We start from the raw sequence: 114,541 nt of genomic DNA, 5'->3' as shown, positions 1-114,541 counted from the left end.
GAGAGCACGAAGTAAGCCGTAAACCATTGCGCAGGGAAGGCCGGGCATTCGGCTCACCTGTGGTCCACCCCGTGTGCATTCTTTGGCGCACGGACCTGCGGGTGCCAGCCGGTGCCCGGCCTTCCCTGCGCCCTTGTCACGACGAGGGCGATACGATCAGGCAAAGCTCGGGCGAAATGCGCCGCGAGGAGGCGAAGGTGTGTCTTTGCGGTTGACGAGGTGCGAATTTGCGTGCGGCCGTGAGCGTAAATCTATCACCGTCACCCTGAGGTGTGGGCAGCGCGGTGCGAATGCACCGCGAGGCGAGCCTCGAAGGGCGACGGCCCGGCTCTCGCAGCGTGGCCGCTCATCCTTCGAGGCTCCCTACCCGGTGCTACGCACCGCGCAGGTCGCACCTCAGGATGACGGAGCAATAATCGTGCGCTCAAATTATCCGCCCCACGGAATCACCCTCGGCTCTCGCATACTCACCCCACGCCGGCGCAATAGACTTTTCCCGACCCGGGCGGCATCCTGCCGCCATCAAACGATAACAGAGCGCCACGCAGGCGGGGGAAACAGATCATGCTGCAGACACGGTTCACGAAACTCGTCGGTGTCGAGCACCCGATCGTCCAGGGCGGCATGCAATGGGTCGGTCGCGCTGAGCTGGTCGCCGCCGTCGCCAATGCCGGTGCGCTCGGCTTCATCACGGCGCTGACCCAGCCGACACCTGAGGACCTCAGGAAAGAGATCGCGCGCTGCCGCGACCTCACCGACAAGCCGTTTGGCGTCAACCTCACCATCCTGCCCGCGATCAAGCCGCCGCCTTATGCCGAATATCGCGCCGCCATCATCGAGAGCGGCATCACGGTGGTCGAAACCGCCGGCAACAAGCCGCAGGAGCATGTCGACGAGTTCAAGAAGCACGGTGTCAAGGTCGTGCACAAATGCACCAGCGTCCGCCACGGGCTCTCGGCCGAGCGCATGGGCGTCGACGCCATCTCGATCGACGGGTTCGAATGCGCCGGCCACCCGGGCGAGGACGACACCCCTGGCCTGATCCTGATCCCGGCCGCCGCCAACAAGATCAAGATCCCGATGATCGCCTCCGGCGGCTTTGCCGACGCCCGCGGCCTCGTCGCCGCGCTGGCGCTGGGCGCCGAAGGCATCAACATGGGCACGCGCTTCATGGCGACCAAAGAGAGCCCCATTCATCAGCTCATCAAGGAGAAGATCGTCGCCAATGACGAGCGCGAGACCGAGCTCATCTTCCGCACCATGCGCAACACCTCCCGCGTCGCCAGGAACGAGATCTCGACCAAGGTCGTCGCGATGGAGAAGGAAGGCGCCAAGTTCGAGGACATCCGCGAGCTCGTCGCAGGCGCCCGCGGCAAGATGGTCTACGCGACCGGCAACTCGGACGAAGGCATCTGGTCGGCGGGCCAGGTGCAGGGCCTGATCCAGGACATCCCGACCTGCGCCGAACTGATCTCCCGCATCGTGCGCGAAGCGGAGGCCATCATCCGCAACCGACTCGAAGGCATGATCGTTCATCCGACAGCGCAAGCTGCGGAATAGTCACTGCAAGAAGCGAGAGCAATTCATGAAGGCTTATGTCTACGGCCCTGGTGGCGCTGCAATTTCCGACGTCGCTCAACCAAAGCCTGAAGGCACGCAGGTGCTGGTCCGCGTCCGCGCCTGTGGCCTCAATCGCGCCGACACCGGCATGCGCAAGGGCCACGCCCATGGCGCGGCCGGCGGCGCCGGGACCGTGCTCGGCATGGAATGGGCCGGCGAGGTCGCCGAACTCGGACCGGATGCCAAGGGCGTCAAGGTCGGCGACCGCATCATGGGCTCGGGCGGCGCGGCGTTTGCCGAATACACGCTGGCCGATCACGGCCGGCTGTTCCGCGCGCCCTCGAACATGAATTTCGAGGAAGCCGCCACCCTGCCCGTCGCGCTCGCGACCATGCACAACGCCGTCGTCACCATCGGCGGCGTACAGCCCGGGCAGGCCGTGCTGATCCAGGGCGCAAGCTCCGGCGTCGGCCTGATGGCGATGCAGATTGCAAAACTCAAAGGCGCCAGGCTCGTGATCGGCTCCTCGACCGATGCCGCCCGCCGCGGTCGGCTGAAGGAGTATGGCGCCGACCTCGCGGTCGATTCCTCCGACCCCACATGGGTCGACGAGGTGCTGAAGGCGACGAACGGCAACGGCGTCGACCTCATCGTCGACCAGGTCTCCGGCAAGGTCGCCAGCCAGAACCTGGCCGCGACCAAGGTAAAGGGCCGTATCGTCAATGTCGGCCGGCTCGGCGGCACCCATGCCGATTTCAACTTCGACCTGCACGCGGCGCGCCGCATCGACTATGTCGGCGTCACCTTCCGCACCCGCACCATCGCGGAGGTCCGCGAGATCTTCGACGAGGTCCGCAAGGACATCTGGGGCGCGGTCGAGTCGCGAAAACTGCAGCTGCCGATCGACAAGGTGTTTGCCTTCGACGACATCGACAAGGCGTTCGAGCACATGGAGGCCAACAAGCACCTCGGCAAGATCGTCGTGGCGGTGTGAGGCGCCTTGAGGCGTGGGGCGCTGCGGAGCAAGAGCGACAGGGCGCTCCTCTCTCCGTCGTCATGGCCGGGTTTGACGCGGCCATCCACGTCTTTGCCGGGCGCCCAGAAGATCGAGGATGCCCGGGACAAGCCCGGGCATGACGGGGATCCGCTTCTGCAACTCACTAGCGACTACAGCTGTGGATCGTCGCTTGATGTTCAGTCACAGGCTGCTAAATCCCCGCCATGACCTCCCAGCATAACAAGACATCGGTCGCGGCGATCTCGATCTTCGCCAGCGGCGGCATGGCGGCGGCCAAGTTCGCGGTCGGGATCGCGATCGGCTCGCTGGCGCTGATATCCGAGGCGCTGCATTCCTCGGTCGACCTGGTCGCCACCATCATCACCTGGGCGGTGGTGCGGGTGTCCGACAAACCGGCTGACCACGAGCACCATTACGGCCACGGCAAGCTCGAGAGCATCTCGGCACTGGGCGTCACCGCCCTGCTCTACGTGCTCGCCGGCGGCATCCTGGTCGAGTCCTACAGCCGGCTGCGCGAAGGAACCGCGCCGCCGACCATTTCGGCCGTGCCGTTCGTGGTGCTGGTGATCGACATCGTCGTCAATCTCTGGCGCGCCCGTGCCCTGCACCGTGCCGCGCGGGAGACCAGGAGCCAGGCGCTCGCCGCCGATGCGCTGCATTTCGCCTCGGACGTGATGGGCTCGTTCGCCGTGATCGTGGGCCTGATCCTCGCCGCCCTCGGCTTCTGGTGGGGTGACGCGGCTGCCGCCGCCGCGGTGGCCGTGATGATCGCCCTGCTCGGCCTGCGCATGGCCGGCTCGACCGTGCAGACGCTGATCGACCGCGCCCCTGAAGGCGCGCATGAGACGGCCACGGCCGCGATCCGCAGCGTGCCGGGCGTGATCGGCGTCGAGCGGCTCCGCGTGCGCATGGTCGGGGCAACCACGTTTATCGACACGATCGCAAAGGTGCCGCGGACTTACCCCATCGACCGGGTCGAGGACATCAAGCGCAACGCGCAAGCGGCCGTCGAGAAAGCCTTCGGCGACACCGACCTCACCTTCACCGCAGTCCCCGTCGCGCGCGACAACGAGACCGTGCGCGACCGCATCATGGTCATCGCCCACAATTCGGGCCTCGCCATCCACCACGTCACGGTGCACGACCTCGGCGCCAAGCTGATCGTCAGCATCGACCTCGAGGTCGACGCCGGGATGCAGCTCGACGCCGCCCATGACGTCGCCAACACGCTGGAGCGCAACATCCAGGAAGAGTTCGGCGCGGATGTCGAGGTCGACGTCCACATCGAGCCGCTGGAACCGGAACTGCCGTTCGGGGTCGATGCCGCGCCGGAACGGGTGCAAACCATCGCCGCCGCTCTCACGGAATACGCCGCCGGCGGCGAGATCCATGACATCCATAACGTGCGCGTGCGCGACACCGAAGGCGGCGAGATCGTCAACTTCCACTGCCGCGCCGAGCCGACGACGAGCGTGATCAAAGTGCACGAGCATGTCGACGCGATCGAGCGTGCGCTGCGGCGCGCGTTCCCGAGTGTGAAGCGCGTGATCAGTCACGCCGAACCGCCGCGCGCGTGATCGAGAATGTGCGAGGAGTCACACGTTCTCGTTTCGGACTCGCCGCGCACGTAAGTTTGCGGACGCGCGACGCGCAAACTGCGCGTTGGATAAGAATAAATTCGCGTTAACGATTCGTTGACTCTCGACAGCCCGCGAAAACTGGATTCAAATCGACCATGATTCGGAAGCGATGTGGGGCTGCTTCCGAACTCAAGTTGCAAGCAGGTTTCCAGGGGGCTTTAGGCATGTCGCGTGCAGACGCCGCGAACGCGTGCGTCCAATCCGATTCGATCAAGGGATTGGCGCAATCGATCGCGAAACCTGCCTATCATCGGCTCCTGATCGCGGAGCCGGCGCTACGCCGCGCCGTGCCGACGCTCATCATCGCGTTCCTGATCACGATCTGCCTCGGCGCGTTCGTGCAGGTCGTCGACCAGACGCGCCAGAAGCGACTGGTGATCCGCCACGACATCTCGGCGCTCGCCGACCTGCTGGCCGAGCGCATCGACCGCCTCACCTCCGCGCGACAGGAGCGGCTCAAGAACATCGAGAGCCTGCAGGCGCTGCTGCCCGATCTCATTCCGTCCTGGGGCACCGCCTCGGGCCGCCACGTCATCGTCACCTCGGCCGGCATCGACCGACGCATCCTCGCCCGCATCCCGGTCGACAGCGATCCCGCGGGCAACGACCGCCTGCTCGACGCGATCACGACGGCGCAACTGATGGCGGCGCCGCCGCACGACGGCAACATCTCCGACCTGACGCTGCCGAACGGCAACGCCGCGATGGCGACCTCGCGGCAGATCAAGTCGCTGCCCGGCTTCGTCACCGTGATCCAGGAGCGCAACGAGCCGATCTGGGGCTCTGACGCCGCGCTGTCGGTGACGCTGTCGGCCACCACCGGCTTCGTCGTCCTGATCCTCGGCTTCGCCTTCCACTGGCAGTCCACCCGTGCCCGCGAGGGCGACCTGATCAACGACGCCGTGCGCGGCCGGATCGACACCGCGCTCAACCGCGGCCGCTGCGGGCTGTGGGACTGGGACCTGTCGCGCGGCCGCATCTTCTGGTCGCAGTCGATGTTTTCGATGCTCGGCCTCGACGGCCGCAACGAGCTCCTCACCTTCGGCGAGGTCAACGCGCTGGTGAAGTCCGACGACATCGACCTGTTCGAGATCGCCGACCAGCTCATCTCCGAGAAGATCGACCACATCGACCAGACCTTCCGCATGCAGCATGTCGACGGCCACTGGATCTGGCTCCGCGTCCGCTGCGAAAAGACCAGCGGCGCGACCGACTCCAGCGTTCACCTGATCGGGATCGCCGTCGACATCACCGAGCAGAAGAGCCTCGCCGAGCGGACCGTGGAAGCCGATTTGCGCCTGCGCGACGCGATCGAGACCATTCCCGAAGCCTTCGTTCTGTGGGACGCGAGCGACCGCCTGGTGCTCTGCAATTCGCACTTCCAGCGCCTGCACAAGCTGCCCGACTCCGCCGTCATCCCCGGCACCTCCTACGAGACCGTGCTCGAAGTCGGCCGCATGCCCGAGGTCCGCACCCGGCACAACGAGACCGCGAGCCAGGGCCCCGGCGCGCGCACCTTCGAGGCGCAGCTCGACGACGGCAGCTGGTTGCACATCAGCGAGCGCCGCACCAAGGACGGCGGCTACGTCTCGGTCGGCACCGACATCACCCGCATCAAGGAGCACGAGCAGAAGCTGGTCGACAACGATCTGCGCCTGCGCGCCACCGTCATCGACCTCAAGCGCTCGCAGGCAGCCCTGGAGCGCCAGGCGGGCGAACTGGCCGATCTCGCCGAGAAATACCAGCGCGAGAAGACCCGCGCCGAGGAAGCAAACCAGACCAAGTCGAAATTCCTCGCCAATATGAGCCACGAGCTGCGCACGCCGCTGAACGCGATCATCGGCTTCTCCGAGATCATGGGCTCGGGCATGTTCGGCGAACTCGGCTCGGAGAAGTACCAGGAATACTGCCACGACATCCTGACCAGCGGGCATTACCTGCTCGAAGTCATCAACGACATCCTCGACATGTCCAAGATCGAGGCCGGCCGCATGAAGCTCGACATGGAAGAGCTCGACCTGGCGCAGACGCTGGCGGAATCCCTGCGGGTCGTCACCGGACGGGCGCAGGACAAGCACCTGACGCTCGACGCCGACATCGCAAAATCTATCTCCGTCGTCGCCGACCGCCGCGCCACCAAGCAGATCATCGTCAACCTGCTCTCCAACGCGGTGAAGTTCACGCCCGACGGCGGACGCATCGTGGTGCGCAGCCGGCAGCTCGACGACAGGATCGTGCTGATGATCGCCGACACCGGCATCGGCATCGCGCCGCATTCGCTGGCGCGGCTGGGCCGCCCCTTCGAGCAGGTCGAGAGCCAGCTCACCAAGACCTATCACGGCTCGGGACTGGGGCTTGCGATCGCCCGATCGCTGGCGCAGCTCCACGGCGGCTCGATGCGGCTGCGCTCCAAGCTCGAAGTCGGTACCGTCGTGCGCGTGACCCTGCCGCGCGACGCGATCAAGGCGGCGTCCGGGATATCGGCCGCGGCCTGAACGCTACGATTGCAGCGACGGCGCGACTTCCCGCGCCACATTGACCAGCGCCGCGATCAGCGGCGTCATCGGATCACGCTGTGGGATCACCATGCCGATGCTGTAATTGACGTCGGGATCGGTGATCGGGATCGAGCGCACCGTATCTGAAAGGCCGAGCGTCTCGGCGAGCTTGGCCGGCATCACGCTGGCCCAGCGCCCCGTCTTCACATGCGTGAACAGCACGAGCAGCGAATTCGAGGTCAAGGTCGGCGTCGCCTCCGCCCCGACCGAACGCAACGCGCGGTCGATGATGCGGCGGTTCTGCATGTCGGGCGTGAGCAGGCACAGCGGCACCTGCCCGACCTCCTTCCACGTCACCGTCTCGCGATCGCCGAACATTCCATCCGGCGCGGTGAGCAGGCGATAGCTCTCGTTGTAGAGCGGAATGGTGCGCACCTTGCCGATCGGCTCGTTCTCGATATAGGTCAGCCCCGCATCCACCTCGAGATTCTCGAGCAGCCCCAGTACCTCGGACGAGGTGGTGGACCGGATACTGAAGCGCACCTCGGGATGCCTGGCGCGGAACGGCGTCGTCAGCGCGGCGACCATGCCCAGCACGGTCGGGATCGCGGCAATACGGATCTCGCCGGAGAGCTGATGCTTCAGCCCGTTGATCTCGTCACGCATCGCGCGGGCATCACCCACGATCCGCCGCGCCCAATCCAGCGCCCGCTCGCCTTCCGGTGTAAAACCCTGGAAGCGGGAGCCGCGCTGGACCAGCATCACGCCGAGGATCTCCTCGAGCTGCTTGAGCCCGGTCGACATCGTCGGTTGCGTCACGCCGCACATCTCGGCGGCCCGGCCGAAATGCCGCTCCTTCGCCAGCGCCAGCAGCAGTTCAAGCTTGTCGAGCAACCGATCATCCCCTCGGATTGTGTGGTGGCATACAAGCTAGCATGCCCGCCCCCTCCCAACACGCAAAAACCGCCCGGCAGACGGTTTCAATTGCAGTTTCAAATCAATCAATTGCCATCGCAAATCGATCGGAAAACGCAATCGCAGCATGAGACAGCTTTATTGATCTTCGAACGATTCCAAATAGTTTGCGGTCAGCGGACGCTCTGGTTGAGAACGAAGAATGACAGCGGTTTACGAACCTTGGGACGAAACGCGCGGCGCCGAGATCATCGCCGAACACAGCGAGCAGGAAGGCGCGACGCTGGTGATCCTGCACGCGCTCCAGGAGGCGTTCGGCTACGTGCCGGAGGCAGCCATTCCCATGGTGGCGCAGGCGCTCAATCTGTCGCGCGCCGAAGTGCATGGCGTGTTCACGTTCTACCATGATTTCCGCCACAAGCCGGCCGGCCGCCATGTGCTGAAACTCTGCCGCGCGGAGGCCTGTCAGGCGGCGGGCGGCGACGCGCTTGCTGCGCGTGCCGAGGCGAAGCTCGGCGTGTCGCTCGGCAGCACCACGGCCGATGACCGCGTCACGCTGGAGCCGATCTACTGCCTCGGACTGTGCGCGACCGCGCCGTCCGCGATGCTCGACGGCCGGCTCATCGGCCGGCTCGACGAGAAGCGGATCGATGCGCTTGTTGCGGAGGCGCAGCGATGAAGATGCGGATATTCGTCCCCCGCGATGCCGCTGCAATCGCTGTCGGCGCCCATGACGTGGCCACGGCGCTCGAACAGGCCGCGGCGCAGCGCGGCCTGCCGATCGAGATCATCAGGACAGGCTCGCGCGGGCTTTGCTGGCTGGAGCCGATGATCGAGGTGGCGACCCCCGGCGGCCGCGTCGCCTACGGCCCGGTCGGCCCGGAGGATGCTGCCTCCGTGTTCGATTCGATGGCGAGCAATGGATCCCACCCCCTGCGGCTTGGCGCCGCGGACGAGATCCCCTGGCTCAAGCGCCAGACCCGCCTCACCTTCACGCGCTGCGGCGTGATCGACCCGCGCTCGCTCGATGACTACCGCGCCCATGGCGGCTACAAGGGCCTCGAACGCGCGCTGTCGCTCGGCTCGGAAGCGATCCTCAATGAAGTGACGGCGTCCGGCCTGCGCGGCCGCGGCGGCGCGGGCTTCCCGACCGGCATCAAGTGGAAGACGGTCGCGCAGGCGAAGGCCGACCGCAAGTTCATCGTCTGCAACGCCGACGAAGGCGACAGCGGCACCTTCGCCGACCGCATGATCATGGAAGGCGATCCGTTCCTCGTCATCGAGGGCATGACGACCGCCGGCATCACCGTCGGCGCGACCAAGGGCTACATCTACATCCGCAGCGAATATCCGCACGCGGTCGAGGCGATGAACGCGGCCATCGTGGCAGCGAAGCGCGACGGCTATCTCGGCGCGAACATCGGCGGCTCCACGCACGGATTCGACCTCGAAGTGCGGGTCGGCGCCGGCGCTTACGTTTGCGGCGAAGAGACCTCGCTGCTGGAAAGCCTCGAAGGCCGCCGTGGCCTCGTGCGCGCAAAGCCGCCGCTGCCCGCCCATCACGGCCTGTTCGGCAAGCCGACCGTCATCAACAACGTGCTGTCGTTCGCCGCCATCCCCTTCATCCTGGCCGAAGGCGCCAAGGCCTATGCCGATTTCGGCATGGGTCGCTCGCGCGGTACGATGCCGATCCAGCTCGCCGGCAACATTCGCCAAGGCGGCCTGTTCGAGACGGCGTTCGGCGTGACGCTCGGCGAACTCGTCGACGACATCGGCGGCGGCACGTTCACGGGCCGCCCGGTCCGCGCGGTGCAGGTCGGCGGTCCCTTGGGCGCCTACTTCCCGCGCGCGCTGTTCGACACGCCGTTCGACTACGAGGCTTTCGCCGCGCGCGACGGCCTGATCGGCCATGGCGGTATCGTCGTGTTCGACGACAGCGTCGACATGCGCAAGCAGGCGCGTTTCGCCATGGAATTCTGCGCCATCGAATCCTGCGGCAAGTGCACGCCGTGCCGGATCGGCTCGACCCGCGGCGTCGAGACCATCGAGAAGATCATCAACGGCGAGCGCGTGAGCGAAAACCTCGCACTCGTCGAAGACCTCTGCAACACCATGAAATTCGGCTCGCTCTGCGCGCTCGGCGGCTTCACGCCCTACCCTGTGCTCAGCGCATTGAAGCACTTCCGGGAGGATTTCGTCCTGGCCCCGACCACGCTTCAGGCCGCGGAATAGGAGAACGACAATGTCTCTGATCGAAGAAATCGACTTCGGCACGCCGCGCTCGAAATCGGAAACGATGGTGACGCTGACCATCGACGGCAACCAGGTCACGGTGCCCGAGGGCACCTCGATCATGCGGGCGGCGATGGACGCCGGCCACCAGATCCCAAAGCTCTGCGCGACCGACATGGTCGATGCGTTCGGCTCGTGCCGCCTTTGCGTCGTCGAGATCGAAGGCCGCGCCGGCACGCCGGCCTCCTGTACCACGCCCGTCATGTCCGGCCTCGTCGTGCACACCCAGAGCGAGCGGCTGAAGAAGCTGCGCAAGGGCGTGATGGAGCTCTACATCTCCGACCATCCGCTCGACTGCCTCACCTGCGGCGCCAACGGCGACTGCGAGTTGCAGGACATGGCGGGCGCCGTGGGCCTGCGCGACGTGCGCTACGGCTATGAAGGCGAGAATCACGTCTTCGCCAAGACACCTGGCAAATCCAATGGCGAGATCAACGCCGCCTGGATGCCGAAGGACGAGTCCAATCCCTATTTCACCTACGATCCCTCAAAGTGCATCGTCTGCTCGCGCTGCGTCCGCGCCTGCGAGGAGGTGCAAGGCACCTTCGCGCTGACGATCTCCGGCCGCGGCTTCGACAGCCGCGTCTCGCCCGGCATGAGCGAGAGCTTCCTCGGCTCCGAATGCGTCTCCTGCGGCGCCTGCGTGCAGGCCTGCCCGACCGCGACGCTGACCGAGAAATCCGTGATCGAGATCGGCCAGCCCGAACACTCGGTCGTCACCACCTGCGCCTATTGCGGTGTCGGCTGCGCCTTCAAGGCCGAGATGCGCGGCGAGGAAGTCGTCCGCATGGTGCCGTACAAGGACGGCAAGGCCAATCGCGGCCATTCCTGCGTCAAGGGCCGCTTCGCCTGGGGTTACACCAACCACAAGGAGCGCATCCTCAATCCGATGATCCGCGAGCGGATCGAGGATCCCTGGCGCGAAGTGTCGTGGGACGAGGCATTCTCGTTTGCCGCCGACAGGATGCGCGGCATCCAGAAGAAATACGGCCGCGACGCCATCGGTGGCATCACCTCGTCCCGCTGCACCAATGAAGAAACCTATCTGGTGCAGAAGCTGATCCGCGCCGGCTTCGGCAACAACAATGTCGACACCTGCGCCCGCGTCTGCCACTCCCCGACCGGCTATGGCCTCTCGACCACGTTCGGTACCTCTGCCGGCACGCAGGATTTCGACTCGGTCGAGGACACCGACGTCGTCGCTGTCATCGGGGCCAACCCCGCTTCGGCCCACCCGGTGTTCGCCTCCCGCCTGAAGAAGCGGCTGCGCCAGGGCGCCAAGCTGATCGTGATCGATCCGCGCCGCACCGAGATGGTGGAATCGCCGCACGTGAAGGCGCTGCACCTGCCGCTGATGCCCGGCACCAACGTTGCGGTGATGACGGCGCTGGCGCATGTGATCGTCACCGAAGGCCTCGTCGACGAGGCCTTCGTGCGCGAGCGTTGCGACTGGAGCGAGTTCGAGGAATGGGCGGCCTTCGTTGCCCAGCCGAGCAACAGCCCGGAAGCCACCGCCATCGTCACCGGCGTTGATCCGAAGGATCTGCGCGAAGCAGCCCGCGTCTACGCCACCGGCGGCAACGGCGCGATCTATTACGGACTCGGCGTCACCGAGCACAGCCAGGGCTCGACCACCGTGATCGCGATCGCCAACCTCGCGATGGCCACGGGCAATATCGGTCGTCCCGGCGTCGGCGTAAATCCGCTGCGCGGCCAGAACAACGTGCAGGGCTCCTGCGACATGGGCTCGTTCCCGCACGAGCTCCCCGGCTACCGCCACATCTCGGGCGATGCCGTGCGTGACCAGTTCGAGGCGCTGTGGAACGTCAAGCTAAACCCCGAGCCGGGCCTGCGCATTCCCAACATGTTCGACGCCGCGGTCGAAGGCACGTTCATGGGGATCTACGTGCAGGGCGAGGACATCCTGCAATCCGATCCCAACACCAAGCATGTGGTGGCGGCACTCTCCGCGATGGAATGCGTCATCGTCCATGACCTCTTCCTGAACGAGACCGCGAACTATGCCCATGTGTTCCTGCCGGGCTCCAGCTTCCTCGAGAAGGACGGCACCTTCACCAACGCCGAGCGCCGCATCCAGCGCGTCCGCAAGGTGATGACGCCGAAGAACGGCCTCGCCGACTGGGAGATCACCATCGGCCTCGCCAGGGCCATGGGCTTCGAGATGAACTACAGCCATCCTTCCGAGATCATGGACGAGATCGCGGCGCTGACCCCGACCTTCGCCGGCGTCTCCTATTCCAAGCTCGACGAGTTCGGCTCGGTGCAGTGGCCCTGCAACGAGAAGGCGCCCGAGGGCACGCCGGTGATGCATATCGACGGTTTCGTCCGCGGCAAGGGCAAGTTCGTCATCACCGAATATGTCGCGACCGACGAGCGCACCGGCCCGCGCTATCCGCTGCTGCTCACCACGGGCCGCATCCTCAGCCAGTACAATGTCGGCGCGCAGACCCGGCGCACCGAGAACGTGGTCTGGCATGCCGAGGATCGGCTGGAGATCCATCCGCACGATGCCGAACAGCGCGGCGTGCGCGACGGTGACTGGGTGCGGCTGAAGAGCCGCGCCGGCGAGACCACGCTGCGTGCGGAGATCACCGATCGCGTCGCGCCGGGCGTCGTCTACACCACGTTCCACCATCCGGACACGCAGGCCAACGTCATCACGACCGACTATTCGGATTGGGCGACCAACTGCCCCGAATACAAGGTCACGGCGGTGCAGATATCACCGTCGAACGGCCCGTCCGACTGGCAGAAGGCCTACGACGCGCAGGCGCGGCATTCCCGCCGCATCGCGCCGGCCGAGGCCGCGGAGTAGCGGCATGCACCTGCCGGTCCAGGCCATCGACCGCGAGATCTGGCGCGACGGCGTCGCGTCCGAAGGAACGCGGCTGATCCCGGAGGAGACGCCGCTGGCGCTGACCTACAATGGCGGCACCTACGCCGTCATGATGGGAACGCCGCAGAACCTCGAGGACTTCGCGGTCGGCTTCAGCCTGGATGAAGGCATCATCAAATCCGTCGATGACATCAAGTCGCTCGAAATGGTCCGCCTCGACGATGGCATCGAGCTGCGCATGTGGCTGGCCTCGGAAGATGCCGCGCGCATCGGCGAGCGCCGCCGCCACATCGCCGGCCCGACCGGCTGCGGCATTTGCGGCATCGACTCGATTGCCGAAGCGGTGCGGCCTGCGGCCGTCGTGCCGCAGGGACAGACGTTCACGCCCGAGCAGGTCATGGCGGCGATGCAGACCATCGCACCACTGCAATCGATAAATTTGCAAACCCGCGCCGTTCACGCCGCCGCGTTCTGGTCGCCTGCCGGCGGTATCGTCGCGCTGCGCGAGGATGTCGGCCGCCACAACGCGCTCGACAAGCTCGCCGGTTCGCTGGCGCGCAGCCGCACGGCCGCAAGCGGCGGCATCGTGCTGCTGACGAGCCGCGTCTCGGTCGAGATGGTGCAGAAGACCGCCGCCATCGGCGCGCCGGTGATGGTCGCCGTCTCTGCGCCGACCGCGCTCGCGGTGCGCACCGCGGAGGCCGCCGGCATCACGCTGATTGCCATTGCCCGCCAGGACGGATTCGAAGTGTTTTCGCATGGCGGCCGGGTTGTCGCCCGTCATGCCACGGAGGTTGCCGATGTCGCCTGACCGCCTGATCTACATGGCCAACCAGATCGGCACGTTCTTCCGGAGCCAGGGCCACGACAAGGCCGTACCGGGGATCGCCGACCACATCAAGAAGTTCTGGGATCCGCGGATGAAGCGCGCGATCTTCGCCCATCTCGATGCTGGCGGCGCGGGCCTGGAGCCGAACGTGCGGGAGGCGCTCACCTCGCTGAAGCCGGCCAGGCAGACTGAGATCTCGTGAACAACGGCCGGTCCGCCTTGCGATCGGAAGCAACGGGCCGCTCGGCGCCATAGCATTCATGTAGCGGACGCCCGGTCGATCCCGGCATCGACCCAGGCACGTGTCTGTTCCAGCACCTCATCCGAAAGCGCGGGATCGTCGATCGCGCGGGCGAGGATCACCGCGCCCACCATCGCCGCCCAGCTTCCGATCGCCACGCGGCGTTTGTCTGCCGCATCTACCTTCCAGAGCGCCTCGCCGATACGATCGATCTGCGATCGAAGGGCTTCCGTCATGGCCGCGCGTGCAGCCGGACTCTGATGGCGAATGGCGGCGACAAGGCCCGCGGTCGGGCAACCGCCGGCGGCGTCGTCGCGGTGACGGGGCGCAAGATAGGCGTCCACATAAGCGCGAAAATCGCCGCCTCCGTCCGCGTCGAGGACGAGGGCGTGGGCAAGGGTCTGCGCGATGAGGTCGTCCTTCGAAACGAAATGGCCATAGAAGCCGCCGTGCGTGAGCCCGGCGGCTTTCATCACCTCCGCCACACTAACCGCCTCGAAGCCCTTGTCGCGAAACAGTCGGCTGGCAACCTCCAGAATCCGGCGACGATTCTCCGACATCTGTTCTCGACTGACCTTCATTTCAAAATTCTCCGCCGGCCCCATTGACACTTACATGATGGTCATCATATATAACATTATTCATGACGATCGTCATGAATATATTTTCATTGAGAAAAGAGCAATGCCATGACTGTCGTTCCCTCCGTTCTCGTCACCGGCGCCTCCACCGGCATCGGAGCCGCCTATGCCGAGCGCTTCGCGCGCCGCGGACACGACCTCGTGCTGGTTGCCCGTGACAGGGCACGAATGGAGGCTCTGGCGGCCCGTCTGCGTCAGGAAAATGGCGTGGCGATCGACATCATCCAGGCCGACCTTACACAGCCCGCCGAGCTCGCCACGGTCGAGGCGAGGCTGCGCGACGACGCCCGCATTGGGATCCTCATCAACAATGCCGGAACGGCGATCGGCGGAAGCTTTATCGAGCAGAGCACGGATGACGTGACGCGGCTCGTTGCGCTCAACACGACCGCACTTCTGCGGCTTGCCAGCGCCATGGCCCCGCGTCTTGCGAAGGCAGGCGAAGGAGCGATCGTCAACATCGGCTCCGTGGTCGGCTTGGCGCCGGAATTCGGCATGACGGTCTACGGCGCAACCAAAGCCTTCGTGCTTTTTCTGTCGCAGGGGCTGAGTCTTGAGCTCGCTCCGAAGGGTGTGTACGTCCAAGCCGTGCTTCCCGCCACGACGCGAACGGAGATCTGGGGCCACGTCGGCGCCGACATCAACACGCTTTCCAACGTGATGGAGGTGAACGATCTGGTCGATGCGGCGCTGGTCGGCTTCGACCGCCGCGAAGCGGTGACGATCCCGCCGCTTCCCGATGCCGGGCAGTGGGACGCGCTTCAGGCCGCGCGCCAGGCAATGCTTCCGAACTATCGGAACGAACATCCCGCCGAGCGATACCGCACGGTCGCCTGAGCACCAGCGAAGCCATTTCGATAATGACCCCGCCGCGGCGGCGACAAACCAAGGTGACCGATGACGAGCAAAACGCTGTTTGAGCCTTATCTTCTCGGCTCGCTGCCCCTTTCCAACCGGATCGTCATGGCGCCGCTGACGCGCAATCGCGCTGGGCCGAGCTTCGTTCCCGGCGCTCTCGCCGCCGAGTATTACGGCCAGCGTGCGTCGGCGGGCCTGCTGATTTCCGAGGCCACGCAGATCTCGCAACAGGGACAGGGTTACCAGGACACGCCCGGCATATACTCCCAGGCTCAGATCGACGGCTGGCGCAAGGTCACGACCGCCGTTCACGCCAAGGGAGGGCGGATTTTCCTCCAGCTCTGGCATGTCGGCCGCGTATCGCATGTCGACCTGCAAGACAACGGCGCCGCGCCCGTGGCCCCCTCGCCGATCCGCGCTCGGACCAAGACGTTCGTCCACAACGCCTTTGTTGAGGTCTCAGAGCCCCGTGCGCTGACGCTCGATGAGCTTCCGGGGATCGTGAGCGATTTCCGACAGGCGGCAGCGAACGCCATTGCGGCCGGCTTCGATGGCGTCGAAATTCACGGCGCCAATGGCTATTTGCTCGACCAATTCGTCAAGGACGGCGCCAATGTCCGCACCGATGCCTATGGCGGATCGGTCGAGAACCGCGCCCGGCTGATGCTGGAGGTTACGGCTGCGGTCGTCGAAGAGATCGGCGCCGGCCGCACCGGAATCCGGATCTCGCCCGTATCGCCCGCCAATGGCGTTTCGAGCAGTGATCCTCAGACCCAGTTCGAGTACATCGTCGATCAACTCGACGCCTTGGGCATCGTCTACATCCATGTCGTCGAAGGCGCCACGGGCGGATCGCGCGATGTCGCACCGTTCGACTTCGGATCGCTGCGTCGACGGTTCAACAACACGTATATTGCAAACAACGGCTACAACCTCGAACTCGCAGCTTCGCGTCTCTCCGAGGGTAAGGCAGATCTGTTCGCCTTCGGCCGACCCTTCATAGCCAATCCCGACCTCGTGGACAGACTGAAGACCAGCGCGACGCTGGCGGAGTTCAACCCGGCGACGCTCTATGGCGGTGGCTCCGCCGGCTATACCGACTATCCCACCATCGCAGCCGCAAGCCACCCTGAGCCATCATGAAGGCCTTCATGCCTTGGCTTACGTCGAGACGGGTCGCTCCAGAGGCAAGGTCGTCGTCAAGATCCGGTAGGCGAGGAGCGTGACCATGCTGCAAACTGGCAAGACAACCAACTGGATCGACGCGCCGACCAGGTGTGTTGACGTTGCAGGGACAAGGTTCGTCTACCGGCAGCTCGGACCTGCGGCCGGTGTCCCGGTGATCCTGCTGAATCACTGGGGTGCCGTCTTGGATAATTTCGATCCACGCATCGTCGACGGTCTCGCCGCCGCGGGGCCGGTGATTGCCGTCGACTATCGGGGTGTCGGCGCATCGGACGGCAAGGCGCCGCTCACGGTGGCAGAAATGGCAGAGGACGCGATCGCCTTCATCCGCGCGCTTGGCATCAGGCAAGTCGATCTTCTCGGCTTCTCGCTTGGCGGCTTTGTGGCTCAGGAGATCGTGCTGAGAGCGCCCGACCTCGTTCGCAAGGTTATCCTCACCGGCACCGGCCCGGCAGGGGGCGAAGGCATCTCGAATGTCGGGGCTGTGTCCTGGCCGCTCATCATCAAGGGTATGCTGACGTTCCGCGATCCCAAATTCTACCTCTTCTTCACCTCGACCGCGAATGGTCGCCGCGCCGCAAAAGCCTTCCTGGAACGGCTGAAGGAACGCAAGGCGGACCGCGACAGGCCGATCACTATCGCTGCGTTCCTGAGGCAACTCAAAGCGATCAAGGCTTGGGGGACGCAGGCGCAGCAGGATCTTGGTGCAATCCGGAAGCCTGTCCTGGTGGCAAACGGCGACTGCGACAAGATGGTGCCCAGCAGCAATTCGACCGACTTGGCGCGCCGCCTGCCCAATGCCGAACTTGTCCTCTACAAGGACGCCGGGCACGGTGGCATCTTCCAGTATCACGAAGCCTTCGTGAGCAGAGCGCTGGAGTTCCTCGCGCGCTGATGCAGGTTCATGCGTCCGGCGCGCAAGCAGACATGACGCGCTCGACCGATCTAGCGGTTCGTCCCGGTTGCCGAGCGTCGCCTCCACGAGGCTACGGCCTGGTTGGCTCCAGCAGCGCCCTGAAGACGCGGCGCACCTCGCTCTGCGTCTCCTTCACCCGCGCCTCCAGCGAGGAGAAATCCGGCGCGTCGCCGGCGCGTGCCATCACGCGCAGGAGGTCGGTGCCCGCGGTTTCCGGCTTGAAGCGGTCGTTGACGCAGAGCCGCAGGATCTGCGTCAGGTCGTGATACAGCCGCGCCGCGGCACGCAATGTCTCGGTCTCCGATTGTGCGAGCACGCCGAGCCTGGATGCATTTTCCAGCACCTGCGTGGTGCCGACATCGAGAATCTCCGGCTTCTCGTGAGCATGCACGAGCTGGAGATATTGCGCGATGAAGTCGATGTCGACCATGCCGCCGGCGGCATATTTGAGATCCCAGCAATCGGCCTCGCCCTTCTCCTGGGCGATCGCGCGCCGCATGTCGGCAACATCGTTGGCGGTGGTTGCTGAATCGCGGCGGCGGGTCAGGACATCGCGGACGACGCGCTCAATCCGTTCCCGGAATTCCGGCGAAGCCGACACGACCCGCGCGCGTGTCAGCGCCATGTGCTCCCAGGTCCAGGCCTCGTTGGCCTGGTAGTCCGCGAACGAGACGAGGCTCGATGCCACAGGGCCGGCACGCCCCGAGGGACGCAGCCGCATGTCGATCTCGTAAAGCACGCCGTAATTGGTGCGCGTCGTGAACGCGCTGATCAGGCGCTGGGTGAAGCGGGCGAAGTAATGCGCGCCCTGCAGTGACTTCGCACCGTCAGAGTCCGGATTGTCGCTGTCGAAATCGTAAAGCAGGATCAGGTCGAGATCGGACGACGCGGTCATCTCGCGGCTGCCGAGCCGGCCCATCGCGATGATCGCGGTCTCCTGCCCCTTGATCCGGCCGTGCTGGGCGGCGAAGCGGTCGGCGACGAGGCCATGCACGGTATGGACGATGCCCTCGGCGACGTCGGCAAAGGCGGTGCTCGCCTGCTGCGCCGAGACCGTTCCCGAGAGAATGCGCGTGCCGATCAGGAACAGGCTCTCCTGACCGAACAGGCGCAGGCGGTCGAGGAACTCTTCGTAAGAGCCCGCGTCCTGCACGGTGGCTGCAAGCCGCCCCGACAATTCCTGCCGGTCGGGCATCGCACCGAAGAAGCGCGGATCGATCAGCCCGTCCATGAGCTGCGGCTGCCGCGCCAGCATCTCGCCGAGCCGGGGCGCCGCGCCCAGCACCAGGGCCACGAGCGCGACGAGATCACGGTTCTGGCCGAGCAACGTGATCAGCCGGCCGCCGCGCTGAAGCGCCCCCAGGAAATGGTCGAACGCCACGACGGCCCGATCCGGCTCCTCGGCATGAGCGAGACCGTCGATCAGGGCCGGCACGAATTCGACGAATGCGCTTCGCGTCGCCTCATTGCGGAACACGCGGTAGTCGCCGGTGATCCAGTCACGCACGGTCTGCGCGACGGCGGCAGGCTTCTTGAAGCCGAGCGTCGCCAGGTACTGAAGCAGCCGCGGATCGTCGGGACCCGCACTGTAGTCGAGCGCCGGCAGCTTGGCCGTGCCGGTCGGATCGTCGCCCTCGAACAGTTTTTCGTAGTGGCCCTGGACGATCTCGAGCTGGCGCAAGAGGTCGCGGGCAAAGGCCTCGCGATCCGGATAGCCGAAGAACCAGGCGAAACGCTCGACCGCCTCCTTATCCTCGGGCAGCGTGTGGGTCTGCTCGTCGGCGATCATCTGGAGGCGATGCTCGACCCGGCGCAGGAATTGGTACGCCGTGGTCAGTTCGTCGCGCGCCGCGACCGTGATCCAGTTGCTGGAAGCAAGCACGCCGAGCGCGGCGAGCGTCGGCCGCACGCGCAGCTCGGGATGCCGGCCGCCGGCGATCAATTGCTGGGTCTGGGCGAAGAACTCGATCTCGCGGATTCCCCCGCGCCCGACCTTCACGTTATGCCCTTCGACCGCAACCTCGCTCTGGCCGCGATAGGTCTGCATCTGCCGCTTCATGTCGTGAACGTCGGCAAGCGCGGCGAAGTCGAGATGCTTGCGCCAGACGAAGGGCGCGATCTCCGCGAGCAGCGCCTCGCCCGCCCTGGGATCGCCGGCGCAGGCTCGCGCCTTGATCATCGCGGCGCGCTCCCAGGTACGCCCTTCCCGCTCGTAATAGTTCAGCGCGGCGTCGCGCGAAATCGCCACCTGCGTCGAGGATGGATCGGGACGCAGGCGCAGATCGACGCGGAAGACGTAGCCGTCGTAAGTGCGCTGCTGGAGAATGCGTGCCATCCCCTGCGTCACCCTCACGAAGAATGGCTGGGGTTCGATATCCGCGGCAAGGGTCGTGTTGTCGGGATCGAAGAACACGATGAGATCGATGTCGCTGGAATAGTTGAGCTCGCCTGCGCCCATCTTGCCCATCGCAAGCACGATCAGCCCGCAGCCCTCCTCCGGCGCCTCGGGATTGGGCGGCGAGAGCTTGCCGCGTGCGGCTTCCTGCCGCAGGAGGTACTGAAGCGCCGCCTGCACCGAGGACACCGCGACATCGGTGAGCGCTGCGGTCACCCGCATCACCGGCCAGACCCCGCCGATGTCGCACAGCGCGGTCAGGAGCGCGGCCTCCGCCTTCATGCGTCGGAGCAGCCGCATCACCTCGGCTTCGTCGGATGCCGCGAGCACCGCGCCGCTCGCCTCCGCGACAAGCGTGGCGAGATGCGCATCCGGATCGCATTCCAGCAGCCGGATCAGGCGCTGGGGATCAGCGCGCACCAGCTCGAACAGGTAAGGCGAGAATTCCGAGATGCCGGCCAGGATGTCCCGCGCGAAGGGATGAGCCAGCAGCGCTTCAAGACGGGCGGATTGCGCGGGCTCGAGCTCGGCCAGCCAGCTTTCAAAACGTCCTTGGTCGGTGACGGAAGCGGCAATATGGGGAGCCTCCGCGAAGCGTGCGGCCAGGCTCTCGCCATGCTTGTCCGCGTTTCCCGGCGCGGAGTGGTTCATGCCACCTTCTGTGGCACATCCTGCATTGGCGGAGCAACCCTGTCGCCGGCCCCCGCGCGCGCCGGCAGCACCAGCGTGGCGACGAGACCGGGCTGGGCGTCACCCAACCTCAACTCACCGCCATGCAATGTCGCGACCGCCGAGGCGAGACTGAGGCCGAGACCGGATCCAGGCAGCGTGCGGCTCGCTTCCAGCCGCACAAATCGTTCCACGACGTGCTTGCGGTCGGCTTCGGGGATGCCGGGACCGCGATCGGTGACGCTGAGCAGCACCTGATCGCCCTCGCGCCTCGATTCGATCGTGATCTGCCTGCTGTCCATGCTGACCACGGTTCCCGCCGACGGCGCGACCGGCTTGCCGTATTTGATCGCATTCTCGACAAGATTGGCCAGGGCCTGGCTGATCAATTCGCGGTTGGCGTGAACCGGCGTCGGCTCGCACCTGACCTTCAAGGTCATGCCGTCGTCTTCGGCCAGCGGCTCGTAGAGCTCGTGAATGCCGCCCGCGACATCGGCGGCGTCGAAATCATCCATGTTGCCGCGCGCCTGCCCGGACTCGGCGCGCGCGATCATCAGCAGCGCGTTGAAGGTGCGGATCAGGCCGTCGGATTCCTCGATGGTCCGCTCCAGCGCGGCACGGTAATCGGCTTCGCTGCCCGATTTCGCCAGCGCCTCCTCGGCGCGGTTGCGCAGGCGCGTCAGCGGCGTCTTGAGGTCGTGGGCGATGTTGTCGGAGACCTCCTTCAGCCCCGCCATCAGCGCCTCGATCCGCTCAAGCATGGCGTTGAGGTTTTCCGCAAGACGATCGAGCTCGTCGCCGCTGCGCCCCACCGGCAGGCGCCCGCTGAGATCGCCGGTCATGATGCGCTGCGCGGTGCCGGTCATGGCGTCGATGCGCGTGAGCACGCGGCGCGCCACGAAGATGCCGCCGCCGAGGCCAAGCACCACGACGATCAGGACCGACCATTGCGCTGCCTTGGCGACGATGCCGAAGAGGCGCCGCCGCTCGGCGAGGTCGCGGCCGATCAGGAGCCGGAAGCCGTTTTCCAATTCGGTGACGCGCACGAGCGCGCGATGGTCGCGGTCATCCGCGTCCTCGATCCGGCGATAGGCGGTCTCCGTCCAGCCAAACGTCGCCATCACGCCCGGCGCCAGCGAGCCGACATTGCCGGCGATCGCCTGCCCGGTCGGCGTGGTCACGAGGTAGAGGTTGGCGCCCGGCCGCAGCGCGCGGTATTCGATCGCGCGCACCAGGCGGACCAGGCCACCGCGCCCGTAGATCTCATTGATCTCCGAGGTCTCGGCATTCACCGTCTGCGTGATCTCTTCGGTGATCAGCCGCCGCGTGTTCCAGGCGAAATAGCCAAGCAGCGACGCTGCGAAAATCGCAAACAGGAACAGGTAGACCAGCGTCAGCCGGAATGCCGTGGTGCGGACGAGTTTACCGAATGCCGTCACGGATCATGTACCCGGCGCCGCGAATGGTGTGCAGCAGCGGCCGCTCGAAACCCTTGTCGATCTTGGAGCGCAGCCGCGAAATGTGCACGTCGATCACGTTGGTCTGCGGATCGAAATGATAATCCCAGACGTTCTCCAGCAGCATGGTGCGGGTCACCACCTGGCCCGCATGCTTCATCAAATATTCGAGCAGGCGGAATTCGCGCGGCTGGAGCGTCAGCTCGTCCTTGCCGCGGGCGACGCGATGGGAGAGCCGGTCGAGTTCGAGATCGCCGACACGATAGAGCGTGTCCTCGGCCGGACCGCCGCGGCGGCGCGACAGCACCTCGACGCGGGCCAGCAGCTCGGCGAAGGAATAGGGCTTTGGCAGGTAGTCGTCGCCGCCGGCGCGCAGGCCCTTGATGCGGTCGTCGACCTGGCCGAGCGCGGAGAGAATCAGCACCGGCGTCGAATCGTCCTTGTCCCGGAGCGCGCCGATCACCGACAGGCCGTCGCGCTTGGGCAGCATGCGGTCGACCACCAGCACGTCGTAATCGCCGTTCTCGGCCATGGCGAGGCCTTCCTCGCCGTCGGCGGCGTGGTCGGCAATGTGCCCGACCTCGCGAAACGCCTTCACGAGGTAGTCGGCGGATTCGCGGTCGTCTTCAATGATGAGGAGGCGCATCGTGCGTTCGGCGGCGGTCAAGGGGTCAACCTTCTCTCAACATGGCGCGAGCGGCAATCGCATGCAAGCCAAGCAAATGGGACTTCGTCGAGTACCTGGGTCGGCAAAAAAGGCGGGCGGTGAAGCTGGGGGGACCTCACCGCCCTAGGCCTTCCGACGGAGGGGGGCGTATTTCCACCGGAAGGTAGGCTGGGGAAGCGAACATTACGCTGCTCCCCCGAAGGGCGTCGGCGGCGGGGGCGACTGATGCCACCGACCCCCCTCATCTCTTGTCGTCTCCTGGCCCCTCAGCCCTTGGCGAGGGGGATTGCGACGAAGCGCGACTGGCCGCCGCTCTTCACGCGCATCAGGACGCTGTTCTTGTTGTCGGTCCGCGCCGTGTTGATGGCGTCGCGGACGTCGCCGGCGGTGCTCACGCTCTTGCCGCCGACTTCGAGAATCACGTCGCCTTCCTTGAAGCCGCGTTCGGCAGCGGCGCTCTTCGGATCGACTTCGGTGACCACGACACCTTCCTTGCCGGCGCCGGCCACGGAGTCGGCGGGCGCGACGGTCATGCCGAGCTTGGGCACGTCGGTGCCGCGGCTCGCACTCTTGCCGCTGTCCTTGTCGGTGTCGGCCTTGGCCTCGACCGTGTTCGGCAGCTGGCCGAGCGTCAGGTTCACGACCTTGTCCTGGCCCTTGTGCAGCACGTTGAGCTTCACGGTCGCGCCGGGCGCCAGGCCGCCAATGGTGCGGGCGAGCTCGCGGGCGTCCTTGACGGCTTCGCCGTTGACCGACGTGATCACATCACCGGACTCGATGCCGGCCTTGGCCGCCGGACCATTCGCCTGCGGCTCCGCCACCAGCGCGCCTTCGGCCTTCTTCATGCCGAGGCTGTCGGCGATGTCGGATGTCACCGGCTGGATCTGCACGCCGATCCAGCCGCGGCTGACCGAGCCCTTGTCCTTGAGCTGCGCCACCACGGTCTTCACCGTGCTGGCGGGAATCGAGAACGCGATGCCGACGCTGCCGCCGGAGGGCGAGTAGATCGCGGTGTTGACGCCCATCACTTCGCCGTTGGTGTCGAAGGCGGGACCGCCGGAATTGCCCTTGTTCACGGGCGCGTCGATCTGGATGAAATCATCATAGGGGCCATTGCCGATGTCGCGGCCGCTGGCTGAGACGATGCCCGCGGTCACGGTGCCGCCCAGACCGAAGGGGTTGCCGACCGCGAGCACCCAGTCGCCGATCCGCGGCTTGCCGTCGGCAAGCTTCGCGAACGGGAAGTTCGAGCTGCCCTCGACCTTGATCAAGGCGAGGTCGGTGCGCTGGTCGGTACCGATCACCTTGGCGGTGTAGGTCTTGCCGTCGTCGGTCGTGACCTCGACCTTGTCGGCGCCGTCGACCACGTGGTTGTTGGTCACGGCAAAGCCATCAGCCGAGATGAAGAAGCCGGAGCCCTGGCCCTGCACGACGCGGCCGCGACCACCACCACCGCCCTTCTGGCCCGGAAAACCATCCGGACCGCCAAAGCGGCGGAAGAAGCGCTCCATCGGCGAGCCAGGCTGGAACGGCGACTGCGCGTCATCGCCGTCATCGTTGCTCGCGGTCTTTTCCTTGATGTTGACCTTCACCGAGATCACCGACGGCTTCACGCGCTCGACGATGTCGGCGAAACCGATCGGGCGTTCGACCTTGCGGACCTCGTTGTTGACCTGTGCATGCGCCGGGCTCGAGAACAGGTCGGCCGGCGAGGTCGACGGGCCGAAGCCGTAGACGGCGGCACTGAGGCCGGCGACGACCGAGGCCATCAGCGCGATCTTGCGGGCCGAGAAAATCGACCGGCGGGGCTGCCGGTAGGACGGAAGGTTCGAGAGGTCGGGACGGTCGGTCATGCAGAGATCTCCAGGGCCTTGAAATCGATTTGGCGCCTGATGGCGGCACCTTACGAACCTGAAGATGGGGGCTGCCGCCTTACCGTGCGCTGGCGGCGGGGTTAAACTTTTGTAATGAACGGGGAATGTGGATGCGGCAGTTTATCGCAGATCGAAAGTCGTGGTCTTACAGGAACTTAAACGAGTTCCTGTGACGGCGCGGAAGTGCCTTTTTCAAAGCTCTCAGCTCGCCCTCACACTGACGATGAACTCGTCGACCTCGCGTTTCAAAGTCTCGGCCTGCTGCGACAGGTCGACCGCGGAATCGCGCGCCTCGGCGGCCATTCGGCCGGTCTCGGCGGACGTCGAGGTGATCTGCACGATGTGATTGGAGACGTCGAGCGTGCCGCGCGCGGCGTCCTTGGCGCTGCGCGTGATCTCCTGCGTGGCGGTGCGCTGCTGGGCGGTGTCGATCTCGATGCCGGACATGATGGACGAGATCTCCGACAACGTCTGCGAGATGCCGTCGATCGCGCCGCGCGTCTGTGCGGTGATGCCCTGGATGCTGGCGACGTGGGACGTGATCTCCTCCGTCGCCTTGCTGGTCTGGTGCGCCAGATTCTTCACCTCGGAGGCGACCACGGCAAACCCCTTGCCGGCTTCGCCAGCCCGCGCCGCCTCGATGGTGGCGTTGAGCGCAAGCAAATTGGTCTGCGATGCGATCGCCTGCACGAGCTGCACGACCTCGCCGATCTTGTCGGCAGCGTCCGACAGCGTGTGGATGGTGTCGCGGCTCTTCTCGGCCTGCGTCGCCGCGCCCTCGGCGCGCTGGGTCGCGTCCGTGACGCGGCGGCTGATGGTGCCGATCGAATTCGTCATCTCCTCCGCCGAGCCCGCGACCGTCTGCACGCTGCCGCTGGCCTGGCTCGCCGCGCTCGCCACGGCATTGGCCTTGGTGCTGGTGTCGTTGGCCGTCCGCGACAGCGTCTCGGCGTTGCTCTGGAGATGCACGGCCGACGATGCCACGCTGTCGACGACGCTGGCGACGAGATCGTTGAAGCGCTTGATCCGCGCATCCAGGAAATTCGACCGCTCGGCCTGGTGCTGCGCCTCGTGGAGCTGCTGCTCGGTGAGGCGCAGCCGCTCCAGGCCATTGGTCTTGAACACCTCCAATGCGCCGGCGAGCAGGCCGATCTCGTTGGTGCCGCCGAGGCCCGGAACCGATGTCTCGAACTTCTGGTCGGCGACCTCGCGCATGGCATGAACGATCGCCGTGAGGGGACTGAGGATGCCGTTGCGCACGGCAAACCAGGTGACGAGGCAGATCGCGATGGCGACAACTGCGATCACGCCGCAAGCGACGAGAAAATAGGAGAACGCAGTCTGCGCCTGCTGGTAGATCTGCATCGCGTGGTCGCGCGCGGGACCACTCAGCGCGGCGAAGTCCGACGACAGGCTGGTGATCTCGTTGTTGAGATAGAGCACCGCGACGAAGCCGGTGCCGCCTCCGATGCCCAGCAGGAACAATAATGCAGCGACGACGGCGCCGACCAGGAAGCGGATCGTCAGATTGCTGTTCGCGAACATAGCTGAGGACTCAAAGTCTGGAATCGAATCTTGCGACAAGCTTTCAGACAAAGGTCAACAGAGCATGAAACAGGCTGTGGCAGGCAGCTTACGTATCAATACGTAACCAGGCGATTTGAATTGGCCAAGGTTGAGGTAGCCAAGACTTGAGGTAGCCAAGCTTGAAGTAGCCTAAGACTTGGCTTCATCCGCCATCAATGCGGCGAGCCGCGCTTCCTCGTCGGGCGTGAGCGGCGGGGCCGGTAGGTTTGCACCGCTTCGCGAGCGCCGGCGGATTTGCAGCCACAGCGCCAGACCGCCGCCAATCAGCAGCAGCGGCGCGAGCAGCCACAACAGCATGTTCTGGCGCTCGAAGCGCGGCTTGAGCAGCACGAACTCGCCGTAGCGCGCGACCAGGAAATCGAGCACTTGCGAATTGCTGTCGCCGGCCGCGATGCGCTCGCGCACCAGGAGCCGCAAATCACGCGCGAGCGGCGCATCGGAATCGTCGATCGACTGGTTCTGGCAGACCATGCAGCGCAGCTCGCGCGACAAGTCGCGTGCACGCGACTCCCTGGCGGGGTCCGACATGATCTCGTCGGGCTGCACGGCATGCGCCGCGGGCAAGGCCAGCAGCATCAGCACGACGAACGCGGTCATCATCCGGCGCATCGGATCACTCCGCCGGCTGCAGGCGCTGCTTGGCCCGCGCCGGTTTCGGCGCGCCCACCCGCAGGCGCCGGTCCGACAGCGACAGCACGCCGCCGAACGCCATCAGCACCGGTCCCCACCAGATCAGCAGCACCAGCGGCTTGTGATAGATGCGCACCGCGATGGCGCCCTCGGCAGTGGCGTCCCCGAGAGAGACGTAGAGCTGGCTTGCGCCGCGCGTCAGCAGCGCGGCCTCGGTGGTCGACGAGCCGCGAGTGGTGAAGCTGCGCTTGGACGGCGTCATCATGCTGAGAGTCTCGCCGTCACGGCTGACGTTGAATTCGGCGATCATCTCGTGGAAGTTCGGCCCTTGACGCTGAAACAAACCGTCGAGCTTCACGTCGTAACCGGCGATATGGGCAACGTCGTTCTGTTTCATGGTCGCGATATATTCGCTGTTCCAGGTGGTCTCGCAGACGATCCCGATCAGCGCGACGCCGAGGCCGGCATGCGCAAACGCGGAGCCCCAGGCCGAGCGCGGCAAGCCGCGGGCCCGGTGCAGCGCCGTTGCAAACGGTAGCCGCACGAGGCCGGTCCGCTCCACGATATCAGTGACGGCACCGGCGATGACGAAGATGCCAAGCCCGATCGCGAGCGGCGCCAGTGTGCTGCCTCCGCTTGCCCAGCCCCAGACGATGGCGACGGCGACGAGGCCGGCAACGCCGGCCGCGAGCAGGCGTTGCGTCACGCCGAGCAGATCACCGCGTTTCCACGCCAGCAACGGCCCGAACGGCACGGCGAGCAGCAGCAGCGTGAACAGCGGAGCGAAGGTGAGGTTGTAGAACGGCGCGCCGACCGACATCTTGAAATCGGCGAGCATCTCCATCGCCAGCGGATAGAGCGTGCCGAACAGCACCACCGCGCAGGCAACCGTGAGCAGCAGATTGTTCAGCACCAGCGCGCCCTCACGCGAGATCGGCGCAAACAGGCCGCCCTGCTTCAACGAAGTCGCGCGCCCTGCGAACAGCGACAGGCTGCCGCCGATGAACAGGCAGAGAATCAGGAGAATGAACACGCCGCGGGTTGGATCGGTCGCGAAGGCATGCACCGAGGTGATGACCCCCGAGCGCACCAGGAAGGTGCCGAGCAGCGATAGCGAGAAGGTCAGGATCGACAACAGGATGGTCCAGACCTTCAGCGCGTTGCGCTTCTCCATCACCAGAGCCGAATGCAGCAGCGCGGTGCCGGCAAGCCACGGCATCAGCGAGGCGTTCTCGACCGGGTCCCAAAACCACCAGCCGCCCCAGCCCAGTTCGTAATAGGCCCAGTACGAGCCCATGGCGATGCCGAGCGTCAGGAAGATCCAGGCGACCAGCGTCCACGGCCGCACCCAGCGCGCCCAGGCCGCGTCGATCCGCCCCTCCAGCAGCGCCGCGATCGCGAAGGAGAACGAGATCGAGAAGCCGACATAGCCGAGATAGAGCATTGGCGGATGCACGGCGAGACCGATGTCCTGAAGCACCGGATTGAGATCGCGGCCCTCGATCGGCGGGTTGGCGATGCGCAGGAACGGGTTGGAGGTCACCAGGATGAAGAGATAGAAGGCGCTGGCGATCCACGCCTGTACGGCCAGCACATGCGCGCGCAGCGACAGCGGCAGATTGTTGCCGAAGGCCGCGACCAATCCGCCGAACAGCGCGAGGATCGACACCCACAACAGCATCGAGCCTTCATGGTTTCCCCACACGCCGGTGATCTTGTAGAGCAGCGGCTTCATGGAGTGGGAATTTTCGTAGACGTTGGCGACGGAGAAGTCCGAATTCACGTGCAGCATCACAAGCGCGATGAACGACGCACCGACGAACAGGAGCTGCGCCAGCGCAGTGGAGCGCGCCACATTCATCAGCGCGTCATCGCGCAGGCGCGCGCCGATCAGGGGCACGATGGACTGGATCAGCGCCAGTCCGAGCGCCAGCACCAGCGCGTAATGTCCTGATTCCGCGATCACCGCACTGCTCCCTGCGGATTGCCCTGCGCGGTCGTGGCCGCGGGCTTGACGCTATCGGAAGCTTTGGCACCGTAGTCATCCTTCCAGTGCCCCTGCTTCTTCAGGGCATCGGCGACGTCCTTGGGCATGTAGGTTTCGTCGTGCTTGGCGAGCACGGTATCGGCCTTGAACACGCCGTCGGCGTCGAGCGCGCCTTCGGCGACGACGCCCTGCCCTTCGCGGAACAGATCAGGCAAAATGCCCTTGAAGGCGACCGGAAGCTTTGCGCCGCCGTCGGCGACCTCGAAGGTCACTGCGAGATTGTCGCCTCGCTGGAGCGAGCCGGGCTGGACCAGGCCGCCGAGGCGAAACCGCTTGCCGGGCGCAACGTGCTTCTCGGCGACCATGGTCGGCGTCGAGAAGAACACGATGGAGTCGCGCAGTGCGTTGAGCACCAGCGCGGCCGCGAGCGCGAGCACGGCAAGCGAGCCTCCGATGATGGTCATACGTCGCTGCTTGCGCGTCATGGCGTATCCGTTCTCTGCTCGTCTCGTCCTGACATCATCATCCGTCGAGCCCGAGTGTCTTGAGGCCTTCATCGAGCTGGCGCCGCCGCGCTGCATCGTTGGCAACCGCCTGGCGTGCATCGGTCGATGCCGCCACCGCCTTGTCGCGATCACCCATGACGAGATAGGCGCGCACCAGGCGCAGCCAACCCTCGACGTCGTCGCCGTTCTGCTTGAGGCGCGTGGCGAGCCGTTCGACCATGCCGCGAACCATCGCGTTGCGATCGCCCTCGTTCATGTCCTTGGAAGCCGCGAGTGTCTCATCCGACAGCGCCGGCATCGTAGCGCCACCGCCACCGACCCGCGCGAGCGAGGTCTGCACGAGAAGGCGCCACGGCGCGTCCGCCGGCGCTTTCGCCAGCAGCGCGCGCCAGATATTGGCGGCGTCGTCCTTGCGGCCGTCCTGCTCGGCGGCGAGACCGAGAAAATAGTTTGCCTTGGGGTCGTCGGCGCTGAGCGCGTGCGCGCGCTCGAACTCGGTCTTGGCTTCGGCGGTCACGACGCCGCCGGCGGCGGCCGAGATCGCTTCGCCGAGATCGGACCGGCGCTCCGCACTCTCGCCATTGTAGGTGAGCGAGTTGCGATAGGCGCGCACCGCGTCGTCGAAACGACCAAGCCGCTCCAGCACGGGCGCGATCACGTTCCAGCCGCGCCCGTCGGTCGGATTCTTTTCCAGATGTTGCTGGACCTGCACGACCAGATTCTCGAGCGACTGCGCCATGCCGGACCCGGATCCGCGCTCGCGCTGCGCCAGCGGAAAGTCCTGAAGCCTGGGCGAGCCGAGCGGCGCATAGACACCGATCGCAACCAGCGGCAGGCCGGCAAGCGCCAGCACGGCCGCCGCGCGGCGCCATTTGACGCTGGGTTTCGGTGCAATTGCGGTCTCGCTGCCGGCCGCGGCGAGCAGCCTGCGGCTGACCTCGACGCGCGCGGCCTCGGCTTCGGGCGCTGCGATCAGCCCTGCGGCAAGATCACGCTCGATCTCGGCGAGTTGGTCCTTGTAGACCGCGACCTCGCTGCCCTGATTTTGCGCGCGTCCGCTACGGCCGAGCGGCAGAAGCACGGCGAAGATCGCCGCAACCGTCATCAGCGCGAACACGAACCATAGCGTCATCTGGCAAGCTTCCGGCAACGCGCGAACCGCGCCCACAGGTGGCTTTACACCACGGCCGGACGATGCGGCAATTGACAATTGTCAATTCGGCGCGACCGCGCACCATCCCGAAACGATGAAAATCCAACGGCTTAGCCGATCTCGAAGTCCGCGCTTTGAGCGGCGTCCTCGCCGTGCCCGTCGAAGGCCCTCAGGAAGTATGTTCCCGGCTCGATTGCGTCGGGCAATCTGATGCGCAACGCCCCGACGGGAACGGGCGATGCCACCCTGGTGGCGGTCTCAGGAAGCTGCCGACCGCTTGCCTTCTCGACCAGCACCACCTTCGCGCCGACCATCAGCCTTTGATATTTGGCAACAACGACGCGATTCTCGATTTCGATGGAACTGATAACGGGTTTCATGCGCCCACAGATAGAAGTATAAAAGTTTGCACGGTGAGCGTAGGGCTCGTCACCGACACCGTCAACCTCAAATTGTGATCACAAAAATATGCGCCTGGATCAGCTCGCGCGCGACGATTTGCGCTCGCCCGTGGCCGCGTTCTCCGCGGCGCGGCTCATCAGCGAGGCATAATCATCGCCGAACAGCACCTGGCAGAAGCGGATCGCGGCCTGCACCTGCTGCTGCCGATAGGTGCGGACCTTGTGATCGGCGCCGCGCAGCGACTGCACCAGCTGCTCGGTCGAACGCTCGACATATTGCTGGAGGTCGGAATAGGTGCGCAGTGTCACCTCGTTGATCGCAAGCTCGCTCGCATAATTGCGGCAGGTCGCGACAAAGTCGATCAGCGCCACGGTTTCCTCGACCTCGGTGCTGTCGATCCGCGCGCCCGGCGGAATGTCCTTCTCGGCGCGCTGGCGCAGGATGCGGCGGACGCGGCCGGGAACACTGTCGATCTCGGATTGCAGCGCGTTGGAGATGTCGGCCCGGATCGAGGTCAACTGCTTGCCCCAGGCGGAATCGTTGCGCAGGTCGAGTTCGGTACGCAGGCCGCGGACGCCGTCATGCAGCGTCTTGAGATTGCCGGCGACGTTGTCGAAATGGCCGCGCTTGATGTCCATGCGCAGGATGGCGGCGACGCAGGACAGGTCATGCAGCGCGATCGTGACGGCGACGCCATAGGGCGTTGCCGCGACGCGGATCTCGTCGTCGGACGCGGCAATCTTGATGGCGAGGCGGATGATCTGCCACGGCGCGGTCATCCGCTGCACGACGATCGACAGCGCGAAGGGCAGCATCTGCGGCGTCTGGAGGACGGGAATGTTGAGCGCCGCGGTCACCGAGGCGATCTGGGCATCGCCGAAGGCGCGCAGGGAGCGCGGCAGCTTCTCGTTCAGGGTGGCGATTGCCTCGCGGACCGCGAGCACCGCCCCGGTCGAATAGAGATCCTCGATCACGTTTGGCGGGCCAACGCGGGCGAGCGCACGCGACTTGTCACCGCCGCCCGGCCCGGTCAGCTCGAAGATGGCGTCCGCGGCGACCGCCTGGAGCTTCTGCGCCAGCGCTTCGACCTGCCCTGCACCGTCGGCCGGCGTGCGCGCCAGCGCCGCCTCGAATTCATTCACCTTGTCCGGGGCACCGTCGCGGCCGAGCCATTGCCAGATCGGAGCCAGCGAGGAGCGGCGGATTTGCCCGACCCGGATCGGGGCGCCCGGTTCGACCAGGAATGGTTCCAACACCTGGAACAGCAGCCGCGACAGATCGTCCGTGCGCGGCGGTGCGGCCTCGTCGGCTTCCGTCTTGCGGACGATCTTGCGCAGCTGGTCGAGCACGAGGGTCGCCACGGCCGTATCCTGGCCGCGCTCGAGCGCACGCTCGAACTCCCGCATCAGCAGGGCCTGCGCCTGCGGCGGGAGCTGCGCGAGATATTCCCTCAGCCGCTCGATCGATGTCTGGCTCATGCGCCCGGGTATGAACGGTAAAATGGCGGACGTGGGATCCGTCCTGCTCGATCATAGGTGGGGCCCACTTAAGAAGCCGTTTAGGAAGTCGCTCCGAATACCCCTGGTTTCGTCCGGATCGGTGTGCCGCAGGCCAAATAGTCGCGTCGGAACAAGGGATTATATTCCTGGGAGGACCAGCTCCGCCCGCAGGCCCCCGGTCGGCGCGCCGCCGAGTGAGAGGCTGCCGCCGTAGAGCGCAGCGAGGTCGGTCACGATCGACAGCCCTAGCCCCGATCCGGGCTTGGACTCGTCGAGCCGCTGGCCGCGCCGTGAGACCTGGGCGCGCTCGGCCTCCGACAGGCCGCGGCCGTCATCGTCGACGATGATGCGCAGCCGCGGACCGGTGCTCGCCTGATGCGGCGCTTCCACCAGAACTTCGATGAAGACCCGCGAGGCCGCCCATTTGCAGGCGTTGTCGACGAGATTGCCGACCATCTCCTCGAGATCCTGCCGCTCGCCGCGGAATTTCGCCGACGGATCGGCCTCGGCCTCGACCACGATGCCACGGCCGCGGTGGATCTTCTCCATGGTCCGCCGTAGTGCCTCGATGGCGGGAGCAACCTCCGTCACGGTTCCGACGATCGAGACCCGCGCCGCGATGCGCGCGCGCTCGAGATGATGGGCGACCTGGTCGCGCATCACGTTCGCCTGCTCCATCACCTTGGCCGCGAACGGATCGGTGGCATGCGCGCCGGCCTCGTTCACGATGACCGAGAGCGGCGTCTTGATGGCGTGGGCGAGATTGCCGACATGGGTGCGTGCGCGCTCGACGATCTCGCGATTGGCGTCGATCAGCGCGTTGGTCTCGCGCGCCAGTGGTGCGATCTCGACCGGGAATTCGCCCTCGAGCCGCTCCGCCCGCCCGGACCGGATGTCGGCGATGGATTCGGAGATGCGCTTGAGCGGCGCGAGGCCGAAGCGGACCTGGAACACGGTGGTCAGCAGCAGCACGATACCAAGCGCGGTGAAGGTGCCACCGAGGTAGTAATCGAAACTGCGCGTCTCGTCGAAAATCTCTGTGTCGTCGCCGGCGACACTGACGAGAAATTTGCCATCCGCGCCGAGATCGACCGGCCGCTCCACCATGCGCAGGTTCTGTCCTTCGGGACCGTCGACATAAGCGATCCGGATGCCGGCGGCGGTGAGCTCGGTGCCCTGCTCTTCCAGCTTCGGCAGCTTCTTGTCCCAGAGCGAGCGCGAGGAGCGCACCTCCGGCTTGTCGATGTCGGTCCGCGTGATCTGCCAGTACCAGCCGGACAACGGCAGCTCGAACAGAGGCTCGCCGAGCGACTGGAACTGGCGGTCCGGTGGCTCGTCGGGGGTGGCGACCTCGGCGATCAGCGTGCGGAGATAGAGATTGAGCCGGCGGTCGAAGGCGCGCTCGGTGGCGTTCTTGTAGACCGACGACAGCACCACGCCGGTGATGGCCAGGATCACCACGAGCCACGCGGTCGCCGACAGGAACAGGCGGTTCGCAAGCGAGCTGGCGGGCATCGGAATGATCCCGGAGGCGCGGGGTGGCATGGCATCTGAACTCATGACCCGAACAAGGCCTCTGCCGCGCCGCCCGTCAAGGCAAGATAGTTCGAGACACTACGCTTCAGGCGCCGGGGGTCGGCGGGGTCAGGAGATAGCCGAGGCCACGGACGGTCTGGATGATGTCGACATCGAGCTTCTTGCGGATGCGGCCAACGAAGACCTCGATGGTGTTGGAGTCGCGGTCGAAGTCCTGGTCATAGAGATGCTCGACCAGCTCGGTGCGGGACACGACGCGCCCCGAATGGTGCATCAGGTAGGCCAGAAGCCGATATTCGTGCGAGGTCATCTTGACGGGATTGCCTGATACGCTGACCCGTCCGGTCCTGGTGTCGAGCGTGACGGGGCCGCAGCTCAGCTCGCTCTGGGCATGGCCGGTGGAGCGGCGCAGCAGCGCGCGGATGCGCGCCAGCACCTCCTCCAGGTGGAACGGCTTTGCGACATAGTCGTCGGCGCCGGCATCGAAGCCCTGGACCTTGTCGCTCCAGCGGTCGCGTGCGGTGAGGATCAGGACCGGCATGGTGCGGCCGTTGCGCCGCCAGGCTTCCAGCACCGAGATGCCGTCCTTCTTCGGCAGGCCGATATCGAGCACCACGGCGTCGTAGGGCTCGTTGTCACCGAGATAATGCCCCTCCTCTCCGTCAAAGGCGCGATCGACGACATAGCCGGCGTCGGTCAGCGCCTTGGTGAGCTGGCGATTGAGATCGGGGTCGTCCTCAACGACGAGCAGGCGCACGCTTCTCTCCAGAATTAGGCCGCATGAACACCCGCACAGATGAGCAATTCCGGCGTGAACTGAATATGAACGCGGGGAACCGGCCGCGTTACTTTTTGGTCATATACGACCGGTTCGCGGCCAACGCGCTACGCCCGCCAGGCCAGCGGGCGAACCGGCGGCATGGCGGGCGCAATGTGCCGCGTTACGCGGCGAGTCGGAAGGTGCGAACCGTCCTGTCGATGCGCCGATCAGGTCCGGAAGAACACGAACCAGATCACGGCGAGGATCAGGATCGCGAGCCCGGTCGAGATGGCGAGCAGCGCGGCCACCGACGGCCCGGGTTCGCCCTGACGGGCCTCGGTCGCAGTTTCGACGATCTGGCGTTGGTCTCGCGTGGCTGCCATGGTGACCTCAATCTCTGGCTGTCGCGTCGGATGGCTTCGAGCTCCTCGCGGCATGATGTCCCGTGGCAACGCGTGATTGGATATGATGTTCCGGCATTTGCGGCCGGATCAGGCTGCAACCGCGCGCCGGGCGGCCGGTTAACGCAGTTGCAAGATTCAGCAATGCGCCTTGCTATGATTCGTTGTTCCCCGATGGTATCTTCGTCCTCTGTCCCCGTTGCGTTTGGAGTAGCCCATGGCCCCCCGCGCCAATTGGAAGGGTTTTCTGCGTTTGTCGCTCGTGACCTGCCCGGTCGCGCTCTATCCGGCCACTTCGGATACAGAGAAGGTCTCGTTCAACCAGATCAACCGCAAGACCGGCCACAGGATCAAGTACCTCAAGGTCGACGCCGAGACCGGTGACGAGGTGACCTCCGAGGACATCGTCAAGGGCTACAAGGTCGACACCGACACCTATATCGAGGTCACCAAGGACGAGCTCGACGAGATCGCGCTGGACTCCACGCACACGATCGAGATCGACGAGTTCGTGCCGAAGACCGACATCGACAGCCGCTATCTGATCCGCCCCTATTATCTCGTGCCCGATGGCAAGGTTGGCCACGACGCCTTTGCGGTGATCCGCGAGACCATCCGCAGCATGGACAAGGTCGCGATCGGCCGCGTGGTGCTGACCAATCGCGAGCACATCATCGCGCTGGAGCCGCTCGATAGCGGCCTGATGGGGACGCTGCTGCGCTACCCCTACGAGGTCCGCGGCGAGAAAGACTATTTCGACGACATCCAGGACGTGAAGCTGACCAAGGACATGCTCGACCTTGCAAAGCACATCGTCGAGAAGAAGTCCGGCGCGTTCGAGCCCGAGCTGTTCGAGGACCATTACGAGACCGCGCTGATCGACCTCATCAACAAGAAGCGCAGCGGCGCGCCCATCACCGCGAAGGCCGCGCCCAAGACCGGCGGCAACGTCATCAACCTCATGGACGCCCTGAAGAAGAGCATCGCGAACGAGAAGGACGCGAGCCCCGCAGCGAAGGTGGCCAAGGACACTGCCAAGGACGCGACCAAGGGCAAGAAGCCGAAGAAGCGCGTCGAGGGCCAGCGCGAGATGCTGCTGCCGATCGCCGGCAAGGGCGGCATGGACGCTGCTGCGAAAGCCGCTCCCAAAAAGGCCGACAAGCCGGTGCGCGCGCCGACGCGCGCGAAGAAGGCCGGCTAGCAGCATCGCACCGGCGACTACGCCGTGATGTCTTCCCTCGCCGATCGGCCGACCTGACATGCCCTGGTCGGCCGCGTTCGACGACCCCATTTCCTTGCGTGGCGGGCGCAAGCTGCGGACGCTGCAAGAAGCTGCCGATCACATCATGCGACTGCCCGAGGATACGCAGCACGCGAGCCATTGGCAGACCGCGATCGAAACCCTGATCAACGCGGCCGAGACCGGCGGCGGCTGGATGATGTTCGCGCGCATCGCGGTGTTGCGAGCGCTGAATGCGGACGGTCGGCGCGAGTGAGCCCGGCACCTCGCTCAAGAACAGGCTCAACAATCCGTTAAGCCGCACCATCGCTTTCGTCCCCGCCTGCTGTCGCGGGGGCGACACGTAATCGTACGGACGACAAAATTAACCGTCGGTTCCCGCTACGCACAGCATGGTCGCCCCTCGATTAAACCCGGGATTTGCAGCCTCGTGCAGCCGCAGGACGCCAGAAAGAACTACATCGGCATCGTCAACGACACGGCCGAGGAAGAAAGCCTCGCCGGCGGCTCCGCGCGGGCCCAGCCGCGCGTGGTGAGCTATCTGGTCGGACGCCTCGCGGCGGCGCTGAAACGCCCGGGCAAGGCCGCGCCGGAACGCCCGATCTCGTCCTGAGACGGGATGACGACATCGCCAAATGCATCCGAATTGGGTGACGAAACCTTAAGTCAATCGATGACACGATATGAAACGACAGGCGAGGACCATCCGACCTGCGTTTTGATGCGCCCACGAAAAATTAGTGAATCAATTTACCATTCCGAAAACGGCACCAGCCTACGTTGGACGGATGAACAGGAGTTGACGATGACTTTGCTCAAGTCATTTCTTGCCGATGAGAATGGTGCCACCGCCATCGAGTATTGTCTGATCGCCACCGGCATCGCGCTCGCGATCATCACGGCCGTGAACAACACGGGCAGCGCACTCCTGAGCGGCAAATTCAACTCGATCAGCGCGGCGGTGAAGTAGCCGCCATAGCCGGCGCGCCACAATCCGATCAGCGCGAGTCCGCGTGCAGTGCGCCGGAGGACGGGCTCCTCTTTCCAATCGACGTTCCAATACGGACACGCGTTTGGTGTTCTCGCGACGGCTTCGCCCGGGTTTTGCTGTCCTCTTCCGCCCTCATCGAAGAGAGGGCGCAGGGCGAATTTCCTTGAGCATGCGGCGGCGACCCCAGCTTGATTGTCGCGAAGTCCGCATTATGGCGTTGTGTCGTGCGGCTGCGTCATCGTAGAGCGTAAGCTCAAACTCCGGCGGCCCGAAGACATGATTCCCTCCGACAAGCCGACCTTGACAATCCGGGCTCGTCTTGGCTCGGACCGATCGGTGGCGATCACCGTTCTGGCAATGCTGACGGCCGTCTCGTTTCTTCCGGTGCTGCTCACCCCTATCCCCGCGATGGTCGACTATCCCAATCACCTCGCCCGGATGTATATCCTGAGCCAGAACGGCACCCCCAACGCCAATCCGTATTACGAAGTGGCCTGGGCATTCTATCCCAACCTTGGAATGGACCTGCTGGTCCCGCAGATGGCGCGGCTGGTCAGCGTCGAGAACGCCACACGGCTGTTTCTGCTCCTGAGCCAATTGCTGATCGTCGGGGGCGCGCTTTTGCTCGAATGGGCCCGGAAGGGACGGGTCCATCTCGCCGGCTTTGCGGCGCTCGCTTTCCTTTACTGTCTGCCGTTCAGCTGGGGCTTCGTGAATTTCGAGTTCGGACTGGGCCTCGCTCTCTGGGGCATCGCCGTCTATCTGATGCTGGCGGAGCGCCCATGGCCGCTGCGTTTCGTCGTCAACATGGTCTTCGTCGCAGCGCTGTTTGCGGCGCATTTCTTCTCCCTCGGCATCTACGGCGCGACGCTCGGCCTTTACGAGCTCTCGCGCATCCGCCATGGGCGAATATCGTACGGGGTCGCCGCCGCGCGGCTCGGCGCGTTGGCCATACCGGCGCTTGCCCTGTTTGGGATCATGCGCATGAGCGCGGGCTCGATCGGAAGCGAAGGGACGAGCTGGTTCCTCGGGTTCAAGCCGATCTGGCCGTTGCGCATCATGAACGGTTACAATTTGACGGTAGCGGCAGCGACCGGGCTGGCGCTGATGATCTCGCTGTTTTTCACCGCAAGACGCGGCGTCCTCAAGCTCGAGTCAGCCGGGATCTGGCTCGCGATCGGGTTCGCGCTGCTGTACGTCGTCATTCCCTCGAAGCTGTTCGGAACCTCGTTCGTGGACCTTCGCGTGATACCCGCTGCGGCTCTGATCCTGCCCACCTTCTGCTCGCTGACGCTGCCCAGCCGGGCATGGAGAATGGCAGCGCTCGCCGCGATCAGTGGCGTCATACTGATCAATCTCGCCGTCGTGCTCGCGGTGTGGTTGCCTTACCGCACCGACTATGCGGCGATCGTGGAGTCGTTCCACAAGATCGATCGCGGCTCGCGCGTCCTGGTCGCCAGCACGGACGACAATGGAGACCCGCCCTTCGCCGACCTCACCTCCTATCCGATGTATTATGCGCCCACGCTCGCCGTGCACTATGCTAACGCGTTCGTGCCCAATTTATTCACGGAAGCGGGCAAGCAGCCCGTGCGGCCACGCGAGGACGTGCGCCGTCTTGCCATTCCCTACGGCGGGCCAATGCCGCTAGACGTGCTTACCGCGATTGCGGAAAGCCGGCCGCCGGCGGGCGTTCCGCCGTTCGTCCGCACCTGGCACCAAGATTACGACTATCTCTATGTCCTCGGGCCGCGGGCCGCAAACCCGCTGCCGGATCTGCTGGACGCGCTGGATACCTCAGAGCGATTTGTTCTCTACAAGATCCGCCGCAGATCCTAGGCGAAGCCGCGGCTGCCTAGTGTGGTTAATCAGGCGTCACCATCCGCACCGCCTTCTGGAAGCCACCCCGGCGCCCCATATCCTTAACGGTTGTGGCAAGGCCACCTTAACCACCGCCGGCATAGACTTCCGCTCCTGCAACGAGTTGGAATCTCTCGCATGGCGGCCAATCCCCAGTCGATCCGCTACAGCCTCGTCATCCCCGTGTTCAACGAGGAAGCCGTGCTGCCGGTCCTGCTGCGCAGGCTCGACCTGGTGCTGTCCCGGCTCGACGGGCCGGCAGAAGCGATCTTCGTCGACGACGGCAGCAGTGATTCCAGCTCGATCGTGCTGCAGGCGCTCGCCACGCGCGACCCGCGCTTTCGCTATATCGGCCTGTCGCGAAATTTCGGCCATCAGATCGCCATCACCGCCGGCATGGACGCCGCGCAAGGTGAAGCGATCATCGTCATGGATGCCGATTTGCAGGATCCGCCCGAAGTGATCGAGCAATTGATCGCAAAATGGCAGGAAGGCAACGACATCGTCCACGCCCGCCGCCTGTCGCGCGACGGCGAAAGCCGATTCAAGCGCGCGACCGCGCACCTCTTCTACCGGCTTCTCGGCAGGATGTCCTCGGTCGGCATCCCCGCCGATGTCGGCGACTTCCGCCTGATCGATCGCAAGGTGCTCGACGCACTTCGGCAGATGCCGGAGCAGGACCGCTTCGTACGCGGCATGATCGCCTGGCTCGGCTTCCGGCAGGCCGAGGTCGCCTTCCACCGCCTCGAGCGTGCGGCGGGCGAGACCAAATATCCGCTGTTCAAGATGGTGCGGCTCGCGATGAACGCCGCGCTCGGCTTTTCCGATCTGCCCTTGCGGCTCGCAATCTGGTGCGGATTGACGGTCTCGGGACTTGCACTGCTCTACGGCGGCTGGGTGATCCTCTTGTGGCTCAGCAACGATAGTCATCTCGTGACCGGCTGGTCCTCGACGATGGTCGTCGTGTCCCTGCTGTGTGGAATGAACATGCTGATGACGGGCATCGTCGGGCTTTACGTCGGCCGCATCCATGCCGAGGTGAAACGCCGTCCGCTCTACGTGGTGCAGACGCGCGCCGGCTTCGATCGCAACGAGGCGGCGGCCACACCCGCGATCCACGCCGTCAACGAGTAACCCAGCGCATGACCGAGCTCTTCGACGGTTATCACGACAACTACCGTGACGTGGTCCAATCCTCGATCGACTTTTCCGGCTTGCCGCATCACTTCTTCATGCGCGCCAAGGCCGATCTGCTGGGCAATCTGATCGCGCAGCGGCTCGACACGAAGAGGCCCGAAATGCTGGACGTCGGCTGCGGCGTGGGCAGCCTTCATCCCCTGCTGCACGGCATGGTCGGCCGCTTGAGCGGCATCGACGTTTCTTCGGCCAGCCTGGCGCAGGCCCGCGCCGACAACGGCGGGGTCGACTACCGTGAGTTTGACGGCCGCACCTTTCCTTTCGACGATGCCAGCTTCGATGTGGTCACGGCCGTCTGCGTGATGCACCACGTCGTGCCGACCGAATGGGCGCAATTCATCGCCGAGATGCGGCGCGTGACGCGCCCCGGGGGGCTCGTCTGCGTCATCGAGCACAATCCGTACAACCCGTTGACACGCCTTGCCGTCGCGCGCTGTGAGTTCGACCGGGACGCCGTCTTGCTCGGTGCCGGCACAACCCGGAAGTTGATGGCTGCCGGCGGCTTGCGCGAGATCGGTGCGCGCCATTTCCTGCTGCTGCCCTGGGACACCAAGCCGGCGCGGCGCCTCGAAGATACCCTGAGCGGCGTGCCGCTCGGCGGCCAATACGCCGCCTTCGGGACCGCTTGATCTATCTTTGCGGCATATCTCGCCGCTTGTGCACGACCGCCACGTCGTCGCTGTAGACGCGCTGCCACTGGGGCAGCCGGTCCAGCATCGCTATCGCCGGCGTCTCCGGCGCGAGCAGCGTCGCGCCGATGTTGTATTCGTCGAGCAGCTTGAGGAAATCGCCGAGATCGACCAGCGCCAGGGCACGATTGTAGCGGTTGATGAACGCTCCCCCGTACAGTTCACCGCGGCCATCGATAAAGCTGGGAATGCCGGCAAAGATCAAATAGCCGCCGAAGGAATAATCGTTGAGCACATGCCCCGCCGTGGCGAGCTTGGCTTCAGCGATGGCAGCCTGAGGGGTAATGACCGCAGCCGGCCGTATGTCACGCGCCAGCGCCGCCCCGCTCACCGCGATCAACACACCGAGTGCGGCCAGGTTCAGGCCGCGCGACGAACCGGCAGCATCCTCCCCAATCGGTCCGCCGAATTTCCGCCCCAGCGGAGCCGCCAGATAGAGCGGCGCCAGCATGGCCAGCAGATCCGCATTGCGGATCTGGGCCAGCGCGAAATGCAGCAGGCCGATCACGACCAGGGCCCGCACGACCGGCAGCGTCACGCCGCGCGAGAGCGCGAAGATGCCGGCCAGCAGCAGCAACTCGAAGAAACCTATGTGGCTGAAATCTTGCGGCCGCCATTCCGCGATCCAACCGAGCGCGGGGCCGAGACCGAGTGTCGTCAGTGGCATCAGCAGCGGTTCCGGCCCGTAGGGCGTCAGGCAGGACGCGGCGACTGCGAGCGCCGTGAATGGCAACCACCGCAGGAACACGCGCGGCCATTCACTGCGCTTCTCGCGCAGCAGCGCCTCGAGCCCCGCGGGGCCAATCAGTCCAAGCGCCAGCACCACACTGCCGTGCAGATTGGCCCACACGACCAGCAGCGGAAGGGCCCAGTACGGCGGAGGCCCTCCACGATCCATGCAGCGTACCAGGGCGGCCGCCCAGGTCACCATCACCGGCAGCACCAACACGTGCGGCCGCGCCAGCATATGCGGCGCCAACAGGATGACGGCCGCGATCACCATGAGCAGTGTGTGGATTGGCGAAAGCTCGCGCAGCAGGAAGAACGTGAACAGGCCAAAGGCGAGCGCTATCGCCGCGGCGGCGACGACGAGGACGCCCTGCCAGCCGGCAAGCGCGTAGGCTCCGGCATAGATGATCTCCGAGAGCCATTCGAAGGTGATCCAGGGGGCGCCGTGCCTCGAAAACGAAAATGGGTCGCTCGCCGGCAGCGTGCCGTGCGCGATGATCCAGCGCCCGACCTCGATGTGCGAATAGCTGTCGGGATCATTGAGCAGCCGCGGTCCAAGGACCAGCAGCAGGACATAGACGCCAAGGCTCACCAGCCAGGGGAGCGCCGCGCGCGCCGAAAACGGTTGAACCTCGCTGTGCACGACCTGGTCACTCATGGCGAGCGCAAGTTAGGGCGCAAGCGTTAAATTCCTCTTTGACCTCACCGCGCCTGGCTCCGCGCGCGGCGGCGATTACTGTTTGTGAACCATATTCCCGGCGGCGCGCTCAAGATCGCTGCCTGCAGCCCACCGGCTGCGCGCCACCGCAAAGCGGCCGTGCCCATGCCGGGCCAGGGCGTCGGACATGATCTGGGTCAAATGCATGGAGACATTGGCAGGTAAGCATGGAGGCCCAACCTTCCTGCCGGCCCGTTCATGCACCCAGACCCCTCACGTCCCCAGCTGAAGATCCGCCGTGTCCATCTCGATACCGGCCGTGAGAACGTCGTCGTCATTTCCAGGCGGTCGAAGGCGTTGCGTGCGGACATCTTTCGCGGCTTCAGCCGGGTCGAGCTTCGCCTCGACGGCAAGGTGCTGCTCGCGACGCTGCTGATCACTGACGATGACGCGCTGGCCGCCCCCGACGAGATCGGCCTCTCCGAGCCTGCGTTCCGGCGTTTCGCGCAAGCCGTCGGCACGCTGGTCACCGTCACGCCCGCCTCCCCTCCGGAGAGCCTGGAGGCGGTGCGCGCCAAAATTCACGGACGAACGCTCAGCCGGGCGGAAATCGGCGCGATCATCGATGATCTCGCACATTACCGCTACTCCGACATGGAAATCGCCGCATTCCTGATCGGCTCGGCGAGCTTCATCACCAGCGACGAACTCCTGTCGCTTACCGCTGCGATGGCCGAGGCCGGCACGCAACTGGCGTGGCCGGCCCCGATCGTCGTCGACAAGCATTGCATCGGCGGCATCCCCGGCAATCGCACCTCGATGGTCGTGGTACCCATCGTCGCAGCGCACGGCCTGCCGATCCCCAAGACTTCCTCGCGCGCCATCACCTCGCCGGCGGGAACCGCCGACACGATGGAGGTGCTGGCGCGGGTGAATGTCGGGGTCGAAGAGATGAAGACGATCGTCTCGACCTGCAATGGATGCCTGATCTGGGGCGGGCACGTGAATTTGTCGCCCGCCGACGACGTCCTGATCTCGGTCGAACGCCCGCTCAGTCTCGATACCCGCGAGCAGATGGTCGCCTCCATCATGTCCAAGAAGATCGCGGCCGGCTCGACACACCTGTTGATCGACATTCCGGTCGGGCCGACGGCGAAGGTCACCAGTGCCGCCGAGGCGATGCGCCTGCGAAAACTGTTTGAATTCGTCGGCGATCGCTTCGCACGCACGATCGAAGTGATCACGACCGATGGCCGCCAGCCGATCGGCAACGGCATCGGGCCGGTGCTCGAGGCCAACGACGTGATGGCAGTGCTCGGCAACGATCCGGATGCGCCGCGCGATCTGCGCGAGAAATCGTTGCGGCTCGCCGCCCATCTCCTGGAACACGATCCGAAGCTGCGCGGCGGCGCAGGCTATGCGCGGGCTCGTGAGCTGCTCGATAGCGGGGCGGCGCTGAAGCAGATGCAGAAGATCATCGACGCCCAGGGCCCCTCGAATTGCAGCACCGAGCTCGGCAATCTCACGTTCGACGTCAAGGCCGCGCGTGACGGCGTCGTCTCCGAAATCGACTGCCTGCGGCTCAATCGCCTGGCACGCACCGCCGGCGCGCCGCTCGACAAGGGCGCCGGCATCCGGCTGTTCAAGAAGATCGGCGACCTTGTCGAGCAGGGCGAGCCGCTCTACCGCGTCTACACTTTCGACCAGCCGGAGTACGATCTCGCGGCGACGGCCACCGCTGCCGACGCCGGGTACGCCATCAATGATCGGGACACCCTCCAGGGCGGGACCGCGCCGTGAGCGCGATCGCCTTCCAGAGCCTGCCTCCAGCCACGGGTGCGGCAACACGACTGGCGACGAAGCTCGGACTAGCCTGCGAGGACATTGATCTTCACCGTTTCCCCGACGGCGAATTGCGCATCACGATCGGCCCGGTCGCGGACACGGTTATCCTCTACGCCGCGCTGGACCAGCCCAACGAGAAGCTGATCGCTCTGCTGTTGGCCGGTGAAGCACTGCGACGCGCCGGCGCAAAGCGTTTGGTCTTGGTGGCGCCGTATCTGTGTTACATGCGGCAGGACGCAGCGTTTCATCCCGGCGAAGCTATCAGCCAGCACGCCGTGGGCCGGCTCCTTGCAGGAATTGTCGATCGTGTCGTCACTGTCGACGCGCACTTGCACCGCACGACCAAAATCGAGCTCGTGTTTCCAGGCATCGAGGCGGATAATCTGTCCGCCATGCCGGCGATTGCGGACACCCTCGCAAAGACCGGAGTAGATCCGACCACCGTCGTGATCGGCCCCGATTCCGAATCCGAGCCATGGGTGAGCGATCTCGCCCGGCGGCTCCAATTGCAGCATACCGTTGCCCGAAAGATGCGCCACGGCGATCGTTCCGTGCAAATCGAATTTGCCGATCCCGGCCTGCTCTCCGGTCGCCCGGCGCTGCTGGTCGACGACATCGTCTCTTCCGGAGCCACACTGATGGTTGCGGCGAAAGCGCTCAAGGCCGCAGGTGCGACCGGCACAGATGCAATCGTGACGCATGCCCTGTTTCCGCCCGAAATGGTCGCGGCGTTCAGCGACGCCGGCATCCGCTCCATCCGCTCGACCGACAGCGTGCCGCATCCGACCAACGCGATCGCGCTCAACGAGATTCTCGCGGTCGCCCTGCGGTCCGAAAACAAGACACCTTCGCCGGAGACGACAACATGAGCATCACCGTTCGATTTTGCGGCGCCGCCCGCACCGTGACTGGCTCGAGCTATCTTTTCCAGACCGCCTCCGGCCGCTTCCTGGTCGATTGCGGCCTATTCCAGGGGCAGAAGACGCTCAAGGAGCTCAACTACGGCGGTTTTCCCTTTCGGCCTGCCGATATCGATGCTGTGCTTCTCACGCACGCCCATATCGACCACAGCGGATTGCTGCCAAAGCTCGTGCGCGAGGGATTTGGCGGGCCGATCCTGGCGACGCGGGGCACGATCGACCTCTGCTCCTGGATGCTGCCCGACGCTGGCAACATCCAGGAGTCCGAGGTCGCGCAACTCAACCGGCGCAACGCGGCACGCGGCCGGAAGGAGGTCGAGCCGATCTACACGCAAGCAGACGCGATCGCCACGCTGCAATCGTTCCGTCCCGTCGACTATGAACGCTGGATCGACGTGATGCCCTGCGTTCGCGCGCGCTACTGGAACGCGGGCCATCTGCTCGGGTCCGCCTCGATCGAGCTCGAGTTCGCCGATGCGGGTGCAACGCGCCCGTTGCGCGTGCTGCTCTCCGGCGACGTCGGCCCCGAGGCAAAGCTGCTCCAGCCCGATCCGCAGGCGCCGTCGGACCTCGACTACGTCATTTCCGAGTCGACCTATGGCGACCGCGTGCGTGCCGTCACGACGCCAGAGCAGCGACGGCAGCATCTTGCGACCGAGGTCCGCGATGCCGCGGCCGCCAAGGGCGCCCTGCTCATCCCTGCCTTCGCGGTCGAGCGCACCCAGGAACTGATCGTCGACCTCGTCGACCTGATGGAGCGCGGCGAGATTCCTGCGGCGCCGATCTTCCTGGATTCTCCGCTCGCGATCCATGCAACCGAAGTGTTCCGGCAGAACGCGACGAGCCTCGATCAGACCGTCGATGTCAGCCGTCTGCTCAACTCGCCGCATCTCAAGTTCACCGAGACGGTGGCCGAGAGCAAGGCGATCATGCGGCTCTCCGGCTTTCACATCATCATCGCGGCCAGCGGCATGTGCGATGCCGGCCGGATCCGCCATCATCTCAAGCACTGGCTGTGGAACGCGCATGCGACCGTGCTGCTCACCGGCTTCCAGGCCAACGGCACGCTCGGCCGCTTCCTCCAGAACGGCGCCAAGGCGGTGCGGATCCAGGGCGAGGAGATCCGGGTCGCGGCGCGGATCCGGATGATCGACGAATATTCCGGACATGCCGACGGCGCCGGTATCGCCCGCTGGATCGCGGCGCGCCGCCCGATCGCGCGCGGGCTGTTCCTGGTCCATGGCGAAGAGAATGCGATCGCGGGCCTTGCCGAACGCGTCGCCGAGCGCATCCTTCCGGCGGCGAAGATCTATCAGCCGGTGCTGGACGACATCTATGAACTCTCGACCCCCGAGCCGCGCGTGCTCGACGTCGACCATCGGCGCAGGCTGGCGCCGGAAGCCGTGACCCGTCTCGACTGGCACAACGAGATGTCGGAACTCATGCTCGACATCAACGACCGCGTCGCAGCCGCCGCCGACGACCGCGCCCGCGGCATCATCATCCGAAGGCTGCGGCGGGCGCTGCAGGAGAATGGGTAGCTGGGACGCCGGGACGAATAGCCGGGCATCGAATGACGTTTGGCGACAAAGCCCCTCCCCAATCTCGTCATTGCGATGAGCCCTTGCGACGAAGCAACGAGGATGGGCTACGGCGCTTTGACGGCCATGCGAGTCCTGATAGTCTTCAGTATCGCGTGGCTCGATGAGCCAATCTGCCAATCGATGAACCGGAGCTGTTTGAAGGATGCGGATGAGAAGCGCGGCGCTCTTGGCTCTCGGCCTCATGTTTGCCGGCACCTGGCCGCACGACGGCGCGAGAGGACAGACTTCGATCAGGCCGCCAGTTTCAATTGCTCCGCCCAATGCATCGCCGGCGCCCAATCCGGCCGCCGATTACGATGGCTTCAGCGTAGGCGTCAGCGACGACAATGACACGTCAAGTCAGGGGATGCCGCCCGTGAGGTCACGCGCAGCAAAGGGCTCCAGGTCCAATCCGGATAGCGCCAGCCAATCATCGGTCGATCAGGAAGACGATGTGTTGAAGAGAAAGCTGACGATCTGCAAGAACTGCAAATAGAGGTTTATCAGCCGCTGTCGAGGCAGACCTCCCCGAGCTACGGAGCTCGGGCGGGCCAGCGACGGCGCAACGGGTATTTCGACAGTTCCAGCACCCCCAGGGAGACCAGCGCGGCCGCAACCGTGACCGCGAGATCGTCGGCATGCAGCGGACCGAAGCGAAACAGCTCCGCGGCGGGCGGCCACGCAAGGCTCAGGGCGAGCACGGCGGTCACGAACACGACAATGACGGCCAGTGCCCGGTTCGGCCTGGTGAAGGCCTCGACAAGCGATGTCGAGAACGAGCGGTTGACGAAGATCAGGCTCACGATCACCAGCACCAGCGAGAAGAACGTCAACGCCCGCACCTCGTTCTCCGGCATACCGTAGGCATTCGCCGTCGCCATCACGCCGCCGGTCAGGGCCAGCGCCAGCCCGCCCTGCAGCGCCGACCAGACCAGCAGGGACCTTGGCAGCAGCAACTCGTCCGGCGCGCGTGGCGGCCGCTGCATCACGTCGCGCTCTTCGGTCTCGGCCTCGAAAACCAGTGAGCAGACGGGATCGATGATCATTTCGAGAAACGCAATGTGGACCGGCCCGAACAGCAGCGGCATCCCGGTCAGCAGTGGCAACAGCGCAAGCCCCGCAATCGGAACATGGACCGCGAGGATAAAGCTCATCGCCTTGCGAAGGTTGTCATAAATCCGGCGGCCGAGCCGAATCGCCTTCACGATCGAGCCGAAATCGTCGTCGAGCAGAACGATCGAGGACGCTTCGCGCGCGACGTCCGTGCCGCGCCCGCCCATGGCAATGCCGATATGGGCAGCCTTCAGCGAGGGCGCGTCGTTGACGCCGTCGCCCGTCATGGCGACGATCTCGCCGGCGGCCTTGAGCGCATTGACGATGCGCAGTTTCTGGGCCGGCGCAATTCGAGCAAAGACGGTTTGTCCCCGCGCCGCCCGGGCGAGTTCGGCATCGGCCATGCCTTCGACGTCCGCCCCGGTCAGGACGCGCTCGGGATCGAGGCCCGCCCGCGTTGCGATCGCAGATGCGGTTGCCGGATAGTCGCCGGTGATCATGACGACACGGATGCCCGCAGAACGGCATTCGGCGACGGCGCCCTCGACTTCAGGCCGCAGTGGATCCGCAAAACCGGCCAGACCGCAGAAGCGGAAAGGAAAGCCGCGTTGTGTCTCGGGAAGATCAGTCTCCGCGCAAGTCGCCCGAGCCACGCCGAGCACGCGAAGCCCTTCCCGAGCGAGCGCGTCGACACGTGCCCGCAATTCAGAGAGCTCTTCCGCGCTCATTCCGCAGAGCGAGCCGATCGCCTCCGGTGCCCCCTTTGCTGCGACGACGCATTCGTCACCGCTTCCCCGCCATACGTTCGACATGGCGAGGAGGTCGTGACGCAACCCGTAGCTCCGCACGAGCCGTCGGCCGGTCGCAGCACCCGGTCCGAGCGAATGCAACGCTTTCTCCATGGGATCGAACGGCTCCGGGACGCAGGCCAGAACCCCGGTTTCGATCAGCGGATCGAACGTGGGCTCAGGCCGCGCCGCGGCGTCAGGCGTGTATTGCGTGCCACCGGGCAGCACCAGGCGCGCGACCGTCATGCGGTTTTCCGTCAACGTGCCCGTTTTGTCCGTGCAGAGCACGGTCGCCGCGCCCAGCGATTCGATCGCCGAGGCGCGCCGCGTCAACACGCGAGCCTGCGAGATGCGCCAGGCGCCCATGGCGAGGAACACCGTCAGGACGACGGGAAACTCCTCGGGAAGCATCGACATGCCAAGCGCAATGCCTGCCAGCACGCCCTCCAGCCAGCCGCCGCGGTAGATTCCGTAGAGGACTACGGTCAACGCGATGACAATGACGCTGGCAATGGCAAACATTGTCACCAGGCGCGTGGTCTGCTGCTGCAGGCGTGGCGTTTCCGTCACCAGGGCACTGAGCGATTGTCCGATCTTGCCGATCTCGCTCCGGACTCCGGTCGACAGGACTTCGGCCACGCCGCTGCCCCGCACCACCAGCGTGCCGGAGAATAGAAACGGCTGGTCGTCGCCGCCGGCATGCGGCGTGCGCGGCTCTTCGAGAGCGGGACTTACCTGCTTTCGGACCGGAACGGACTCCCCCGTCAGCAGTGATTCATCCAGCAGCAGGTCGTCGCATTGAACGACGCTGGCGTCTGCCGCCACGCGGTCTCCTTCGGAGAGCACGATAAGGTCGCCGCGAACGACCTCGCGGCCGGGAATACGGATGCGTTCGCCCGCGCGGATCACAAGCGCGCGGGGGCTGGTCAGATCACGCAACGATTCGAGCACCCGTTCGGTGCGCGCCTCCTGCACGATGGTGATGACAATCGAGATCGATGCCAGCACGAGGAGCAGCAAGGCCTCGCCGAGATCGCCCAGGACAAAATAGATCACCCCGCCGGCCAGCAGCAACAGCAGCATGGGCTCGCGCAGAACGTCGAGGACGAGGCCCACGATCGTGCGCCGGCCCGTCCGGGGCAACTCATTGAAGCCTTCGGCCTTGAGCCGGGCCAACGCTTCAGACGCGGTCAGGCCCTGCATCGCCAGCGATCAAACAACAGATCCTTGAAGCTCATCCGGCTCCCCGGGAATTCATGGAAAGATGCGGTGTGTCATCGTCATCACCACCACGGCCATCATGCCATGCGACGACCGGCGGCCGGCTTGACCTGCGTCAAGCGTCGACCTGACAGAGGGTCGCAGCCGTCCTGCATGGCTGACCTACCTGCGCGGGCATGGAGCCGTGCTTTACCCTCCCCCGATTTCCTGATCCTCTCTCCCCTAATCGGCCGGACCAACCGGCCTGCCCAGGGAGAGAGACGCCATGAAGCTCGGCACCGCGATTGCGGAAATCATGAAGCGCGAGGGGATCGATATCCTCTGCGGTTATCCGGTCAACCATCTGATCGAGCATGCGGCTAAGGCCGATATCAGGCCGGTGATGGTGCGGCAGGAGCGCGTCGGTATTCACATGGCGGATGCGATCTCGCGGGTGACATCGGGACGCTCGATCGGCGCGTTCTGCATGCAGCACGGGCCCGGTGCGGAGAATGCGATGGGTGGTGTCGCGCAATGCTACGGCGAATCCGTTCCCGTGCTGGTGCTGCCGATGGGCTATCAGCGCAGGCTTGCGCATATCGAGCCGAACTTCAATTCCAGCGAGGCGATGAAGGCGTTTTCGAAATCGTCCGAGCCGATCATTCTGGCGGCCGAGGTCACCAACATCTTCCGCCGCGCCTTTACCAAACTGAAGAACGGCCGCGGCGGGCCCGTGATCGTCGAGATCCCCGCCGACATGTGGAACGAGGAGGTGCCGGAGCCGCTGAACTACACGCCGGTGCTGCGCACGCGCTACGGCGCCGACCCTGTTCATGTGAAGGAGGCCGCCAACCTCCTCATGAATGCCAAGCACGCGGTGATCTATGCCGGCCAGGGCGTGCATTACGCCCAGGCGTGGCCGCAACTGAAGCGGCTGGCCGAACGGCTCGCCATTCCCGTCACCACCAGCCTTGGGGGCAAATCGTCCTTCCCGGAAACGCATCCACTCTCGCTCGGCTCCGGCGGGCTCGCGGTGCCGCGCGCGGTGCCGAAGTTCCTGGCCGAGGCCGACGTCATTTTCGGCATCGGCTGCTCCTTCACTGAAACAAACTTCGGCATCGCGATGCCGAAAGACAAGACCATCATCCACTCCACACTCGATCCGAACCATCTCAACAAGGACGTGGAAGCCAGGATCGGCCTCGTCGGCGATGCCGGGCTCGTGCTCGACGCGCTGCTGGAGGAGATCGGCAAGACCGTCACCGCGGATCGCGACGCATCGGCGGTCGCGGCCGAGATCGCGGCCGCGCACGAGGCCTGGCTGGCGAAATGGATGCCGAAGCTCACCAGCAATGATGCGCCTTTGAGCCCCTATCGCGTGCTGTGGGACTTGCAACACACCGTCGACATCAACAACACCATCATCACCCACGATGCCGGCAGCCCGCGCGACCAGCTCTCGCCGTTCTGGAAGTCGGTCGAACCCCTCACCTATCTCGGCTGGGGCAAGACGACGCAGCTCGGCTACGGCCTTGGGCTGGCAATGGGTGCAAAACTCGCAAAGCCCGACAAGCTCTGCATCAATGTCTGGGGCGACGCCGCGATCGGCTTCACCGGCATGGATTTCGAGACGGCGGTGCGCGAGCGCATCCCGATCATGTCGATCCTGCTGAACAATTTCTCGATGGCGATCGAATTGAAGGTGATGCCGGTCTCGACCGAGAAATATCGCTCGACCGACATTTCCGGCGACTACGCCGCGATGGCGCGCGCCTTCGGCGGCTATGGCGAGCGGGTGACCAAGCCGGAAGACATCATCCCCGCCATCCAGCGCGGCATCCAGAAGACCAAGGAAGGCGTTCCCGTGCTGCTGGAGTTCATCACCAGCAAGGAGACCGAGGTGTCGCGGCCGGGCACGTGAAGCGGGCCGGGTTAAACTCGCTGTCGCGGACGCTGGCTCCGGCCGCGGGAGATGTGATAATCCGCCCTGGTGCCGCGCATGTCGCTGCATCAAGCCGGATTGCGAATGACCACCCCTTCCAACGACATTGCGGAACTCGAGCGCCTGTTACAGTCCGCCACAGCCGAGAACGCGCAGTTTCGAAGCGAGCTTGCGATCGCGCGCGATCGTCAGAGCGCCAGCGCCGAGATTCTGCGCACCATCGCGGCCTCTCCGTCCGATGCCCGGCCGGTCTTCGAGGCGATTGCGTCCAGCTCCAGGCGTTTGCTCGACGGCTTCTCCGCCACCGTGCTTCAGTTCATCGAGGACGAGCTCCACCTCGTGGCGTTTACACCAACGAGCCCCGAGGCGGACGAAGGGCTCAAGGCGTCATTCCCGCGCAAGATTGCCGACTTTCCGACCTTCGCGCTGGTGCGTGGCGGCGAGACGATCCAGTTTCCGGATAGCGAAGCCGCTGATGTCCCGGAGCTGAACCGGAACCTTGCGCGGCTGCGCGGCTTCCGCAGCGTGCTGTTCATGCCGCTGATGAATCGGGGCACGCCAGTCGGCATGATCAGCGTCACGCGTGCCGAGCCCGGCGCGTTCGCAGCCGACCTCGTGCAGTTGCTCCAGACCTTTGCCGACCAGGCGGTGATCGCGATCGAGAATGCGCGGCTGTTCAACGAGACGCGCGAGACGCTGGAGCGCCAGACCGCCACCGCCGACATTCTGAAAGTGATGGCCGCTTCACCGTCCGACGTGCAGCCGGTGTTCGACGCCATCGCCGCCAACGCCAACCGGCTGATCGGCGGCTTCTCCACCGCGGTGCTGCGCTACATCGGCGGCGCCGCGCACCTTGCGGCGTTCACGCCGACAGATCCGACTGGCGATCGCGTACTGCAGTCCTCGTTCCCGGTGCCATTCGCGCGGTTCCCACCCTACCAGCTCGTGGCCGATGGTGCGGCGGCGCAATTGCCCGACACCGAGATCGAACCGGCGGCCCGCGACATCGCGCGCGCCCGCGGCTACCGCAGCATGCTGTTCGCGCCCTTGATGAGCGACGGCGAGGCCATCGGCGTCATCATCGCCACGCGGCGAGCGACCGGCGCGTTCGGCGAGCATCATGTGGGGCTGCTGCAGACATTCGCCGACCAGGCGGTGATCGCGATCAAGAATGTCAGCCTGTTCAACACCACGAGGGAAGCGCTGGAACGGCAGACCGCGACTGCCGACATCCTCAAGGTGATCGCGGCCTCGCCCGCCGATGTGACGCCGGTGTTCCAGGCGATCTCCGACAGCGCCAAGTCCCTGGTCGGCGGACATTCCTCCACCGTCACGCGCGTCATCGACGGCCTGCTGCACCTGGCCGCCTTCACCACCGACAACGAAGCCGGCAACGACGAACTGCTCAGCTCGTTCCCGGCGCCGCTGTCGGCATCCGGCATTCACAGCCGGGTGGCGACGAGCGGAGAGTTCGCATTCCGCAGCGACATGCAGAACGAGCCCGACCTCACGGACGCTATGAGAGAGCTGGCGCGGACCAGAGGTTATCGCAGCATCCTCGTGATCCCGATGCTGCGCGACGGCGTCGCGATCGGCACCATCGGCGTGACGCGGCCGGAGGCCGGTCCTTTCCCGGACAAGGCGATCGCCCTGCTCAAGACCTTTGCCGACCAGGCCGTGATCGCCATCGAGAACACGCGCCTGTTCAACGAGGTGCAGGACCGCACCAGAGATCTCGCCAAATCGCTCGACGATTTGCGCGCTGCCCAGGACCGGCTGGTCCAGACCGAGAAGCTGGCCTCGCTCGGCCAGCTCACCGCCGGCATCGCGCACGAGATCAAGAATCCGCTCAACTTCGTCAACAATTTTGCATCACTCTCCGCCGAGCTGACGGACGAGCTGAACGAGGCGCTCGCGCCTGTCCCGCTCGTGGATGACGTCCGCAGCGAGGTCGACGAGCTGACCGGACTTCTCAAGGACAATCTCACGAAAATCGTGCAGCATGGCAGGCGCGCTGACTCCATCGTCAAGAACATGCTGCTGCATTCCCGCGAGGGCGGCGGCGAGCATCGGCTGAGCGACATCAACGCGCTGGTCGAGGAGAGCCTCAACCTCGCCTATCACGGCGCCCGCGCCGAGAAGCCGCAATTCGACGTGACGCTGAAGCGCAAGCTCGATCCGGCGGCCGGGCACGCGGAAGTGTTTCCGCAGGAGATCACCCGGGTGCTGCTGAACCTGATCTCGAACGGCTTTCACGCGGTCGCCAAGCGCAAGTCGGATGACGGCGCCGCCGATTACGAGCCGGTGGTGATCGCCGCAACGCGCGACCGGGGCGACAGCATCGAGATCCGCATCCGCGACAACGGCACTGGCATTCCGCACGAGGTGAAGGAGAAGATGTTCGATCCGTTCTTCACCACCAAGCCGGCCGGCGAAGGCACCGGCCTCGGATTGTCGATGAGCCACGACATCGTCGTGAAGCAGCACGGCGGCACGATCGACGTCGCGACGGAGCCCGGCGCGTTCACCGAGTTCACGATTCTATTGCCGCGAAACAGCAGCTTTCCGGACGGAGGCCGCGGCTAGCGGCTCCTACTCCGCCATCTCGACGGGTTGTGTCGTGGAAGGACCGGCCAGCGGCCGCTCCTCCATCATGATCAGGCAGAGCGCGGCGCCGGTCATCAGCGCCGTGGCGGCGCCGAAGACGTAGCGAAACGCATGCCGCATGTCGTCGGCGGGGATCGCATTGACGGCGGCGTGATGCTCGCCGGCGAGCGGAACGTCGGCACCGAGCGCGATGAGCAGGATGGCCGCGAACGCCGCGACCGTGAACGAGGACATCAGCGAGCGGAAGAAGTTCAAGGCGCCGGTGATGGTGCCGACCTGCGGACGGGCGACCGAATTCTGCACCGAGACCACGCAGACCGGAAAGGTGGTGCCGAGGCCAAGCGCAAACGCAGCCATCAGCGTCAGCAGGGCCCATAGCGGTAGCGTCGTCAACGTGAGGCCGAGGCCGCACAGCGCAGCCCAGGACGTTCCGACGATGGCGACCCGCTTGTAGTGCTTGGCGCGGGCCATGGTGCGGCCGGCGACGGCCGCGCCGACGGTCGAGACCGCCGCGAGCGGAATCAGCGCAAGGCCCGCTTCGCTGGCGCTGAGGTGATAGACCGCCTCGTAATAGAGCGGCAGCTGCACCGTGAGGCCCGTGATCGCTCCGAGCGCGCAGCCGCCGGCCGTCAGCCCGAACGGCACAACCGATCCTCCGAGCAGCGGCAGCGGCAGGAACGGCTCGTCCGCCCGGCGCGCGTGCCACACGAAGGTGACCGCGAGCGCGACGGCGCCGCCCACCATCGCAAGCACGGTCGGCGAGAGCCACGGGAAACGCGTGCCGCCCCAGGTCAGCACCAGCATGAAGACGACGGCAGAGGCCATCAGCAACACGCCGCCGAGCCAGTCGACCTTGCGCTTGCGGTGGAACACCGGGATCTTCTTCATCCTGGGCAACAGCAGCGCGATCGCCGCGGCCGCGAGCGGCACATTGATCCAGAAGATCATCGACCAGTGCAGATGCTCGGCGAACACGCCGCCGATGACCGGGCCGAGAATGCCGCCGACCATCCAGACGCTGGAGAAATAGGCTTGATATTGGCCGCGCTCGCGTGGGCTCACGACGTCGGAGATCACGGTCTGCACCACCGGCATGATGCCGCCGCCACCCAGTCCCTGGAGACCGCGTGCAAGAATCAGCATCGGCATGTTCGGCGCGACCGCGCACAGCACCGAGCCGGCGACGAACAGGCTCAGCGAGATGATGATCATCACGCGGCGGCCGTAGATGTCGCTGAGCGTGCCGAACACCGGCGCGACCGCGGTCGAGGCGAGCAGATAGGCGGTGATGACCCAGGAGAGATTGGAGACGTCGTGGAACTGGCGTCCGATGGTCGGCAGCGCGGTCGCGACGATGGTCTGGTCCAGTGCGGCCAGGAACATCGTCAGCATCAGGCTGATGACGATGGTGCGGACCTCGTCCTGCGACAGCGGTGCTGGCGGCACGAGCGAAGGAGCGTCATCGACGCTCAAGACCTCGCTCGGAAGGCGGGACAATTCCTCGGCGATGTCGTCGGGCAATGTCTGGGTGTCGGCAGAACTGCTCTGCCGCTCGAACTTGTTCATCTCGATCGGAAGCCATGAGGCGGCGCAACGCCGCGAAGGATTCGTTCTATGCAGCCAATGTAGACAGCAAAGTTCTTCTCAGGCAGGCACCGCGGCGCATGGGAGCATCCCACCCCACGGCCATCCCGAACACGTGATCCGAATCCCTTGCCCGAATCCCTTGTCCGAATTCCCTGGCGGATCAGTCCTTCGGACGTCGCTTCAGGCGGGCCCGTTTCGGCAGCTGCGCCGGCCACTGCACGATGTGGTTCTCGAGCTCGTCGTCCGGAATCTCCACCTCGCTGCCTTCGACCCGTCCGCGTACGGAGACGCCGGCGTCATGCACGGTGTCGGGATCGCCTGACACCAGCGGATGCCACCAATAGAGGTCGCGCCCTTCCGCGACCAGCTTGTAGCCGCAGCTCGGCGGCAGCCAGTTCAGGGTGCGGACATTGGCCGGGGTCAGGCGGACGCAATCCGGAACCTTGTCGGAACGATTCGCATAGTCCTTGCAGCCGCAGGTCGCCCCATCGAGCAGCTTGCAGCCGACATGGGTGAAATAGATGTCGCCGGTGCCCTCTTCCTCGAGCTTGTTCAGGCAGCAGCGGCCGCAGCCGTCGCACAGGCTCTCCCATTCGGGCCCCGACATCTCTTCCAACGTCTTGGTTTTCCAGAAGAATCCTTCCTGGCCTGAAGGTCGTTTGGGAGCTGCGGTCATGCGCCTCAACAAAAGTTCGAAAGAGCTACGGCCGGTGCCATCTAGGGCGTGTGGCCGCGGGGCTGCAAGCAACGCCCGCGTGAGGCCCGTAATGAACCGGGGTCAATTAGGCCTGTTGTTCAAAATCGCAAGCGTGACCATTGGTTTATAGGCCCTGCTCGGCTAGAAGGAACAGCAAGTCCCCACGGTCGCTAGCCGGGCGCCTTGGGTTTGCCGCAACACTCCCGCAAGACGTCTCGATGCCGCCCCGGCCGGGTGCTTGAACGCTTTCGAACCAAGCCGCAAGGGTTCTAGGTGCGCCAGATCATACCACCGCATTGGAAGGCCCGGATCCGGAATTTCTTCCTGGACCTCGATGCGCGCATCGACTCCTCGCTGTTCTCCTCGGCCAAGGGCATCCGCGAGCTCTACGAGCGCTACTCGACCTTCATGGACCGCTTCTATGTCGGGCGGTGGAAGCGCTGGGTGTTCATCGAGCCGCTGTCGGAGGCTGCGACGCTGGGCCTCGGCGGCCTGGTTGTGATGCTGACCCTCGCCATCCCGGCCTTCCGCGAGACCGCGGACGAGGACTGGCTGAAGAAGTCCGACCTCGCGGTGACCTTCCTCGACCGTTACGGCAACCCGATCGGCAGCCGCGGCATCAAGCACAACGACTCGATCCCGCTGGAAGATTTTCCGGACGTGCTGATCAAGGCGACGCTCGCGACCGAGGACCGCCGCTTCTACGAGCATTTCGGCATCGACATCGCCGGCACCGCGCGCGCGCTCGTCACCAACGCCCAGGCCGGCGGCGTCCGTCAGGGCGGCTCCTCGATCACCCAGCAGCTCGCCAAGAACCTGTTCCTGAGCAACGAGCGCACCATCGAGCGCAAGGTCAACGAAGCCTTCCTCGCGGTCTGGCTGGAATGGCGCCTGACCAAGAACGAGATCCTCAAGCTGTATCTCGACCGCGCCTATATGGGCGGCGGCACCTTCGGCGTCGACGGCGCCGCGCATTTCTACTTCAACAAGTCGGCACGCGACGTGACGCTCGCCGAGGCCGCGATGCTCGCCGGCCTGTTCAAGGCGCCGACCAAATACGCGCCCCACATCAACCTGCCCGCCGCCCGCGCCCGCGCCAACGTCGTGCTCGACAACCTCGTCGACGCCGGCTTCATGACCGAGGGCCAGGTGTTCGGCGCCCGCCGCAATCCCGCCTTCGCGGTCGACCGCCGCTACGAGGCGTCGCCGAATTATTATCTCGACTACGCCTTCGACGAGATGCGCAAGCTGGTCGACACCTTCCCGAAATCCTATACCGAGCGCGTCTTCGTGGTCCGGCTCGCGATCGACGCCAATGTGCAGAAGGCCGCGGAAGACGCGGTCGAGAACCAGCTGCGCCAGTTCGGCCGCGACTATCACGCGACGCAGGCCGCGACCGTGGTCTCCGATCTCGACGGCGGCATCCGCGCCATGGTCGGCGGCCGCGACTATGGCGCGAGCCAGTTCAACCGCGCCACCGACGCCTATCGCCAGCCGGGCTCGTCGTTCAAGCCTTACGTCTACACCACCGCGCTCCTCAACGGCTTCACGCCGAATTCGATCGTGGTGGACGGCCCGGTCTGCATCGGCAATTGGTGCCCGCAGAACTATGGCCATTCCTATTCCGGCGCAGTGACGCTGACGCAGGCGATCACGCGTTCGATCAACGTGGTGCCCGTCAAGCTGTCGATCGCGATCGGCCAGAAGAACGAGCCCAAAGCGCAGAACCCGGCCAAGGTCGGCCGCGCCAAGATCGTCGAGGTTGCCCGCCGCTTCGGCCTCAAGGCGCCGCTGCCTGACACGCCGTCGCTGCCGATCGGCTCGGACGAAGTCACCGTGCTCGAACACGCGGTGGCGTATGCGACCTTCCCCAACCGCGGCAAGGCGGTGACGCCGCATTCCGTGCTTGAAGTGCGCACCGGCGCAGGCGATCCGGTCTGGCGCTGGGACCGCGACGGGCCGAAGCCGCGCCAGGCGATCCCCGCCTCCGTCGCCTCCGACATGGCCGGCATGATGAGCCACGTCGTCAGCGAAGGCACCGCGCGCCGCGCCGCCCTCGACGGCATTCCGACCGCGGGCAAGACCGGCACCACCAATGCCTATCGCGACGCCTGGTTCGTCGGCTACACCGGCAATTTCACCTGCGCGGTCTGGTACGGCAATGACGACTATTCACCGACCAACCGCATGACCGGCGGCTCGTTGCCGGCGCAGACTTGGCACGACATCATGGTGGCGGCGCATCAGGGCGTCGAGGTCCGGGAAATCGCCGGCATCGGCATGGGCCAGAAGCTGCCGCCGGAGCGGATCGCCAACGCGCAGGCCAATGCGGCGCCGAAGGTGCTGGAGACCAAGCCCGGTCCGCCGCCGGTATTGACCAAGCGCGGCGCCGACGTTTTGGTGCGCGTCGAGAAGCTGCTGGATGACGCGGCCAGGACCGCGACCAAATCGGCCGCCACCGACCCCAAGCAAGCCAAGCCGGCATCGTCCACGAGCGCGCTCGCCTTCCCGCAGAACTACGCGGAAGAGAATGCGAACGCATCCGCCCCGCGCAAGAACTGATCGAAACAAGTGCGGCTGATCCTGATCACATTGACGGCCCTTCTGCTCGCAACCGTGGTCGGCGTCGGCGCGACCTGGATGACGACGACGCGCGGCACCGAGATCGGCGCGCTGACCATCGGCCCCTGGACCGCGCGTCCGCGCACCGGCACCGCCGACGTCGATCCCTATTCGCGCGCCACCATCGTGCGCAACGGCGAACTGCCGATCGGCACCGGCGACGGCGTCGCCTTCACCGCAACCGCCGACGACAAGAAGAAGGTGCTGGACGGCCGCTGCGACGTCGTGGTCTCCGGGGTGACGCCGCCGGCGCGGTTCTGGACGCTGACGCTCTACGACCGCAAGGGTCATCTCGTTCCCAATTCGCTGCAGCGCTACGGCTTCACCAGCCAGGAGATCGTGCGGCAGTCCGACGGCTCGTTCGAGATCCGCATCGCCTCGCGCTCGCGCGCCGGCAACTGGCTGCCGACCGGCGGCATCGAGCGCTACGCGCTGATGCTGCGGCTCTACGACACCCCGGTCGGCGTTGCCACGCGTACCCAGCGCGATGCGCCGATGCCCACGATCACGACGGCTGGCTGCTCATGATCCGGCTGTTGTTCACCATCGTTGCCGGCGTGGTGCTGGGCCTCGTGGTCCATCTCGTCAGCGTGCTGGCGCTGCCGCGGATCGCGACCCAGGACGCCTATTCGCGGCTGACGCCGATGACCAAGCTCAACGGCGTCACGCAGCTTCCGCTCGCCGATCCCAACACCTCGCCGATGCCGTTCATGGACCCGGCCTTTGCGCTCGCGATCTGCCGCTACGATCTATCGAACGGACCGATCAAGCTGACGGTGCCCGTCAGCCAGGCCTACACCTCGGTGTCGTTCTACACCCGCAACGAGATCGCCTATTACGCCATCAACGACCGCTCGGCCGGCAAGAAGGTGATCGAGCTCGACCTGATGACCGAGCCGCAGCACAACGAGTTGCCCGAGGACGAAGAGATCACCGCCGCCGACCGCCTGATCATCGACTCCCCGAGCACGACCGGCCTGATCGTGATGAAGGCGCTCGCCCCCGAGCCCGGCCTGATGCCGCAGGCGCAAGGCTCGCTCGCGGCCGCGAGCTGCGGACCGCAGACCGAGCCGCCCGCCAAGGCCGAAGCGCCGCGCGGACGGCGCTGAAGCGGCGCTTCGGCGGGCCGTAAGATAAAAACCTGAAAAACAACCCCATGCACAGTAGCGGAGGCGTTGAAATCATTAGCCATTTTGGTCGCAGCAAATAGGCGTTTGCCGGACCGATACATCCCTGCCGTCGCGCTGTTCAGCTTTGACTCGTCGGGCAAAACACTGGCAGAATGCCAGCATCGAAAGTTCACCCGCGCGGAGCAATCCGCCGCGGGTTTTTTGTTGGCGGAGAGGTTGCCGAGAACGACGACCTTCGCTGCCCAGCCTATTCGGCGGCTTGCGGAGCGCGCATGGTTCGTTCATCGGCAGGAGCCAATCGTTCGCCCGGCGGAAGCCCCCGCCCCTTCACCAAGCCGAAAATCGCGGGGATCACGACGAGCGTCAGCAGTGTCGATGAAATCATGCCGCCGATCATAGGCACCGCAATGCGTTGCATGATCTCCGACCCGGCCCCGGTGCTCCACATGATCGGCAGCAGACCGGCCATGATCGCGACCACCGTCATCATCTTGGGCCGCACGCGCTCAACCGCCCCCACCATGATGGCATCGTGGAGTTCCCGCCGCGTAAAGGCCCTGCCGTCAGCGCTGCACCTGGCTTTCGTCTCGACCAGCGCGTGATCGAGGTAGATCAGCATCACGACGCCCGTCTCGGCGGCAACGCCGGCGAGAGCGATGAAGCCGACCGCGACGGCAACGGAAAGATTGAAGCCGAGCCACCACATCATCCAGATGCCGCCGACCAGCGCGAACGGCAGTGACAGCATCACGATGAGGGTCTCGGTCATCGCCCGGAAGTTCAGGTACAGCAGCAGGAAGATGATCGCGAGCGTCACCGGAACGACGATCTTCAGGCGGGCGGCCGCGCGCTGCAGATATTCGTATTGGCCGCTCCAGATCACGTAGTAGCCGGCCGGAAACTGTATGCTTTCGGTGACGGCGCGCCGCGCATCGGCGACATAGCTCCCGATGTCGCGATCCCGGATGTCGACGTAGATGTAGGTCGCGAGCTGGCCGTTCTCCGTTCGGATCGACGTCGGCCCGCGCGCGGCTTCGACCTTCGCCACTTCGCCGAGCGGCACGGCGCCGCCCGAAGGCATCGGCACCAGGATGTCGCTGGCAATGGCCTTGGGGTTGTCGCGAAGGTCGCGCGGATAGCGCATGTTCACGCTGAAGCGCTGCCGGCCTTCCACGGTCGTCGTGACCGTCTGACCGCCGAGCGCCGCCGCGATGGTGTCCTGAACGTCCTGAATCAGGATGCCGTAACGGGCGAGCGCCTCGCGGTCCGGAACGATATCGAGATAATAGCCGCCGATGCCGCGCTCGGCGTAGGCCGACGACGTGCCGGGCACGGTCTTGATGACGCGCTCGATCTGCTTCGCGAGCCGGTCGATCTCGACGAGGTCGGTGCCCATGACCTTGACGCCGACCGGCGTGCGGATGCCGGTGGAGAGCATATCGATGCGCGCCTTGATCGGCATGGTCCAGGCGTTGGAGACGCCCGGAAATTGCAACGCCTTGTCCATCTCGGCGACAAGTCCGTCGACCGTAACGCCCGAACGCCACTGCTCCTTCGGCTTCAGGTTGACGATTGTTTCAAACATCTCCGTCGGTGCGGGATCGGTCGCGGTGGCGGCTCGTCCCGCCTTGCCGTAGACCGAAGCGACCTCGGGGAACGATTTGATGATACGGTCCTGCATCTGCATCAGCTCGGCTGCCTTGGTGACCGAAATGCCGGGCAGCGTCGTCGGCATGTAGAGCAGCGTTCCCTCATTCAGCGCCGGCATGAACTCCGTGCCGAGCTGGCGCGCCGGCCAGATTGTCACCGCAAGCACGACGAGCGAAGCCAGGATCACCAGCGTCTTGGCGCGCAGAACCCCCTTGATCACTGGACGATAGACCCAGATCAGGAAGCGATTGATGACGTTCCTGCTCTCCGGGACAATCCTGCCGCGGACGAAGATCACCATCAGCGCCGGCACCAGGGTGACGGACAGCAAGGCCGCGGCGGCCATGGAGAAGGTTTTCGTGAACGCCAGCGGGCTGAACAATCGGCCCTCCTGCGATTCCAGGGTGAAGATCGGCATGAACGACACGGTGATGATCAGCAGGCTGAAGAAGAGCGCGGGGCCGACCTCGGATGCTGCGTCGATCAGAATCTGCACGCGGGACTGATGGGGCCTCGCCCGTTCGAGGTGCTTGTGTGCGTTCTCGATCATGACGATGGCGGCGTCCACCATGGCGCCGATCGCAATCGCGATACCGCCGAGGCTCATGATGTTCGATCCCAGCCCGAGCAGCTTCATGGCACCGAACGCCATCAGCACGCCGACCGGCAACATCAGGATCGCGACGAGTGCGCTGCGGACATGCAGAAGGAACACGATGCAGACGAGCCCGACGACGATACTCTCCTCGAACAGGGTGTGCTTGAGGGTATCGATGGCCGCATAGATCAGGCTCGACCGGTCGTAGACCGGCACGATCTCGACCGATTTCGGCAGGCTGCTCGCAACCTCCCTGAAGCGCTTCTTGACGTTTTCGATGACGTCGAGGGCGTTGACGCCGAACCGCTGCAGCACGATGCCGCTTGCGACCTCGCCCTCGCCGTTCAATTCGGCGATGCCTCGCCGCTCGTCCGGTCCGAGCTCGACGTTGGCGACGTCCCGCAGCAACACCGGCGTGCCGTTGCTCGTCTTCAGCACGATGTTGCCGAGATCGTTGATGCTCTTGATGTAGCCCCTGCCGCGGATGACGTATTCGAACTCGGAGAGCTCGACGGTGCGCCCGCCGACATCGGCGTTGCTGGCGCGGATCGCCTCACGTATTTTTTGCATGCTGATGCCGCGGTCCCGCATCCGCTGCGGATCGAGGACCACGTTGTACTGCTTGACGAAACCGCCGATGCTGGCGACCTCGGCGACGCCATCGGCCTTAGCCAGCGCGAACTTCAAATTCCAGTCCTGGATCGTGCGCGTGTCCGCCAGGTTCAATTCCTTCGATATGACGGCGTATTGGTAGACCCAGCCGACGCCCGTCGCGTCGGGCCCGATGGTCGGGGTGACACCGGCAGGAAGCCTGGACGAGGCGCTGTTGAGGAATTCCATGACGCGCGAACGCGCCCAGTAGATGTCGGTGCCGTCCTCGAAGATCACGTAGACGAACGAGACGCCGAAGAACGAGAAGCCGCGCACGACTCTCGATTTCGGCACCGTGAGCATCGCCGTCGTCAGCGGATAGGTGACCTGATCCTCGATCACCTGCGGCGCCTGGCCTGAATACTCGGTGTAAACGATGACCTGGGTGTCCGAGAGGTCCGGGATCGCATCGAGCGGGAGATGAACCAGGGCATAGAGGCCGGCGGCAGCAGCGAAGCCGGTGCCGAACAGCACGAGCAGCAGATTGCGCGCCGACCAGGCGATGACGCGGGCGATCATCTGTGATCTCCCGTTGCATGGCCAGGGCCGGCGTCGGTGGCTCGGGACGCCGCCTCGCCAAAACCCTTCAGCGCCGCCTTCAGGTTGCTTTCCGCATCGATCAGGAAGTTGGCGGAGGTGACCACGGCCTCACCGTCCGTAAGTCCGTCCCGCACCTCGATATAGCCGCCGCCGCGACGCCCGAGCTTCACCTCCCTCGGTTCGAAGCGCCCTTCTCCCTTATCGACGAGGACGGCCTGCCGGCTGCCGGTGTCGAGCACGGAGCTGTCGGGCACCACCAGGACCGGCGCGGAATCGGCCGTGTCGATGTCCGCGTCGACGTACATGTCGGGCAACAATATCGCGTCCGGATTGGCGAGTTCGATCCGGACACGAACGGTTCGGGTATCGCGGTTCACCTGCGGATAGACGACGGCGATCTGTCCCGCGAAAATTCGGCCGGGGAAGCTGCGCGCACGCACTGCGACGGATTGGCCGACTGCGATGTTCCCGAGGTCACGCTCGGCCACGTCGGCCAGAGCCCAGACGACCGAGGTGTCCGCGATGCGGAACAGCACATCGCCGGGATTGGCGCGCATGCCTTCGATCGCGTTGCGTTCGAGCACGACACCGTCGCGCGGCGCCGACCAACGTATGGTGACGAGCGCGGTCCGCGTCTTCTCCATCTCCGCGATGACCGGCTCCGGCACGTCGAGATTGATCAGGCGCTGTCGCGAACCGCGGCCGTAGATCTCGACGCCGCCGACCGTTTTTGAGCTGATCGTCGCGAGATATTCTGCCGCCGCGGAAGCGACCGCCGAGCTGTAGATTTCCATCAGCGGCTGGCCGGCCTTGACGCGCGTGCCGGTGGTCACGTCGGCGACCTTTTGCACGAAGCTTTCGGCGCGCATCGCAATCACCGACACGCGGCGTTCATCGAGCTGGATCGTGCCGGGCGCCTTGACCGAGATCCGGATCGAGCGGCGCTCGACCGGCTCGGACTTCACGCCCGTGCGCTGGATCTTGCCGGGCGACAGCTTCACCGTCCCGTCGTCGGTGTCGTCGCCTTCGTAAACGGGGACATAATCCATCCCCATCGGATCCTTCTTCGGCAGCGGCGAGGTGTCGGGCAACCCCATGGGGTTGCGGTAGTAGAGGATCTTCCGCGAGGACGCCGCCTGCTGCGGCTTCGGTCCGGCCCGGACCGCCTGATCGTCGTCATAGACCGGCAGGTAGTCCCGCCCGCGCTCGTCCTTCTTCGGACCCGCAGACCAAAACGGCGCGCCGCCCGGATCGCGGTAATAGAGCGGAGTTGGCTGCGCGGCCATCGCAACCGATGTGATGTCGGTATCAGGAAGCCAGCGCGCACGGTTCAGATACCAGTAGCCGGGCAGGGCCAGGCCGCCGCCCAGAGCAAGAGCCGTCAGGAGACGCAGCGTTTTCATGTCATGTATCCGCGCGCCCAGGAGTGCGCATTCATGTGAATGAGAAAGAGGAATGTCGGGCGCTGCCGGGCAGCGCCCGAACGCTCACTTCGTCGCCGTGACGATCACCTTGCCGGTGACGGTCTCAGGTTCGCCCTGCACCTTCGCCGATAGCGTCATCTGGTAGCGGCCGGCCATCGGCAAGTCCGTTTTGAAGGCGTACACACCCGGCTCCCTGGAGGGCAGCGGTGCGACCGCCGACTCCATCTCGGCCATCCCGTCTGGGGCCATGTCGACGCGGGTCTTGAAGACGACCGCGTCAGGCACGGGCTTGCCAGTCTGCTTGTTCGTCAAGCGAACTGCGAGCGTGACGTCTTCGCCCTTCTTCAACTGCGGATTGACGGGGTCGAAGGCGTAGTCACCGGCGCCGGCCATCGCGGCGGAAGCGGCAAGCGAAAGGGTGGCGGCGAGAGCCGCGGTGCTGAATCTGGAAAGCATTGTCCTGTCCTCATGAATTGATCCTTCGCCGTGGCGCAAGGAGCGCGCACGTCAGTCGTCGCGAGCAGGCATGCCGCTCGCGTCTCGGGCTTTGCGAAGATCAGATTCGAGGTGGTCGGAAAGGAGGACTGGCGCCGCGGGAGGAGACAACCTGATCGGCTGGAATGATCATCTCGCTGGCCGCCACGGCGAGATATTCAAAAGCGACGGGCCTGACATCACCGAGCGCGATGATCCCGCCAACGCAGCAGAAGCCCATCCCGCACTTGTAGCCGCCAGTGTGGGAGCCCGCTCCCTTCATGTCGGGACAACAATCGTCCATCGACATGTCCGCGTCGCCGCTCACGTGCATGGTCGTCGCCATGTCGTCCGACGACATGGCGAGGTTCGCCGCGGACGCGCCAACCGGCAGCATCGCCAAGGATATGGCGATGGCGAATGCCAGGATGGTACGGACGAACTGCATCACTGTTAATCTAGCTTTCGGGCCGGAGCACGGCCTCAGTATCATATCCGAGCATCGAAAACAGTCATTGATCTTGGTCAAGGGTTCGTGACCGAGACCGGACGGCGGCCCGGTCCGGCCCCAAGCGGACGGCGGGCGGGCCGGCCAGCGTCAGCGTCAGCGTCAGCGGCACCGGCTCGCCAAAAGTCCGCGGACAAATCAGGGCGCAAGCGGAGCGGCCCGAATGTATTTCTTACGCCGGTACGACTTTCAACACGCCAATCGCGCAGTCACGGCACGCCCTGATTTTGGCGTAAGCACCGGAAGCAGCAGCGAATCTGGTCTCAGGTCGCGATCAGGACATTACCAGGATCGCTTGTGCGGCAAAGACGAGCATGATAGCAACAGCCATCGGGTCAAACACAACCGCCCGACCAGCTTTCGAGCCAAGCGTTGTTTCGCTCCATTACGGAGGTGAAACATGTCTTGCGACAGCACCACTGGCTCAATCAGTACATCCAGCGCAGTCTTCGTCCCTTCTCCAAACCCTCGTTGGTTCTGGAAACTGCCGCTCGCGCTGCTGGACGGCATCACACGGCGCCGCCAATACGACGAGCTTCTCGAATTGGACGACCGGCTTCTCGCGGACATCGGTTTATCGAGAACAATCGTGGGGGAAGCTCGACGGTGTTACTTCTCGGGTTGGCGCGACAAATCGGATATTGTTGATTCCTGTCGGTGAGCGCCCCACGCCTGCGCGTGCGAAGGCGGCGCGTCTGCTTGTCTCTGCGGATCAGACGGCCGCCAAGCTCGCGACAACGCCTCAGAAGTCCAGCTTGTCGCGTACGGCGTCAATTCCGGCTCTCGCGCACGCTTCGTCCGCGTCACCGCCCGGCGCGCCTGATACACCGACCGCTCCGACCAGGGAGCCGCCTGCTTCGACGATGAGTCCTCCGGCTATGACGACCGCTCCGGGAAGGTTGCGAATGCCCGACTGCATCATGCCCGGCTGGCTGATCGCATTCAGCTCGGTCGTGCTGGACTTGAACGAGGCGGCGGTCCACGCCTTGCCGGTTGCCGTTGAGAGCGTGTGGGGGCCTGCAAAGCGGTCGCGCAGCATCACCTGCGTAACGCCGAAGCGATCGACGACAGCGACTGCAACCTGGTACCCACGGGTGCGGCAGCTAGCCAACGCAGCGCGCGCAAGATCGAGCGCCAGCTCCGGACTGAGTGATTTGTAGGCGACCAAACCTTCTTCCGCCCGGAGTGGACAGATCGACGCAATCAGCAGGGCCGTCGCGACCGACAGGCATCGAACAGTCATGACAAACTCCGGCAAAGGCGACCAGGCATCTAGTTGATCTCACCATATGTCAGATCGTCGAACAGGGTCACGCTATCTGCCTTGGTCCACAGGCCGATCATGCCAGCGTCCGGAATGGTGGCGTCCTCCACGTCGAACAATTGCTTTCCGTCATAGGTCACCTTGAACCGGCTTCCTGCGAAGTCGCAGCGCAGCATGTGCCATTGCCCGGACGACACCGGCGCGCTGACGCCATAGCCGCCTCTGCGACCCACGATCTCCAGCGACGTTCGAACGCCCTTGACCGTCTTGTACAGCACGACATTGTCCTCCAGCGCGTTAGCGCGGACCACGTAATAATTATCGGCATCCTTCGCGCGCCAAATGACTCCCGCGGCGCGATCCTCGGAGCCGGCGACGGCCTTGAATTTCACCTCGACGAAACCGTCGCGGATGGCGGTATCGCGCTTGATGGCGAGGGGAAACGTCGCCCGTCCGGATTGCTTGAGAACGTTCGGCTTGCTTGGCGCCGTGGACTCGGCCTCCACGGTCCAGTTCGGTTCTCCCTTGCCGGTCATCGTCAAAGTCCACCCGTCGGGCGAAGTTCCAGTAGCAGCGTTGTCGAAATTCAGGGTCTCGGCCATGGCATTTCCTCCCACCAACAAAGCCAGCATCGATACCAGCGCAAGCTTGCCCATGAGCTTGCCCATGAGCTTGCCCATGAGCTTGTCCATGAGCTTGTCCATGAGCTTATCCATGCATCAGCTCTTCGTGCTCGCCGTCTTGTCGAGCGCCGCGCGCAGGCCCTCGGCAAGCTTGACGGCATCGTCGTTGGCCCAGAAATGCATGAAGAAGAGCCGCGGCTGTTCGTCCAGCATGTGGCTGTGCAGAGCGGTCACCTCGATGCCGTGCGTCCGAAGCGCCAGGATGACCGGGTTCACCTCGTCGCTGGTCAGCACGAAGTCGCCCGTGATGGCGGCCTTACCCGCGCCCGTCGGCTGGAAATTGATGGCGATCGCGACGCCCATCGCGGCGACGGGGGTCAACAACATGCCGTCTTCCGTGATGGGGTCGCGACGCTTCACGTTGAACTGGTAGACGCCGCCATTCGCCTGCCCCTTGACGCCGATGATCTGATCGAGCTTCGCGGTGTCGAGGTCGATGGCGGGCGGCGGGTCCGCCGGCGCCGTGACCGTCAGCGGGGTCTTGCTTTCGGCCAGGGCATCATGGATCGCCGCGGCCAACTTGACCGGGTCGCCATGGCCGGCGACGTGCATGTAGAACGTTGCCGGGCTCGCACGCAGCAGGTGATTGTGCACGGCGGTGATCTCGAGCCCGCTCGCGATCATCTTCGCCATCACGGGATTGATCTCGGTTTCGAGCAGCACAAGGTCGCCCATGACCATTGCGCCGCCATGCGCAGGCTTGAATGCGACCCAGCCGCCCAGCGCCAGCGCCGGTTTGATCGAAACCCCGTCCAAAGTCACGGAGAGATCGCCGCGGGGAAAGCCGTATCGGCGGACGTCGTCCGAGACCGCAGGCTTGCGGCCCAGGGTCTCGTCAACCTTCTGCCAGTCAGCATTTTGGGCATATGCCGGGATGAAGGAGCCAAAGCGAAATGCCAGAAAGCAGACGCCAATGCCGGCCATTGCCCAGATGATTTTTTTCATCGCGCTACTCCTCACCTTCAGTTTCGCTCTTTGACCTGACCGCTGCTGTCGACGACCAGCGTCACGGCCTTGCCGTTCTTCACCGCCTTGGCGGTGATGCCTTCGGCCGTCGACTTGATGTCGCTGACTTGCGCGTAGCCGGCCGCCTGGATCCTGGCGACGAGTTCCTCCTGCGTCAGGGCGTGCGCGCTCGACAGCCCGCCCGCGATCGCGAGCAACAGAACGCTGCGGAAGATTGGTCGTGTTCGCATGATCGTTTCTCCTGGTCTTGTCCTGCCCCAGGTGAAATCTCTTTCGCGATCTTCCCCCTACGGGATGCCCACAAGGCGCAAGAGGGTCCGGGCATCGATGCGCACGGCGATGCGGCCGGCGCGGACGCCGTGCCGAAAAGTCGAGCCAGTGTGACGGATGAAATCGGGGATGTATGATGACATGCTGCGCCCTTGGTGATCAGGACGCGATGCTTGGGCATGTCGCCTCGCGGGGAGATCGCACATCCCCGAACCCCAAATAGAAACCCGAGGGCGGGAGCTGTCAACCGGCGTGTGCCTCGGGCGCCCTACCGAAGGCGCTGGCGAACGTCACGAAGAGTTCACCGCTCGGATGGAACCCGTCTTGAAACTCACCGACGGCCTCGTTAGTGTCCTTTGCGTGGGGACAAAGCAGACTCCCCGTGAGGCCTCGGTCCAAGCTCTGCGCAGCACGCCATTCGTGGAGCTTGCGCATGGATACCGAACGACACCCTTCTCACCAACACACCGTCGCCATCCTCTCACGCGGAGACGCTGCCGCGCGGCGAGATGCGACGGCGCAAAACAGCCGCTTCGTCCGCGTTTTCGAGGCACTTGCCGCCGTCGGCATCGAAGCCCGGCCGGCGATCTACGACGAAGGCTTTGCCGACGCGGTCCGCGAGCAGTTGCTCGCGACCAGCGGCGTGCTCGTCTGGGTCGATCCGATCCACCAGGGCAAGACGCGTGTTGAGCTCGATCCCCTGCTTCGCGACATTGCGGCGCGAGGACCGTGGGTGAGCGCGCATCCGGACGTCATCCTGAAGATGGGCGTCAAGGACGTGCTCTTCCGCACGCGTCACCTGGGCTGGGGCGCGGATACGCATCGCTACGACACCGCGGCATCCTTCCGCGCCGAATTCCCGTCGCGCCTCCTTGCGCACGGCCCGCGCGTGCTGAAGCAAAATCGCGGCAACGGCGGTCAGGGCATCTGGAAGGTCGAGGCTCTCTCGAACGCGGACGGCATGGTTCGGGTGCTCCATGCGAAGCGCGGGAGCCAGCCCGAGGACTTGCCGCTCGATGCTTTCATCGCGCGCTGCGAGCCCTATTTCGGCTGGGGCGGCTGCATCATCGATCAGGCCTTTCAACCTCGCCTGCCCGACGGAATGATCCGTTGCTACATGAGTGGTTCGAAGGTCGCGGGCTTCGGGCACCAACTGATCAAGGCCCTGATCCCGCCGCCGCCGGAAGGTGTAGACTCGCCCGAGGCGCAGCCCGGACCGCGCGTCATGCACGGACCCGATGCTCCGCAGTTCCAGACGCTGCGAAGGGTGATGGAGGACGATTGGACCCCGGGCATGATGAAGACACTGGACATCGATGAAGGCTCGCTCCCGGTCATCTGGGACGCGGACTTCCTGTACGGTCCGAAAGATGCGTCCGGCGCGGACACGTACGTCCTGTGCGAAATCAACGCCAGCTCCTGCTTCGCGATCCCCGAGGAGGCCCCGGCGGCGATCGCGAGGACGGTGAGCCAACGCCTTTTGCTGTCCCAAAGGTCAGGCTCCGACAGATAAAAGACAGGGCGAGCGCGCAACCGACAAGGCGCGCTCGCGCGAGCCTGACAGTGATCAACGCGTCCCGCCGCGACAGTTCTCGCAATCGCCGGAAACATAGCCGCCAAGCACGCTCATGACAGATGATTTCTGGGCTGCCCCCTCCGCGCCCACAGCAGCGCGAACGGACCCAACGCGATTCCGGCCGCCAGAACGCTGAACGCCAGCAGCCAGCCGGTCGCGCTCTGCGGGCCGCCGGCCGCGTCGAGCGCGGCGCCGGTGCCCCAGGCGCCGACAGCCGACAGGCCAAAGCCGACCGTCGAATGCAGGGCCAGGGTCGCGCCGCGATGTTCGGACACAGCCGCGGCCGACATGCCGGCGGTCAACGCGCCCGAATCCGCCGGCACAGTCAAACCGTAGACGAGCAGCAGCAGCGCGAGCACCCATGCCGGCGCCGTCGCGTTGAGCCCGATGATCAGTGCGACGCAGGCCGACGCGATCATCACGACCGTGATCGCGCGATGGCGGCCGAATTTCAGCGCAGCCTCGTTGCCGAGGATGCTGGCGGGCATCGAGATCACCGCGAAGCAGAAGCTCAGCACGACGGGGCTCAACCACGACGGCGCGCCTTGATGCGCCACGACGAAGGTCCAGAACCCGACCAGCCAGGTGCGGATGCCGTAGAGCTCGAAGCAGTGGGCGCCGTAGCCGAAGATGTATCCGAGCGCCTCGCGGTTGGCGAAGACGGGCGCGAAGTTCAAAAGACGTCCCGTCTTCGGCGCGGGCCGCTGCTCCTGCATCAGAAGGCACGCGACGACCATTGCGATAGGTCCAAAGCCGGTGACAAGGAAAGCTGTCCGCCATCCCCAGCGGTCGGCGATCACTTGCGCGACCAGGAACGAGAGGCCGACGCCGACCGAGAAGCTCGACGTGTACAGCGTGACGGCGCGCGAGGTGTCGCCGGCGGGCAACCGGTCCGTCAGCGCCTTCAGGCCCGGCATGTAGGCGCCGGCAAATCCAAGCCCTGCCAGGGACCAGATCGCGGTCGCGGACCAAAACCCTTGCGCGAAGATTCCGAACGCGGCGGTCGCCAGCCCGCTGACGATCGAGCCCCAGAGCAGGACGAGCCGTGCGTCGATCCGGTCGGTCAACGTCGTCAGCACGGGCACGGCGAGCATGTAGCCGAACGCGTAACCGCTCGCCATCAAGCCGCCTTCGGCCGCCGACAGCCCCCACGCCGGCATCAGATGCTGCGCCAGATTCGCGGACAACGTTACATGCGGCAGCAGATTGCCGACCTGGCCGATGCACATCACCGCGATCAGAGACCGACCGCTCAGGTTACGAATGCTGTCCTCCCGCCCCCAGGCCGAAACGGCGCACGAACGAAAGTGAGCAAATCTCCGGTTTCACCTGCAACAACCACCTTCATGAACAACCGCACCCCGAAGCGCCGGCCTTCTTCGCCGCCTCGTCGGCGGCGCAACAGGCCGTTGGTTCCTGCTTCGCCGGCCCACCGCAACATCCCGATTCGGCTGCGGTGAACTCGACGCCGCCGCGCGTGCAGACGCCGGTCTCCGGCAGCACGAGCTCCACCCTTGCGGCGGCTTCCTTGTCGCCGGCGAGATCGGCCGCAATCGAGCGGACCTGCTCATACCCTGTCATCATGAGAAAGGTCGGCGCACGGCCATACGACTTCATGCCAGCCATGTAGAAGCCCGGCTCATCGTGCGAAAGCTCGCGCGCGCCGTGCGGGCGAACCGTGCCGCAGCTGTGCTCGTTGGGATCGATCAGCGGTGCCAGGGCGACCGGCGCCTCGATGGCGGGATCGAGCCGCAAGCGCAATTCGAACAGGAACGAAAAATCGGGACGAAAGCCCGTCGAGACGATCAGCTCGTCCACGATCACGCTTCGTCCGCCGCAACCGGAGCCGGACGCGATCTCGAGGCGGCCCTCGGATTCCGACAGATGCGTGACGCCGAATTCGGTTTCGACCTTGATCTTCCCGGAGGCAACGAGCGCAGCGAAGGCGCTGCCGAGCTCTCCGCGTGCGGCAAGCTTGTCATTGCGGCCGCCGCCAAAAGCCTTGGCGGGATCGGCGCCGCGCAACAGCCAGACAGCTTGCGTCCCCGGTACCTCGCCCGCGAGATGCACGAGATCGATCAGTGTACCCACCGCAGAATGACCAGCGCCGAGCACCGCAACGATCTTCCCTGCATATCTGGCGCGGCCGGCACCGCGGACGTCGGGCATGCCATAAGCGATGCGGCCGGCGCATTCACGCTCGCCGATCGCGGGCAGACCATTACCTCCGGCGGGATTGGGCGAGAACCATGTGCCTGATGTATCGATCACGGCGTCGGTACGCAGCACTTCGGGACCTTTGCCGTTCTGGTAGCGGATTTCGAACGGCGCCTGCTCGCGCCCTTTCGTCTTCGCCTTGTCGAAGCCGACGCGGCTGATCGCCGTGACACGGCTCGAGGTCCGGATGCCATCGCGCAGCGGCGTGCGCGTCGCAAGCGGCGTCAAATATCGATCGAGCAGCTCGCCGCCCGTTGGATAAGACTGGGGGTCCGGTGAATTCCATCCGGTCGGTGCGAGTAGCCGCGCCGCGGCCTTGTCGATATTGTACTCCCATGGGGAGAAGAGCTGGACCTGCTGCCACTGGCGAACCGCGTGCCCCGCTTCGGGGCCAGCCTCCAACACGACGGGCGACATGCCGCGTTCGAATACATGCGCGGCCGCGGCCAAGCCGACGGGCCCTGCCCCGATGATCGCTACCGTCTTCCCGTTCATCCGGCTTCTCCCATATTTCTGGAATCATGGAATATTTCGTCAAAAAAATCAGGCCGCTGTTTTGGCGTCCCTGCATCCGACCTCGTCGGCACAGCACTCCGCCACCAGGAAATCGACCAGGCCCCGCATCGCGTCGAAATTCGCATGGCAGATCAGTGTCGTCGATTCCCGGACCTGGCTGACGAGCCCGACCGAGACCAGCGTCTTGATGTGATGCGATAGCGTCGACGCCGGTATCTTCAGCTTCTCTTGCAAGCGGCCGACAGGCATGCCCTTGTGCCCAGCCCGAACCAAGGTGCGATAGATCTGGAGTCGCGTCCGGTTACCCAGGGCTTCGAGGCGTGCTGCTGCGTCATCGATCTTCATGGCCGCCACGATGCGCCTGCTGATGCCGAACTGTCAAACCATAATTCTGGAATGTTCGAAATACCAGCACGGTCGCCCTACGGGTTGAGTTCCGGATTGACGCGCCCGAGTTAGTTCCGTAAATCTGGATATATGGAAACCGAAGAAGCCGTTCTCGCCCTCGCCGCCTTGTCTCAATCGACCCGGCTGGAGGCGTTCCGGACGCTGGTCCGGCATGAGCCCGACGGCCTTGCGGCCGGCGATCTCGCCCGCCTGCTGGAAGTGCCGCAGAACACGCTCTCGGCGCATCTGTCGATCCTGACGCGCGCGCGCCTGGTGACGTCCGAACGGCACAGCCGCTCGATCGTTTATCGCGCCAACCTCGCCGAATTCCGCGACGTTGCGGTTTTCCTGCTGCGGGATTGCTGCGGCGGGCGGCCCGAGGTGTGCGAGCCGGTGGTCGACAGCCTTCAAGCCTGTTGCTCTCCAAAACGAAAGGGACGAGTCCGTGCCTGACCAGATCTACAATGTCCGGTTCCTGTGCACCGGCAATTCGGCGCGCTCGATCCTCGCCGAGTCGATCCTGCGCAAGGACGGCGCCGGCCGCTTCCAGTCCTTCTCCGCCGGCAGCACGCCGAAAGGCGCGGTCCACCCGCTGGCACTCCGAACGCTGGAAAGTATGGACTATCCCGCCGGCGGGATGCGCTCGAAGAGCTGGCTGGAGTTCGCCGCGTCCGATGCGCCGGTGATGGATTTCGTCTTCACCGTCTGCGACAACGCCGCCGGTGAGGCCTGCCCGATCTGGCCAGGGCAGCCGATGACCGCGCACTGGGGCATCGAGGACCCCGCCGCTGCCGAAGGCACGGAGCTGCAGAGGCAGGCGGCATTCGTCACGGCCTTCCGCTACCTGAAGAACCGGATCGATACCTTTGTGAACCTCCCGCTGAGGAGCATCGACAAGTTGTCGCTCGGCACCAAGCTGCGCGAGATCGGCCGCTCCGATGGCGCATCCCTTTCCAATGACGATGTGGCGTAGCCCATGGGACTCTTCGAACGATACCTTACTCTCTGGGTTGCGCTTTGCATCGTGGCCGGCGTAGCGCTGGGACATGTCATGCCAGGCTTCTTTGCTGCGGTCGCGACCGCTGAGGTTGCCAAGGTTAACCTGCCGGTTGCGGCGCTCATCTGGCTCATGATCGTGCCGATGTTGCTGAAGATTGATTTCGGCTCGCTGGGCCAAGTCCGTGAGCACTGGCGCGGCGTGGGCGTTACCCTTTTCATCAACTGGGCCGTAAAGCCATTCTCGATGGCGCTGCTGGGCACGTTCTTCATCGGCCATGTGTTCGCGCCGATGCTGCCGGCGGGCCAGATCCCGTCCTACATCGCCGGCCTGATCCTGCTGGCCGCCGCGCCTTGCACCGCGATGGTGTTCGTATGGTCCAATCTATGCGAGGGGGAGCCTCACTACACTTTGAGCCAGGTCGCGCTCAACGACGTGATCATGGTTTTCCTGTTCGCACCGCTCGTGGGACTGCTGCTCGGGGTGGCCTCCATCAGCGTCCCCTGGGGCACGCTGATGCTATCGGTTTTGCTCTACATCATGGTCCCCGTGATCGTCGCGCAAGTGTGGCGAAGGGTGCTGCTGCAAAAGGGCGGCGATGCTTTCGCCCGCAGCCTGCGGATGCTGCAACCTCTTTCGCTCGTTGCGCTTCTGGCGACGTTGATTCTCCTATTCGGCTTTCAGGGAGAGCAGATCGTCAGGCAGCCTGGCGTGATCGCGATCCTCGCAGTGCCAATCCTCGTCCAGGTTTATTTCAATGCGGGCCTGGCGTATTGGCTCAGCCGGCGGTTTGGCGTGGCCTGGTGCGTCGCCGCTCCAGCAGCGCTGATCGGCGCGAGCAACTTCTTTGAGTTGGCAGTCGCTGCCGCGATCAGCTTGTTCGGCCTGGACTCCGGCGCAGCGCTTGCAACTGTGGTCGGCGTTCTTGTCGAGGTGCCGGTGATGCTATCCGTCGTCCGCATCGTGAAGGCGACCAGAGGCTGGTACGAAGCAGGCGCTGGCGGGGCCGCCACTTCGGTTGAGGTCCGATCATGAGCGTCACGATCTATCACAACCCCGACTGCGGCACCTCGCGCAACACGTTGGCGATGATCCGGCAGAGCGGCGCCGAGCCGGTCGTCGTCGAATATCTGAAGACGCCGCCATCCCGCGAAAAGCTGGTCGAGCTCGTCAAGGCCCTGGGCATCTCCGCTCGCGCGCTGCTGCGGGAGAAAGGCACGCCCTACAAGGAGCTCGGCCTCGATGACCCGAAATGGTCCGACGACGAGCTGATCGATCAGATGCTCGCGCACCCCATCCTGATCAACCGTCCGATCGTGGTGACCTCCAAGGGCACACGCCTGTGCCGGCCTTCGGAAGCCGTCATCGATCTCCTGGACAATCCCGTCGGCCGGTTCGTGAAAGAGGATGGCGAGGTGGTCGAAGCGCGATAGGCTTACGGGCCCCTGTCTTATTTGGGATCAGATCTTCGGAATCTTCGCCCGTTCCACCACGCCCGTCCATTTGGCGATCTCGGTCTCGATCAGTGTCTTCATCTCCTCAGCCGAGCTGCCGCGGACCTCGCCGCCGACGGCCGTCTCCAGGCGTTGCTTGAGGTCGGGATCCTCGAGCGCGCCGCGCGTCGCCGCATTGAGTGCGGCCATGATGGCGGGCGGCGTTCCCTTCGGGGCCAGGAGGCCGGCCCAGGTGCGCACGTCATATCCCTTGATACCGGCTTCCTGAACCGTCGGCACGTCCGGCAACAATGCGGTGCGCGTCGGCGAGGTCACCGCCAGGCCGCGGATCGCACCGCCCTGGATCTGCGGGGCGAGCAGGACCGGCGTGCCGACGATCACCGGAACTTCTCCGCCGAGCAACGCGGTGACGGATTGGGAATCGCCGCGATAGGGCACGTGCACGATCTCGACGCCGGCGGCTGCGTTCAACAGCTCTCCTGCAAGATGATGCGTGCTGCCGAAACCGACCGATCCGAAGCTGAGCGCGCCGGGCTTCTGCTTTGCCATGGCGACGAGCTCGCCCAGCGATTTTGCCGGGTAGTCGCTGCGCACGGCGATGACGAGCGCGTAATAGACCAGCGTCGAGATCATCTCGAAGCTCTCGGCCGGCTGGTAGGCAAGGCTCTTGTAGGTCGCCGCGGAAATTGCGTGAGCGCCGGTGACGAGCCCGATCGTGTAGCCGTCGGGCGCCGCTTTCGCGACGGCATCCGCGGCGATGTTGCCGCCGGCGCCAGGCTTGGCCTCGACGATGATCGGCTGCCCGAGCTTTTTCGAGAGCCCGTCGGCGATGATGCGCGACAGCGTGTCTGCCGCGCCGCCGGCGGCAAATCCATGCAGCAGCCGGATCGGGCGCGACGGATAATTGTCGGCCGACGCCGGGGTGGTTGCGAGACAACTGCCAAGAAATCCGCCAAGCAGAAAAATCGCCGCAGCAAGCCGCTTCATCCGTCGCATGGATGCTTCTCCCTTTGATTGTTATTTCGTTGGCCGCAGCGAGGCGGCGTTCTTCAATTCAAACCCTGAATCCGCTAGCGGGCGAACTCCGTGCATTCAGGCGATGGCGGCATGCCCCAGACGTCGCGCGGCAGGCCGACCCAGACTTTTGGCCGCTGCGGTCGGTCGCGATGCCAGGGACGCGGCTCGAAATAGCCGAGCTCCTCGTCTGTCATGCGGTCGAGGTCGTGGAACAGCTCGACCAGATGCCCGTCGGGATTGCGGTGATAGATCGCCGTGTTGTGGCCCGGGCCGTGACGTACCGGTCCCCAGAGAACGGGGAGCTTGTGCCGGGCGAGATGGTCGCACGCCTGCTGCATGTGGGTCGGCCCCCGCAGCTCGAACGCGACATGATGCAGGCCGCGGCCGGGCGCGCGGGCGAAGTTCAGCGTGTGATGTTCATAGCCGCTGCGCATGAAGACGAAGCGGTCCTCGATCCAGTCGGAGACCCGCAGGCCCATGGCGTTGGCGTAGAACTCCGAGGCCGCGCGCGGATCGGGCGTGCGAAGGGCGACATGGCCAAGCTTGGTGACGGCAAGCGCACCGATCCGCTCCTGCGCCGGCGTCGGCGTCCAGCCCTGGATCAACTCGAAGCGCGTGCCTTCGGGATCGCTGAACGACAGCAGCCTGGAAACGCCAGGCAGGGGATCGCTCTGAAGTTCGGGCCGCAGATCTGCCTGCTTCAGCGCGGCGCCGAGCGCCTCGATCTGGACATCGGGAGATATCTCGAAGGCGATGCTCGTCAGCGCCGCGTCGCCGGGTTCGATCACCAGCGAAAGCTGCTCGGAATCGTTGGCGAGGAAGATGCGATTTCCGTCGCGGCCGACGAGGCCAAGACCGATCACGGCGCGGTAATAGTCGAGCAACCGCTCGGGATCGGGCGAGGCAAAGCTCGCGTGCCGGAGCCGGGTGAAGCGTGCAATGGGTGCTTGTGTCGTCATCGTGCAATCCACCCCCTCATGGCGTCATGATGATCTTGCCGAGCGCGGAGCCCTGCTCGAGCAGCGTGTGGGCCTGCCTGACCTCGTCGAGCTTCAGGACCGCCGAGATCGCCGGCTTGATCGCGTTGCGGCTCAGCGCATCGATCACGTTGCGCATGAGTGCGCGACGCCCGTCGCGGTCGTGGTCATAGATGTGGAAGGAGAAGCAGCGTATCGCCGGGCAGATGTCGAGATGGTCGCGCATCGCCGCCATCAGGTTTTCTTCCGGCAATCCGGCGAAGGCGTTGTACGACAGCAGCGTCCCCCATTTGCCGAGCGCGCCGAGATAGCCCGTGAACTCGGGCCCGCAGACGTGATCGAGCACGAGGCCGACGCCCTCGCCATGGGTCAGCTCGCGGGTCCGCGCCACCACGTCTTCGCGGCGGTAGTAGATGACATGATCGGCGCCGTTGCCCTTCGCGAACGCGGCCTTCTCTTCGGTGGAGACGGTGCCGATGACATTCATCTGCGCGAGCTTGGCGAGCTGCACCAGTGCGGTGCCGACACCCCCGGCCGCCCCGATCACCAGCACGCTCGCCGGTGCGCGCGGATGCCGGCACTCGTGCAGCAGCGCGTAAGCCACCTGGTAGTTCGACAGGCACACGGCCGCCTGCAGGTCGACATTGTCGGGCAGCGCATGAATGGCGTCAGCGGGCGCGACCACATAATCGGCGTAGCAGCCGCCGCGCTGCGACAGATCGCGCGCGCTCAGCAGCACCTTCTGGCCGATCGTAAACCCCTCGACGCCGGACCCGAGCGCGGCAATGCGGCCGGCGACATCATTGCCGGGATTGGCCGGCAGCGGCGGCATCCATTTGTAGACGCCACGCCGGATCAGCACATCGGGCTGCCCCACGCCGAATGCCTCGGCCCGGATTTGCACCTGGCCGGGTCCGGGCACAGGCACCGGAAGCTCGACCAACTCGAGTGCATCCGGCCCACCCGGCTGACGCACCAGCACCGCTATCATGATGTCACACGCCTCCCAAGCCATATTTTCGAAAATAATATCCTTTACGAAAATTATTGCAAGATGCTCGTTGGCGCGGCATCTTGGGCCATCGATTCAATGGCAGAAACCATGCCCGACAGCGCCATTCGGCCCCGCAAGGAATTCGGCAAGACCATCGCCGCCGACATAACCCATCGGCTGCGCGAGGACATCATTGCCTGCGGCCTGGCCCCGGGCGAGCCGCTGCGGTTCGACGTCCTGCGCGAACGATTCGGCGTGAGCTTCACGACGCTACGCGAGGCATTGACGGCACTCACCGCCGAAGGCCTGGTCGACGCCCAGGAGCAGCGTGGATATCGCGTCGCGCCGGTCAGCCGTCAGGATCTGGTGGAGGTCACCGATGCCCGGGTGCTGATCGAGGTGGAGTTGATCCGCCGCGCGATCGAGCGGGGCGACGACGATTGGGAAATCGCCGTCATCTCGACGCTGCACAGATTGAAGCGAATCGAGCAGCGCGATCCCGAACATCCACTGCGCGATCCCGAATGGAAGATCGCCCACCGCCAATTCCACCAGGCGCTGGTGTCCGCCTGCGGCTCCGCGACACTCCTCGCCATTCGCGCCGAGCTGTTCGATCGCGCCGAGCGCTATCGGCATCTGTCGGCCAATTTCCGGCCGCGGCCGCGCGACAAGGCCGGCGAGCACCAGGCGATCATGCAGGCCGCCATCTCGCGCAAACCGGATCTCGCGGCGCAGCTGATCGAGACGCATATCCGCTCGACCGCCGACAACGTCGCGACATATGCCGCGCACCTGCTCGATGCCGAATAGGCGGTAACGGCTTTTTATCGCCGTGGGCTTGCGCCCCGCCAGATTTTCGAAAATAATAGGAGAGATCGAAAATGCCAACCTTTGGGGCGTAACCATGAAGCTGCTGTCGTTCTTGGACGGAAATCGGGAAAGCTGGGGGGCCGTTGTCGAAAATAGCGTCGTGGATCTCGGTCGCGCCCTGCCCCAGTACCCGACGCTCGCGGATTTCCTCGGCAGCGACGACTATGCGCGGCGCGAGGCCATCGTCGCCGGGCACAAGCCCACGATGGCGCTGAGCGACGTCAAATATCTTCCCGTGATCCCGCGTCCGGAGAAGATCGTCTGCGCCGTGCGCAATTATCTCGACCACCACAATGAAGCCGTGGCGTTCGGCATGAAGCGCGAGATCACGGAATTTCCGCCGATCTTCCTCCGGGTCTGGCGCTCCCAGGTCGCGCACAACGCGCCGGTGATCCGGCCGAAAGTCTCCGACAATTTCGACTGGGAGGGCGAGCTTGCCGTCGTCATCGGCAAAGGCGGCCGTCACATCAGCCAGGCCGACGCCTGGAACCACGTGGCGGGCTACTCGATCTACAACGACGTCAGCGTGCGCGACTGGCAGCGTCACGCCCAGCAGATCGCCTCCGGCAAGAACTTCGTCGGCACCGGCCCGTTCGGTCCGTGGCTGGTGACGCCGGACGAGATCGGCGACCCCAACAAGCTGAAGCTCGAGACGCGCGTCAACGGCGCGGTGGTGCAATCCTCCGACACCTCGATGCTGATCTTCTCGATCCCGCGGCTGATCGAGTACAGCTCGACCATCTTCGACCTCGTCCCCGGCGACGTCATCGCCACCGGCACGCCGGCCGGCGTCGGCTTCACCCGCAAGCCGCCGGTCTTCCTCAAGCCCGGCGACGTGGTCGAGGTCGAGATCGAGAACATCGGCGTGCTGCGCAATCCCGTCGTCGACGAAGCATAGAGCCTGCGCATGTCGTCGTACGAGATTCGAAAGACCGCGCTCAGCGTCGAAACCATCTGGCACGAGCGCGGTCCCCGGCTGGAGAGGCCGCTACTGGTCGGGACCGCCGTCGCGGTGATCCGCAATCCCTTCGCGGGCCGCTTCGAACCTGACCTGATGCCGTTTCAGGCGTCCTTGCGCGAGCTCGGGCGCGAGCTTGCAACGCGGCTGACCGCGCAGCTCGGCGGCGCCTCGCACGTCGAAGCCTACGGTAAGGGCATCATCGTCGGCGAGGACGGTGAGCTCGAGCACGGCGCCGTATGGCACGAAGCCGGCGGCCACGGCATGCGCGAGGTGCTGGGGCATCCCAAAGCGATCGTCCCGGCGGCAAAGACCATCGGAGGCCCGGGCACGCGCCTGATGGTCCCGCTCGGCCATATCCACGCCGCCTATGTCCGCAGCCATTTCGGCACCGCGGAGATGACGCTGTGGGATTCGCCACGGCGCGACGAGATCGCCTTCGGGCTGGTGATGGCGACCGGCGGCCGCCCTCACGCACGCATCGGCGGCCTTGCAGCGTCGGATATCTCCGTGCACGACGGGCAGCGCTGACGGGCGCGATCAATGCGCGTCGCTCGTAATCGACGGGATCGTGGCTGTGGACGATCGTGACGCGAAGCGGCTGGTCAAAACGCAGCGTTTAATCCTTGGCCCGGTCGCAATATCAGCGACACAATTCCGTCGCCATCGATTGGAATATCGGCGGCCGTCGAACTTGGGGGCTTGCCTTGACGCTGAGAGCCTATTGGGCTTGCGCCGCAGTGTTTTGTTTTTTGGCTTCTCCTGCGCGGGCGGCAGGCATCCAGCTTCTTGATTCCGATCCCAGCCTGGCAGGCGCCATCTGGTATCCGTGCGCGGCAGAACCGCAGCGCGTGCCGCTGGGCAAGCTGACGATGGATTTCATCGACTCGCTACAGGGCGTGAAGGATTGCCCGGTCACCGGCACGAAGCTGCCACTGATCATTGTCGCTCATGGCAGAGGCGGCTGGTTTGGCGGTCACGATGACGTTGAGCAGGCGCTTGCGGACGCCGGCTTTGTCGTGGCTGCAATCAACTATCCCGGTGACAACGGCGCCGACCGATCGCTGAGCGAAAGCCTGTTCACGATAAACGCGCGGCCAGCGAACACGATCCGGCTCGTGGACTTCATGTTGAACGTCTGGCGCGATCGCGCGGCCATCGATCCCGCCAGAATCGGCTTTTTTGGCTTCTCCGCCGGGGCCTACACCGGCTTGATACTGGCGGGAGCCGAACCGGACTTTCTAGAGATCGCATCGATCTGCACTGAAACAAACAAATCGCTGGGTTGTGAGCAGTTTCGTAGCGGCAACATTCCACCTGCTCCTCCGCACGACTCCCGAATCCGGGCCGCCGTCCTTGCCGACACGGCATTGAACTTCATGTTCTCCCCGGCGAGCCTGGCCGCCATTCGCATACCATTGCAGATCTGGCGCTCGGAACTGGGAGGCGGCGGCGTCGATCCAAAAAACTCCGCACTGACTGCCAACAGGCTGCCTGGAAATCCGGAAGTCCGCGTCGTGCCGGCAGGTCACTTTGCCTTCCTGCCTCCCTGTACGCCGCAGGCCGCAACCAAGCTGGCGCGACTTTGCACGGATCCGCCGGGTTTCGACAGGATCGCCTTTCATCACGACTTTGACGCGCGCATCGTCGGATTCTTCCGAGAGCAGCTTGTCGGCAAAGGTGACGCCCGCTGAGCCGGGCCGGATGCCCCGAGATCATCCAACATTAATGCGCATCGCACTGGCAGCGTTGGAAATCGACGGGGGTAGCCGCTGACGGATGCGCTGAAGGATTTTGTCGGGAAGCTTCAGAAGCAGCGCGCCAAACCTGATGGAATCAAGCGCCGGCGCGCAGCGGTGAAATGATCAGCCTTGAAATGATTAGCCCTTCGAGACGACCGCGCGACCGTAGGGCGGCTGGGCTGCAACCGGCGGGTTGGCGGTCTGGGCGGCGAGTTCGCCGATCAGCCGGTCGGCATCGGCGGCCATGCCGTCCGGCGCCTGGATCACCAGCCGCTCCAGACCCCAGCGATAGGACGAGACGCGCTGCTCGAGGCACTGCTGCACCCACTGGATGATCAGCGAATTCTCCTGCATGCGCTCGACCGCGTCCTCCTTCTCCTTCGGCGAGAGGCCGGAGACGCGCGCCATGCTGGCATTGCGCTTCTTGTCGAGGTCGATGACGCGGATCGCGGAGCCGAAGAACGGCTCGAAGCGGGTGATGTCGTTGCGCACGTCCTCGATCAGCTGCGCATAGCGCGAGGAATGCGAACGGTGCGGCTCGTCGATCAGCGTGCGTCCGTACATGGTGCGGTCGAACACGATCTTTTGCCGCCAGGGCGAGGGCAGCGCCTTGTAGTCGCCGAACACGCTCTTCCAGGCGGGCCGCGACAGCGGCGGCTCGATCAGGGGATAGGCGAGGTCGCGAAGCTGGCGCTCCTCGTCGGTGAGCTGGAATTGGGATGGCTTCAGGCCGACGCTGGAGGTGACTTCCTCGCCCAGCCAGCGATGCATGTCGTCGCTGCGCATGTCGGCGCGGGTCCGGCCGAAATCGCCGCCGCTACAGGCGGCGAGCGTCGCGCCCAGCAGTGCGAGCATGATGGCCGTTACGACGGGCCGGATCTGGCGGAGGTTCTCCGGCATTGCAAAGGCCGAAGGCTAGCGGCGACGACGACGGCGCCCCGGCGCTGTGCCCTGCTCCGGCCCGCGATCGCCGCTGGTTTCGTCGCTCTCGCGCTCGATGCGGATCACGGGGAGGATCAAAATCATTCCCATGTCCGCGCGTGGAGCCACGTCTCCCGACGAGCCCACCCGGCGACCGGCCGGAAATTCGATGATGGTCCCCATATCAGCTCTCTTCAATTGCCGCGCGACCCGGCGCGCCTCTGCAACATGGGATCATTAAGATCAGTTCATGGTTAACGGGGTGTAAACGTGCCGGCGGGACCGTAACCGCACGGGCCGGGCCCGCCGTCCCGTTGCGGCACGAGAACGCTGCAAAGCACGCGTTCGGCTTCACGCCTCGTTTTCCTTAACGAGCCTTTAAAGGAGCCCGCGATAGGCTGACGGCGAGTATCTTTTCCAGGTCGCGTATCTCTCCATGACCAAATCGTTGTTTCCAGGATTCGACGGGCTGATGACCCTCTCCCGTCGCGAAGGCGTCGACGTTCGTCCGACGCTGCTGCGCGTGCTGACCGACCTCTATGTTCAGTCGAGCACCCACAGCGACGACGAGCAGCGTCAGTTCATCGAGCTCGCCACACGGCTGATCGACCAGGTCGACGACGCGACGCGCGCGGCCGTCAAGGCGCGGCTTGCGATCTATCCGTCGACGCCCGCCCCGATCATGCAGAAGCTCGGACTGTCGGCCGCGCAGGAGGGCCGCAGGGTTCCGCTCGCGCGCGAAATCCCGGCACCCGCGCCTGCCCCTTCGCCGGTTCGCACGCCGACCGAGGCCGAGCAGCGCATGGCCTCGAACATGGCGATGCAGCCAAAGGACGCGGCCGAGATCCACGACATGTTCTTCCGCGCCGGCGCCTCCGAGCGCGCGCTGATCCTGCATAATCTGGCGCAGACCCCGCTGAAGGCCGCGCCGCGGATTCCGACCGTGCGCGCCAAGCGCGCGATCCAGATCCTCGAGATGGCGGCGATCGCGGGCGATGTCGAGAATTTCACCTTCGAGCTCGGCGACAGCCTGATCCTGCCCTCGCGCGTCGCAGCGCAGATCGTCGACGATGCGAGCGGCGAAGCGCTCGCGGTCGCCGCGCGCGCGCTCGACATGCCGAGCCCGGTCTTCCAACGCATCTTGCTGTTCTTCAAGCCGGAGATCGGCAACTCCGTGACCGACGTGTACCGGCTGTCGCGGCTCTACGATCGCCTCGGCGACCGCTCGGCGCTGGTGATGCTGGCCGCCTGGCGCGGCTCGACGCTCGCCGTCACCCGCGCAAAGTACCAGCCTTCGCTGCACGACAGCGAGCGTCAGCGCGCGCGCATGGGCGCAAGCCAGACGCGCCCGGGCGTGCAGCCCGGCTCCGCGCCTGCGGTGCGGACGGGTACTGACGGATCGGATCGTTAGGCCTTCGCCAGCTCGAGAAAATGCCGCCCGGCGCGGTCTTCGGTCTCGACGATCCAGACGTCCGAGTCGAAGCGGATTTCCTTGGTCAGCCGTTCCTCGATGGTGTGCTCCGGCAACGGCTGCGGCGCAACCGGCACGAAGAAACGATCGACGGGCCGGCCGTCGTCATAGACGGTCTGCGGCGCCGGCGCGTAGAGCATCGCATTGCCGTCGAGCAGCGAGACCTTGACGAACACCGCACCCGCCTCCTCCGCGCCGCGACGACGCACCGCGCCGTACACGCCCTCGGTCTGGCACCGGCGCAGATAGGCTGACACCCAGATGTTTGATTTCAAACGCATGGAGCGCACGATAGGCCAGCGCTGCAATCAGCACCAGCCTTCGCACAACAATCACGACTATTCGACGGGATGGCCGATCGCGGCGCCGAGCTCGCGCAGCAGGCGGTCGGACACCTGACCGGTGACCTGCATCTTATGCTCGCGCTCGAATTTCTGGATCGCGGACTGGGTCTCACCGCCCATCGCGCCCGTGATCTTCAAATTCCCGTAGCCATATTCGGACAGCGCCCGCTGCACGCCGGCGATGCGCCGCGCGGCCGGGCTCTGCTGCACGGGAATCGGCGCCGGCGGACGCGAGATGGCGGCGGACGGCGTCGAAATCGTCTGCTTGACCAGATTGGTCATGGGATCGCCCGAGCGCGGCGTCGATGCGGTCGCTTCGACGGGCTTCTCCGGCGACTTCTCGGCGGCGCGCTCGACAGGTTTGGGCTCGGCACGAAACTCCGTCGCTCTCGGCTCGAGCGGCGAGGTATCGGCGCCGACGGGACGTGGACGAGGCATGGGGTTCGACAACGGCAGGGACGACGGCGCGGGAAGATTGATCACGGTGCCGAACATCGGCGCCGGATGCCGGCCGGTCTGGAGGAACAGCGCATTGGCAACGATCGCGCTGATCGCGGCGACGGCGACGAGACCGGCCAGCGTATCCTTGGGGCTATGCAACAGCACGCGCAGCACGAGATTGCGCTCGGTCTCGACATCGATGACCGCGGCCTTGGCACCACGGCGGCGCGGAGCGGCTTCGTCCTTGGCAGACTTCTTAGGCACTTTTCTTCACCAGAGCGGGTTGGTCCTGAACTTGGTCGTGAGGATGGTCCTGAAGTTCCTGGCGCAGCACCGGCGTCAAGGTCGCGATCTTGCTCTCGCTCGCCTTGCTGTCAGACATCTTGCCATCAGAAGTGTTGGCCTTCGGCGTGTAGACGAGCGGCAGCTTGACGGTGACGGCGGTGCCCTCGCCGAGCCTGCTTTGTACCGTCAATTCGCCGAGATGCAACGCTACCAGGCTCTTCACGATCGAAAGTCCGAGGCCGGTGCCTTCGTGACGGCGCTGATAGGTCTTGCCGGCCTGGAAGAACGGCGCGCCGATGCGCTTGAGATCGTCAGGCGCGATGCCTATACCGGTGTCGCTGACGCGTAGCGCAAGTTGCGAGCCCGACACCGCGGCTGTTACGCTGACCTGACCGCCGCGCTCGGTGAACTTGATCGCGTTGGCGACGAGGTTGAGCACGATCTGCTTGAAGGCGCGCGGATCGCCGGTCATCACAGGCAGGTCCTGCGGCGCATCGGTGACGAGGTCGACGCCGTTCTCCCGCGCCTTCAGCGCCAGCAGATTGCAGCAATGCATCAATGATGCACGCGGCGCGAACGGTTCCGACGCAATCTCGAAATTGCCCGATTCCATCTTGGACATGTCCAGGATGCCGTTGACGACCGAGAGCAGATGCTGGCCGGAATCGTTGATGAGCTGGGCGTATTCCCTGCGCTGGGCCGCGCCCAGCATCAAGGTCTGCTCCTGCGCGATCATCTCGGAGAAGCCGATGATGGCGTTGAGCGGCGTACGCAGTTCATGGCTCATGGTGGCGAGGAAGCGCGTCTTGGCGGCGTCGGCCGCTTCTGCGGCGCTGCACGCCTGGTCGAGCGCCTGCTCCCCGAGCTTGCGGTCGGTGACATCGCGCATCACGGCGACGACATCGGCCTCGCGCGTGGCATCACGGCCCATATCCTGATCGAGCGGGCGGCAGCGCATTTCGACCCAGATGAAATCAACCTGGCCACGTTCCGAGCCGACACGCTCCCGGCGCAACCGGAACTCGACGCTGCGCACGTCGCCGCGCGCGGCATCGGACAGCGCCGTCAGATACGCCGGGCGATCGGCGACATGGACGCGATCGAACAGGCCGTGGCCCAGCAGTTGCGCGACGGGGATGCCGACCATGGCTTCCACCGCCGGCGAGATGAACTGCACCGCGCCGTTGCGCTGATGCCGCGAGATGACGTCGCTCATGTTTCGCGCCAGGAGGCGGTAACGCTCTTCCTCACGCAACAGCAGCGCGACGCTGGTGCGCGCGAGCGATTCCGCACCGAAGGCGAGGCCTGCGGCATAGAGCGTCGCCGAGGCGACGCCGAACGCCATCAGCACGCCGCGTTCCGCGGCGCTGGTGTCGCCAATCGGCAGCCAGCCGAGCTGGCTGACGAGGATCAGGATGCCGGCGCAGGACAGCGCCAGCAGCGAGGCAAAGGCCGCGACGCGGCGCGAGGCCGACAGCGCAGCTTCGAGGGGAACCACGACCAGCCAGATCGCGGCGAATGATTCGATGCCGCCGGTCGTAGCCGCGACCGCCATGATCAGGCCAGCGAGCGCCAGCGACGACAGCACATGCGCGCCTTCGTAACGACCGGTGCGCGACAGGAACCAGGACAACAGGATCGGCGCAATCAGCCAGGCGAACGCGGCGACCTCGATCGCGCTCGGCGCGCCGCGCATGGCGAGATAGACCGGGAATGCGGCAAAGGCGGCCAGGCTGCCGAGCAGCCGCGGGGCCATGAAGGCACGATGGCGCGCTCGCGTCAGCGCGTCGTAACGCGCGGAAGGATGCAGCAGCGCATCGAGACAATCGCGGATGATACTCAAAACTGTCACGGGTCTCGCGCTTCGGCTCACTCGTCGAGAAGACGCGCCGGAACGCCTCCTTATCGTTGAGCCACCGTGTCAGAGCGACCTTAAACGAACACTAAGGCAGCGCGGCACGCCGCCGGACACCGTGTCATCGCGGGGCTTTTTAGACGATTTGACGACGTCATCGGCGAGGATGGTGAACACAGGGTTTCACCGTGATCCGCATGGTTTCGAAATGGTGGATGGGCGCGCCGGCAGAATCACGGGCACGAACGTCAATCGAAAATTTACGAGACTGTCGATTGCGAAGATTTTTGCGTAAATTTTCCGCGAATTAAGCGGAAGGCAATCACTTGCGATTTATCGAGAGTTGCTAGGTCCGACATCCGCGGAGATCGCCGCGGCGGGATCTAACATACAGGTCGCAAGATGCGCTTTCTGCTTCGCATCACATTCTGGCTCGGGCTGGTGCTGGTGCTCCTGCCGCGGGACAAGACGCCCGAATCGGACAAGCTGCCGCAGATCGGCGCCGCCGACGCGGTGCAGGCTGCGACCGCGGCCGTCTCCGACGTGACCCAGTTCTGCAAGCGCCAGCCGGCGGCCTGCGAGGTCGGCGGACAGGCCGCGACCATCATCGGCCAACGCGCGCAAGACGGCGCGCGCAAGATCTACCAGATCATCAACGACAAGAAAGAGCAGCTCGAGAAGCCCGACAAGAAGGCGCCCGACCACACCGGCTCGATCGCTCTGGCCGGCGAAGGCGACACTGCTACGAGCGAGGCGCCACGCGACACCCTGTCCCAGGACGACCTCGCGCTGGAATGGCGCGGCCCGGCGCCGGCGAATTAGCCCCAAACCCTATCGATTTCACGCGCTTGCGACCCTATATTGGCCTGAACGGGAACACGGGCCAGCATGACGACGATTGACGAAATCAGGGACAATTTCGAGATTCTGGACGAGTGGGACGACCGCTACCGGTATGTCATCGAGCTCGGCCGCACCCTGGAACCGATGTCCGAGGCCGAGCATTCGGCCGAGAACAAGGTGAACGGCTGCGTCAGCCAGGTCTGGCTTCAGAAGCTGATCGATCATCGCGATGGCGGCGCGCCGATCCTGAAATATCGCGGCGACAGTGACGCCCACATCGTGCGCGGGCTGGTCGCGATCGTGCTGTCGCTTTATTCCGGCCGCACGCCGCAGGAGATTCTTGCGACCGACGCCATTGCCGTATTCGACGAGTTCGGCTTTCGCGATCATCTGACGCCGCAGCGTTCCAACGGCCTGCGCTCGATGGTCGAGCGTATCAAGACCGACGCGAAAGAGGCGCTCGCGGAAGCCTCGTAGAAATTCTACTTCCGCTTCCGCTGCTGCTGCCCCAGTCCCATCTGCTTCGCAAGCTGCGAGCGGGCCACCGCATAGTTCGGCGCGACCATGGGATAGTCGGCCGGCAGGCCCCATTTCTCGCGATATTGCTCCGGCGTCATGTTGTACTGTGTGCGCAGATGGCGCTTCAGCGACTTGAAGCGCTTGCCGTCTTCCAGACAGACCAGATAATCGGGCGCGATCGACTTCTTCAGCGAGACCGCCGGCCTCGCCGGCTCGAGCGGCGCCGTCTCGGTGCGGCCCGACGAAACGCGCACCAGCGCGCCATGCACCTGGCTGATCAGGTTCGGAATCTCAGCCGCAGGCGTCGGATTGTTGCTGAGATAGGCCGACACGATGCTCGCCGTCAGCTCAATGAAATTCTTAGCCCCGGCATCCGACATCGGCTCGACCCTTCTCCACCTTGCGCTCACGGGATTGACGACGCCAAAGTATTCCGTGTCAACAATACGTTCGGCTGAAATGGAACGACTGACGCGCCTGGGTTGATTTACTGGCGAAGCGACGAGAATGGCCGCGCTCTACTTGCCTGCGGCAGGACTGAACGCAGCAGGACTTGGACGCGTCAGGTCTCAGGACCGCTGGTCGAGATGGGACCGCAACTCGTCGATCGAGGCAAAGCGCATCATGCCCTCCGGCATCTGCGCTTCGATCGAGCCGTCGGAATAGAGCGAATAGGCCATGCCGTCGACGATGCCGGATTTGAGCACCGTCACGGGCGCCTGCTCGGCCGCTGGCGCCGGCTCGGGTGCAGGCGGCGGAGCAGCCTCCGCGAAGGTCGACGGCGAGCGTGGTGGCGGGCGCCGCGAGGCGGCCGGCGGCTCCGGGGGCCTCATACGGCCCGGCTTCGGCCAGGCGTCGTCAAAGCTCGCAGGCGGAATGTCCGGTGCGTCAGGCGCTGCTGTCGGCTCGGCATGCGGCAGCGGCGGCACGCCCTCGCCGGTCTTCGCCTCCGCGCGCTCGCGCTCCTTGCGGGAGGTCGACGCGAACAGCAGGTTGCGTCGGCGCGGCGGTTCCGGAACCTCAGGCGGGGTCGGAACTTCCGGCTCCGGCGGCGGCTCGACGCGCGGACGCTCGCGCGCGGCTGCTTCGTTCTGCCACGGCGGCGGGCCTGCGGTCGGCAATGGCGGCGCCGCCTCGATCTTCCCTGCGCCCGGCGGCTCAGCCACGGCGGCAGGCGTTCCAGGCATCCCGAGACCCGGCAGCACGGGCCTGACCCGAACCTCGGGCGATGCGATTGATCCAGCCAGCCGGCGGGCAATGCCCTTCAGTTCGGCGACCACGACATAGAGGCCGGCCAGTAACATTCCGGAGCAGACGCCAATGGTGCCGGACATTATGAGGGTGCTGCCGAGACTGAATTCCCTGACGGTGAAGCCGAACAGGATCGCAAGGAGGCCCGCCAAAACGGCGAAAATCCCTGCGATCAACAATGCCAACGCCATCGAACTCACCCCCGGCCGCGCAGCCATACGCGACACTCGTCACGCCACGATACCGTCATACCGTGTTCCACGCCAACGTCGAATTGCAGCCTGCGTTCCTAAAGGGAAGGAAATCAGGGACTTATTCACATTCCCTTCAGCTACGGTTCGGTACTTCTAAGCGCTCTCAAGCTGGTAGGATTTGCTGCGTCGCATCAGGAATTTAGCCATAATGCCCAATTACTTGGTAATGGAACTGCGCTATAGGGATTCCGGGGAGCAGGCCCGCGCGCGCCAGCAGGGTCAAGAGGGGATTCCGGGTCACCAATAGCCATGACATCCATCACGACTTCGGCGATCGACACGCCTCTGCGGCGCTCGGTTGAACGGACTTGCGACGATCTCGCCATGCTGGTGCTGGCTGCGGTCGCCGTCATTGCAGGCTTGACCTTCCGCGACTACGGGCTCGGCTGGGACGACTACACCCACGCCGAATATGCCGACCTGCTGCTGCGCATGTTCGGTTCCGGTTTTAAGGACACCGCGGCACTGTCCTTCGCCAACCTCTATATGTATGGCGGCGGCTTCGACATGGTCGCGGCCCTCCTGCACAAGGTGATTCCGCTCGAGCTGTTCGAGACGCGCCGTCTGGTCGGCGCCGTCGTCGGCGTGATCGGACTTGCGGTGACGTGGCGGCTCGGCCGCCGTGTCGGTGGCCCCCTTGCGGGACTTGCCTCTCTCTTGCTGCTCGCGCTCTGCCCGATCTTCTACGGCCACATGTTCATGAACCCGAAGGATGCGCCCTTCGCGGTGGCCATGATCATCCTGATGCTGGGTCTCGTCCGCCTCGCCGAGGAATATCCGCAGCCTTCGCCGCGCACGATCCTCATCGTCGGCCTTGGTGCCGGCCTCTCGCTCGGCACCCGAATCCTCGGCGGCCTTGCGCTGGTCTACGCCGTGATCGGCTTCATGCCGCTGTTCCTGGAGGAACTGCGCAACGAGGGCCTGCGCGAGTCGGTCCGCCGCTTCGCTCATGTCGTCTACGTGCTGCTGCCCGGCCTCGTGCTCGGCTACCTCGTGATGGGGCTGATCTGGCCGTGGTCGATCATGGAGCCCGGCAATCCCTTCGAGGCTCTGACCTACTTCTCGCACTTCTTCGAGAAGCCCTGGAAGGAGATGTTCGACGGCGCGATCGTATCCGTGCCCGACATGCCCTGGTCCTACCTGCCGACGCTGTTCGCGCTTCAGTTGCCCGAGGTGATGCTGGTGCTGATGTTCGGCGCCGTGATCGGCACCTTCGCGCTGCTGCCGCGCCGCGAGGTTCCCGCCCGCCGCAAGACCATCCTGCTGATGCTCACGCTCGCAGCGACGCTGCCGCTGGCGATCGCGATGGTGAAGCGGCCGGCGCTGTACAACGGCATCCGCCATTTCGTCTTCGTGATCCCGCCGATGGCGGTGCTTGGCGGCGTCGCCTTTGCCCGGGCCATGGAGCGCCTGCGCGCCAATCACCGCACCTGGCAGCCGGTCGTGCTCGCGACCTTCTGCTTTGGCCTTGCGCTCTCGCTCGCCGAGATGATCCGGCTGCATCCCTATCAATACACGCACTTCAACCACATCGCCGGCACCGTCCGCGGTGCCGACGACCGCTTCATGCTGGATTATTGGGGTCTGGCGCTGAAGCAGGCCTCCGACGAATTGCGCGAGCAGCTGGTCGAACGCCAGGAAGTGCCGCCGCGCAACCGCAAATGGAAGGTCGCCGTGTGCGGTCCGCAGCGGCCCGCCCAGGTCGCGCTCGGCCCCGACTTCACCATCGGCTGGGATTCCAATGCTGCCGATTTCGCCATGACGCTCGGTGAGTTCTACTGCAAGGGCCTCACCGCGCCCGTGCTGGTCGAGATCAAGCGCGACGACGTGGTGTTCGCCCGCGTCTACGACATCCGCGGCAGCAGCATTTCCAGCCTGCTCTCGATCCCGGCACCGTAATAATTTTCCCCATGCGGGCTACGCTTGACTGCCGCGCTTTCAGCGCCTTGCCGCCGGCCATCACCGAGACTACGCTCCCTCCCCGCAACAACGAAGTTCGGAGAGATCAGCCATGTCGCCAGCGGAAGCGCGCCTGAAGGAAGTACCGTCGAACATGACGGAGGCCGAGTGGCAGCAACGGGTCAATCTCGCCGCCTGCTATCGCCTCGTCTCGCTCTACGGCTGGGACGACCTGGTCGACACCCACATCTCCGCGCGCGTCCCCGGCCCCGACCATCATTTCCTCATCAACCCCTACGGGCTGATGTTCGACGAGATCACGGCGTCGAGCCTCGTCAAGGTCGATCTGCATGGCAACCAGCTCTCCGAGAGCGAGTACACCATCAACCCCGCCGGCTTCACCATCCACTCGGCGATCCACGAGGCGCGCGAGGACGCGATCTGCGTGCTGCATCTCCACACCCTCGACGGCACCGCGGTGTCGAGCAGCGCCGAAGGCCTGCTGCCGCTGAACCAGACCGCCCAGCTCGTCACCCACGACCTCGCCTATCACGACTACGAAGGCATCGCGCTCGACCACGACGAGCGGCCACGGCTGCAGAAGGATCTCGGCGACCACAACCACATGCTCTTGCGCAACCATGGCACGCTGACGGTCGGCCGCTCGGTCGCCTCGGCCTTCGAGCGCATGTATCACCTCGAGCGCGCCTGCTCGATGCAGGTGCGTACGCGCGCGCTGGGCACGCCGGTCTATCCGGTCGACGATGTCGCGATCGACAAGAACACCGAGCTGCTCGCCAACCGCGACCGTGCCGAGCTGCGCGCCACCAACCTCGTGTGGCCGCCGCTGCTGCGCAAGCTGGACCGCGAGCTTCCGGGCTACCGGTCTTGAGATTTTCGGGATTTGGTGTAGGGTAGCGGTCAACTAACCTCTACGCCTTTTGGAATGAAACGCCGCCCAATTCCGGGCGGCGTTTTTATTTGAAAGCAACGCGCTGGGCAGCTCCCTTAGCTCAGATCGTGCAAATGCCTGCCAAGCGGCGGCGACAGACGGAAGCTTGTGAACAGAACCTTCAGCCCATCCCGCTCGGGTGTGCAGGCCATTGGCCCGACAAGATAGCAGCTTGCCCTTGGGAATGGAGCCAGCCGCATCAGCGGCCAAAGTTTGCCGTCAGCCGAAATCTGCAAGCGAAGCACACCCTTGTCGACGGTTGCGCGAACCCAAAAATCGCTGGCATCGTGTTGATACGGTGCAGTCGTCCAGTCGGAACGCTCGTCGGTCAACACGCTCCCAAGCATGGCGCGTCCGTCCGAGAACTCAATCCCGGCCTTAACCCAATGCCGCTCGTCGATGCGAACCATGATGCCTGCTTGATCGTAGAGTTCGCGGAAGTCGCTCTGAACGTGTAGTTCGGCGGTGAAGGCCTCGCCAGTCGGAAAACCAAGAAAGTGTCCACTGTCGCGATTGAAGCCATAATGCGTCGCGCGCCAGAAATCGCTGCCGTTGTCGGTAACGATTTGAAGGCTGTCGTCTTCTGCGGCCCATCTCTTCGGTTCGTTCAGCCACACACCGTCGGTTCTGCCGAGAATCATTTCAAACCTCGATGGAACGTTGGCGGTGCCCAGACTCTGTCGAAGATAGCATTTTGCAGAATGTCAGCTTGCAAGCCCCCCTACTTCACCTCCGCCAGCGCCGCGAGGATGCGCGCCCACGAACGGATGCCTTTCTGGAAGCTGCGGAGGTCGTACTTCTCGTTCGGCGAATGGATGTTGTCGTCGTCGAGCCCGAAACCGACGAGCAGCGAGTCGAGCCCCAGCGTGCGCTTGAAGTCTGCGACGATCGGGATCGAGGCGCCGGAGCCCATCAGCACGGTCTCCTTGCCCCATTCCTCCGTCAGCGCGGTCTTGGCCGCGGCGAGCGGCTTCATGTTCCAGTCGAGCGCGATCGCAGGCCCGGCGGAATGGTCGCCGAACTCGACCTTGCAATCGCCCGGAATCCGCGCCGACACATACTCGCGGAAAGCCTTGCGGATCTTCGCGGGATCCTGGCCTTCGACCAGGCGGAACGAGACCTTGGCAGATGCATGCGACGGGATCACCGTCTTGGAGCCCTCGCCGATATAACCGCCCCAGATGCCGTTGACGTCGCAGGTCGGACGCGTCGAGGCCTGCTCGATCAAGAGCCGGCCCTTCTCACCGGCCGGGAGTGAGAGCCCAATGGGCTTGAGGAACGTATCCGGCGTGAAGTCGAGCTTCTTCCACTGCGCGAGAATATCCGGCGGCGTATCCTTCACCCCGTCATAGAAGCCAGGAATGGTGATGCGGTTGTCATCGTCGAACAGCCCGCCGAGAATTCTGGTCAGCACCCGGATCGGGTTCATCGCGCTGCCGCCGAACACGCCGGAATGCAGGTCGCGATTGGCGGCGGTGATCTTGAGCTCCTCATAGAGCAGGCCGCGCAACGAGGTCGTGATCGCCGGCGTATCGCGGTCCCACATCCCGGTGTCGCAGACCAGCACGTAGTCCGCCCTAAACTCGTCCTTGTTGGCTTCGATGAAGGGCACGAAGTTCTTCGAGCCGACTTCTTCCTCGCCTTCGATCAGGAAAGTGACGTCAATCGGCAGCGACCCCGTCACCTTCTTCCAGGCACGGCAGGCCTCGACGAAGGTCATGACCTGGCCCTTGTCGTCTTCGGCGCCGCGCGCGACGATGATCTTGCGGCCGTCGGCATGGTCGGTCACGACAGGCTCGAATGGCGGACGGTGCCAGAGATCAAGCGGATCGACCGGCTGCACATCATAGTGGCCGTAGAACAGCACATGCGGCCGGCCGCCCGCGACGCTCTTGCCGACGACCGCGGGATGGCCGGCGGTCGTCCTCACTTCAGTCGCAACGCCGAGGCTCGCGATGTCCTTGGCAAGATGCTCGGCCGCCGCCTTGCAATCGGCCGCGAAGGCCGGATCGGCGGAGATCGACTTGATCCGCAACAGCGAGAACAGACGCTCCAGGCTGTTGTCAAACTCCTTGTCGATGTGGTCGAGCACGGATTGAAGCTGCGCATTGGCCATGGTCGTATTCCCTACTTTTCATGTCTCAAGAAATCGGGGTCTCAAGATTACTGCGCTTTTAGCCCTGCCGCGGCGTCGGAGCTAGCCGCGACGGGCGGATGCCGGATGTGCCATCCGAGCGCACCTGCGAGGATCGCCGTGGCGACGAGGTTATTGCCCCAGGCCTGGAAGACATTGGGAAACCACGGCAGCGCCAGCAGCATGAGGACGCCGGCGGCGCCAAGGGCGAGCCAGGTTCCCAGGCGTACGTTCGCCCGCTCGTCGAAGGCGGCACGATGCATCAGCACGGTCATCGGGAAAAACAGCCACATGAAGTAGTATTGCCGCGCCAGGGGCGATGCCACCGTCATCAGGCAGAACAGGATGCCGAGCTCCTCGGCGTCCGAGCGCGCCGTACGCCGCGCTTGCCGTGGCATGACCGCGACGAAACCGAGTCCGAGCAACGCCGACAGCGCCAGCACGATCCAGTTCGCCGTCCTGTAATCGACGTCGATGACATTCATCGTGCGCGGCGGCTTGTTGGGATCCTCCTGATTGTAGTTGATTGGCCGGACCAGCCGGTGCGTGACAGCAATGAGTGACTGGTTCACCCACGACCAGTTCTGCTCGTCGCGCTGGCCAAATCCCTTTTCAGAGCTCGACCCGACCATGCCCTGATACCAGGTCTTGAGCTCGGCGGCGTTGCGCTCGAAGCCGCGAATGGGTGCCGGCACCACATAGAGAAGCAAGCCGGTGAAGGCGACCGTAGCGACGGCGGCCGCCCACTTCCGCCGCCAGACCAGATAGGGCAGCACCGCAATGGGAAACACCTTGATGGCGGTGGCGAGCGCGAACATGAAGCCTGCGAGCCAGGAGCGCTGATGCTGCAAGCTCCAGAAGCCGTAGAGCATCATCGCCAGCAAGACGAGGTTCGGCTGGCCAAGATCGAACATGTCGAACACGAAGGTCACGGTGACGAGAGCGGGCAGCGCCTCCAGCCAGGGTCCAGGCCTGCGGCCCGAACCGGTCATGGCATTGGAGAGCATCCCGGTGTACCACCACGCCGCAATATTCAGGATCGACAGCACGGTGTAGAGCGCGATCTTGCCGAACCAGCTCGGGATCGCCAGCAGGATCGCCGGCAGCGGTGGGTAGATGAACTCGAAGTACTCACGGATGTCGGCGGGATAGAGCGGCCCACCCTGCAAGACCTGCTGCCCGGCCCAGTACCACAGGCCGTAATCCTTGGTCTTGCCGTGCCCGAAGATCTCGGGACCGAGAACGTCGGCAGCCAGGATGAAGCAGCAGAGCAGGAAGAGCAGGTCGAGCGGCGCACGCAGCGACAGGGTTCGGAATGCGCCGGGTCGGACGAAAGATTCAGGTGAGGTCACGATTTGGTCCAGTCAGGGGCCATAGCACCTAGCAGACCGACGGACGCTTGGAGAGTCCTGTTCACCCGAATTTGTACCCGCCGCGCACAGGCGGCGGGTTTCCCGACGAATTGCCTCAAACGAGGCTTTCTGCCTACCTGCGCAGCAAGCCGCCGAGCGCGCCGCGGACCAGCGTGCGGCCGATCGAGCCACCAAGCTGTCCGGCGACCGACTTGCCGATATTGGCGGCCATCCCCCCGATCACCTGATTGGTGACCGATCGGGTCATGTCGCGCGCGATGACCTGGCCCGTCGAGAGGCGGCCGCGCTTGACGTTGGTGCCGAAGATGGTGCCGACTATCGAGCCGATCTGGCCGAGGATGCCACCGCCTCCTATTCCGCCAGCCGCGCCGGGATCGGCAGTCGCAGCCGTGCCGGCAATGCGCTTCTGGATCATCTCGTAGGCGGACTCCGCATCAACGGCGGTGTCGTATTTGCCCTTCACCGGGCTTGCATCCATGATCGCCTTGCGCTCTTCCGGCGTGATCGGTCCGATCCGGGCCGATGGCGGCCGGATCATCACCCGCTCGACCATCGCCGGCGTGCCGTTGCCTTCGAGAAAGGACACCAGCGCCTCGCCCTTGCCGAGCTCCATGATCACCTTGGCAGTGTCGAGCTTCGGGTTGGGCCGGAAGGTCTGGGCCGCGGCGGCGACCGCCTTCTGGTCGCGCGGGGTGAAGGCGCGGAGCGCGTGCTGCACCCGGTTGCCCAATTGTCCGAGCACACGGTCGGGCACGTCGACAGGGTTTTGCGTCACGAAATAGACGCCGACGCCCTTGGAGCGGATCAGGCGCACCACCTGCTCGATCTTGTCCATCAGCGCCTTAGGCGCGTCGTTGAACAGCAGATGCGCCTCGTCGAAGAAGAAGACCAGCTTCGGCTTGGGCAGGTCGCCGGCCTCGGGCAGCTCCTCGAACAGTTCTGACAGCATCCACAGCAGGAACGTCGCGTAAAGCCGCGGGCTCTGGAGCAGCTTGTCGGCGACGAGAATGTTGACCATGCCGCGGCCGTCGCGGTCGGTCTTCATGAAGTCTTTCAGCGTCAGCGCCGGCTCGCCGAAGAATTTGGTGCCGCCCTGGTTCTCCAGCACCAGAAGCTGGCGCTGGATAGTGCCGACAGTGGCCTTGGTCACGTTGCCAAAACCCTGCGCCGCCTTCTTGATCTCGGCAAGCGGACTCTCCTCGGCATCCGCCCCCTTCTTGCCGGCATCGGGCACGATGGCATCGAGCAGCGCGCGCAGATCCTTCATGTCGATCAGCGTCAGCCCGTTGTCGTCGGCGACGCGGAAGGCGACGTTGAGCACGCCTTCCTGCACGTCGTTCAGGTCGAGCATGCGTGCGAGCAGCAGCGGGCCCATTTCCGTGACGGTCGCCCGCACCGGGTGGCCCTGCTCGCCGAACACGTCCCAGAACACCGTCGAGAACTGGTCGGGCTGGAACGTCAGGCCCATCGCGGTGGCGCGCTTGACGATGAAGTCCGCGGGCACGCCAACCTCGGAGATGCCGGAGAGGTCGCCCTTGATGTCGGCCGCGAAGACCGGAACACCGGCGCGCGCAAATCCCTCTGCCATCACTTGCAGCGACACCGTCTTGCCGGTTCCGGTTGCACCCGTGACGAGGCCGTGGCGATTGGCGAACGCCAGCGCCAGCCATGCCTGCTCGTCTCCCTTGCCGACGAAGATCTTGTCGTCGGTGTCGCCGAGCTTGCTGTCCTGTGCGGTCATTATTCTCTCTGATCTCTCTGCCGTGTTTCGCGTGTCGAAACTCGAATGCTCCAGTTCCGTAGTTTAACGCATGTCGCGCGCCGATTAAAACCATTCAACGCGCGCCAAGCATGCGACATTGCCGGAAACATATGGGCGACATCAGCCGAAAGTAGGAACGGATACATTCGCACCGCGGCATTTTTTCGCCGATTCCATCTCCGCTCTTGCATCGCTGCAACACTTGTCGCGCGTTCGAGAATGAATCGGAACGTTGGTGGCGTTCATTGCTTGTATTTCACATCGCACCGGCTCAAGATCATTTTCGAAAACAATACTCCGGCATGTGAACCGGCTGAGGGGCAGGCCATATGGACGAGCTGATCGGACGGCTGGCGACAAACGCCAGCATAGATAGTGCTGTCGCTGAAAAGACCGTCGGCATTATCCTGGGCTTCCTCCGCAACGAGGGTCCTTCCGACACCGTCCAGGTACTGATCGACCAGATTCCAGGTGCAGAAGCGGCGATCGAGGCGTCCGGCAGCGGCGGGGGACTGTCGCGGCTGATGGGCGGCGGCCTGATGGCGCTCGGCACGCGCCTGATGGGCCTGGGACTTGGCATGTCCGAGATTCAGAACGTCGCCCGTGAACTTTTTCGCTTCGGCCGAGACAAAATCGGAGCGGATCAGATGGGCAAGATCATCGCGGGGACCCCAGGCCTCAGCCAGTTCGCCTGAAGCTTGCGCATTTCACATCGAGTATCATGACATATCCGATCTCCGAGATTGAGGGCCTGTCGACCTTTGCCGCCAACAAGTTGAAGGCGCAAGGTATCCGCACCACCGATGCGCTGCTCGAGGCGGCCTCGACCGTGAAGGGCCGCAAGGCGCTCTCCGCCAAGACCGGCATCAGCGAGCAGTTGCTGCTAGAATGGGCCAACGTCTCCGACTACATGCGCATCCCCGGCATGGGCAGGGCCAAGGTCGGCCTGGTCCGCGCCGCCGGCGTCACCACCGTGCGCGAACTCTCCTATCGAAATCCGGCAAGGCTCGCCCAGAGCATGCGGGATGCCAACGAGAAGAAAAAGCTCCTCCGCATCCTGCCCTCGGAGAAATCGGTCGGCGACATCATCGCCAAGGCGAAGAAGCTGCCGCCGAAGATTTCGTATTAGCTCTGCCGCTCTCCGCATACGGATTGCCGCGCTACTCTCTCGGCATCGTTTTGCCCGATGGGCAACAATGCCCCCCCAACTCCGCCGTCATACCCCGCGAAAGCGGGGTATCCAGTACGCCGCGGCTCCTCCGTATCGCGGCACCGTCTCTGGAATACTGGATTGCCCGCTTTCGCGGGCAATGACAGCGAGGGTGTGCGACGCCGTCCCCAAACGCTGACAACGCACCCCTTCCCGTCTTGACTCCCCCTCCCCGACCGCTAAAGCGGGCCGCATGAATGCCTCGCCCTCCCCATCCGTCCCGGCGGCCGGTTCAGTCGGGCCTGACGTGCTGCGGACGCTGCTGGAGCGGCCGATCCCGGCGATCATGGGCGTGCTCAACGTCACCCCGGATTCATTCTCCGACGGCGGCGAATTCATCGCGCCCGAGCAGGCGCTCGCGCGGGCACGGGCGATGATCGAGGCCGGGGTCGACATCATCGATATCGGTGCCGAGTCCACCCGGCCCTACAAGGGCGCCCGACCGGTCACGGCGGAAGACGAGCTGGCGCGGCTGAGGCCGGTGCTGGCGGGCATCGTGGCGCTCGGCGTGCCCGTCTCGATCGACAGCATGAAGGCGGAGGTGGTGGCCTTCGCGCTCGCCCAGGGCGCGGCGATCGCCAACGACGTTTGGGGCCTGCAACGCGACGCCGGCATGGCGCCGATGGTGGCCGCCAAGGGCGTCCCCGTTATCGTCATGCACAACCGCGACAGCGTCGATCCCGCCATCGACATCGTCGTGGACATGAAAGCGTTCTTCCTGCGCTCACTCGACATCGCCGCCAAAGCCGGCATCGCGCGCGAAAAAATCGTGCTCGATCCCGGCATCGGCTTCGGCAAGACCGCCGAGCAGAGCATGACCGCGCTGGCGCGACTCGGCGAGCTTGCCGTGTTCGGCCTGCCAATCCTCGTTGGTGCCTCGCGAAAACGCTTCATCGCCTCGGTGTCGCCGTCGGAGCCGAAAGAGCGGCTCGCCGGCTCGATCGCCGCGCATCTGATCGCCGCACAGCGCGGCGCGAAAATCATCCGGACCCATGACGTCGCCGAGACCTTGCAGGCCCTGCGAGTGGCGCACGCAATCGAGAGCAAGCAATGACCGATACGATCTTCGTGAGCGGCCTGTCGATCCACGCCCGCCACGGCGTGATGGATCACGAAACAGAAGTCGGCCAGCGCTTTGTCATCGACCTCGAGCTCTATACCGACCTGTCGGAGCCTTCGCGCAGCGACCGGCTCGCCGATACGGTGTCTTACGCCGAAGTGGTGGCGACCACGACCGCGGCGTTCAAGAACACCAATTACAAGCTGCTGGAGCGCGCGGCCGGCGCGGTCGCCGATGCCATCCTGTCGCACTTCCCGCGCATCCGCGCCGTGAAGATCACCGTGCACAAGCCGCATGCTCCGATCGCCGCGATCTTCGACGATGTCGGCATCATGCTGACACGCGCGCGGCACCCCTGACATGGCGAGCGTCCTCATTGCACTCGGCGGCAATGTCGGTGATGTCCGCGCGACGTTCGGAAAGGCGATCGCCCATATCTGCGGCATGGCGCAGGCCGCGTTGATCGCGCGCTCCTCCGACTACACGACCCCGCCCTGGGGCGACGAGGACCAGGCTCCCTTCATCAATGCCTGCGTCGAGATCGAGACCGACCTCGATCCGCACGCGCTCTTGTTCGTGATGCAGAAGGTCGAGCAGAAATTCGGCCGCACACGGGACAAGGAGCGGCAATGGGGGCCGCGCACGCTCGATCTCGACATGATCGCCTATGACGATGTCAGTTTCCAGAAGCCCGACCTGACGCTACCGCACCCACGCCTGTTCGAGCGCGCCTTCGTGCTGGTGCCGCTGGCCGAAATCGCGCCGGACCGCGTGATCTCGGGCATTCGTGTGCGTGACGGTCTCGCCAGCGTCTCGACGCAAGGCATTGAGCGGCTTCCGGATACCGGTTAACCAAAAACAACCGTTTGCAGGGACGGCCGGCCGTGGCAATTTCGCCTGCGAACAACAAGATTTTCGGGAGCCCCTCGCCGCATGACCTCCGCGACTGACGACCTGCCGCTGGCGGCGGATTTTCCCAAGGCGACCGTCGAAGACTGGCGCAAGCTGGTCGATGGCGTGCTGAAGGGCGCGCCGTTCGAGAAGCTGGTCGGCAAGACTTATGACGGAATCAAGATCGATCCGCTCTATCCGCGCGCCAAAGGCGTTGCGCCCGTGGTGGGGCGGCCGGCGGCGGCGCCCTGGCAGATCATGCAGCGGATCGACCATCCCGATGCAAGTGCGGCGAATGCGCAGGCACTGACCGATCTCGAAAATGGCGCGACGGGGCTCGCGCTGGTGTTCGCCGGCGGCAATGGCGCTCACGGTTTCGGGCTGGAACCGACCGCAGACGCGGTCGCAAAGATCTTGCAGGACGTCCATCTCGATGCCCGCATCGGCCTCGAGCTTCAGGTCGGTCCGCAATCGCGGATGGCCGCGATCCATGTCGCGGAATATGTGAAGAGCAAGGGCATCGATCCCGCGGCCTGCGACATCCGCTTCGGGCTCGACCCGCTCGCGGCCGGCGCGGTGTGGGGCCACAGCCCCTACACCTGGGACGAAATCGTTCCGGCCGTCACCGGCGGGATCAAGGGCCTCGCCGCGCTCGGCTTCAAGGGACCGTTCGCGTCCGCTGACGGACGCGTGATCCACGATGCCGGCGGCTCCGAGGTGCAGGAGCTTGCTTTCGTGCTCGCCTGCGGCATCGCTTATTTGCGCGCGATCGAAAGCGCGGGCGTTCCGCTGGAGCAGGCGCAGGGCATGGTCTATGCGCGGGTGGCCGCGGATGCAGACCAGTTCCTCACCATGGCAAAATTCCGCGCATTGCGGCTGCTGTGGGCACGCATCGAGACGGCGTGCGGGCTCACGCCAAAACCACTGTTCGTCGCAGCAGATACCGCCTGGCGCATGCTGACGCAGCGCGATCCCTATGTGAACATGCTGCGCGCGACCATGGCGACGTTCGCGGCCGGACTCGCCGGCGCCAACGCGATCACCGTGCTACCGCACACGCTGGCGCTCGGCCTGCCCGATCCGTTCGCGCGGCGCGTGGCGCGCAACACGCAAGCCGTGCTGCTGGAGGAAAGCAACCTCGCCAAGGTCAGCGATCCCGCGGCGGGCGCAGGCGGCATCGAGACGCTGACGGCGCAGCTCTGCGACGCGGCCTGGGCGCTATTCCAGGAGAGCGAGAAAGCCGGCGGCGCCTTCGCTGCGCTTCAGCAGGGCCTGTTCCAGAGCAAGGTCGCAGCCGCGCGAAAGGCCCGCGACGCCAATATCGCAAAGCGCCGCGATGTGCTGACCGGCGCCAGCGAGTTTCCGAACCTGCACGAGAGCGAAACGGCAGTGCTGAAGGCGACGCCGGTCGCGCTCGCACCTTATGGCGAGCAAAAATACAAGTTCGACGCGCTGCCGCCGATCCGGCTGGCGGAACCGTTCGAGGCGCTGCGCGATAAATCCGATGCGGCGTTGAAGGCACGCGGCACGCGGCCAAAAGTGTTCTTGGCCAATCTCGGCACGCCCGCCGATTTCACGGCGCGGGCGACCTTTGCCAAAAGCCTGTTCGAGACCGGCGGCATCCAGGCCGTCGATAGCGAGGGCTTTACCGATCCGGCCCAGTTAGCCGCCGCCTTCAAGGCGTCTGGCGCCGGGCTCGCCTGCCTTTGTTCCAGCGACAAGGTCTATGCGGAACACGCCGAAGCCGCGGCACGGGCCCTGCAAACCGCCGGGGCGCGACTTATCTATCTGGCAGGCCGCCCGACCGATGCCGAGGCGGCGCTGCATGCAGCCGGCGTCACCGGCTTCGTCTTCGCCGGAGGCGATGCGCTTGCGACGCTGCAAGACACGTATCGACGGATGGAGCAGCCATGACGGAAGCAGGCAAACCCGTTCTCGCCGGCGGCTGCCAATGCGGCGCGGTCCGCTTTGCGCTGACGGTAGCACCCAACAAGGTTTCGATCTGCCACTGCCGGATGTGTCAGAAGGCCAGCGGCGCGCCGTTCGCCTCTTTTGCCGACATCAACAAGACGGACTTTGCTTGGACCAAGGGGACGCCGTCGTTCTTTCGTTCCTCCTCCATCGCCGAACGTGGCTATTGCGCCGCCTGCGGCACGCCGCTGAGTTTTGGCCGCATCGACGGCGACCGGATCGAGATCATGACCGGCGCGTTCGACCGTCCTGACCACGTAGTGCCGACACGGCAGTTCGGGACCGAGTCCCGTCTCGGCTGGGTGGTTGGGATCGCCAACCTGCCGAGCCAGACCACGCAGCAGAATTACGGACCGGAGAAGATGGCGACCATCGTCAGCCATCAGCATCCGGATCATGATTGAGCGCCTATGATATGGTTGAAACCATGAGCCGCATTCCGAACTTCGCCGATATCGCCTTCGAGCGAGCCGCCACCGCCGCGCCGGCCGGCAGCGCCGAGCCGTGGCTGACGCCCGAGGGCATCCTGGTGAAGCCCGCTTATAGCGAGGCCGATCTGGCCGGGCTCGACTTCCTCGAGACCTATCCGGGTATCGCGCCTTACCTGCGCGGCCCCTACCCGACCATGTATGTCAACCAGCCCTGGACCGTGCGGCAATATGCCGGCTTCTCCACGGCGGAGGATTCCAACGCGTTCTACCGCCGCAACCTCGCGGCCGGACAGAAGGGCCTCTCGGTCGCGTTCGACCTCGCCACCCATCGCGGCTATGACAGCGACCATCCGCGCGTCGGCGGCGACGTCGGCATGGCCGGCGTTGCCATCGATTCCATCTACGACATGCGGACGCTGTTCGCGGGGATTCCGCTCGACCAGATGAGCGTGTCCATGACCATGAACGGCGCGGTGCTGCCGATCCTCGCGCTCTATGTCGCTGCCGCGGGCGAACAGGGCGTGGCGCCGGAAAAGCTCTCAGGGACCATTCAGAACGACATTCTGAAAGAGTTCATGGTGCGCAATACCTATATCTACCCGCCCGCGCCCTCGATGCGGATCATCTCGGACATTTTTGCGTACACCTCGCAAAAAATGCCGAAATACAATTCGATCTCGATCTCCGGTTATCACATGCAGGAGGCCGGCGCGACGCAGGACCTCGAGCTCGCCTATACGCTGGCCGATGGCGTCGAATATCTGCGTGCCGGTCTTGCCGCCGGTCTCGATGTCGACCGCTTCGCGCCGCGCCTGTCGTTCTTCTGGGCGACCGGCATGAACTTCTTCATGGAAGTCGCCAAGATGCGCGCCGCGCGGCTGCTCTGGGCGAAGCTGCTGAAGCCGTTCAACCCCAGCGATCCGCGCTCGCTGTCACTGCGCACGCATTGCCAGACATCCGGCTGGTCGCTGACCGCGCAGGACGTCTTCAACAACGTGATGCGCACGACGGTGGAAGCGATGGCGGCGACGCAGGGCCACACCCAGTCGCTGCACACCAACGCGCTCGACGAGGCGCTGGCGCTGCCGACGGACTTTTCGGCCCGCATCGCCCGTAACACCCAGCTCTTCCTGCAGCAGGAGAGCGGCACCACCCGCATCATCGATCCCTGGGGCGGCTCGTATTATGTCGAGCGTCTGACGCGCGACCTCGCCGCCAAGGCCTGGGGCCACATCCAGGAGGTCGAGGAGCTCGGCGGCATGGCCAAGGCGATCGAGGCCGGCGTGCCGAAACTGCGCATCGAGGAAGCCTCCGCCAAGACCCAGGCCCGGATCGATGCCGGCAAGCAGGCGGTGATCGGCGTCAACAAGTACAAGCCGACGGACGAAGCTCCGATCGATATCCTCAAGGTCGACAACACCAATGTCCGCCGGCTCCAGATCGACAAGCTGACGCGACTGAAGTCCGAGCGTAACCAGAAGGACGTCGAGGCCGCGCTCGCCGCGCTGACCCGCTCGGCCGGCGAAGGCAACGGAAATCTGTTGGCGCTCGCCATCGATGCCGCGCGCGCGAAGGCTACCGTCGGCGAAATCTCGGACGCGATGGAGAAGGTGTTCGGCCGGCACCGCGCCGAGATCAAGTCCATCACCGGCGTCTACAAGCGGGAGGCGTCCAGCATGGGTAACCGGGTCGAGAAGGTTCAGGCGCTGATCGACGCCTTCGAGGAGGCGGAAGGCCGCCGCCCCCGCATCCTGGTCGCAAAAATCGGCCAGGACGGTCACGACCGCGGCCAGAAGGTGATCGCGTCTGCCTTTGCCGATATCGGCTTCGACGTCGACATCGGGCCGCTGTTCGCGACCGCCGACGAAGCCGCGCGCCAAGCGGTCGAGAACGACGTCCACATCCTCGGCGTCTCCTCGCTCGCCGCCGCCCATCTCACGGCCGTGCCCGAACTGAAAGCCGCGCTGAAGAAGCAGGGCCGCGACGACATCATGATCATCGTCGGCGGCGTGGTGCCGCCGCAGGATTACGCCGCGCTCTATGCGGCCGGCGCCGAGGCGATCTTCCCACCTGGCACCGTGATCGCTGACGCGGCGGAAGAGCTGATCCGCAAGCTGAATGCGCGACTCGGGCATAGCGAGGCAGCGGAGTAGGTCTCCATCGATCTTCGAAAGGATAGTGCGTGATATTTTCCGCGCCAGCGTTCATGCGCGCGCTAGCTGTGGCCGCAGCTTGCAGCGCGTTGTTGGCTACCGCCCATGCCTCCGACCCCAAGCCCGACGCGGTCATCAAGAACAAGAGCATCGAGGCTCGCGTTTTCCTCGATGACAAGATCAAGGCGGATGCGGCGCTGGCGGCCGACTGCCTGACTGAAGGCAAGAAGTGGCTCGACAAGAACGCGGCAGAAGCCGCCGCCTCGCGCAAAGAGGACCCGCAATTCTTCAGGGACGGTGGCTGGGACTTTGAGCGCAAATACGGCATCCGCTCTGTAGCCGCCGACCGCTATGTCAGCGTCCTGCGCAACGACTACATGGACACCCACGGCGCCCATCCCAACTCCGACGTGAACACGGTCCTGTGGGACAAGGCCGAAGGCAAGCGCATCTCCATCCGCCCGTTCTTCACCGAGACCGCCGACAACGGCCCGGCCATGAAGGCAATGGTGAAGGCCGTGATCGCCTCACTGAAGATCGAGAAGAAGAAGCGCGGCGCCAGCGAGACCGCGACCGACGAGTGGTTTAGGGAGCTCGCACCGAGCCTGCTCAAGATCGGCGCGGTGACGCTCGCGCCGTCAACCGACGCGGGCAAGAGTTCCGGTCTCACTTTCCACTACCCGCCCTACGCAGTCGGCCCCTACGCCGAGGGCGAATATGTCGCATTCGTGCCGTGGGAAACGCTGAAGCCTTATCTCACCGCGGAAGGCACCCGCATCTTCGGTGGCTCGCGGCCGAAGGGCGACGAGGACGCGCCGCGGTGACCACGTTGTGAGCAGCGCCGCGTTGCTCACAGAGTTTGGTAGCGCTACCTTGCAGCGGCGCAGCAAAGCCGACTAGAATGTCGCCATTGACAAGAGCGCCCGACGTCACGGGCGCCGCTGGGAGGCATTGATGTCCAAGATTACGCGCCGCACCTTTGCGGCTTCATCTGCCGCGGTCGCGGCATCCGCCGCATTCGGCCTCACACCCGCAGTTGCGCAAGCCTATCCAGCGCGACCCGTCACCGTGATCGTGCCCTGGGGCGCGGGCGGCGGCACTGACGCGACTGCGCGCATTGTCGCAGCGGTGCTGGAGAAGGATCTCGGCCAGCCCTTCAACGTGGTCAATCGCACCGGCGGCTCCGGCGTCGTCGGCCATACCGCGATCGCGACCGCGCAGCCCGATGGCTACACCATCGGCATGCTCACGGTCGAAATCTCGATGATGCACTGGCAGGGCCTGACCGAGCTGGCGCCGAAGAGCTACACCCCGCTGGCGCTGATGAACGAAGACCCCCCGGGCATCCAGGTCTCCTCCTCCTCGCCTTACAAGACGGTGAAGGAGCTCGCCGAAGCCATCAAGGCGGCCCCTCCCGGCAAGTTCAAGGCCTCGGGCACCGGCCAGGGCGGCATCTGGCATCTCGCGCTGGTCGGCTGGATGCAGGCGATGGGCTTGCCCGCCAACCAGGTCGCCTGGGTGCCGTCGAACGGCGCCGCGCCCGCGATGCAGGACCTCGCCGCCGGCGGCCTCGACCTCACCACCTGCTCGGTGCCCGAAGCCCGCGCCATCATCGAGGCCGGCAAGGCCAGGAGCCTTGCCATCATGGCGCCGGCGCGCAATCCGATCTTCAAGGACGTGCCGACGCTGAAGGAAGCGATGGGCATCGACTACGCGACCGGCGCCTGGCGCGGCATCGGCGCGCCGAAGAACCTGCCGCCGGAGATCGCAACGAAGCTCACCGCGGCGCTGAAGAAGGTCTATGACTCCGCCGAGTTCAAGGACTTCATGAGCAATCGGGGCTTCGGCACCGTGTGGGGCGATGCCGGCCAGTTTGCAAGCTTCATGGACAAGGGCGACGCCCAGATGGGCGAAGCGATGAAGGCGGCGGGTCTGAGCAAGGCGTAATCTCCTGCGGCTCTCACGCGAGACGATCGTTGATTGAAGTGGCCGGTCCGCACGCTCAGTTCCCCCGCGGAGAGCCCCCCTCACCCCGACCCTCTCCCCGCGCGCGGGGAGAGGGAGAACACCTGTTGTAGGGCTTTTCCCATGCGCCTTCCCGACTCCGTCACGGGATCGTTTCTCGTCGTGCTCGGCACAGCAGCCGCCTATGGCGGCTGGCTGCTGCCGCCGGTGCCCGGGCAGCCGGTCGGCCCCAACGTATTTCCGCTCGTGATCGGCATTGGGCTTGCGCTGTGCGGGCTCGCGATCGTGTTCGGTATCGGTCACACCTTCGAGGAGGCGGAAGAGCTGATCCCGCTCGAAGATGGCCAGGCAGCGGCTGCCCCGCCGCAAGGGAAGCTCTACGGCCTGCGCGCGCTGCTGCCGCCGGCGCTGCTGCTGTTCTACGTGGTCGCGGCCGACCGGCTCGGCTTCATCATCACCACGGCGATCATGGTCTACGTCACCTCGACCGCCTTGGGGGCGAAGTGGAAGCTGGCGCTGCCGCTCGCAGCGCTGTCGCCCTTCGCCATCCACCTCATCTTCGGCAAGCTGCTGCGCGTGCCGCTTCCCGCCGGCCTGTTGCCGACGCCCTGGTGATCCCATGCTGAAAACCCTGATTGAAGCGTTCGCACTGATTTCCACCTGGGAGGTCATCATCGCGATGTTCGCAGCCTCCGTGTACGGGCTCGTGATCGGCTCGCTGCCGGGCCTGTCGGCGACGATGGCAACCGCGCTGCTCGTCCCCGTCACCTTCTACCTCTCGCCGATCGCGGCGATTGCGACCATCGTGGCGGCGTCCTCGATGGCGATCTTCTCCGGCGACATCCCCGGTGCGCTGCTGCGCATCCCCGGCACGCCAGCCTCCGCCGCCTATGCGGACGAGGCTTACGCCATGACCCGCAAGGGACAGGCCGAGCTGGCGCTCGGGGCCGGCGTGTGGTTCTCGGCCGTCGGCGGCATCGCCGGCGTGCTGTCGCTGATGATCCTGGCGCCGCCGCTGGCCGAGATCGCGCTGTCGTTCTCGACCTTCGAGTATTTCTGGCTGGCGCTGCTCGGCTTGATGTGCGCGACGCTGGTGGCACGCTCCTCGCCCGTGAAGGCGATCGCGGGCATGTTCCTCGGCCTGCTGGTCTCCTGCATCGGCATCGAAAATCCTGGCGGCGTGCCGCGCTTCACCTTCGGCCTCACCGATTTGTTCGGCGGCATCGAGCCGATACCCGCGCTGGTCGGCGTCTTCGCGGTGGCCCAGGTGATGCGCGCGATGCTGACACCCGAGCCTCCCCCGCTGCCGCGGCGAAAATTCGGAAGCATCATGGCCGGCCAGTGGAAGCTGACCAAGAAATACCATTGGCAGATGACGCGCGGAAACATCGTCGGCATCATCATCGGCGTGCTGCCCGGCGCCGGCGCCGACATGGCCGCCTGGGTCTCCTACGCGATGTCGAAGCGCTTCTCCAAGGAGCCGGAAAAATTCGGCACCGGCCATGTCGAGGGCCTGGTCGAGGCCGGCGCCAGCAACAATGCCAGCATCGCCTCGGGCTGGGTGCCGTCATTGCTGTTCGGCATCCCCGGCGACACCATCGCCGCGATCGCGATCGGCGTGCTCTACATGAAGGGGCTCAACCCCGGGCCGACGCTGTTCACCGAGAAAGCGTCGAGCATGTACGCGATCTATCTGATGTTCATCATCGCGAACATTTTGATGATCCCGCTCGGCATCGCCATGATCCGGATTGCCGCCTACATCCTGCTGGCACCGCGCTCCGCCATCATGCCTGTTATCATGCTGTGCTGCGCGGTCGGCTCGTTCGCGATCGGCAACAACATGTTCGGCGTCGTCACCGTCGCCGCCTTCGGCATCATCGGCTATGTGATGGAGGCGAACGGCTATCCCGTCGCCGCGATGGTGCTCGGCATCGTCATGGGCACCATGGTCGAGCAGGCTTTTGTCACTTCGCTGATCAAGTCGGACGGCAGCATTTTGCCGTTTTTCGAGCGCCCGGTCGCCGCCATCCTCGCTGCCATGGCGATCGGGGCGCTGCTGTGGCCGGTGATGGTCTGGGCGTGGCGGAAGCTGAAACCGGTGCGGACGGGGATGGCGGCGACATCCCGGTGATATCGGGCGAGCAACCCTCGCCTGCCCCGCGCGGGCGTTGTAAAGCAGGGCATGGTTGAGAAAAAGCCTTCACTGGACATCAAATCCCTCGCCCATGACCTCCGCGCCCGCAGCCGCGCGGCTTTGGCGCGGGCGATCACGCTGGTCGAAAGCCGGCGCGGCGACCATCAGGCGCTGGCGCGCGAGCTGGTGCAGATGCTCTTGCCCGATACCGGCAGGGCGGTCCGCGTCGGCATCACCGGTTCGCCCGGCGTCGGCAAATCCACCACCATCGATGCGCTCGGCACTTATCTGATCGAACAGGGCCACAAGGTCGCGGTGCTCGCGGTCGATCCGTCCTCGGCGCGCAGCGGCGGCTCGATCCTCGGCGACAAGACGCGGATGGCCCGGCTCTCGGCCTCCGACGACGCCTTCATCCGGCCCTCGCCGTCCTCGGGCACGCTCGGCGGAGTCGCGGCCAAGACACGCGAGGCGATGCTGCTGTGCGAGGCGGCCGGCTTCGACGTCGTGCTGGTCGAGACCGTCGGCATCGGCCAGTCCGAGACCGCGGTCTGCGACATGACCGATTTCTTCCTCGCCCTGATGCTGCCGGGCGGCGGCGACGAGCTCCAGGGGATCAAGAAGGGCCTGGTCGAGCTCGCCGACATGATCGCGATCAACAAGGCCGACGGCGACAATCTCAAGCGCGCCAACATCACCGCCGCCGACTATCGCGGCGCCCTGCATATCCTGACGCCCCGCTCCGAGCACTGGCATCCGCCGGTCGAGACCTATTCGGCGCTGACCGGCGACGGCATCGCGAAGATCTGGCAAAAGGTCCTCGATCACCGCAAGGCGATGAACGCGTCCGGCGATTTCGCCGCGCGGCGGCGCGAGCAGCAGGTGAAGTGGATGTGGTCGATGCTGGAGCAGCGCATGCTGGCGCGGTTGCGCAGCGAAGCCTCGGTGCGCACCAAGGTCCGGAAGATCGAGACCGAGGTCGCCGATGGCCATCTCACGCCGGCGCTCGCCGCCGAAAAGATCTTGGAGTTGCTGCAATGAGCGACAAGCTCCGCGTTCTCCTCACCGGCTTCGGCCCGTTCCCCGGCGCGCCCTACAATCCGACCCAGCCGCTGGTCGCCCGGCTGGCGCAGTTGCGCCGTCCCGCACTCGACGATGCCGCGATCTCCAGCCACATCTTCCCGGTCACCTATGCCGCGGTGGACCGGCAATTGCCGGAGGTGCTCGCGAAAGAGAAGCCGGATGCGCTGCTGATGTTCGGCCTCGCCGCACGCACGCCCTATCTGCGCATCGAGAGCCGCGCGCGCAACGCCGTCACCATGCTCTGGCCCGATGCCGCCAACACCCGCTCGAGCAAGCGCGGCATCGCCGCCAATGCGGACGCGATGACGTTCGGACCGCACACCGCAAGGCTGCTGCGCGCCGCGCGCCTCACCGGCATCGACGCACGCGCCTCCCGCGATGCCGGCGCCTATCTCTGCAACTACCTGAGCTGGCGCGCGATCGAGAACGTCAGGGCTGGCGGGCCGCAGCTTGCGGCGTTCATCCATATTCCCCTGCTTGCGCGCAGCGGCGCCGTGCGCCGCAAGGGCGCGCCGCGGATCACGCTGGAGGAATTGGTGGATGCGGGGGAAGCGATGCTGATGGAAATGGTGCAATTGGCACGGAAGGGGCGGAACACGCCTGCGTAAACATTTAACCCTACCGCGAACTATCCTCACGGCTCTAGCCGCGCGGCGCCGTTTTTGCGCTACCTAACCGCTGCGGACCCCCGCGTCCGCCGGAGGACGCGTCATGGACCTCAATCGCCGCCATCTCATCGGAGCTTCGACCGCGGGCATCGCCGGCGCGCTCGCGATACCCGCCGACGCCGCGCGTGCGGCGCCGCTGACGTCGCTGCTTGGCCGCGATGCCACGCAGTATGGTGTGCGACCCGGCAGCAGCGAGGATCAGACCCGAGCGCTCCAGCGTGCCATCGACGAGGCCGCGCGGGCGCAGATGCCACTGGCTCTGCCACCCGGCATCTACCGCACCGGACTGTTGCGCTTGCCAAATGGCACGCAACTGATCGGCGTGCGCGGCGCGACCAAGCTCGTCTTCACTGGCGGGGCCTCGGCGATCCAGAGCGACCGGTCCGATTCGATTGGCCTCACCGGTATCACCTTCGATGGCGGCGGCATTCCGCTGCCGGCACGACGCGGGCTGATCCACGTGCTTGGCGGGCGCGACGTCCGCATCACCGATTGCGAAATCACGGGCTCCGGCGGCAGCGGCATCTGGCTCGAACAGGTCTCCGGCGACATCTCCGGCAACATCTTTGCCAACATCGCCGTGACGGCGGTTGTGTCGTTCGACGCCAGGGGTCTCAGCGTCTCCCGCAACACCATCACCGGCACCAACGACAACGGCATCGAGATCCTGCGCACGGCCATCGGCGACGACGGCACACTGGTCACTGATAACCGCATCGAGGACATCAAGGCCGGCCCCGGCGGCTCCGGCCAGTACGGCAACGCCATCAACGCGTTCCGCGCCGGCAACGTCATCGTGCGCGGCAATCGCATCAAGAACTGCGATTACTCCGCCGTGCGCGGCAACTCGGCCTCGAACATCCACATCACCGGCAACAGCGTCAGCGACGTGCGCGAGGTCGCGCTCTATTCGGAATTCGCTTTCGAGGCCGCGGTGATCGCCAACAACGTTGTGGACGGCGCCGCCGTCGGCGTCTCCGTCTGCAATTTCAACGAAGGCGGCCGCATCGCCGTGGTCCAGGGCAACATCATCCGCAACTTGATCCCGAAGCGTCCGATCGGCACCGCGCCGGATGACGATGCCGGCGTCGGCATCTACATCGAGGCGGATGCGTCGGTGACCGGCAACGTGATCGAGAACGCGCCGTCCTACGGCATCGTCGCCGGCTGGGGCAAATATCTCCGCGACGTCGCGATCACGGGCAACGTGATCCGCAAGGCGCTGGCCGGCGTCGGCGTGTCCGTCGTGCCGGGCGCCGGCACCGCGCTCGTCAACAACAACATGATCTCGGAAACCCCGCGCGGCGCCGTGGTCGGGCTCGATCACGCGCGTGCGGTAACGTCCGACCTGTCGGCGGACGGCGCGCAGCGGTTTGCGCAGCTGGTGGTCGGCGGGAATGCGGTGCGGCGGTAGCCGCCGCTCCTCGCCTCTGGCTCCCGAACGCTAGAACGCGTTCCGCAGCAGCGGGTACTTCGCTTCGAGGCCGTCGAGGCTGAAGGTGAACTCAACCAGGCGCTCGGGGGCTGCGACAATTTCGGCTGCCGGCGGAGAGAACTGCGGCAGAAGCGCCGCCATCGCAGCCAGCGCCTTGGGCGCTGCGGTCGCGGCCGGCACCTTGGGCCCCGT

The 114,541-nt window shown here is 65.1% G+C and carries 104 protein-coding genes (1 of these 104 only partly in view); 58 read left to right on the top strand and 46 right to left on the bottom strand.

Going from position 1 to position 114,541, the window contains the following annotated elements:
* Positions 1-564: 564 nt before the first annotated feature.
* From JQ591_RS00980 to JQ591_RS00965, 4 genes are all read left to right on the top strand, one after another.
* On the top strand, positions 565-1,560 hold the full coding sequence (locus JQ591_RS00980) for an NAD(P)H-dependent flavin oxidoreductase (protein ID WP_211394172.1): 996 nt from the start codon (positions 565-567) through the stop codon (positions 1,558-1,560).
* Between the two features lie 25 nt (positions 1,561-1,585).
* Positions 1,586-2,554, top strand: coding sequence for a zinc-binding dehydrogenase (locus JQ591_RS00975; RefSeq protein WP_211394171.1), 969 nt, complete (start codon positions 1,586-1,588; stop codon positions 2,552-2,554).
* A gap of 227 nt (positions 2,555-2,781) precedes the next feature.
* Positions 2,782-4,155, top strand: a complete 1,374-nt coding sequence (locus tag JQ591_RS00970; protein WP_211394170.1) for a cation diffusion facilitator family transporter — start codon at positions 2,782-2,784, stop codon at positions 4,153-4,155.
* Positions 4,156-4,382: 227 nt separating this feature from the next.
* The gene (locus tag JQ591_RS00965; protein ID WP_211394169.1) at positions 4,383-6,713 is read left to right on the top strand and encodes a PAS domain-containing sensor histidine kinase; all 2,331 of its coding nucleotides are present in this window, start codon (positions 4,383-4,385) and stop codon (positions 6,711-6,713) included.
* Between the two features lie 3 nt (positions 6,714-6,716).
* On the opposite strand, the gene JQ591_RS00960 is transcribed toward JQ591_RS00965, so the two are convergent.
* Positions 6,717-7,610, bottom strand: coding sequence for a LysR family transcriptional regulator (locus JQ591_RS00960; RefSeq protein WP_007593359.1), 894 nt, complete (start codon positions 7,608-7,610; stop codon positions 6,717-6,719).
* A 223-nt stretch (positions 7,611-7,833) separates the two neighbouring features.
* On the opposite strand from JQ591_RS00960, the gene JQ591_RS00955 reads away from it, so the two are divergent.
* The 5 genes from JQ591_RS00955 to JQ591_RS00935 are packed head-to-tail and all read left to right on the top strand — an operon-like array spanning position 7,834 to position 13,811.
* On the top strand, positions 7,834-8,310 hold the full coding sequence (locus JQ591_RS00955) for a formate dehydrogenase subunit gamma (protein ID WP_211394168.1): 477 nt from the start codon (positions 7,834-7,836) through the stop codon (positions 8,308-8,310).
* Positions 8,307-9,863, top strand: a complete 1,557-nt coding sequence (locus tag JQ591_RS00950; protein ID WP_211394167.1) for a formate dehydrogenase beta subunit — start codon at positions 8,307-8,309, stop codon at positions 9,861-9,863. The genes JQ591_RS00955 and JQ591_RS00950 overlap by 4 nt, the downstream gene beginning before the upstream one ends.
* A 10-nt stretch (positions 9,864-9,873) precedes the next feature.
* Positions 9,874-12,759 carry a formate dehydrogenase subunit alpha gene (gene fdhF / locus JQ591_RS00945; protein ID WP_211394166.1) on the top strand — a complete coding sequence of 962 codons (2,886 nt, stop codon included), beginning with the start codon at positions 9,874-9,876 and terminating at the stop codon, positions 12,757-12,759.
* A 4-nt stretch (positions 12,760-12,763) separates the two neighbouring features.
* The gene (gene fdhD / locus JQ591_RS00940) at positions 12,764-13,591 is read left to right on the top strand and encodes a formate dehydrogenase accessory sulfurtransferase FdhD (protein ID WP_211394165.1); all 828 of its coding nucleotides are present in this window, start codon (positions 12,764-12,766) and stop codon (positions 13,589-13,591) included.
* Entirely contained in the window at positions 13,581-13,811 is a 231-nt protein-coding gene (locus tag JQ591_RS00935; RefSeq protein ID WP_211394164.1) for a formate dehydrogenase subunit delta, read from the top strand. The genes fdhD and JQ591_RS00935 overlap by 11 nt, the downstream gene beginning before the upstream one ends.
* Positions 13,812-13,867: 56 nt before the next feature.
* Here the strand turns inward: JQ591_RS00935 and JQ591_RS00930 are convergent, their stop codons facing one another.
* A complete protein-coding gene (locus JQ591_RS00930) occupies positions 13,868-14,431 on the bottom strand; it encodes a TetR/AcrR family transcriptional regulator (RefSeq protein WP_211394163.1) in 564 nt (187 codons plus the stop codon).
* Positions 14,432-14,539: 108 nt separating this feature from the next.
* On the opposite strand from JQ591_RS00930, the gene JQ591_RS00925 reads away from it, so the two are divergent.
* The 3 genes from JQ591_RS00925 to JQ591_RS00915 all read left to right on the top strand — a co-directional run bounded on the left by JQ591_RS00925 (position 14,540) and on the right by JQ591_RS00915 (position 17,429).
* Positions 14,540-15,328 (top strand): SDR family NAD(P)-dependent oxidoreductase, encoded by a 789-nt coding sequence (locus JQ591_RS00925; protein ID WP_211394162.1) that lies wholly within the window; start codon positions 14,540-14,542, stop codon positions 15,326-15,328.
* Positions 15,329-15,388: 60 nt separating this feature from the next.
* Positions 15,389-16,492, top strand: a complete 1,104-nt coding sequence (locus JQ591_RS00920; protein ID WP_211394161.1) for an alkene reductase — start codon at positions 15,389-15,391, stop codon at positions 16,490-16,492.
* An 85-nt stretch (positions 16,493-16,577) separates the two neighbouring features.
* Positions 16,578-17,429, top strand: coding sequence for an alpha/beta fold hydrolase (locus tag JQ591_RS00915; RefSeq protein WP_211394160.1), 852 nt, complete (start codon positions 16,578-16,580; stop codon positions 17,427-17,429).
* Positions 17,430-17,520: 91 nt separating this feature from the next.
* Here the strand turns inward: JQ591_RS00915 and JQ591_RS00910 are convergent, their stop codons facing one another.
* From JQ591_RS00910 to JQ591_RS00845, 14 genes are all read right to left on the bottom strand, one after another.
* Positions 17,521-20,496, bottom strand: coding sequence for a bifunctional [glutamine synthetase] adenylyltransferase/[glutamine synthetase]-adenylyl-L-tyrosine phosphorylase (locus JQ591_RS00910; RefSeq protein WP_211394159.1), 2,976 nt, complete (start codon positions 20,494-20,496; stop codon positions 17,521-17,523).
* Positions 20,493-21,953 (bottom strand): sensor histidine kinase, encoded by a 1,461-nt coding sequence (locus tag JQ591_RS00905; protein WP_211394158.1) that lies wholly within the window; start codon positions 21,951-21,953, stop codon positions 20,493-20,495. The genes JQ591_RS00910 and JQ591_RS00905 overlap by 4 nt, the downstream gene beginning before the upstream one ends.
* Complete coding sequence (locus JQ591_RS00900) at positions 21,937-22,617, bottom strand: response regulator transcription factor (protein ID WP_035969420.1); 681 nt, start codon at positions 22,615-22,617, stop codon at positions 21,937-21,939. Before JQ591_RS00900 ends, JQ591_RS00905 begins: the two co-directional genes overlap by 17 nt.
* 287 nt (positions 22,618-22,904) lie before the next feature.
* Positions 22,905-24,491: a Do family serine endopeptidase gene (locus JQ591_RS00895; RefSeq protein ID WP_211394157.1), complete on the bottom strand. Its 1,587-nt coding sequence runs from the start codon at positions 24,489-24,491 to the stop codon at positions 22,905-22,907.
* Between the two features lie 222 nt (positions 24,492-24,713).
* Positions 24,714-26,057: a methyl-accepting chemotaxis protein gene (locus JQ591_RS00890; RefSeq protein ID WP_211394156.1), complete on the bottom strand. Its 1,344-nt coding sequence runs from the start codon at positions 26,055-26,057 to the stop codon at positions 24,714-24,716.
* 171 nt (positions 26,058-26,228) lie between these two features.
* Positions 26,229-26,708 carry a cytochrome c-type biogenesis protein gene (locus JQ591_RS00885; protein ID WP_211394155.1) on the bottom strand — a complete coding sequence of 160 codons (480 nt, stop codon included), beginning with the start codon at positions 26,706-26,708 and terminating at the stop codon, positions 26,229-26,231.
* 4 nt (positions 26,709-26,712) lie between these two features.
* Positions 26,713-28,695 (bottom strand): heme lyase CcmF/NrfE family subunit, encoded by a 1,983-nt coding sequence (locus JQ591_RS00880; RefSeq protein ID WP_211394154.1) that lies wholly within the window; start codon positions 28,693-28,695, stop codon positions 26,713-26,715.
* Positions 28,692-29,201, bottom strand: a complete 510-nt coding sequence (ccmE, locus tag JQ591_RS00875) for a cytochrome c maturation protein CcmE (RefSeq protein WP_211394153.1) — start codon at positions 29,199-29,201, stop codon at positions 28,692-28,694. Before ccmE ends, JQ591_RS00880 begins: the two co-directional genes overlap by 4 nt.
* 37 nt (positions 29,202-29,238) lie before the next feature.
* Positions 29,239-30,354 (bottom strand): c-type cytochrome biogenesis protein CcmI, encoded by a 1,116-nt coding sequence (gene ccmI, locus JQ591_RS00870; protein ID WP_211394152.1) that lies wholly within the window; start codon positions 30,352-30,354, stop codon positions 29,239-29,241.
* A gap of 131 nt (positions 30,355-30,485) precedes the next feature.
* Complete coding sequence (locus JQ591_RS00865) at positions 30,486-30,755, bottom strand: hypothetical protein (RefSeq protein ID WP_211394151.1); 270 nt, start codon at positions 30,753-30,755, stop codon at positions 30,486-30,488.
* Between the two features lie 99 nt (positions 30,756-30,854).
* Positions 30,855-32,255, bottom strand: coding sequence for a hypothetical protein (locus tag JQ591_RS00860; RefSeq protein ID WP_211394150.1), 1,401 nt, complete (start codon positions 32,253-32,255; stop codon positions 30,855-30,857).
* 159 nt (positions 32,256-32,414) lie between these two features.
* Entirely contained in the window at positions 32,415-33,791 is a 1,377-nt protein-coding gene (locus JQ591_RS00855) for a sensor histidine kinase (RefSeq protein WP_211394149.1), read from the bottom strand.
* Positions 33,792-33,897: 106 nt separating this feature from the next.
* Positions 33,898-34,569, bottom strand: coding sequence for a response regulator transcription factor (locus JQ591_RS00850; protein WP_211394148.1), 672 nt, complete (start codon positions 34,567-34,569; stop codon positions 33,898-33,900).
* A 230-nt stretch (positions 34,570-34,799) separates the two neighbouring features.
* Positions 34,800-34,955 carry a hypothetical protein gene (locus tag JQ591_RS00845; protein WP_211394147.1) on the bottom strand — a complete coding sequence of 52 codons (156 nt, stop codon included), beginning with the start codon at positions 34,953-34,955 and terminating at the stop codon, positions 34,800-34,802.
* A gap of 235 nt (positions 34,956-35,190) precedes the next feature.
* Between JQ591_RS00845 and JQ591_RS00840 the strand changes: the two genes are divergently transcribed.
* The 7 genes from JQ591_RS00840 to JQ591_RS00810 all read left to right on the top strand — a co-directional run bounded on the left by JQ591_RS00840 (position 35,191) and on the right by JQ591_RS00810 (position 40,890).
* Positions 35,191-36,174: a Ku protein gene (locus JQ591_RS00840; protein WP_211394146.1), complete on the top strand. Its 984-nt coding sequence runs from the start codon at positions 35,191-35,193 to the stop codon at positions 36,172-36,174.
* A gap of 58 nt (positions 36,175-36,232) precedes the next feature.
* Positions 36,233-36,469, top strand: a complete 237-nt coding sequence (locus JQ591_RS00835; RefSeq protein WP_211394145.1) for a hypothetical protein — start codon at positions 36,233-36,235, stop codon at positions 36,467-36,469.
* A gap of 174 nt (positions 36,470-36,643) precedes the next feature.
* On the top strand, positions 36,644-36,826 hold the full coding sequence (locus tag JQ591_RS00830) for a hypothetical protein (RefSeq protein ID WP_211394144.1): 183 nt from the start codon (positions 36,644-36,646) through the stop codon (positions 36,824-36,826).
* A 192-nt stretch (positions 36,827-37,018) separates the two neighbouring features.
* On the top strand, positions 37,019-37,183 hold the full coding sequence (locus JQ591_RS00825; protein WP_106942909.1) for a Flp family type IVb pilin: 165 nt from the start codon (positions 37,019-37,021) through the stop codon (positions 37,181-37,183).
* A gap of 297 nt (positions 37,184-37,480) precedes the next feature.
* Positions 37,481-39,043, top strand: a complete 1,563-nt coding sequence (locus JQ591_RS00820) for a hypothetical protein (protein WP_211394143.1) — start codon at positions 37,481-37,483, stop codon at positions 39,041-39,043.
* A gap of 159 nt (positions 39,044-39,202) precedes the next feature.
* Positions 39,203-40,198, top strand: a complete 996-nt coding sequence (locus tag JQ591_RS00815; RefSeq protein WP_211394142.1) for a glycosyltransferase family 2 protein — start codon at positions 39,203-39,205, stop codon at positions 40,196-40,198.
* An 8-nt stretch (positions 40,199-40,206) separates the two neighbouring features.
* Entirely contained in the window at positions 40,207-40,890 is a 684-nt protein-coding gene (locus JQ591_RS00810) for a class I SAM-dependent methyltransferase (RefSeq protein WP_211394141.1), read from the top strand.
* 1 nt (position 40,891) lies between these two features.
* On the opposite strand, the gene JQ591_RS00805 is transcribed toward JQ591_RS00810, so the two are convergent.
* Entirely contained in the window at positions 40,892-42,337 is a 1,446-nt protein-coding gene (locus JQ591_RS00805; RefSeq protein ID WP_211394140.1) for a hypothetical protein, read from the bottom strand.
* A gap of 258 nt (positions 42,338-42,595) precedes the next feature.
* Here JQ591_RS00805 and JQ591_RS00800 point away from each other — a divergent pair, with 258 nt between their 5' ends.
* From JQ591_RS00800 to JQ591_RS00785, 4 genes are all read left to right on the top strand, one after another.
* Positions 42,596-44,137 (top strand): thymidine phosphorylase family protein, encoded by a 1,542-nt coding sequence (locus tag JQ591_RS00800; protein WP_211394139.1) that lies wholly within the window; start codon positions 42,596-42,598, stop codon positions 44,135-44,137.
* Positions 44,134-45,051, top strand: coding sequence for a ribose-phosphate diphosphokinase (locus JQ591_RS00795; RefSeq protein ID WP_211394138.1), 918 nt, complete (start codon positions 44,134-44,136; stop codon positions 45,049-45,051). Before JQ591_RS00800 ends, JQ591_RS00795 begins: the two co-directional genes overlap by 4 nt.
* Positions 45,048-46,643 carry an MBL fold metallo-hydrolase RNA specificity domain-containing protein gene (locus JQ591_RS00790; protein ID WP_211394137.1) on the top strand — a complete coding sequence of 532 codons (1,596 nt, stop codon included), beginning with the start codon at positions 45,048-45,050 and terminating at the stop codon, positions 46,641-46,643. Before JQ591_RS00795 ends, JQ591_RS00790 begins: the two co-directional genes overlap by 4 nt.
* A 211-nt stretch (positions 46,644-46,854) precedes the next feature.
* Positions 46,855-47,181, top strand: a complete 327-nt coding sequence (locus tag JQ591_RS00785) for a hypothetical protein (RefSeq protein WP_211394136.1) — start codon at positions 46,855-46,857, stop codon at positions 47,179-47,181.
* A 37-nt stretch (positions 47,182-47,218) separates the two neighbouring features.
* Here the strand turns inward: JQ591_RS00785 and JQ591_RS00780 are convergent, their stop codons facing one another.
* Positions 47,219-49,729 carry a cation-translocating P-type ATPase gene (locus JQ591_RS00780; protein WP_211394135.1) on the bottom strand — a complete coding sequence of 837 codons (2,511 nt, stop codon included), beginning with the start codon at positions 49,727-49,729 and terminating at the stop codon, positions 47,219-47,221.
* Between the two features lie 262 nt (positions 49,730-49,991).
* On the opposite strand from JQ591_RS00780, the gene JQ591_RS00775 reads away from it, so the two are divergent.
* Positions 49,992-51,647 (top strand): thiamine pyrophosphate-requiring protein, encoded by a 1,656-nt coding sequence (locus JQ591_RS00775; protein ID WP_283817687.1) that lies wholly within the window; start codon positions 49,992-49,994, stop codon positions 51,645-51,647.
* Positions 51,648-51,752: 105 nt separating this feature from the next.
* Positions 51,753-54,254, top strand: a complete 2,502-nt coding sequence (locus JQ591_RS00770) for a GAF domain-containing sensor histidine kinase (RefSeq protein WP_211394133.1) — start codon at positions 51,753-51,755, stop codon at positions 54,252-54,254.
* Positions 54,255-54,260: 6 nt separating this feature from the next.
* On the opposite strand, the gene JQ591_RS00765 is transcribed toward JQ591_RS00770, so the two are convergent.
* Together JQ591_RS00765 and JQ591_RS00760 are read right to left on the bottom strand one after the other, a co-directional pair.
* Positions 54,261-55,841, bottom strand: a complete 1,581-nt coding sequence (locus JQ591_RS00765) for an MDR family MFS transporter (protein WP_211394132.1) — start codon at positions 55,839-55,841, stop codon at positions 54,261-54,263.
* Between the two features lie 181 nt (positions 55,842-56,022).
* Positions 56,023-56,538, bottom strand: a complete 516-nt coding sequence (locus JQ591_RS00760) for a YcgN family cysteine cluster protein (RefSeq protein WP_211394131.1) — start codon at positions 56,536-56,538, stop codon at positions 56,023-56,025.
* A gap of 294 nt (positions 56,539-56,832) precedes the next feature.
* Between JQ591_RS00760 and JQ591_RS00755 the strand changes: the two genes are divergently transcribed.
* Genes JQ591_RS00755 through JQ591_RS00745 form a run of 3 tightly spaced genes read left to right on the top strand, consistent with a single transcriptional unit; the run spans position 56,833 to position 60,290 of the window.
* The gene (locus JQ591_RS00755; RefSeq protein WP_211394130.1) at positions 56,833-59,121 is read left to right on the top strand and encodes a transglycosylase domain-containing protein; all 2,289 of its coding nucleotides are present in this window, start codon (positions 56,833-56,835) and stop codon (positions 59,119-59,121) included.
* 9 nt (positions 59,122-59,130) lie between these two features.
* Positions 59,131-59,709 (top strand): DUF1214 domain-containing protein, encoded by a 579-nt coding sequence (locus JQ591_RS00750; RefSeq protein WP_007593444.1) that lies wholly within the window; start codon positions 59,131-59,133, stop codon positions 59,707-59,709.
* Positions 59,706-60,290, top strand: coding sequence for a DUF1254 domain-containing protein (locus tag JQ591_RS00745; RefSeq protein ID WP_211394129.1), 585 nt, complete (start codon positions 59,706-59,708; stop codon positions 60,288-60,290). Before JQ591_RS00750 ends, JQ591_RS00745 begins: the two co-directional genes overlap by 4 nt.
* A 268-nt stretch (positions 60,291-60,558) precedes the next feature.
* On the opposite strand, the gene JQ591_RS00740 is transcribed toward JQ591_RS00745, so the two are convergent.
* The 4 genes from JQ591_RS00740 to JQ591_RS00725 form a co-directional block, all read right to left on the bottom strand.
* Positions 60,559-63,729, bottom strand: coding sequence for an efflux RND transporter permease subunit (locus tag JQ591_RS00740; RefSeq protein ID WP_211394128.1), 3,171 nt, complete (start codon positions 63,727-63,729; stop codon positions 60,559-60,561).
* A complete protein-coding gene (locus JQ591_RS00735) occupies positions 63,726-65,153 on the bottom strand; it encodes an efflux RND transporter periplasmic adaptor subunit (protein ID WP_211394127.1) in 1,428 nt (475 codons plus the stop codon). The genes JQ591_RS00740 and JQ591_RS00735 overlap by 4 nt, the downstream gene beginning before the upstream one ends.
* A gap of 84 nt (positions 65,154-65,237) precedes the next feature.
* Complete coding sequence (locus JQ591_RS00730; protein WP_211394126.1) at positions 65,238-65,630, bottom strand: FixH family protein; 393 nt, start codon at positions 65,628-65,630, stop codon at positions 65,238-65,240.
* Between the two features lie 100 nt (positions 65,631-65,730).
* The gene (locus tag JQ591_RS00725; RefSeq protein ID WP_211394125.1) at positions 65,731-66,096 is read right to left on the bottom strand and encodes a hypothetical protein; all 366 of its coding nucleotides are present in this window, start codon (positions 66,094-66,096) and stop codon (positions 65,731-65,733) included.
* Between the two features lie 460 nt (positions 66,097-66,556).
* Between JQ591_RS00725 and JQ591_RS35640 the strand changes: the two genes are divergently transcribed.
* On the top strand, positions 66,557-66,817 hold the full coding sequence (locus JQ591_RS35640; protein ID WP_211394124.1) for a DUF1127 domain-containing protein: 261 nt from the start codon (positions 66,557-66,559) through the stop codon (positions 66,815-66,817).
* A gap of 81 nt (positions 66,818-66,898) precedes the next feature.
* Here JQ591_RS35640 and JQ591_RS00715 read toward each other — a convergent pair whose 3' ends face one another.
* The 4 genes from JQ591_RS00715 to JQ591_RS00700 are packed head-to-tail and all read right to left on the bottom strand — an operon-like array spanning position 66,899 to position 69,299.
* Positions 66,899-67,399 (bottom strand): GlcG/HbpS family heme-binding protein, encoded by a 501-nt coding sequence (locus JQ591_RS00715; RefSeq protein WP_211394123.1) that lies wholly within the window; start codon positions 67,397-67,399, stop codon positions 66,899-66,901.
* Positions 67,400-67,428: 29 nt separating this feature from the next.
* Positions 67,429-68,136 (bottom strand): hypothetical protein, encoded by a 708-nt coding sequence (locus JQ591_RS00710; RefSeq protein ID WP_249136327.1) that lies wholly within the window; start codon positions 68,134-68,136, stop codon positions 67,429-67,431.
* 3 nt (positions 68,137-68,139) lie between these two features.
* Positions 68,140-69,048, bottom strand: coding sequence for a DUF1259 domain-containing protein (locus tag JQ591_RS00705; RefSeq protein WP_211394122.1), 909 nt, complete (start codon positions 69,046-69,048; stop codon positions 68,140-68,142).
* A 17-nt stretch (positions 69,049-69,065) separates the two neighbouring features.
* Positions 69,066-69,299: a hypothetical protein gene (locus tag JQ591_RS00700; protein WP_211394121.1), complete on the bottom strand. Its 234-nt coding sequence runs from the start codon at positions 69,297-69,299 to the stop codon at positions 69,066-69,068.
* 473 nt (positions 69,300-69,772) lie between these two features.
* On the opposite strand from JQ591_RS00700, the gene JQ591_RS00695 reads away from it, so the two are divergent.
* Positions 69,773-70,852, top strand: a complete 1,080-nt coding sequence (locus JQ591_RS00695) for a Cj0069 family protein (RefSeq protein ID WP_211394120.1) — start codon at positions 69,773-69,775, stop codon at positions 70,850-70,852.
* A gap of 113 nt (positions 70,853-70,965) precedes the next feature.
* Here JQ591_RS00695 and JQ591_RS00690 read toward each other — a convergent pair whose 3' ends face one another.
* From JQ591_RS00690 to JQ591_RS00680, 3 genes are all read right to left on the bottom strand, one after another.
* Entirely contained in the window at positions 70,966-72,144 is a 1,179-nt protein-coding gene (locus tag JQ591_RS00690) for an MFS transporter (RefSeq protein WP_211394119.1), read from the bottom strand.
* Between the two features lie 115 nt (positions 72,145-72,259).
* Positions 72,260-73,627, bottom strand: a complete 1,368-nt coding sequence (locus JQ591_RS00685) for an NAD(P)-binding domain-containing protein (RefSeq protein WP_211394118.1) — start codon at positions 73,625-73,627, stop codon at positions 72,260-72,262.
* Positions 73,628-73,675: 48 nt separating this feature from the next.
* Positions 73,676-73,993, bottom strand: a complete 318-nt coding sequence (locus JQ591_RS00680; RefSeq protein WP_211394786.1) for an ArsR/SmtB family transcription factor — start codon at positions 73,991-73,993, stop codon at positions 73,676-73,678.
* 132 nt (positions 73,994-74,125) lie between these two features.
* Here JQ591_RS00680 and JQ591_RS00675 point away from each other — a divergent pair, with 132 nt between their 5' ends.
* Genes JQ591_RS00675 through arsC form a run of 4 tightly spaced genes read left to right on the top strand, consistent with a single transcriptional unit; the run spans position 74,126 to position 76,465 of the window.
* Positions 74,126-74,488 (top strand): ArsR/SmtB family transcription factor, encoded by a 363-nt coding sequence (locus JQ591_RS00675; RefSeq protein WP_211394117.1) that lies wholly within the window; start codon positions 74,126-74,128, stop codon positions 74,486-74,488.
* Entirely contained in the window at positions 74,481-75,008 is a 528-nt protein-coding gene (locus tag JQ591_RS00670) for an arsenate reductase ArsC (RefSeq protein ID WP_211394116.1), read from the top strand. The genes JQ591_RS00675 and JQ591_RS00670 overlap by 8 nt, the downstream gene beginning before the upstream one ends.
* A gap of 3 nt (positions 75,009-75,011) precedes the next feature.
* Complete coding sequence (gene arsB, locus JQ591_RS00665) at positions 75,012-76,067, top strand: ACR3 family arsenite efflux transporter (RefSeq protein WP_211394115.1); 1,056 nt, start codon at positions 75,012-75,014, stop codon at positions 76,065-76,067.
* Positions 76,064-76,465: an arsenate reductase (glutaredoxin) gene (gene arsC / locus JQ591_RS00660; protein WP_211394114.1), complete on the top strand. Its 402-nt coding sequence runs from the start codon at positions 76,064-76,066 to the stop codon at positions 76,463-76,465. The genes arsB and arsC overlap by 4 nt, the downstream gene beginning before the upstream one ends.
* Before the next feature lie 27 nt (positions 76,466-76,492).
* On the opposite strand, the gene JQ591_RS00655 is transcribed toward arsC, so the two are convergent.
* From JQ591_RS00655 to JQ591_RS00645, 3 genes are all read right to left on the bottom strand, one after another.
* The gene (locus JQ591_RS00655) at positions 76,493-77,482 is read right to left on the bottom strand and encodes a tripartite tricarboxylate transporter substrate binding protein (protein ID WP_211394113.1); all 990 of its coding nucleotides are present in this window, start codon (positions 77,480-77,482) and stop codon (positions 76,493-76,495) included.
* A 74-nt stretch (positions 77,483-77,556) separates the two neighbouring features.
* On the bottom strand, positions 77,557-78,462 hold the full coding sequence (locus JQ591_RS00650) for a VOC family protein (RefSeq protein WP_211394112.1): 906 nt from the start codon (positions 78,460-78,462) through the stop codon (positions 77,557-77,559).
* 16 nt (positions 78,463-78,478) lie between these two features.
* Entirely contained in the window at positions 78,479-79,357 is an 879-nt protein-coding gene (locus JQ591_RS00645) for a zinc-dependent alcohol dehydrogenase family protein (RefSeq protein ID WP_349630354.1), read from the bottom strand.
* A gap of 225 nt (positions 79,358-79,582) precedes the next feature.
* On the opposite strand from JQ591_RS00645, the gene JQ591_RS00640 reads away from it, so the two are divergent.
* The 4 genes from JQ591_RS00640 to JQ591_RS00625 all read left to right on the top strand — a co-directional run bounded on the left by JQ591_RS00640 (position 79,583) and on the right by JQ591_RS00625 (position 82,996).
* Positions 79,583-80,284 (top strand): FCD domain-containing protein, encoded by a 702-nt coding sequence (locus JQ591_RS00640; protein ID WP_211394110.1) that lies wholly within the window; start codon positions 79,583-79,585, stop codon positions 80,282-80,284.
* Between the two features lie 94 nt (positions 80,285-80,378).
* A complete protein-coding gene (locus JQ591_RS00635; protein ID WP_211394109.1) occupies positions 80,379-81,242 on the top strand; it encodes a fumarylacetoacetate hydrolase family protein in 864 nt (287 codons plus the stop codon).
* 9 nt (positions 81,243-81,251) lie between these two features.
* Positions 81,252-81,833 (top strand): amino acid synthesis family protein, encoded by a 582-nt coding sequence (locus tag JQ591_RS00630; RefSeq protein WP_211394108.1) that lies wholly within the window; start codon positions 81,252-81,254, stop codon positions 81,831-81,833.
* Between the two features lie 176 nt (positions 81,834-82,009).
* On the top strand, positions 82,010-82,996 hold the full coding sequence (locus JQ591_RS00625; protein WP_249136320.1) for an alpha/beta hydrolase family protein: 987 nt from the start codon (positions 82,010-82,012) through the stop codon (positions 82,994-82,996).
* 186 nt (positions 82,997-83,182) lie between these two features.
* Here JQ591_RS00625 and JQ591_RS00620 read toward each other — a convergent pair whose 3' ends face one another.
* The gene (locus JQ591_RS00620; RefSeq protein WP_211394107.1) at positions 83,183-83,944 is read right to left on the bottom strand and encodes a hypothetical protein; all 762 of its coding nucleotides are present in this window, start codon (positions 83,942-83,944) and stop codon (positions 83,183-83,185) included.
* A 15-nt stretch (positions 83,945-83,959) separates the two neighbouring features.
* A complete protein-coding gene (locus tag JQ591_RS00615; RefSeq protein WP_211394106.1) occupies positions 83,960-84,148 on the bottom strand; it encodes a hypothetical protein in 189 nt (62 codons plus the stop codon).
* 253 nt (positions 84,149-84,401) lie between these two features.
* Here JQ591_RS00615 and JQ591_RS00610 point away from each other — a divergent pair, with 253 nt between their 5' ends.
* Entirely contained in the window at positions 84,402-85,376 is a 975-nt protein-coding gene (locus JQ591_RS00610) for a DUF2336 domain-containing protein (protein WP_211394105.1), read from the top strand.
* On the opposite strand, the gene JQ591_RS00605 is transcribed toward JQ591_RS00610, so the two are convergent.
* From JQ591_RS00605 to JQ591_RS00595, 3 genes are read right to left on the bottom strand one after another with little or no spacing between them, the layout of a single operon-like run.
* Positions 85,373-85,717, bottom strand: a complete 345-nt coding sequence (locus JQ591_RS00605) for a DUF1491 family protein (RefSeq protein ID WP_211394104.1) — start codon at positions 85,715-85,717, stop codon at positions 85,373-85,375. The two genes, JQ591_RS00610 and JQ591_RS00605, sit on opposite strands and share 4 nt — an antisense overlap.
* Positions 85,718-85,774: 57 nt before the next feature.
* Positions 85,775-86,485, bottom strand: a complete 711-nt coding sequence (locus JQ591_RS00600) for a peptidoglycan-binding domain-containing protein (RefSeq protein WP_211394103.1) — start codon at positions 86,483-86,485, stop codon at positions 85,775-85,777.
* Complete coding sequence (locus JQ591_RS00595) at positions 86,478-88,358, bottom strand: PAS domain-containing sensor histidine kinase (protein WP_211394102.1); 1,881 nt, start codon at positions 88,356-88,358, stop codon at positions 86,478-86,480. Before JQ591_RS00595 ends, JQ591_RS00600 begins: the two co-directional genes overlap by 8 nt.
* Before the next feature lie 405 nt (positions 88,359-88,763).
* On the opposite strand from JQ591_RS00595, the gene JQ591_RS00590 reads away from it, so the two are divergent.
* Positions 88,764-89,183 carry a DUF5330 domain-containing protein gene (locus JQ591_RS00590; RefSeq protein ID WP_211394101.1) on the top strand — a complete coding sequence of 140 codons (420 nt, stop codon included), beginning with the start codon at positions 88,764-88,766 and terminating at the stop codon, positions 89,181-89,183.
* Positions 89,184-89,249: 66 nt separating this feature from the next.
* Positions 89,250-89,681, top strand: coding sequence for a SufE family protein (locus JQ591_RS00585; protein WP_211394100.1), 432 nt, complete (start codon positions 89,250-89,252; stop codon positions 89,679-89,681).
* 5 nt (positions 89,682-89,686) lie between these two features.
* Here the strand turns inward: JQ591_RS00585 and JQ591_RS00580 are convergent, their stop codons facing one another.
* Together JQ591_RS00580 and JQ591_RS00575 are read right to left on the bottom strand one after the other, a co-directional pair.
* Complete coding sequence (locus tag JQ591_RS00580) at positions 89,687-90,103, bottom strand: MucR family transcriptional regulator (protein WP_211394099.1); 417 nt, start codon at positions 90,101-90,103, stop codon at positions 89,687-89,689.
* A gap of 189 nt (positions 90,104-90,292) precedes the next feature.
* Entirely contained in the window at positions 90,293-91,165 is an 873-nt protein-coding gene (locus JQ591_RS00575; RefSeq protein WP_211394098.1) for a DUF308 domain-containing protein, read from the bottom strand.
* 312 nt (positions 91,166-91,477) lie between these two features.
* Between JQ591_RS00575 and JQ591_RS00570 the strand changes: the two genes are divergently transcribed.
* Positions 91,478-93,127 (top strand): ArnT family glycosyltransferase, encoded by a 1,650-nt coding sequence (locus JQ591_RS00570; RefSeq protein WP_211394097.1) that lies wholly within the window; start codon positions 91,478-91,480, stop codon positions 93,125-93,127.
* Between the two features lie 112 nt (positions 93,128-93,239).
* Positions 93,240-94,019, top strand: coding sequence for a class II aldolase/adducin family protein (locus JQ591_RS00565; protein ID WP_211394096.1), 780 nt, complete (start codon positions 93,240-93,242; stop codon positions 94,017-94,019).
* A gap of 116 nt (positions 94,020-94,135) precedes the next feature.
* Here JQ591_RS00565 and JQ591_RS00560 read toward each other — a convergent pair whose 3' ends face one another.
* The 4 genes from JQ591_RS00560 to JQ591_RS00545 form a co-directional block, all read right to left on the bottom strand.
* Positions 94,136-94,720, bottom strand: coding sequence for a DUF1349 domain-containing protein (locus tag JQ591_RS00560; RefSeq protein ID WP_211394095.1), 585 nt, complete (start codon positions 94,718-94,720; stop codon positions 94,136-94,138).
* 80 nt (positions 94,721-94,800) lie between these two features.
* Positions 94,801-96,195, bottom strand: coding sequence for a M20/M25/M40 family metallo-hydrolase (locus tag JQ591_RS00555; RefSeq protein ID WP_211394094.1), 1,395 nt, complete (start codon positions 96,193-96,195; stop codon positions 94,801-94,803).
* Positions 96,196-96,242: 47 nt separating this feature from the next.
* A complete protein-coding gene (locus tag JQ591_RS00550; RefSeq protein ID WP_211394093.1) occupies positions 96,243-97,565 on the bottom strand; it encodes a glycosyltransferase family 87 protein in 1,323 nt (440 codons plus the stop codon).
* A gap of 133 nt (positions 97,566-97,698) precedes the next feature.
* Positions 97,699-99,327, bottom strand: coding sequence for a helicase HerA-like domain-containing protein (locus tag JQ591_RS00545; protein ID WP_211394092.1), 1,629 nt, complete (start codon positions 99,325-99,327; stop codon positions 97,699-97,701).
* Between the two features lie 350 nt (positions 99,328-99,677).
* On the opposite strand from JQ591_RS00545, the gene JQ591_RS00540 reads away from it, so the two are divergent.
* From JQ591_RS00540 to JQ591_RS00470, 15 genes are all read left to right on the top strand, one after another.
* Entirely contained in the window at positions 99,678-100,043 is a 366-nt protein-coding gene (locus tag JQ591_RS00540) for a DUF2267 domain-containing protein (protein WP_211394091.1), read from the top strand.
* 26 nt (positions 100,044-100,069) lie between these two features.
* Positions 100,070-100,477: a DUF4332 domain-containing protein gene (locus JQ591_RS00535; RefSeq protein ID WP_211394090.1), complete on the top strand. Its 408-nt coding sequence runs from the start codon at positions 100,070-100,072 to the stop codon at positions 100,475-100,477.
* Positions 100,478-100,751: 274 nt separating this feature from the next.
* Positions 100,752-101,612, top strand: a complete 861-nt coding sequence (folP, locus tag JQ591_RS00530; protein WP_211394089.1) for a dihydropteroate synthase — start codon at positions 100,752-100,754, stop codon at positions 101,610-101,612.
* Complete coding sequence (gene folB / locus JQ591_RS00525) at positions 101,609-101,977, top strand: dihydroneopterin aldolase (RefSeq protein WP_211394088.1); 369 nt, start codon at positions 101,609-101,611, stop codon at positions 101,975-101,977. Before folP ends, folB begins: the two co-directional genes overlap by 4 nt.
* A 1-nt stretch (position 101,978) precedes the next feature.
* Positions 101,979-102,470 (top strand): 2-amino-4-hydroxy-6-hydroxymethyldihydropteridine diphosphokinase, encoded by a 492-nt coding sequence (folK, locus tag JQ591_RS00520; protein ID WP_211394087.1) that lies wholly within the window; start codon positions 101,979-101,981, stop codon positions 102,468-102,470.
* Between the two features lie 81 nt (positions 102,471-102,551).
* On the top strand, positions 102,552-104,423 hold the full coding sequence (locus tag JQ591_RS00515) for a methylmalonyl-CoA mutase family protein (protein WP_211394086.1): 1,872 nt from the start codon (positions 102,552-102,554) through the stop codon (positions 104,421-104,423).
* Positions 104,420-104,884, top strand: a complete 465-nt coding sequence (locus tag JQ591_RS00510) for a GFA family protein (protein ID WP_211394085.1) — start codon at positions 104,420-104,422, stop codon at positions 104,882-104,884. Before JQ591_RS00515 ends, JQ591_RS00510 begins: the two co-directional genes overlap by 4 nt.
* Positions 104,885-104,907: 23 nt before the next feature.
* Positions 104,908-107,064, top strand: coding sequence for a methylmalonyl-CoA mutase (scpA, locus tag JQ591_RS00505; RefSeq protein WP_211394784.1), 2,157 nt, complete (start codon positions 104,908-104,910; stop codon positions 107,062-107,064).
* Between the two features lie 53 nt (positions 107,065-107,117).
* Complete coding sequence (locus tag JQ591_RS00500; RefSeq protein WP_211394783.1) at positions 107,118-107,888, top strand: RsiV family protein; 771 nt, start codon at positions 107,118-107,120, stop codon at positions 107,886-107,888.
* A gap of 130 nt (positions 107,889-108,018) precedes the next feature.
* Complete coding sequence (locus JQ591_RS00495) at positions 108,019-109,011, top strand: tripartite tricarboxylate transporter substrate binding protein (RefSeq protein WP_211394084.1); 993 nt, start codon at positions 108,019-108,021, stop codon at positions 109,009-109,011.
* A gap of 141 nt (positions 109,012-109,152) precedes the next feature.
* Positions 109,153-109,644, top strand: a complete 492-nt coding sequence (locus JQ591_RS00490) for a tripartite tricarboxylate transporter TctB family protein (RefSeq protein WP_211394083.1) — start codon at positions 109,153-109,155, stop codon at positions 109,642-109,644.
* Positions 109,645-109,648: 4 nt separating this feature from the next.
* Positions 109,649-111,163 (top strand): tripartite tricarboxylate transporter permease, encoded by a 1,515-nt coding sequence (locus tag JQ591_RS00485; RefSeq protein ID WP_211394082.1) that lies wholly within the window; start codon positions 109,649-109,651, stop codon positions 111,161-111,163.
* Between the two features lie 51 nt (positions 111,164-111,214).
* A complete protein-coding gene (gene meaB, locus JQ591_RS00480) occupies positions 111,215-112,204 on the top strand; it encodes a methylmalonyl Co-A mutase-associated GTPase MeaB (RefSeq protein ID WP_211394081.1) in 990 nt (329 codons plus the stop codon).
* Positions 112,201-112,854, top strand: a complete 654-nt coding sequence (locus JQ591_RS00475; protein WP_211394080.1) for a pyroglutamyl-peptidase I — start codon at positions 112,201-112,203, stop codon at positions 112,852-112,854. The genes meaB and JQ591_RS00475 overlap by 4 nt, the downstream gene beginning before the upstream one ends.
* Before the next feature lie 103 nt (positions 112,855-112,957).
* A complete protein-coding gene (locus tag JQ591_RS00470; protein ID WP_211394079.1) occupies positions 112,958-114,328 on the top strand; it encodes a TIGR03808 family TAT-translocated repetitive protein in 1,371 nt (456 codons plus the stop codon).
* Positions 114,329-114,358: 30 nt separating this feature from the next.
* On the opposite strand, the gene JQ591_RS00465 is transcribed toward JQ591_RS00470, so the two are convergent.
* Positions 114,359-114,541, bottom strand: partial view of a TIGR03809 family protein gene (locus tag JQ591_RS00465; protein ID WP_211394782.1) — the end only. It continues 459 nt past the right edge of the window; 183 of the gene's 642 nt are visible here — the last part of the coding sequence; its start codon lies off the right edge, out of view; the stop codon is at positions 114,359-114,361.

It is taken from the genome of Bradyrhizobium canariense (genome assembly GCF_018130465.1).
In the GTDB taxonomy this organism is placed as follows: domain Bacteria; phylum Pseudomonadota; class Alphaproteobacteria; order Rhizobiales; family Xanthobacteraceae; genus Bradyrhizobium; species Bradyrhizobium canariense_C.
This window is presented reverse-complemented; position numbering and strand designations above follow the sequence as displayed.

Excerpts from the sequence above, each read along its gene's own strand:
- JQ591_RS00980 (WP_211394172.1), top strand. The coding sequence starts at position 565 with ATGCTGCAGACACGGTTCACGAAACTCGTCGGTGTCGAGCACCCGATC.
- JQ591_RS00975 (WP_211394171.1), top strand. The coding sequence starts at position 1,586 with ATGAAGGCTTATGTCTACGGCCCTGGTGGCGCTGCAATTTCCGACGTC.
- JQ591_RS00970 (WP_211394170.1), top strand. The coding sequence starts at position 2,782 with ATGACCTCCCAGCATAACAAGACATCGGTCGCGGCGATCTCGATCTTC.
- JQ591_RS00965 (WP_211394169.1), top strand. The coding sequence starts at position 4,383 with ATGTCGCGTGCAGACGCCGCGAACGCGTGCGTCCAATCCGATTCGATC.
- JQ591_RS00955 (WP_211394168.1), top strand. The coding sequence starts at position 7,834 with ATGACAGCGGTTTACGAACCTTGGGACGAAACGCGCGGCGCCGAGATC.
- JQ591_RS00950 (WP_211394167.1), top strand. The coding sequence starts at position 8,307 with ATGAAGATGCGGATATTCGTCCCCCGCGATGCCGCTGCAATCGCTGTC.
- fdhF (WP_211394166.1), top strand. The coding sequence starts at position 9,874 with ATGTCTCTGATCGAAGAAATCGACTTCGGCACGCCGCGCTCGAAATCG.
- fdhD (WP_211394165.1), top strand. The coding sequence starts at position 12,764 with ATGCACCTGCCGGTCCAGGCCATCGACCGCGAGATCTGGCGCGACGGC.
- JQ591_RS00935 (WP_211394164.1), top strand. The coding sequence starts at position 13,581 with ATGTCGCCTGACCGCCTGATCTACATGGCCAACCAGATCGGCACGTTC.
- JQ591_RS00930 (WP_211394163.1), bottom strand. The coding sequence starts at position 14,431 with ATGAAGGTCAGTCGAGAACAGATGTCGGAGAATCGTCGCCGGATTCTG.
- JQ591_RS00925 (WP_211394162.1), top strand. The coding sequence starts at position 14,540 with ATGACTGTCGTTCCCTCCGTTCTCGTCACCGGCGCCTCCACCGGCATC.
- JQ591_RS00920 (WP_211394161.1), top strand. The coding sequence starts at position 15,389 with ATGACGAGCAAAACGCTGTTTGAGCCTTATCTTCTCGGCTCGCTGCCC.
- JQ591_RS00915 (WP_211394160.1), top strand. The coding sequence starts at position 16,578 with ATGCTGCAAACTGGCAAGACAACCAACTGGATCGACGCGCCGACCAGG.
- JQ591_RS00910 (WP_211394159.1), bottom strand. The coding sequence starts at position 20,496 with ATGAACCACTCCGCGCCGGGAAACGCGGACAAGCATGGCGAGAGCCTG.
- JQ591_RS00900 (WP_035969420.1), bottom strand. The coding sequence starts at position 22,617 with ATGCGCCTCCTCATCATTGAAGACGACCGCGAATCCGCCGACTACCTC.
- JQ591_RS00895 (WP_211394157.1), bottom strand. The coding sequence starts at position 24,491 with ATGACCGACCGTCCCGACCTCTCGAACCTTCCGTCCTACCGGCAGCCC.
- JQ591_RS00890 (WP_211394156.1), bottom strand. The coding sequence starts at position 26,057 with ATGTTCGCGAACAGCAATCTGACGATCCGCTTCCTGGTCGGCGCCGTC.
- JQ591_RS00885 (WP_211394155.1), bottom strand. The coding sequence starts at position 26,708 with ATGCGCCGGATGATGACCGCGTTCGTCGTGCTGATGCTGCTGGCCTTG.
- ccmE (WP_211394153.1), bottom strand. The coding sequence starts at position 29,201 with ATGACGCGCAAGCAGCGACGTATGACCATCATCGGAGGCTCGCTTGCC.
- ccmI (WP_211394152.1), bottom strand. The coding sequence starts at position 30,354 with ATGACGCTATGGTTCGTGTTCGCGCTGATGACGGTTGCGGCGATCTTC.
- JQ591_RS00865 (WP_211394151.1), bottom strand. The coding sequence starts at position 30,755 with ATGAAACCCGTTATCAGTTCCATCGAAATCGAGAATCGCGTCGTTGTT.
- JQ591_RS00860 (WP_211394150.1), bottom strand. The coding sequence starts at position 32,255 with ATGAGCCAGACATCGATCGAGCGGCTGAGGGAATATCTCGCGCAGCTC.
- JQ591_RS00855 (WP_211394149.1), bottom strand. The coding sequence starts at position 33,791 with ATGCCCGCCAGCTCGCTTGCGAACCGCCTGTTCCTGTCGGCGACCGCG.
- JQ591_RS00845 (WP_211394147.1), bottom strand. The coding sequence starts at position 34,955 with ATGGCAGCCACGCGAGACCAACGCCAGATCGTCGAAACTGCGACCGAG.
- JQ591_RS00840 (WP_211394146.1), top strand. The coding sequence starts at position 35,191 with ATGGCCCCCCGCGCCAATTGGAAGGGTTTTCTGCGTTTGTCGCTCGTG.
- JQ591_RS00835 (WP_211394145.1), top strand. The coding sequence starts at position 36,233 with ATGCCCTGGTCGGCCGCGTTCGACGACCCCATTTCCTTGCGTGGCGGG.
- JQ591_RS00825 (WP_106942909.1), top strand. The coding sequence starts at position 37,019 with ATGACTTTGCTCAAGTCATTTCTTGCCGATGAGAATGGTGCCACCGCC.
- JQ591_RS00820 (WP_211394143.1), top strand. The coding sequence starts at position 37,481 with ATGATTCCCTCCGACAAGCCGACCTTGACAATCCGGGCTCGTCTTGGC.
- JQ591_RS00815 (WP_211394142.1), top strand. The coding sequence starts at position 39,203 with ATGGCGGCCAATCCCCAGTCGATCCGCTACAGCCTCGTCATCCCCGTG.
- JQ591_RS00810 (WP_211394141.1), top strand. The coding sequence starts at position 40,207 with ATGACCGAGCTCTTCGACGGTTATCACGACAACTACCGTGACGTGGTC.
- JQ591_RS00805 (WP_211394140.1), bottom strand. The coding sequence starts at position 42,337 with ATGAGTGACCAGGTCGTGCACAGCGAGGTTCAACCGTTTTCGGCGCGC.
- JQ591_RS00800 (WP_211394139.1), top strand. The coding sequence starts at position 42,596 with ATGCACCCAGACCCCTCACGTCCCCAGCTGAAGATCCGCCGTGTCCAT.
- JQ591_RS00790 (WP_211394137.1), top strand. The coding sequence starts at position 45,048 with ATGAGCATCACCGTTCGATTTTGCGGCGCCGCCCGCACCGTGACTGGC.
- JQ591_RS00785 (WP_211394136.1), top strand. The coding sequence starts at position 46,855 with ATGAGAAGCGCGGCGCTCTTGGCTCTCGGCCTCATGTTTGCCGGCACC.
- JQ591_RS00780 (WP_211394135.1), bottom strand. The coding sequence starts at position 49,729 with ATGCAGGGCCTGACCGCGTCTGAAGCGTTGGCCCGGCTCAAGGCCGAA.
- JQ591_RS00770 (WP_211394133.1), top strand. The coding sequence starts at position 51,753 with ATGACCACCCCTTCCAACGACATTGCGGAACTCGAGCGCCTGTTACAG.
- JQ591_RS00765 (WP_211394132.1), bottom strand. The coding sequence starts at position 55,841 with ATGAACAAGTTCGAGCGGCAGAGCAGTTCTGCCGACACCCAGACATTG.
- JQ591_RS00760 (WP_211394131.1), bottom strand. The coding sequence starts at position 56,538 with ATGACCGCAGCTCCCAAACGACCTTCAGGCCAGGAAGGATTCTTCTGG.
- JQ591_RS00745 (WP_211394129.1), top strand. The coding sequence starts at position 59,706 with ATGATCCGGCTGTTGTTCACCATCGTTGCCGGCGTGGTGCTGGGCCTC.
- JQ591_RS00740 (WP_211394128.1), bottom strand. The coding sequence starts at position 63,729 with ATGATCGCCCGCGTCATCGCCTGGTCGGCGCGCAATCTGCTGCTCGTG.
- JQ591_RS00735 (WP_211394127.1), bottom strand. The coding sequence starts at position 65,153 with ATGAAAACGCTGCGTCTCCTGACGGCTCTTGCTCTGGGCGGCGGCCTG.
- JQ591_RS00730 (WP_211394126.1), bottom strand. The coding sequence starts at position 65,630 with ATGCTTTCCAGATTCAGCACCGCGGCTCTCGCCGCCACCCTTTCGCTT.
- JQ591_RS00725 (WP_211394125.1), bottom strand. The coding sequence starts at position 66,096 with ATGCAGTTCGTCCGTACCATCCTGGCATTCGCCATCGCCATATCCTTG.
- JQ591_RS35640 (WP_211394124.1), top strand. The coding sequence starts at position 66,557 with ATGTCTTGCGACAGCACCACTGGCTCAATCAGTACATCCAGCGCAGTC.
- JQ591_RS00715 (WP_211394123.1), bottom strand. The coding sequence starts at position 67,399 with ATGACTGTTCGATGCCTGTCGGTCGCGACGGCCCTGCTGATTGCGTCG.
- JQ591_RS00710 (WP_249136327.1), bottom strand. The coding sequence starts at position 68,136 with ATGGATAAGCTCATGGACAAGCTCATGGACAAGCTCATGGGCAAGCTC.
- JQ591_RS00705 (WP_211394122.1), bottom strand. The coding sequence starts at position 69,048 with ATGAAAAAAATCATCTGGGCAATGGCCGGCATTGGCGTCTGCTTTCTG.
- JQ591_RS00700 (WP_211394121.1), bottom strand. The coding sequence starts at position 69,299 with ATGCGAACACGACCAATCTTCCGCAGCGTTCTGTTGCTCGCGATCGCG.
- JQ591_RS00695 (WP_211394120.1), top strand. The coding sequence starts at position 69,773 with ATGGATACCGAACGACACCCTTCTCACCAACACACCGTCGCCATCCTC.
- JQ591_RS00690 (WP_211394119.1), bottom strand. The coding sequence starts at position 72,144 with ATGTGCATCGGCCAGGTCGGCAATCTGCTGCCGCATGTAACGTTGTCC.
- JQ591_RS00685 (WP_211394118.1), bottom strand. The coding sequence starts at position 73,627 with ATGAACGGGAAGACGGTAGCGATCATCGGGGCAGGGCCCGTCGGCTTG.
- JQ591_RS00680 (WP_211394786.1), bottom strand. The coding sequence starts at position 73,993 with ATGAAGATCGATGACGCAGCAGCACGCCTCGAAGCCCTGGGTAACCGG.
- JQ591_RS00675 (WP_211394117.1), top strand. The coding sequence starts at position 74,126 with ATGGAAACCGAAGAAGCCGTTCTCGCCCTCGCCGCCTTGTCTCAATCG.
- arsB (WP_211394115.1), top strand. The coding sequence starts at position 75,012 with ATGGGACTCTTCGAACGATACCTTACTCTCTGGGTTGCGCTTTGCATC.
- arsC (WP_211394114.1), top strand. The coding sequence starts at position 76,064 with ATGAGCGTCACGATCTATCACAACCCCGACTGCGGCACCTCGCGCAAC.
- JQ591_RS00655 (WP_211394113.1), bottom strand. The coding sequence starts at position 77,482 with ATGCGACGGATGAAGCGGCTTGCTGCGGCGATTTTTCTGCTTGGCGGA.
- JQ591_RS00650 (WP_211394112.1), bottom strand. The coding sequence starts at position 78,462 with ATGACGACACAAGCACCCATTGCACGCTTCACCCGGCTCCGGCACGCG.
- JQ591_RS00640 (WP_211394110.1), top strand. The coding sequence starts at position 79,583 with ATGCCCGACAGCGCCATTCGGCCCCGCAAGGAATTCGGCAAGACCATC.
- JQ591_RS00635 (WP_211394109.1), top strand. The coding sequence starts at position 80,379 with ATGAAGCTGCTGTCGTTCTTGGACGGAAATCGGGAAAGCTGGGGGGCC.
- JQ591_RS00630 (WP_211394108.1), top strand. The coding sequence starts at position 81,252 with ATGTCGTCGTACGAGATTCGAAAGACCGCGCTCAGCGTCGAAACCATC.
- JQ591_RS00620 (WP_211394107.1), bottom strand. The coding sequence starts at position 83,944 with ATGCCGGAGAACCTCCGCCAGATCCGGCCCGTCGTAACGGCCATCATG.
- JQ591_RS00615 (WP_211394106.1), bottom strand. The coding sequence starts at position 84,148 with ATGGGGACCATCATCGAATTTCCGGCCGGTCGCCGGGTGGGCTCGTCG.
- JQ591_RS00610 (WP_211394105.1), top strand. The coding sequence starts at position 84,402 with ATGACCAAATCGTTGTTTCCAGGATTCGACGGGCTGATGACCCTCTCC.
- JQ591_RS00605 (WP_211394104.1), bottom strand. The coding sequence starts at position 85,717 with ATGCGTTTGAAATCAAACATCTGGGTGTCAGCCTATCTGCGCCGGTGC.
- JQ591_RS00590 (WP_211394101.1), top strand. The coding sequence starts at position 88,764 with ATGCGCTTTCTGCTTCGCATCACATTCTGGCTCGGGCTGGTGCTGGTG.
- JQ591_RS00585 (WP_211394100.1), top strand. The coding sequence starts at position 89,250 with ATGACGACGATTGACGAAATCAGGGACAATTTCGAGATTCTGGACGAG.
- JQ591_RS00580 (WP_211394099.1), bottom strand. The coding sequence starts at position 90,103 with ATGTCGGATGCCGGGGCTAAGAATTTCATTGAGCTGACGGCGAGCATC.
- JQ591_RS00575 (WP_211394098.1), bottom strand. The coding sequence starts at position 91,165 with ATGGCGTTGGCATTGTTGATCGCAGGGATTTTCGCCGTTTTGGCGGGC.
- JQ591_RS00570 (WP_211394097.1), top strand. The coding sequence starts at position 91,478 with ATGACATCCATCACGACTTCGGCGATCGACACGCCTCTGCGGCGCTCG.
- JQ591_RS00565 (WP_211394096.1), top strand. The coding sequence starts at position 93,240 with ATGTCGCCAGCGGAAGCGCGCCTGAAGGAAGTACCGTCGAACATGACG.
- JQ591_RS00560 (WP_211394095.1), bottom strand. The coding sequence starts at position 94,720 with ATGATTCTCGGCAGAACCGACGGTGTGTGGCTGAACGAACCGAAGAGA.
- JQ591_RS00555 (WP_211394094.1), bottom strand. The coding sequence starts at position 96,195 with ATGGCCAATGCGCAGCTTCAATCCGTGCTCGACCACATCGACAAGGAG.
- JQ591_RS00545 (WP_211394092.1), bottom strand. The coding sequence starts at position 99,327 with ATGACCGCACAGGACAGCAAGCTCGGCGACACCGACGACAAGATCTTC.
- JQ591_RS00540 (WP_211394091.1), top strand. The coding sequence starts at position 99,678 with ATGGACGAGCTGATCGGACGGCTGGCGACAAACGCCAGCATAGATAGT.
- JQ591_RS00535 (WP_211394090.1), top strand. The coding sequence starts at position 100,070 with ATGACATATCCGATCTCCGAGATTGAGGGCCTGTCGACCTTTGCCGCC.
- folP (WP_211394089.1), top strand. The coding sequence starts at position 100,752 with ATGAATGCCTCGCCCTCCCCATCCGTCCCGGCGGCCGGTTCAGTCGGG.
- folB (WP_211394088.1), top strand. The coding sequence starts at position 101,609 with ATGACCGATACGATCTTCGTGAGCGGCCTGTCGATCCACGCCCGCCAC.
- folK (WP_211394087.1), top strand. The coding sequence starts at position 101,979 with ATGGCGAGCGTCCTCATTGCACTCGGCGGCAATGTCGGTGATGTCCGC.
- JQ591_RS00515 (WP_211394086.1), top strand. The coding sequence starts at position 102,552 with ATGACCTCCGCGACTGACGACCTGCCGCTGGCGGCGGATTTTCCCAAG.
- JQ591_RS00510 (WP_211394085.1), top strand. The coding sequence starts at position 104,420 with ATGACGGAAGCAGGCAAACCCGTTCTCGCCGGCGGCTGCCAATGCGGC.
- scpA (WP_211394784.1), top strand. The coding sequence starts at position 104,908 with ATGAGCCGCATTCCGAACTTCGCCGATATCGCCTTCGAGCGAGCCGCC.
- JQ591_RS00500 (WP_211394783.1), top strand. The coding sequence starts at position 107,118 with ATGCGCGCGCTAGCTGTGGCCGCAGCTTGCAGCGCGTTGTTGGCTACC.
- JQ591_RS00495 (WP_211394084.1), top strand. The coding sequence starts at position 108,019 with ATGTCCAAGATTACGCGCCGCACCTTTGCGGCTTCATCTGCCGCGGTC.
- JQ591_RS00490 (WP_211394083.1), top strand. The coding sequence starts at position 109,153 with ATGCGCCTTCCCGACTCCGTCACGGGATCGTTTCTCGTCGTGCTCGGC.
- JQ591_RS00485 (WP_211394082.1), top strand. The coding sequence starts at position 109,649 with ATGCTGAAAACCCTGATTGAAGCGTTCGCACTGATTTCCACCTGGGAG.
- meaB (WP_211394081.1), top strand. The coding sequence starts at position 111,215 with ATGGTTGAGAAAAAGCCTTCACTGGACATCAAATCCCTCGCCCATGAC.
- JQ591_RS00475 (WP_211394080.1), top strand. The coding sequence starts at position 112,201 with ATGAGCGACAAGCTCCGCGTTCTCCTCACCGGCTTCGGCCCGTTCCCC.
- JQ591_RS00470 (WP_211394079.1), top strand. The coding sequence starts at position 112,958 with ATGGACCTCAATCGCCGCCATCTCATCGGAGCTTCGACCGCGGGCATC.